The sequence below is a fragment of the Nocardia sp. CA-135398 genome, from assembly GCF_050955845.1.
In the GTDB taxonomy this organism is placed as follows: Bacteria; Actinomycetota; Actinomycetes; order Mycobacteriales; family Mycobacteriaceae; genus Nocardia.
In genome coordinates this window covers 5339095-5452288 of the sequence record NZ_CP192084.1, presented here as the reverse complement: position 1 = coordinate 5452288, position 113194 = coordinate 5339095, and the positions used below count along the sequence as shown (strand labels likewise).

104 protein-coding genes and 1 pseudogene (2 of these 105 running past the window's edge) are annotated in these 113194 nt (G+C 65.9%); 48 read left to right on the top strand and 57 right to left on the bottom strand.

The window, feature by feature from the left end; genetic code table 11:
- On the bottom strand, window positions 1-343 hold the start of the coding sequence (locus ACQP1T_RS23690; RefSeq protein WP_433755228.1) for an acyl-CoA dehydrogenase. The gene continues 1454 nt to the left of window position 1, outside the view; 343 of the gene's 1797 nt are visible here — the first part of the coding sequence; the start codon lies at window positions 341-343; its stop codon lies off the left edge, out of view.
- 110 nt (window positions 344-453) lie between these two features.
- Here ACQP1T_RS23690 and ACQP1T_RS23685 point away from each other — a divergent pair, with 110 nt between their 5' ends.
- Window positions 454-1062 (top strand): QsdR family transcriptional regulator, encoded by a 609-nt coding sequence (locus ACQP1T_RS23685; RefSeq protein WP_433755227.1) that lies wholly within the window; start codon window positions 454-456, stop codon window positions 1060-1062.
- Between the two features lie 80 nt (window positions 1063-1142).
- Here the strand turns inward: ACQP1T_RS23685 and ACQP1T_RS23680 are convergent, their stop codons facing one another.
- The gene (locus ACQP1T_RS23680; RefSeq protein ID WP_433755226.1) at window positions 1143-1517 is read right to left on the bottom strand and encodes a cupin domain-containing protein; all 375 of its coding nucleotides are present in this window, start codon (window positions 1515-1517) and stop codon (window positions 1143-1145) included.
- 82 nt (window positions 1518-1599) lie between these two features.
- On the opposite strand from ACQP1T_RS23680, the gene ACQP1T_RS23675 reads away from it, so the two are divergent.
- Window positions 1600-2046 carry a MarR family winged helix-turn-helix transcriptional regulator gene (locus ACQP1T_RS23675; protein ID WP_433755225.1) on the top strand — a complete coding sequence of 149 codons (447 nt, stop codon included), beginning with the start codon at window positions 1600-1602 and terminating at the stop codon, window positions 2044-2046.
- 61 nt (window positions 2047-2107) lie between these two features.
- On the opposite strand, the gene ACQP1T_RS23670 is transcribed toward ACQP1T_RS23675, so the two are convergent.
- Window positions 2108-3100, bottom strand: coding sequence for a 1-aminocyclopropane-1-carboxylate deaminase/D-cysteine desulfhydrase (locus ACQP1T_RS23670; protein ID WP_433755224.1), 993 nt, complete (start codon window positions 3098-3100; stop codon window positions 2108-2110).
- A gap of 402 nt (window positions 3101-3502) precedes the next feature.
- Window positions 3503-4675, bottom strand: a complete 1173-nt coding sequence (locus ACQP1T_RS23665; protein WP_433755223.1) for a helix-turn-helix domain-containing protein — start codon at window positions 4673-4675, stop codon at window positions 3503-3505.
- A gap of 248 nt (window positions 4676-4923) precedes the next feature.
- On the opposite strand from ACQP1T_RS23665, the gene ACQP1T_RS23660 reads away from it, so the two are divergent.
- The 3 genes from ACQP1T_RS23660 to ACQP1T_RS23650 all read left to right on the top strand — a co-directional run bounded on the left by ACQP1T_RS23660 (window position 4924) and on the right by ACQP1T_RS23650 (window position 5867).
- A complete protein-coding gene (locus ACQP1T_RS23660) occupies window positions 4924-5250 on the top strand; it encodes a hypothetical protein (RefSeq protein ID WP_433755222.1) in 327 nt (108 codons plus the stop codon).
- Window positions 5247-5552 (top strand): hypothetical protein, encoded by a 306-nt coding sequence (locus tag ACQP1T_RS23655; protein ID WP_433755221.1) that lies wholly within the window; start codon window positions 5247-5249, stop codon window positions 5550-5552. Before ACQP1T_RS23660 ends, ACQP1T_RS23655 begins: the two co-directional genes overlap by 4 nt.
- Before the next feature lie 102 nt (window positions 5553-5654).
- Window positions 5655-5867, top strand: coding sequence for a hypothetical protein (locus ACQP1T_RS23650; RefSeq protein ID WP_433755220.1), 213 nt, complete (start codon window positions 5655-5657; stop codon window positions 5865-5867).
- A gap of 184 nt (window positions 5868-6051) precedes the next feature.
- Here the strand turns inward: ACQP1T_RS23650 and ACQP1T_RS23645 are convergent, their stop codons facing one another.
- Complete coding sequence (locus ACQP1T_RS23645) at window positions 6052-6258, bottom strand: hypothetical protein (protein ID WP_433755219.1); 207 nt, start codon at window positions 6256-6258, stop codon at window positions 6052-6054.
- Between the two features lie 600 nt (window positions 6259-6858).
- On the bottom strand, window positions 6859-9675 hold the full coding sequence (locus ACQP1T_RS23640; protein WP_433755218.1) for a helix-turn-helix transcriptional regulator: 2817 nt from the start codon (window positions 9673-9675) through the stop codon (window positions 6859-6861).
- Between the two features lie 112 nt (window positions 9676-9787).
- Between ACQP1T_RS23640 and ACQP1T_RS23635 the strand changes: the two genes are divergently transcribed.
- The gene (locus tag ACQP1T_RS23635) at window positions 9788-10945 is read left to right on the top strand and encodes an epoxide hydrolase family protein (RefSeq protein WP_433755217.1); all 1158 of its coding nucleotides are present in this window, start codon (window positions 9788-9790) and stop codon (window positions 10943-10945) included.
- A gap of 58 nt (window positions 10946-11003) precedes the next feature.
- The gene (locus tag ACQP1T_RS23630; RefSeq protein WP_433755216.1) at window positions 11004-11933 is read left to right on the top strand and encodes a MerR family transcriptional regulator; all 930 of its coding nucleotides are present in this window, start codon (window positions 11004-11006) and stop codon (window positions 11931-11933) included.
- Here ACQP1T_RS23630 and cysC read toward each other — a convergent pair.
- The 3 genes from cysC to ACQP1T_RS23615 are packed head-to-tail and all read right to left on the bottom strand — an operon-like array spanning window position 11930 to window position 15619.
- On the bottom strand, window positions 11930-13768 hold the full coding sequence (cysC, locus tag ACQP1T_RS23625) for an adenylyl-sulfate kinase (RefSeq protein ID WP_433755215.1): 1839 nt from the start codon (window positions 13766-13768) through the stop codon (window positions 11930-11932). The two genes, ACQP1T_RS23630 and cysC, sit on opposite strands and share 4 nt — an antisense overlap.
- Complete coding sequence (gene cysD, locus ACQP1T_RS23620) at window positions 13768-14700, bottom strand: sulfate adenylyltransferase subunit CysD (protein WP_433755214.1); 933 nt, start codon at window positions 14698-14700, stop codon at window positions 13768-13770. The genes cysC and cysD overlap by 1 nt, the downstream gene beginning before the upstream one ends.
- Window positions 14701-14725: 25 nt before the next feature.
- Complete coding sequence (locus ACQP1T_RS23615; protein ID WP_433755213.1) at window positions 14726-15619, bottom strand: helix-turn-helix domain-containing protein; 894 nt, start codon at window positions 15617-15619, stop codon at window positions 14726-14728.
- Between the two features lie 89 nt (window positions 15620-15708).
- On the opposite strand from ACQP1T_RS23615, the gene ACQP1T_RS23610 reads away from it, so the two are divergent.
- Genes ACQP1T_RS23610 through ACQP1T_RS23600 form a run of 3 tightly spaced genes read left to right on the top strand, consistent with a single transcriptional unit; the run spans window position 15709 to window position 18823 of the window.
- Window positions 15709-16872: a hypothetical protein gene (locus ACQP1T_RS23610; RefSeq protein WP_433755212.1), complete on the top strand. Its 1164-nt coding sequence runs from the start codon at window positions 15709-15711 to the stop codon at window positions 16870-16872.
- A complete protein-coding gene (locus ACQP1T_RS23605) occupies window positions 16872-17648 on the top strand; it encodes an SDR family oxidoreductase (protein WP_433755211.1) in 777 nt (258 codons plus the stop codon). Before ACQP1T_RS23610 ends, ACQP1T_RS23605 begins: the two co-directional genes overlap by 1 nt.
- Before the next feature lie 5 nt (window positions 17649-17653).
- Window positions 17654-18823, top strand: coding sequence for a sulfotransferase family protein (locus ACQP1T_RS23600; RefSeq protein ID WP_433755210.1), 1170 nt, complete (start codon window positions 17654-17656; stop codon window positions 18821-18823).
- Between the two features lie 39 nt (window positions 18824-18862).
- Here the strand turns inward: ACQP1T_RS23600 and ACQP1T_RS23595 are convergent, their stop codons facing one another.
- Window positions 18863-19534 (bottom strand): PaaI family thioesterase, encoded by a 672-nt coding sequence (locus ACQP1T_RS23595; protein WP_433755209.1) that lies wholly within the window; start codon window positions 19532-19534, stop codon window positions 18863-18865.
- A gap of 245 nt (window positions 19535-19779) precedes the next feature.
- On the opposite strand from ACQP1T_RS23595, the gene ACQP1T_RS23590 reads away from it, so the two are divergent.
- Entirely contained in the window at window positions 19780-20433 is a 654-nt protein-coding gene (locus ACQP1T_RS23590; protein ID WP_433755208.1) for an HAD family hydrolase, read from the top strand.
- Window positions 20434-20442: 9 nt separating this feature from the next.
- Here ACQP1T_RS23590 and ACQP1T_RS23585 read toward each other — a convergent pair whose 3' ends face one another.
- On the bottom strand, window positions 20443-21036 hold the full coding sequence (locus ACQP1T_RS23585) for a TetR/AcrR family transcriptional regulator (RefSeq protein ID WP_433755207.1): 594 nt from the start codon (window positions 21034-21036) through the stop codon (window positions 20443-20445).
- 21 nt (window positions 21037-21057) lie between these two features.
- Between ACQP1T_RS23585 and ACQP1T_RS23580 the strand changes: the two genes are divergently transcribed.
- Together ACQP1T_RS23580 and ACQP1T_RS23575 are read left to right on the top strand one after the other, a co-directional pair.
- Window positions 21058-21426 (top strand): hypothetical protein, encoded by a 369-nt coding sequence (locus ACQP1T_RS23580; RefSeq protein WP_433755206.1) that lies wholly within the window; start codon window positions 21058-21060, stop codon window positions 21424-21426.
- Window positions 21427-21437: 11 nt separating this feature from the next.
- Window positions 21438-21926 carry a hypothetical protein gene (locus tag ACQP1T_RS23575; RefSeq protein ID WP_433762333.1) on the top strand — a complete coding sequence of 163 codons (489 nt, stop codon included), beginning with the start codon at window positions 21438-21440 and terminating at the stop codon, window positions 21924-21926.
- A gap of 173 nt (window positions 21927-22099) precedes the next feature.
- On the opposite strand, the gene ACQP1T_RS23570 is transcribed toward ACQP1T_RS23575, so the two are convergent.
- From ACQP1T_RS23570 to ACQP1T_RS23555, 4 genes are read right to left on the bottom strand one after another with little or no spacing between them, the layout of a single operon-like run.
- Complete coding sequence (locus ACQP1T_RS23570) at window positions 22100-23305, bottom strand: RNA polymerase sigma factor (RefSeq protein WP_433755205.1); 1206 nt, start codon at window positions 23303-23305, stop codon at window positions 22100-22102.
- 59 nt (window positions 23306-23364) lie between these two features.
- Entirely contained in the window at window positions 23365-23712 is a 348-nt protein-coding gene (locus ACQP1T_RS23565) for a YciI family protein (protein ID WP_433755204.1), read from the bottom strand.
- 38 nt (window positions 23713-23750) lie between these two features.
- The gene (locus ACQP1T_RS23560; RefSeq protein WP_433755203.1) at window positions 23751-24620 is read right to left on the bottom strand and encodes an ABC transporter ATP-binding protein; all 870 of its coding nucleotides are present in this window, start codon (window positions 24618-24620) and stop codon (window positions 23751-23753) included.
- A 20-nt stretch (window positions 24621-24640) separates the two neighbouring features.
- On the bottom strand, window positions 24641-25312 hold the full coding sequence (locus tag ACQP1T_RS23555; RefSeq protein WP_433755202.1) for a FadR/GntR family transcriptional regulator: 672 nt from the start codon (window positions 25310-25312) through the stop codon (window positions 24641-24643).
- A 241-nt stretch (window positions 25313-25553) separates the two neighbouring features.
- Between ACQP1T_RS23555 and ACQP1T_RS23550 the strand changes: the two genes are divergently transcribed.
- On the top strand, window positions 25554-27209 hold the full coding sequence (locus ACQP1T_RS23550) for a 2-isopropylmalate synthase (protein WP_433762332.1): 1656 nt from the start codon (window positions 25554-25556) through the stop codon (window positions 27207-27209).
- Between the two features lie 79 nt (window positions 27210-27288).
- Entirely contained in the window at window positions 27289-29562 is a 2274-nt protein-coding gene (locus ACQP1T_RS23545; RefSeq protein WP_433755201.1) for a helix-turn-helix transcriptional regulator, read from the top strand.
- A 4-nt stretch (window positions 29563-29566) separates the two neighbouring features.
- Here ACQP1T_RS23545 and ACQP1T_RS23540 read toward each other — a convergent pair whose 3' ends face one another.
- The 4 genes from ACQP1T_RS23540 to ACQP1T_RS23525 all read right to left on the bottom strand — a co-directional run bounded on the left by ACQP1T_RS23540 (window position 29567) and on the right by ACQP1T_RS23525 (window position 33075).
- A complete protein-coding gene (locus tag ACQP1T_RS23540; RefSeq protein WP_433755200.1) occupies window positions 29567-30082 on the bottom strand; it encodes a DinB family protein in 516 nt (171 codons plus the stop codon).
- Window positions 30083-30176: 94 nt separating this feature from the next.
- Window positions 30177-31025: an alpha/beta fold hydrolase gene (locus tag ACQP1T_RS23535; RefSeq protein ID WP_433755199.1), complete on the bottom strand. Its 849-nt coding sequence runs from the start codon at window positions 31023-31025 to the stop codon at window positions 30177-30179.
- Window positions 31025-32218, bottom strand: coding sequence for a 3-hydroxy-9,10-secoandrosta-1,3,5(10)-triene-9,17-dione monooxygenase oxygenase subunit (gene hsaA, locus ACQP1T_RS23530; RefSeq protein ID WP_433762330.1), 1194 nt, complete (start codon window positions 32216-32218; stop codon window positions 31025-31027). Before hsaA ends, ACQP1T_RS23535 begins: the two co-directional genes overlap by 1 nt.
- Window positions 32219-32367: 149 nt before the next feature.
- Window positions 32368-33075, bottom strand: a complete 708-nt coding sequence (locus ACQP1T_RS23525; protein ID WP_433755198.1) for a response regulator transcription factor — start codon at window positions 33073-33075, stop codon at window positions 32368-32370.
- A gap of 279 nt (window positions 33076-33354) precedes the next feature.
- Here ACQP1T_RS23525 and ACQP1T_RS23520 point away from each other — a divergent pair, with 279 nt between their 5' ends.
- The gene (locus ACQP1T_RS23520) at window positions 33355-33996 is read left to right on the top strand and encodes a maleylpyruvate isomerase family mycothiol-dependent enzyme (protein ID WP_433755197.1); all 642 of its coding nucleotides are present in this window, start codon (window positions 33355-33357) and stop codon (window positions 33994-33996) included.
- Between the two features lie 13 nt (window positions 33997-34009).
- On the opposite strand, the gene ACQP1T_RS23515 is transcribed toward ACQP1T_RS23520, so the two are convergent.
- Window positions 34010-34948, bottom strand: a complete 939-nt coding sequence (locus ACQP1T_RS23515; protein WP_433755196.1) for a tyrosine-protein phosphatase — start codon at window positions 34946-34948, stop codon at window positions 34010-34012.
- A gap of 58 nt (window positions 34949-35006) precedes the next feature.
- Window positions 35007-37415, bottom strand: coding sequence for a PEP-utilizing enzyme (locus ACQP1T_RS23510; RefSeq protein ID WP_433755195.1), 2409 nt, complete (start codon window positions 37413-37415; stop codon window positions 35007-35009).
- 169 nt (window positions 37416-37584) lie between these two features.
- Between ACQP1T_RS23510 and ACQP1T_RS23505 the strand changes: the two genes are divergently transcribed.
- Window positions 37585-39072, top strand: coding sequence for an FAD-dependent oxidoreductase (locus ACQP1T_RS23505; RefSeq protein WP_433755194.1), 1488 nt, complete (start codon window positions 37585-37587; stop codon window positions 39070-39072).
- A 100-nt stretch (window positions 39073-39172) separates the two neighbouring features.
- Here ACQP1T_RS23505 and xylB read toward each other — a convergent pair whose 3' ends face one another.
- On the bottom strand, window positions 39173-40585 hold the full coding sequence (gene xylB / locus ACQP1T_RS23500) for a xylulokinase (RefSeq protein ID WP_433755193.1): 1413 nt from the start codon (window positions 40583-40585) through the stop codon (window positions 39173-39175).
- A complete protein-coding gene (locus ACQP1T_RS23495; RefSeq protein ID WP_433755192.1) occupies window positions 40585-41583 on the bottom strand; it encodes a zinc-dependent alcohol dehydrogenase family protein in 999 nt (332 codons plus the stop codon). The genes xylB and ACQP1T_RS23495 overlap by 1 nt, the downstream gene beginning before the upstream one ends.
- A gap of 67 nt (window positions 41584-41650) precedes the next feature.
- Here ACQP1T_RS23495 and ACQP1T_RS23490 point away from each other — a divergent pair, with 67 nt between their 5' ends.
- Window positions 41651-42166 carry a hypothetical protein gene (locus ACQP1T_RS23490; RefSeq protein WP_433755191.1) on the top strand — a complete coding sequence of 172 codons (516 nt, stop codon included), beginning with the start codon at window positions 41651-41653 and terminating at the stop codon, window positions 42164-42166.
- Here the strand turns inward: ACQP1T_RS23490 and ACQP1T_RS23485 are convergent.
- The 3 genes from ACQP1T_RS23485 to ACQP1T_RS23475 all read right to left on the bottom strand — a co-directional run bounded on the left by ACQP1T_RS23485 (window position 42152) and on the right by ACQP1T_RS23475 (window position 45605).
- Window positions 42152-43183: a glycoside hydrolase family 172 protein gene (locus ACQP1T_RS23485; RefSeq protein WP_433755190.1), complete on the bottom strand. Its 1032-nt coding sequence runs from the start codon at window positions 43181-43183 to the stop codon at window positions 42152-42154. The two genes, ACQP1T_RS23490 and ACQP1T_RS23485, sit on opposite strands and share 15 nt — an antisense overlap.
- Before the next feature lie 73 nt (window positions 43184-43256).
- Entirely contained in the window at window positions 43257-44669 is a 1413-nt protein-coding gene (locus tag ACQP1T_RS23480) for an L-fucose/L-arabinose isomerase family protein (protein ID WP_433755189.1), read from the bottom strand.
- Between the two features lie 93 nt (window positions 44670-44762).
- On the bottom strand, window positions 44763-45605 hold the full coding sequence (locus ACQP1T_RS23475; protein ID WP_433755188.1) for an SDR family NAD(P)-dependent oxidoreductase: 843 nt from the start codon (window positions 45603-45605) through the stop codon (window positions 44763-44765).
- Window positions 45606-45712: 107 nt separating this feature from the next.
- On the opposite strand from ACQP1T_RS23475, the gene ACQP1T_RS23470 reads away from it, so the two are divergent.
- Entirely contained in the window at window positions 45713-46303 is a 591-nt protein-coding gene (locus ACQP1T_RS23470; protein ID WP_433755186.1) for a TetR family transcriptional regulator, read from the top strand.
- Here the strand turns inward: ACQP1T_RS23470 and ACQP1T_RS23465 are convergent.
- The 5 genes from ACQP1T_RS23465 to ACQP1T_RS23445 all read right to left on the bottom strand — a co-directional run bounded on the left by ACQP1T_RS23465 (window position 46281) and on the right by ACQP1T_RS23445 (window position 52201).
- On the bottom strand, window positions 46281-47162 hold the full coding sequence (locus ACQP1T_RS23465; protein ID WP_433755185.1) for a glycosyl hydrolase family 32: 882 nt from the start codon (window positions 47160-47162) through the stop codon (window positions 46281-46283). The genes ACQP1T_RS23470 and ACQP1T_RS23465 overlap by 23 nt on opposite strands.
- 64 nt (window positions 47163-47226) lie before the next feature.
- A complete protein-coding gene (locus ACQP1T_RS23460) occupies window positions 47227-47919 on the bottom strand; it encodes a hypothetical protein (protein ID WP_433755184.1) in 693 nt (230 codons plus the stop codon).
- Between the two features lie 60 nt (window positions 47920-47979).
- On the bottom strand, window positions 47980-48744 hold the full coding sequence (locus ACQP1T_RS23455) for a tyrosine-protein phosphatase (protein ID WP_433755183.1): 765 nt from the start codon (window positions 48742-48744) through the stop codon (window positions 47980-47982).
- 4 nt (window positions 48745-48748) lie between these two features.
- On the bottom strand, window positions 48749-50953 hold the full coding sequence (locus ACQP1T_RS23450) for a pyruvate, phosphate dikinase (protein WP_433755182.1): 2205 nt from the start codon (window positions 50951-50953) through the stop codon (window positions 48749-48751).
- Between the two features lie 171 nt (window positions 50954-51124).
- Window positions 51125-52201, bottom strand: coding sequence for a zinc-binding dehydrogenase (locus ACQP1T_RS23445; RefSeq protein WP_433755181.1), 1077 nt, complete (start codon window positions 52199-52201; stop codon window positions 51125-51127).
- A 201-nt stretch (window positions 52202-52402) separates the two neighbouring features.
- On the opposite strand from ACQP1T_RS23445, the gene ACQP1T_RS23440 reads away from it, so the two are divergent.
- Entirely contained in the window at window positions 52403-53035 is a 633-nt protein-coding gene (locus ACQP1T_RS23440) for an AraC family transcriptional regulator (protein WP_433755180.1), read from the top strand.
- A gap of 88 nt (window positions 53036-53123) precedes the next feature.
- Complete coding sequence (locus ACQP1T_RS23435) at window positions 53124-53858, top strand: maleylpyruvate isomerase family mycothiol-dependent enzyme (RefSeq protein WP_433755179.1); 735 nt, start codon at window positions 53124-53126, stop codon at window positions 53856-53858.
- Here the strand turns inward: ACQP1T_RS23435 and ACQP1T_RS23430 are convergent.
- Entirely contained in the window at window positions 53802-56078 is a 2277-nt protein-coding gene (locus ACQP1T_RS23430; RefSeq protein ID WP_433755178.1) for an ATP-binding cassette domain-containing protein, read from the bottom strand. The genes ACQP1T_RS23435 and ACQP1T_RS23430 overlap by 57 nt on opposite strands.
- Window positions 56079-56141: 63 nt before the next feature.
- Between ACQP1T_RS23430 and ACQP1T_RS23425 the strand changes: the two genes are divergently transcribed.
- Window positions 56142-57107: a helix-turn-helix transcriptional regulator gene (locus tag ACQP1T_RS23425; protein ID WP_433755177.1), complete on the top strand. Its 966-nt coding sequence runs from the start codon at window positions 56142-56144 to the stop codon at window positions 57105-57107.
- 744 nt (window positions 57108-57851) lie between these two features.
- Here the strand turns inward: ACQP1T_RS23425 and ACQP1T_RS23420 are convergent.
- Genes ACQP1T_RS23420 through ACQP1T_RS23405 form a run of 4 tightly spaced genes read right to left on the bottom strand, consistent with a single transcriptional unit; the run spans window position 57852 to window position 61846 of the window.
- Window positions 57852-58667 carry an SDR family NAD(P)-dependent oxidoreductase gene (locus ACQP1T_RS23420; RefSeq protein WP_433755176.1) on the bottom strand — a complete coding sequence of 272 codons (816 nt, stop codon included), beginning with the start codon at window positions 58665-58667 and terminating at the stop codon, window positions 57852-57854.
- Between the two features lie 15 nt (window positions 58668-58682).
- Entirely contained in the window at window positions 58683-59414 is a 732-nt protein-coding gene (locus tag ACQP1T_RS23415; protein ID WP_433755175.1) for a glucose 1-dehydrogenase, read from the bottom strand.
- Window position 59415: 1 nt separating this feature from the next.
- Window positions 59416-61095: a 3-oxosteroid 1-dehydrogenase gene (kstD, locus tag ACQP1T_RS23410; protein WP_433755173.1), complete on the bottom strand. Its 1680-nt coding sequence runs from the start codon at window positions 61093-61095 to the stop codon at window positions 59416-59418.
- Between the two features lie 13 nt (window positions 61096-61108).
- Complete coding sequence (locus ACQP1T_RS23405) at window positions 61109-61846, bottom strand: glucose 1-dehydrogenase (protein WP_433755172.1); 738 nt, start codon at window positions 61844-61846, stop codon at window positions 61109-61111.
- A 171-nt stretch (window positions 61847-62017) separates the two neighbouring features.
- Here ACQP1T_RS23405 and ACQP1T_RS23400 point away from each other — a divergent pair, with 171 nt between their 5' ends.
- The 8 genes from ACQP1T_RS23400 to ACQP1T_RS23365 all read left to right on the top strand — a co-directional run bounded on the left by ACQP1T_RS23400 (window position 62018) and on the right by ACQP1T_RS23365 (window position 69524).
- Window positions 62018-63178 carry an LLM class flavin-dependent oxidoreductase gene (locus ACQP1T_RS23400; protein WP_433755171.1) on the top strand — a complete coding sequence of 387 codons (1161 nt, stop codon included), beginning with the start codon at window positions 62018-62020 and terminating at the stop codon, window positions 63176-63178.
- Window position 63179: 1 nt separating this feature from the next.
- Window positions 63180-63965, top strand: coding sequence for a glucose 1-dehydrogenase (locus ACQP1T_RS23395; RefSeq protein ID WP_433755170.1), 786 nt, complete (start codon window positions 63180-63182; stop codon window positions 63963-63965).
- Window positions 63966-63967: 2 nt separating this feature from the next.
- Window positions 63968-64915: an alpha/beta hydrolase gene (locus ACQP1T_RS23390; protein ID WP_433755169.1), complete on the top strand. Its 948-nt coding sequence runs from the start codon at window positions 63968-63970 to the stop codon at window positions 64913-64915.
- Window positions 64912-65256, top strand: a complete 345-nt coding sequence (locus ACQP1T_RS23385; RefSeq protein WP_433755168.1) for a VOC family protein — start codon at window positions 64912-64914, stop codon at window positions 65254-65256. Before ACQP1T_RS23390 ends, ACQP1T_RS23385 begins: the two co-directional genes overlap by 4 nt.
- Window positions 65257-65348: 92 nt before the next feature.
- Window positions 65349-65861, top strand: coding sequence for an SRPBCC family protein (locus ACQP1T_RS23380; protein WP_433755167.1), 513 nt, complete (start codon window positions 65349-65351; stop codon window positions 65859-65861).
- A gap of 104 nt (window positions 65862-65965) precedes the next feature.
- Window positions 65966-66382, top strand: coding sequence for a nuclear transport factor 2 family protein (locus ACQP1T_RS23375; protein WP_433755166.1), 417 nt, complete (start codon window positions 65966-65968; stop codon window positions 66380-66382).
- 86 nt (window positions 66383-66468) lie between these two features.
- Window positions 66469-68532 (top strand): TRAP transporter permease, encoded by a 2064-nt coding sequence (locus ACQP1T_RS23370; RefSeq protein ID WP_433755165.1) that lies wholly within the window; start codon window positions 66469-66471, stop codon window positions 68530-68532.
- On the top strand, window positions 68529-69524 hold the full coding sequence (locus tag ACQP1T_RS23365; protein ID WP_433755164.1) for a TAXI family TRAP transporter solute-binding subunit: 996 nt from the start codon (window positions 68529-68531) through the stop codon (window positions 69522-69524). The genes ACQP1T_RS23370 and ACQP1T_RS23365 overlap by 4 nt, the downstream gene beginning before the upstream one ends.
- Window position 69525: 1 nt before the next feature.
- On the opposite strand, the gene ACQP1T_RS23360 is transcribed toward ACQP1T_RS23365, so the two are convergent.
- Window positions 69526-70392 (bottom strand): helix-turn-helix domain-containing protein, encoded by an 867-nt coding sequence (locus ACQP1T_RS23360; RefSeq protein ID WP_433755163.1) that lies wholly within the window; start codon window positions 70390-70392, stop codon window positions 69526-69528.
- Between the two features lie 89 nt (window positions 70393-70481).
- On the opposite strand from ACQP1T_RS23360, the gene ACQP1T_RS23355 reads away from it, so the two are divergent.
- Together ACQP1T_RS23355 and ACQP1T_RS23350 are read left to right on the top strand one after the other, a co-directional pair.
- Window positions 70482-71276, top strand: coding sequence for an SDR family oxidoreductase (locus tag ACQP1T_RS23355; RefSeq protein ID WP_433755162.1), 795 nt, complete (start codon window positions 70482-70484; stop codon window positions 71274-71276).
- The gene (locus tag ACQP1T_RS23350) at window positions 71273-72346 is read left to right on the top strand and encodes an NAD(P)H-dependent amine dehydrogenase family protein (RefSeq protein ID WP_433755161.1); all 1074 of its coding nucleotides are present in this window, start codon (window positions 71273-71275) and stop codon (window positions 72344-72346) included. The genes ACQP1T_RS23355 and ACQP1T_RS23350 overlap by 4 nt, the downstream gene beginning before the upstream one ends.
- Window positions 72347-72394: 48 nt before the next feature.
- On the opposite strand, the gene ACQP1T_RS23345 is transcribed toward ACQP1T_RS23350, so the two are convergent.
- The 3 genes from ACQP1T_RS23345 to ACQP1T_RS23335 form a co-directional block, all read right to left on the bottom strand.
- Window positions 72395-73441: an aminotransferase class V-fold PLP-dependent enzyme gene (locus ACQP1T_RS23345; protein WP_433755160.1), complete on the bottom strand. Its 1047-nt coding sequence runs from the start codon at window positions 73439-73441 to the stop codon at window positions 72395-72397.
- A gap of 78 nt (window positions 73442-73519) precedes the next feature.
- The gene (locus tag ACQP1T_RS23340; protein ID WP_433755159.1) at window positions 73520-73996 is read right to left on the bottom strand and encodes a nuclear transport factor 2 family protein; all 477 of its coding nucleotides are present in this window, start codon (window positions 73994-73996) and stop codon (window positions 73520-73522) included.
- Window positions 73997-74040: 44 nt separating this feature from the next.
- A complete protein-coding gene (locus tag ACQP1T_RS23335; protein ID WP_433755158.1) occupies window positions 74041-74373 on the bottom strand; it encodes a hypothetical protein in 333 nt (110 codons plus the stop codon).
- A gap of 159 nt (window positions 74374-74532) precedes the next feature.
- Here ACQP1T_RS23335 and ACQP1T_RS23330 point away from each other — a divergent pair, with 159 nt between their 5' ends.
- Entirely contained in the window at window positions 74533-74784 is a 252-nt protein-coding gene (locus ACQP1T_RS23330) for a three-helix bundle dimerization domain-containing protein (protein ID WP_433755157.1), read from the top strand.
- Here ACQP1T_RS23330 and ACQP1T_RS23325 read toward each other — a convergent pair.
- The 6 genes from ACQP1T_RS23325 to ACQP1T_RS23300 all read right to left on the bottom strand — a co-directional run bounded on the left by ACQP1T_RS23325 (window position 74781) and on the right by ACQP1T_RS23300 (window position 79674).
- Window positions 74781-75743 (bottom strand): NAD(P)H-dependent flavin oxidoreductase, encoded by a 963-nt coding sequence (locus ACQP1T_RS23325; RefSeq protein ID WP_433755156.1) that lies wholly within the window; start codon window positions 75741-75743, stop codon window positions 74781-74783. The genes ACQP1T_RS23330 and ACQP1T_RS23325 overlap by 4 nt on opposite strands.
- A gap of 71 nt (window positions 75744-75814) precedes the next feature.
- Entirely contained in the window at window positions 75815-76702 is an 888-nt protein-coding gene (locus tag ACQP1T_RS23320; RefSeq protein WP_433755155.1) for a VOC family protein, read from the bottom strand.
- A 7-nt stretch (window positions 76703-76709) separates the two neighbouring features.
- Window positions 76710-77714, bottom strand: a complete 1005-nt coding sequence (locus tag ACQP1T_RS23315) for a 2Fe-2S iron-sulfur cluster-binding protein (protein WP_433755154.1) — start codon at window positions 77712-77714, stop codon at window positions 76710-76712.
- Entirely contained in the window at window positions 77711-77896 is a 186-nt protein-coding gene (locus tag ACQP1T_RS23310) for a hypothetical protein (protein ID WP_433755153.1), read from the bottom strand. Before ACQP1T_RS23310 ends, ACQP1T_RS23315 begins: the two co-directional genes overlap by 4 nt.
- A 53-nt stretch (window positions 77897-77949) precedes the next feature.
- The gene (locus tag ACQP1T_RS23305; protein WP_433755152.1) at window positions 77950-79083 is read right to left on the bottom strand and encodes a Rieske 2Fe-2S domain-containing protein; all 1134 of its coding nucleotides are present in this window, start codon (window positions 79081-79083) and stop codon (window positions 77950-77952) included.
- A 114-nt stretch (window positions 79084-79197) separates the two neighbouring features.
- Entirely contained in the window at window positions 79198-79674 is a 477-nt protein-coding gene (locus tag ACQP1T_RS23300; protein ID WP_433755151.1) for a flavin reductase family protein, read from the bottom strand.
- Between the two features lie 241 nt (window positions 79675-79915).
- Here ACQP1T_RS23300 and ACQP1T_RS23295 point away from each other — a divergent pair, with 241 nt between their 5' ends.
- Complete coding sequence (locus tag ACQP1T_RS23295) at window positions 79916-80758, top strand: IclR family transcriptional regulator (RefSeq protein ID WP_433755150.1); 843 nt, start codon at window positions 79916-79918, stop codon at window positions 80756-80758.
- A 141-nt stretch (window positions 80759-80899) separates the two neighbouring features.
- Here ACQP1T_RS23295 and hemC read toward each other — a convergent pair whose 3' ends face one another.
- Window positions 80900-81829, bottom strand: coding sequence for a hydroxymethylbilane synthase (gene hemC / locus ACQP1T_RS23290; RefSeq protein ID WP_433755149.1), 930 nt, complete (start codon window positions 81827-81829; stop codon window positions 80900-80902).
- Window positions 81830-81929: 100 nt separating this feature from the next.
- On the opposite strand from hemC, the gene ACQP1T_RS23285 reads away from it, so the two are divergent.
- The 3 genes from ACQP1T_RS23285 to ACQP1T_RS23275 all read left to right on the top strand — a co-directional run bounded on the left by ACQP1T_RS23285 (window position 81930) and on the right by ACQP1T_RS23275 (window position 84975).
- Complete coding sequence (locus ACQP1T_RS23285; RefSeq protein WP_433755148.1) at window positions 81930-82562, top strand: PadR family transcriptional regulator; 633 nt, start codon at window positions 81930-81932, stop codon at window positions 82560-82562.
- Window positions 82563-82622: 60 nt separating this feature from the next.
- On the top strand, window positions 82623-83879 hold the full coding sequence (locus tag ACQP1T_RS23280; RefSeq protein WP_433755147.1) for a bifunctional 3,4-dihydroxy-2-butanone-4-phosphate synthase/GTP cyclohydrolase II: 1257 nt from the start codon (window positions 82623-82625) through the stop codon (window positions 83877-83879).
- Window positions 83880-84123: 244 nt separating this feature from the next.
- Entirely contained in the window at window positions 84124-84975 is an 852-nt protein-coding gene (locus tag ACQP1T_RS23275; protein WP_433755146.1) for an expansin EXLX1 family cellulose-binding protein, read from the top strand.
- A 135-nt stretch (window positions 84976-85110) separates the two neighbouring features.
- Here the strand turns inward: ACQP1T_RS23275 and ACQP1T_RS23270 are convergent, their stop codons facing one another.
- Together ACQP1T_RS23270 and ACQP1T_RS23265 are read right to left on the bottom strand one after the other, a co-directional pair.
- Entirely contained in the window at window positions 85111-86802 is a 1692-nt protein-coding gene (locus tag ACQP1T_RS23270) for an FAD-binding dehydrogenase (RefSeq protein ID WP_433755145.1), read from the bottom strand.
- Window positions 86799-87410 (bottom strand): TetR/AcrR family transcriptional regulator, encoded by a 612-nt coding sequence (locus ACQP1T_RS23265; RefSeq protein WP_433762329.1) that lies wholly within the window; start codon window positions 87408-87410, stop codon window positions 86799-86801. Before ACQP1T_RS23265 ends, ACQP1T_RS23270 begins: the two co-directional genes overlap by 4 nt.
- 182 nt (window positions 87411-87592) lie before the next feature.
- Between ACQP1T_RS23265 and ACQP1T_RS23260 the strand changes: the two genes are divergently transcribed.
- The 5 genes from ACQP1T_RS23260 (at window position 87593) to ACQP1T_RS23240 (ending at window position 94567) form a co-directional block, all read left to right on the top strand.
- Window positions 87593-88642, top strand: a complete 1050-nt coding sequence (locus tag ACQP1T_RS23260) for a zinc-binding alcohol dehydrogenase family protein (protein WP_433755144.1) — start codon at window positions 87593-87595, stop codon at window positions 88640-88642.
- A gap of 184 nt (window positions 88643-88826) precedes the next feature.
- Window positions 88827-89486, top strand: coding sequence for a cutinase family protein (locus ACQP1T_RS23255; RefSeq protein WP_433755143.1), 660 nt, complete (start codon window positions 88827-88829; stop codon window positions 89484-89486).
- Between the two features lie 98 nt (window positions 89487-89584).
- Window positions 89585-91285 (top strand): bifunctional metallophosphatase/5'-nucleotidase, encoded by a 1701-nt coding sequence (locus ACQP1T_RS23250; protein ID WP_433755141.1) that lies wholly within the window; start codon window positions 89585-89587, stop codon window positions 91283-91285.
- A gap of 301 nt (window positions 91286-91586) precedes the next feature.
- Complete coding sequence (locus tag ACQP1T_RS23245; RefSeq protein WP_433755140.1) at window positions 91587-93620, top strand: SDR family oxidoreductase; 2034 nt, start codon at window positions 91587-91589, stop codon at window positions 93618-93620.
- 224 nt (window positions 93621-93844) lie between these two features.
- Window positions 93845-94567 (top strand): GAF and ANTAR domain-containing protein, encoded by a 723-nt coding sequence (locus ACQP1T_RS23240; RefSeq protein WP_433755139.1) that lies wholly within the window; start codon window positions 93845-93847, stop codon window positions 94565-94567.
- A 1-nt stretch (window position 94568) separates the two neighbouring features.
- Here the strand turns inward: ACQP1T_RS23240 and ACQP1T_RS23235 are convergent, their stop codons facing one another.
- The gene (locus ACQP1T_RS23235; RefSeq protein WP_433755138.1) at window positions 94569-95330 is read right to left on the bottom strand and encodes a GAF and ANTAR domain-containing protein; all 762 of its coding nucleotides are present in this window, start codon (window positions 95328-95330) and stop codon (window positions 94569-94571) included.
- A gap of 328 nt (window positions 95331-95658) precedes the next feature.
- Between ACQP1T_RS23235 and ACQP1T_RS23230 the strand changes: the two genes are divergently transcribed.
- Together ACQP1T_RS23230 and ACQP1T_RS23225 are read left to right on the top strand one after the other, a co-directional pair.
- Entirely contained in the window at window positions 95659-96378 is a 720-nt protein-coding gene (locus ACQP1T_RS23230; protein ID WP_433755137.1) for a GAF and ANTAR domain-containing protein, read from the top strand.
- Window positions 96379-96575: 197 nt separating this feature from the next.
- Window positions 96576-97238 carry a sigma-70 family RNA polymerase sigma factor gene (locus ACQP1T_RS23225; RefSeq protein WP_433755136.1) on the top strand — a complete coding sequence of 221 codons (663 nt, stop codon included), beginning with the start codon at window positions 96576-96578 and terminating at the stop codon, window positions 97236-97238.
- Window positions 97239-97422: 184 nt separating this feature from the next.
- On the opposite strand, the gene ACQP1T_RS23220 is transcribed toward ACQP1T_RS23225, so the two are convergent.
- The 3 genes and pseudogenes from ACQP1T_RS23220 to ACQP1T_RS23210 form a co-directional block, all read right to left on the bottom strand.
- On the bottom strand, window positions 97423-98835 hold the full coding sequence (locus ACQP1T_RS23220; RefSeq protein ID WP_433762328.1) for a lipopolysaccharide biosynthesis protein: 1413 nt from the start codon (window positions 98833-98835) through the stop codon (window positions 97423-97425).
- Between the two features lie 533 nt (window positions 98836-99368).
- Window positions 99369-99581 (bottom strand): annotated as a pseudogene (locus ACQP1T_RS23215) (glycosyltransferase); the annotation flags it as partial.
- Window positions 99580-101385 (bottom strand): hydroxysqualene dehydroxylase, encoded by a 1806-nt coding sequence (locus ACQP1T_RS23210; protein WP_433755135.1) that lies wholly within the window; start codon window positions 101383-101385, stop codon window positions 99580-99582. The pseudogene ACQP1T_RS23215 and the gene ACQP1T_RS23210, both read right to left, overlap by 2 nt.
- Window positions 101386-101461: 76 nt before the next feature.
- Between ACQP1T_RS23210 and ACQP1T_RS23205 the strand changes: the two genes are divergently transcribed.
- From ACQP1T_RS23205 to ACQP1T_RS23190, 4 genes are all read left to right on the top strand, one after another.
- Complete coding sequence (locus ACQP1T_RS23205; RefSeq protein ID WP_433755134.1) at window positions 101462-102121, top strand: TetR/AcrR family transcriptional regulator; 660 nt, start codon at window positions 101462-101464, stop codon at window positions 102119-102121.
- 97 nt (window positions 102122-102218) lie between these two features.
- Window positions 102219-103589: a polysaccharide pyruvyl transferase family protein gene (locus tag ACQP1T_RS23200; RefSeq protein WP_433755133.1), complete on the top strand. Its 1371-nt coding sequence runs from the start codon at window positions 102219-102221 to the stop codon at window positions 103587-103589.
- Between the two features lie 269 nt (window positions 103590-103858).
- Window positions 103859-105094, top strand: coding sequence for a tryptophan synthase subunit beta (gene trpB / locus ACQP1T_RS23195; protein ID WP_433755132.1), 1236 nt, complete (start codon window positions 103859-103861; stop codon window positions 105092-105094).
- A 39-nt stretch (window positions 105095-105133) separates the two neighbouring features.
- Entirely contained in the window at window positions 105134-106315 is a 1182-nt protein-coding gene (locus ACQP1T_RS23190) for a hypothetical protein (protein WP_433755131.1), read from the top strand.
- Here ACQP1T_RS23190 and ACQP1T_RS23185 read toward each other — a convergent pair.
- The 4 genes from ACQP1T_RS23185 to ACQP1T_RS23170 all read right to left on the bottom strand — a co-directional run.
- Complete coding sequence (locus ACQP1T_RS23185) at window positions 106259-110503, bottom strand: type I polyketide synthase (protein WP_433755130.1); 4245 nt, start codon at window positions 110501-110503, stop codon at window positions 106259-106261. The two genes, ACQP1T_RS23190 and ACQP1T_RS23185, sit on opposite strands and share 57 nt — an antisense overlap.
- Complete coding sequence (locus tag ACQP1T_RS23180) at window positions 110500-110766, bottom strand: acyl carrier protein (RefSeq protein WP_433755129.1); 267 nt, start codon at window positions 110764-110766, stop codon at window positions 110500-110502. The genes ACQP1T_RS23185 and ACQP1T_RS23180 overlap by 4 nt, the downstream gene beginning before the upstream one ends.
- 14 nt (window positions 110767-110780) lie before the next feature.
- On the bottom strand, window positions 110781-112448 hold the full coding sequence (locus tag ACQP1T_RS23175; protein ID WP_433755128.1) for a fatty acyl-AMP ligase: 1668 nt from the start codon (window positions 112446-112448) through the stop codon (window positions 110781-110783).
- A 154-nt stretch (window positions 112449-112602) separates the two neighbouring features.
- Window positions 112603-113194: the 3' portion of a heme oxygenase (biliverdin-producing) gene (locus ACQP1T_RS23170; protein ID WP_433755127.1), read on the bottom strand. The gene runs 71 nt beyond the window's last position; the window shows 592 of its 663 coding nt (coding positions 72-663); its start codon lies off the right edge, out of view; its stop codon occupies window positions 112603-112605.

The window sequence follows — 113194 nt, the reverse complement described above, 5'->3', positions numbered from 1 at the left end:
AGCAGAATCCGGCGGCTTCCACGGTGGCGGGCAGCTGCAGCCCGCCGATCTCCTCGTCCATCGCGGCGCCGACGAGATTGGCCTTGGTGAAGGCCTCGATCGCGGCCTTCACCTCTGGGATGATGGTGACCTTCTCGCCGTCGAAGGTCGGCTCATTGCTGTCGTTGCGCTTGTTGTGGGTGGCGAAGTGCTGGGTGGCCAGGTCCTCGCACAGGGCGAGAAAGCCGTCGAAGGTGTCCCTGGAGTGTTCGGTGAACCTGGGCAGCGCCGTGAGCTCCTCGACCCGCAGCCATTCGTAGAGCAGGAAGTCCAGGTCCCTACGGGAGATCAAGTTCGAGCGCACGGGCACATCCTCTCGCGGTGGCGGAGCACTGGCCCAGACGGGCGCGGTACTCGCTCGGGTCGATTTGGTACGTTACTACCCATGTGTCGCGAATCGATCCCAGGGCTGGGATGACCACAACCACCGGTGCCGCCCGACCTGTGGGCCGTCCCGCCGCCGCCTCCCAGGACCAGGTGCTCGCCGCGGCCAGCGCCCAGTTCCTGGCCTGCGAGCGGGTCGATGTGCAGGCGATCGCGGCGGAACTGGGATTGTCGCGGGCGACCATCTACCGCTGGTTCGGTTCGCGCGACGGTCTGCTCGGCGCGGTCATGGTGTCGGAATTCGAGCGGATGGTGGTGGCGGCGCAGACGCGCGCCGACGGCACGGGCGCGCCGCGGGTGCTAGCCCTGCTGGACCGGGTGGCGCAGTGGATGACGCGAAGCGAGGCGTACCGGTATTTCATCGCGACCGAACAGGCCACCGCGGGGCGCATCATCACCACCAGCGACGGGCCGGTACAGCCGAAGGTGGTCGGGGTGGTCGCCGAAATTCTCGATATCGCCATCGCGGAGGGCTACCAGAACCGGGTCGACACCCACACCTTCGCCTATGCGCTGGTCCGACTCATCGAGGCCTTCCTGTACCAGGATGCGGTGACCGGCATTCGCGGCGATGTGGAGCGGTTGCGCGCGGTGCTGGCGGTCATTCTGGGACTGGACCCGGATCAGGGCAGTTCCTAGCCGTTCACTGCGCCCGCGGGTCGCGGCCGTCGCGGGAGTGTGTCGCACGTAGTCGAATGGTTGTCGTCCACGACGAATGGTCAGCGGGCCCAGGGCGCGACGATGGGGGGTTGGCCGGGGATGAGTCCCTGCCCGCCGACGGGCAATACGACAATTGCCTCGAAGGTTTCATCGCTGGGGGTGGACATCGCGAACTGTTGGTATGCGGGCACGATGAGTGCGTCTCCGGCCGTGACGGTGAACGTTTCGTCGCCCATGGTGACGGTCATCGTTCCGGACAGCGCGATAAAGATCTCCTCGCGGTCCAGGGCGTGTGCGGGGGCGTCGGTGCCGGGCTTCAGGGTCAGTCGCCAGGCGCTGTTCTCGGTGGAGCCGCGGCTGGGTGCGGCGAGGCCGATGAAGGTCGCGTGGTCGTTCTCGAAGCGTGGCGCGCTGTCGGCGGTGATGTGTGGCATATCGTGGTTCCCAATCTTCAACCGAGGTGTTCAACTAAGGTGTACAACTACAGTTGAACATATTGCTGCAAGGAGAGTCAAGATGGATTTCGGGATCCTGCTCGGGAGGGCATATCAGCAGTTGGTCGGAGAGTTACACGCCCACCTGGCTGCGCGCGGATACCGTGGACTCGGTGCCTCCTACGGCTACGTCCTGCGTTCGCTGGCCGAAAACGCCCGCACTGCAAGTCAACTGGCTGAAGGGCTCGGTATCAGCGCGCAGGGCGCGGCCAAGGTCGTCGACGAAATGGTGCGGCACGGGTATGTGGAGCGGCGCCCAGATCCGGCCGACAAGCGGGCCAAGCTGCTGCACCTGTCCGACCGGGGGCGCGACCTACTGGCCACGGTGCGCGAATTCCACGCCGCCTACGAGCGCGGGCTGATCGCCAGGGTAGGCGGGGACCAGGTCGCCACAGTGCGTGCGGTGCTGTGCGAGGTGGTCGGCACGGCACCGGTTTCCGGCGAAGAGCGGAGCTTTCGGCCGCTATGAGAGTCATCGACACAGCGTGGTTGCGCCCGGTGCTGGCGGTCATTTCGGGACTGGACCCGGATCAGCGCGGCCCGTAGGTATTGAGGAACAGAACGGGTCCGTCGCCGAAGTCGCCGCGGGTATCCATCTCCAGGAGTCCGGCCAAAGCCTTTGCGGTGTAGACGGTTTCCAATTCCAGCCCGTTGGTCGCGGCGAGCTTCTGCGCGGCAATGGCGGCCGGGGTTTCATGGCCATAGCCGGGACCGAGCCAGTCGCGCACCATCGTCACGTCGTCCGGGCGCAGCTCGGGCGTGTTGAATTCCGCGCCGCGTGCGCGCAGCACCGTCGCGGCGCGGTTCGCCAGCTCGATAATGTGTCGCGCGTCGAGGGGGAGCGAGTCGTTGACGACGACACCGACGACTCGGGTGCGTAGTCCGGCAAGCCGTAGGCCGAGGACCAAACCCGCTGCGGTGCCGCCGGATCCGACGGCGGTCACCAGATGTGTCGGTTGCGGCAGTTCGCCCGCGGCGATCTGCGCCGCCAGTTCCAATGCGACCTCGACATAGCCGAGCGCGCCGATCGGCGACGATCCGCCGACGGGCAGCAGATACGGTGGGGTGCGCCCGTGCATATGCCGCAGCAGCAGCCACGGTGCGGCCAAGACGGTGCGCAGCTTGCTGTGCGTGAAATGCAAAGTGGCGCCGGAGTTTTCCAGTCGCCGCAGCTGCTCGCGGACGTGGTCGTCCACCGGTTGGTCGACCAGCGCCAGCGCGGTATCGATGCCGAACTCCCGAGCGTAGAGCGCCGTGGCCAGACCCCAGTTGGTTCCGATGCCACCGAAGGTGAGAATGGTGCGGGCGCCCCGCCGTCGGGCCTCGGGCAACAGCCACTCCAGCTTGCGGATCTTATTGCCACCCCAACCGCCGGAGCCGTACCCGCTTTCATCCTTGCACCACACCGTGCTGCTGGTGCCGAGCTCCAGCGGGCGGACCGGCGTCGGCGCGACACCGAGCCGGGCGAACGACAGCGTGCTGGCCAGTTCGGGGAAGCGCTGGTGGAGTAGGGGTTCGGTCATAGTCCGACCATTATCGGATCCAGCTCCCTTCGGTGAGCAGTTGGTCGAGGCGGGCCGCGCAGACCTGGGACGGATCGGCCATGCCGAGGGGGCTGGACATGCACAGCAGCGGAACGGAGCAAAACTGCGTAGGGGCTTCGTTGAAGCGCAGGTTGCGCCCGGTGCTGGCGGTCATTCTGGGATTGGATCCGGATCAGCGCGGCCCGTAGCCGATCACCTCCCCAGCTCCGCCCGCAGTTCGCGGCTGTCGCAGAAGCGCGTCGAACGTAGTCGAATGGCGGTCGTCCATGCCGAATTCGACCGCCATATCAATACGCTCGGCGAGCGGCCGGAGGCCGATAGCGCAGCAAGCAATCTGGAGACGGCACTAGCGGGCGACGCTGACACGCGAAGTCCAGATCCTCAAACGGAGACGCCCAGCCAGCGCGCGAACTCTGCCGTGCTTCCTGTGCTGCGACGCTCCGCGGCGGCGATTGCACCGAGTGTCTCTCGCACGCTCGGATGCAGCTTCGTCTGCTGGGGTGCCACGCTACGCGCGACGTTGAGTGCTTTGATCGCCTTATCCGGCTGTCCTGTCATCACCCAGGCGCGGGCGATGTCCTGCCACAAATGGCCCGCGCGGGTCTTCGCGATCGACGGCGGAAGGATAAGGGCAGAACCGTCACGTGCCGCCCGTCCTGGGTCGCCCGCTTCGAGTTCGACACCGACCGAATGTATCTCGGTATTCGCCGGGCCGAACAGCGTCTCGTACGCGCGAGTCTCGAACCCCAACCGCGAACCGATCAGCCGCGCCTCGGCGATATGGTCACGCGCCGTGTCCAGCCGCAGCCCGCGGGCGGCGGCAACGGCACCCGCCAGGTGTGCCGCCCCCATAACCGAGAGGGCATCGTCACTGTCGCCCTGCGCCTCTACCAGCGCTTTGTCGACGAGCATCAACGCCAGGTCGGTGCTGTCTTGATAGACAAGCAACCGGGTACGCATCACTTTGCCGACAGCGACGGCGAGGCGGTCGCCTGAATGTGCCGCAGCCCAGTCATAGCGGTCGATCGCGGGAATAGTCAACGACATGAACCCGAAGCGGCGACACATCCGGTCAGCCGCATTGAAGGCGTTGCACAGCAGGTCGTAAACCTCGGGGCTTGGGTTGTCACGTAAAGCGCCATACGCCTGTCGGATCAACGCTGGCAGATTCGCCAGTGCGCGACGGCTCTTGCCCTTGCGGTCGTCGTCGTTGATCGCCTTCATCGCTGCCTGCAACTCAGCGAGCGGCGGAGGCTCCACAGCGCGCACATATTCGCCTTCGCAGAGGATCGCGCGCAGTTCGGCGATGCCCTCGAGTGGGCCCTCTTCTTCGAGGGCGTCCCGGAATGGCGTGCCTCGCAGGACCTCCTGGTCGATGTTGCACACGCGAGCGACGGCAGCGATGAATCCTGGCGTCGGGATCTTCAGGTCCTGCTCGACCTTGCGCACCATGGAGGGGCTGTAGTCAATAGCCCGAGCTAGCTGCAGCTGTGTCATTCCGGCAACGCGCCGTTCCCGGGCGATTCGCTTGCCTATGCCGAGACCCATTGCCATGGCTCAGTTCCTTGAAGTTGAAGGTTGCCCCCATGCCTCCATCAGGGTAGCGACATCGCGGTGTCAACACCATTGACACTTCAGTGTCATGCGGTGGCACTTCGGTGATACTTCGATGGCGTCGAGGGGTGCGACTGTTCCAGTCAGCGCGCGACATCGGGTCGACGCTGCGGTCCCGAAACCGCAGCGATTCGAGATCCGCGATGCGTGCGCACTCAACCACGCAATGCACCCAAGGGGACCACGCAATGCCCGCTGACCTCGTCACAGCCATGGTTGTCGCCGCCGCAGTGATGTTCTTCCTGTGGCTAATCTTCTACGGCCTGCCCTACCTGCTCGGTTCCGGTGCCGTCCCGGACGACGCGATCCCGGCAACAGACATCCTCGAGCGCGTCACCAGTGAAACCTCGCGTATCCACCCGGCACCGCAGGGCGGGTACACCGTCGAAGAAGCTGGCTACGTCCTGCAAGAACACCTCGAGTGCAGCCGCGAGATCTGCGACGCCAAGAACACCGCCTACTGGATCCGCGCTGAGGCGGGGAAGCTCCAGCCCACACGGGAAGCCGTCCGGTGAGCGGCCTGATCGAATTCAGCGACGGCACATTCGGTCTCGTCGGTGACGATGGATGGGTCGAAGAATTCGACGCCATCGAGATGCCCGCTCCGGAGTTGGAAACCACTCCCGCGTCAGATGGGGCGTTCATCGATGTCGACTCCGCGTCTGTCATCGATACCGAACTGCCGCAACGGATCCCGTTCATGGGGCCGCCAGCTCCGGTGGATCTGCCGGTCGAACTTGTCGAGCGCATCGCAGACGCGGTCCGCGAGTGGGCCGATCCGCCGCCTGCTACGCGGGGCGCTGGCGAATGGCTGTGAGCATCCTCGGCCGCCTTCAGGGGTCACCCTTCGCGTTCAGTGACTACTCGACGGTGCGCGAGGTACCGTCCAGTCCTGCCCTAGCAGATGAGAGAGGCGAACATGTCCGACAGCCAGGTCAATGGCCTCGATATGGATAAGTCGCGCGACCTGTGTGACCGGATACAGGCGGTTGTGGAGGATCTTCACGCGATCACGGGTACGCCGAAGCATCCAGCGATTGCCCTGCTGATGAAGGCCGCAGATGAGATCACCGCAACGGCGATGGCTAATTCGCCACGCCGTTATGCAGACTACGAGCCGAAGTCTGCGTGATCACCCTCCGAGAGCAAGGGGGGAGCCGGTCACACCGACTGGCAACCATCCGCGCAGTCCTGAAATGAATGACGCGCGTTGCTGTTTGAGCGTGTCTGGTGTCAGGCGATGCGCACGTAGGTTCCGGTGCCGGTGGTGACCGATGGCTGCCCTGAATAGCCGGAGAGCTGGTCGGGTGAACGTCTCAGGGTTGTTCTCCGTCCGGGTACCAGACGCGGCCTGCCTCTAACAGCGCTGACGCTGCGGCGTATTCACGATCGTCGCCGTGCAGCAGCGGCAGAACGTCCGCGGCCCGGAAAATCGGTGGTTTCAGGTGGGGCCAGTTGCGCGCGAAGGCTTCGACGACGCGGACGATGGTGTGCCCGTCGTTGGGCGGTGGCGCGACGCTCACTGCGACTCCTTACCTGGTCGTAGTAGTCCGGGTCCGCGGGGCATCCACGGGAGAATCGGCGAGGCTGAAGTTTCGAGGGTCAGTCGCGCTCTTCTCGGGATCCACGCGAGGACACGACGTCGACGATTTCGGCGCGGCCTTTGCCGGGGTCCTATGCGGCGCGGGCGAGCCCGAATCCGAATTCGCTCCATCGGAGCCAGAGGCTAGCGCCAATCGGTGACATGTTGCGGCGACCGTCACCGGTGGTTGCTTTGCCTGCGTGCGCTTCTGTGAGGAGTGCGAAGCCGTAGCGTTCGCGGAGTCCGTCGAGTACCCAGACGACGTCTCGGGCGGGTTGTTCTTCGTTCGGGTTCATTCGGTGGAGCTTCTAGTAGGCGGCCGAGGACGAGGAGGTCGGGATCGATGGCGCGTTCCAGCCAGGCCCTGTCGTCCCCGGTGCGTAGGTCGATGCCGGTGGGCCGTACTTCGATGGACATGGCGGCGTTCCAGTCGGCTGCGGTGAGTCCGTGATTGGCCCTGCGGTCGTTGACCATTCGCGTGACCCAGTGGTAGCGGCGGTTGAAGCAGTTCGCGTCATGCTGCGAGTCCCGAACAGCCGCGTCAGTCGGACTCGATGAGGCCATGTTTACGGGCAACGGCGGCGGCTTCGGTTCGCGTCGCGGCACCGAGTTTGGTTAGGATGCGCGATACGTGCACGCCTGCGGTATTGCCGCTGATGAACAGCTCGGCCGCGATCCGGCGATTGCTCAAACCCTGTGCGACCAAACGCAATACGTCGGTCTCGCGTGGCGTCAGCCCGAAGGTGCGCGGCGGTTCGTTCGCCGGTTCCGGCCGAGTTATCTCGAGTGCGACCCTGGCACGCTCGGCCAGCTGTTCGACAGCGTGGGCCAATGGTGTCGCACCCAATTCCGCCGCGAGTTGGACGGCTTCGCGCAGGGGCTCGCGGGCGGCGCCGCGATTGCCGACCGCTAGTTCGGCTTCGGCCGCGCTGAGCAGGCTTCGGGCCAGGTCGTAGCGTTGATCGATGGCGCGCCACGCGGATACCGCCCTGTGCCAGGCGGCCGGATCGCTGTCCCTGGTCGCGGTGCAGACGGCACGGTAGGCCGTGTCGACGGCGGTGGTCACTGGTAACCGGTCCGCGGTGGACGTGAGATCCGCGATCCGGGCACCGGTCGCGACCAACGGCCACACCTCATGGTGGTGCGTGATGAGATCGTCGGCCGCCAGTGTCTCGGCGACGAGTTCGCGCGCACATCCGGTTTGTCCGTCAGCGATCGCGATATCGGTTCGCACCGTATGCAATTGGAACTGGTACTGGCGCGCCCACGGTCCGTCGCTCAGGAGTTCCGCGGCGGCATCGGCACTGCTCGTTGCCGCAGCCGAAGAGCCCTGGGCCAGTGCGATTCTCGCGTGACAAAGCAGCAGCGCGGCCTTGCTCAACGGAGGCAGCTGCCCGGTGAGCGATTCATCGATGAGGCTGAGCGCCTCCGGCCAGCGTCCGAGCGCGGCCAACGCCTGTGCCCATTTCACCAATAGGATGGGCCCGGCATCGGCGAAACGGAAGGTTTCGTGGGCGGCCCGCAATCCCTGCTGGATGGCCTCGATGGCCGCAGCGTATTCGCCCGCCGCGACCAGTGCCGCCGACTCCCACAGCACCACGGTCAATAACGTCTGCGGATCGTTCGCCGCAGCATGCGCCTGTTCGAAATACCGTACGGCGGAACCATTTCCGGCGACCGCCGCCAAACCCTGGTAGGCGTAGCCGTGCGCGGCGAGCGCTGGGGTGCCGGTCTGCTCGGCAATCTCCACGGCGGCACGGGCGTCGCGCGCGGCCCCGTCGGCGTCACCGTTGAAGACACGGGAGGCGGCGAGTGTTGCGAGCACCTCGCCGCGCAGCACGTTCGGCGGCTGTGCGGGCAATAACTCCAATGCCCTGGTCAAGTCATCGACGGATCCGCCGCTGCTCTGATTCCGCAGACCCGCGCGGTAGTAGTACAGGCGCGCCGTCCGCTCGGGTGCCTCCGAGACATCCAGCAGGTCCAGCGCCGCACCGGCGGCCGCCACACCGCGTTCGACGATGCCACCGTGAAAGCAGGCCTCGACAATGCGTTCCAGCACCGTGAGGCGATCGGCCCCGATCAGCGTCGCCGCGTCGGGCACTCGATCCCACAGCTCCAGCACGCGGTCCAGTTGGCGCACGCGCTCACCTTGTGCCCCTTCATATTCCGTGGCGGCACCCCAGGAAGCCACGAGTGCGAGTGGCATATCGCCCGCGGCATACGCGTGGTGGGCCAGCTCGCTCATCCGCTGGTTACCGGCCCGCATTGCATCTTCGGCAAGTAGCACCTGAGAGAGCTTGGTGTGCAAGCGCTTTCGCTCGACCGGCAGCATATCGTCGTAGACGGCATCGCGGATCAGGCTGTGCCGGAACTCGTAGCCGGTCTCGGTGACGAGCAGTAACCCCTGATCGGTCAGCTGGCGCAGTGCCAGGTGCAGCGCATCGTCGGTCAGGTCTGTCGCGGATTCCAGTAGCCCGGCTCGTACCGGCGAACCCGCGGCCGCGGCGAGCCGCAAGAGCGCCTTGGCATCGTCGGGCAGCCCGGTTTGGTACCCGAGCAGCAGATCGGATAGATCCGCGGGCACGCGGTCGGGGTCATCCTGCAGTGCTCGTCCGAGCGCCTCGACGAAGAGCGGAATTCCCTTGCTGCGCTGAAAGACTCGGGTGGCGACCCCGGGCTCGGGTTCGCGATTGAGTACCGCGGCGAGTTGACGGCCGACCTCGTGTTTGGTGAGCGGCTCCGGATTCAGCACGCGCACACCGGGGTCGCGGCGCAGCCCGGTGACGAGTCGACGCAACGGTTCCGAATCGGTGGGCCGGTAGGTGCCGATCAGCAGCAGATCGCACTGGGTGAGATTTGCGATGAGGAAGGCCAATAGTTCGCGGCTCGAATCATCGGCCCAGTGCAGGTCCTCCAGGACGAGCACCACCGGCCGGGAACTCGCCGATTGCTCGAACACCGTGAGGATCTCGCCGAACAACCGGATCCGATCCGATTCGGGCTCGGCCGCACCGGTGCGCATTGCCAGCTCGGGCAGCCAGCGCGAGAGCGCGGGACGAGCCACCGGAAGTAGCGCGGACAGCTCGTCTAGTCCGACCCGCCGCACCAGAGTGCGCATGATCGTGACGAACGGCGCGAACGGCACCTCGCTCGCGCCGAACTCCGGACACCGCCCGATCAGCACGAGCACATCCGAGCCGAGCCGCGAGGTGAATTCGCTGACCAACCGCGACTTACCGAGACCGGGCTCACCGGCGATCAGCACCGTATGCACCGACTCGTCCCGGTACGCACGCTGGAGTGCGGAGACCTCTGCCGCTCGCCCGACAAAGGCACCGCGGTCGGGAACGCTCGACACCACGCGATCATGCCCGGATCACCGGCCCGGTGCCAACGTAAAGAGCCGCGGACCGGAAGATAACGAATTCTCGTGATTCGTCGGCAGCCCCGTTACCAGCAGAGTCGATCCCATGACGAACAACGACATCCACCCCTTCCGCATCGAGATCCCCCAGGCCGCTGTCGACGATCTGCGCGAGCGACTGACCCGCACCCGCTGGATCGACGACCTGCCAGGCACCGGCTGGGAACGCGGCGTGCCCACCGCCTACCTGCGCGAGCTCGCCGGTTACTGGGCCGAGAAATTCGACTGGCGTGCGATCGAGGCCGAGCTCAATGCATACCCGCAGTTCAGCACCATAATCGACGGGCAGGACGTGCACTTCCTGCACGTGCGGTCCGCCGAAGCCGATGCCACCCCGCTGCTGTTGCTGCACGGCTGGCCCAGCTCGGTGCTCGACTTCCTGGACCTGATCGGACCGCTCACCGATCCGAAGTCACACGGTCACGCCGACATGCCCGCCTTTCACCTGGTCATTCCGTCGCTGCCGGGCCACGGCTTCTCCGGACCGATCACTGCGGCGGGCTGGCACGACGGCCGGGTCGCGGCGGCGCTGGCGCAGCTGATGGCTCGCCTCGGCTACGACCGGTACGGGGTGCACGGTGGCGATCACGGTGCGTTCCTTGCACCGCGGCTGGCCCGCGTCGATAGCGCGCATGTGCTCGGCGTGCACGTCAATGCGCTGGTCACCTTCCCGACCGGCGATCCGGCCGATATGGCCGCGCTCACCGAGGCCGAGCAACAGCGGCTGGCACGCATGCAGAACTTCCAGAAGGACGGCTCGGCCTATATGAACCTCAACGGTTCGCGCCCGAACACCATCGCCCAATTGCTGGCCGATTCCCCGGCCGGGCAGCTCGGCTGGATCGTCGAGAAGTACAAGGAGTGGATGGACCAGTCGCACGAGCTGCCGGAACAAGGCATCGACCGGGATCGCATGCTGGCGAATGTGAGCATCTACTGGTTCACCGATACCGCCCGCAGCGTGGCCAACTTCTACTACGAGCGCTTCCACGATGCCGCCATGTTCGCACCCGCGCCGCAGGGCACCGTGCCGACCGGTGTCGCGGTCTTCAAGGACGGCGACTACGCGATCCGCCGCTTCGCGGAGAAGGCGCACAACATCACCCACTGGTCGGAGTTCTACTCCGGCGGCCATTTTCCGGCGCTCGAGGTCCCCGACCTGCTCATCGGCGATATCCGCGAGTTCTTCCGCACCATCGGCTGACCCGTAGCATCACGCCGGGATTTGCGTCTCCACCAAGTGGAGACAGGAGGGTAGGGGTATGGACGGCGACACGCTCTATCCGATCGGCACCATGGCCGAACGGACCGGCCTCTCGGTCAAGACCATCCGGTTCTACGCCGATACCGGTGTCGTGCCGCCGACCACCCACAGCCCCGCCGGTTACCGGCTCTACGACGACGATGCGCTCGCCCGCCTGCAACTGGTGCGGACCCTGCGCGAACTCGGCATCGACCTGCCCGCCATCCGACAGGTGCTCGACCGCAAGCTGACGGTGCCCGAGGTCGCGGCCGCACATGCCGACGCGCTGGAATTCCAGATCAGTTCACTTCGGGTGCGGCGCACGGTGTTACGAGCGATAGCCGAGCGGGGCTCGACCCCCGAGGAGATGGAACTCATGCACAAGCTCGTCGAACTCTCCGACGCCGAAAAGCGCCGCCTCATTACCGAATTCGTCGAAGACACCTTCGGCGGTACAGATGCCAACCCGGAATTCGTCGACCTCATCCGCTCGGCGATGCCGGAACTGCCCGAGGATCCGGAACCTGCCCAGGTTCGGGCCTGGGTGGAACTGGCCGAACTCACCCGGGATCCGGATTTCCGCGCATCGGTGCGCCGCATGGCCGAATACCAGGCCGCGCAGCGTGCCGAAGGCGATACCACCGGCCTGCACCATGAGCTGACCGAACTCGTGCGCGAACGAGTCGGCCGGGCGCTCGCGGCCGGAACAGCGCCGTCGTCGGCTGCGGCCCGACCGATTGTCGACGAGCTGAGCGCCGCATACGCGACGACATTCGGCCGCTCCGATGACGCCGAGTTACGGAACTGGCTGCTGACCCGCCTCGATGTCGCGGGAGATCCACGCGCCGAACGCTATTGGCAACTTCTCTCGATCATCAACGGCTGGCCGGTCCCTCCGACCCTGGGACCGGTGTTCGAGTGGTTCGGTGCGGCATTGCGGGCGAGCTAGTCCAGATCCGCCAGCTCGGCAAGAATGGCCGCGGCCATGGCTGCCGGGTCGCCGTCCTCGGGGCGCAGCACGAGTTCGGCTCGGGTGGGCGCCTCGTAGGGATCGTCGATGCCGGTGAAACCGCGGATCTCACCGGCACGGGCCTTGGCGTACATGCCCTTGGGGTCGCGGGCTTCGCAGACCTCGAGTGGGGTATCCACGAAGACTTCGACGAAGGGGATGCCCGCGGCCTCGTGCACGGCACGGACCTTATTGCGATCGGCGGCGTAGGGACTGATCAGGGAAACCACCGCGACCACACCGGCTTCGGCGAACAGTCGGGCCACTTCGCCGACGCGACGGATATTTTCGACGCGGTCGGCGGCGCCGAAGCCGAGGTCGGCATTGAGGCCGTGGCGCAGGTTGTCACCGTCGAGCAGGAAGGCCGGGCGACCCGCCGCGACCAGGCGGCGCTCCAGTTCCACTGCGACAGAAGACTTTCCGGAGCCGGACAGCCCAGTCAGCCAGACGGTCATACCTGCGGTGGGGCGCTCGTCGCGGCCGACGGCAGTGGAGTGCCAGACGACACGGGAGGAGGGCAGGGTCGGTCCGGTGATCATGCCCGCGGCGACGGTGTTGTTGGTGGTGTCGTCGACGAGGATGAAGCTTCCGGTGGTGCGGTTGCGGCGGTACGGATCGAACAGCAGGGGCTGGCGGGTGCGCAGCTGGATGCGTCCGATCTCGTTGAGCGACAAAGAATTCGCGCTCTCGTCGCGATGCAGCGTATTGACGTCGAGCCGGTAGTCCAGGCTGCGCACCTCGGCGGTCACGGTGCGGGTGGTGTGCCGGACGGTGTAGGTGGCGCAGGGGGTGAGTTCGGAGTCCTCGCCGAACCAGCACACCATCGCGTCCACGTCGCGTCCGACATGTGGCCGGTTCGCGGGGCGGCAGATCAGATCGCCACGGGAGACATCGAGCTGGTCGGCGAGCTGGATGGTAACGGCCTGCGGCGGAAAGGCTTCCGCGATCGGCGTCCCGCCCGGACCCCAGATCGCCTCGACCGTGGTGGTGAAACCCGAAGGCAGCACCGCGACCTCGTCGCCCGGCTTGAAGACACCACCGGAGACGGTACCGGCGTAACCACGGAAATCCTCTGCATGCCTGCGGGTTACATATTGCACGGGGAATCGCGCGTCGATGAGATTGCGGTCGGAGGCGATGTGCACCTCCTCGAGGTGGTGCAGCAGTGGCGAGCCTTCGTACCAGGGCATGCTCGCACCGCGGTGCACGATATTGTCACCGTGCAGCGCCGACATAGGGATGAAGGTCAGATCGGCGACATCGAGTTTCATTGCGAAGCCGACGAATTCCTCCTTGATCTCCTCGAACCGGTCCTGCGACCATCCGGCCAGATCCATCTTGTTCACACACAGCACCAGGTGCGGGATGCCGAGCAGACTGGCCAGGAAGGCATGCCGCCGAGTCTGTTCCACGATGCCCTTGCGGGCGTCCACCAGGATCAGCGCGAGATCGGCGGTGGAGGCGCCGGTGACCATATTGCGGGTGTACTGAATGTGGCCGGGGGTGTCGGCGATGATGAATTTGCGCCGGGGTGTGGCGAAGTAGCGGTGTGCCACATCGATGGTGATGCCCTGTTCGCGTTCGGCGCGCAGGCCATCGGTGAGCAGCGCCAGATCCGGATAGTCGTCGCCGCGGGCCTTACTGGTCCGCTCCACCGCGGCGAGCTGATCGGTGAAGATCGTCTTGGAGTCGAACAGCAGACGGCCGATCAGCGTCGACTTACCGTCGTCGACGCTGCCCGCGGTGGCCAGGCGCAACAGGGTGGTGGTCGTCATCAGAAATACCCTTCGCGTTTGCGGTCTTCCATGCCTGCCTCCGAAATACGGTCGTCGGCGCGTGTGGCGCCGCGCTCGGTGATCCGGGTGGCGGCGACTTCGGCGACCACATCCGCCGGGGTCGCCGCAGTCGATTCGACACAACCGGTGCAGGTGGCATCACCGACCGTGCGGAATCGCACCGTGCTGTCATACGGCTGCTCGCCGTCGAGCAGGGTGAGAAATCGGGTGTGCGCCAATAACATTCCGTCGCGTTGCAGCACCTTTCGGCGATGTGCGTAGTACAGCGGCGGCAGCTCGATGCCCTCGGCGGCGATGTAATGCCAGATATCGAGTTCGGTCCAGTTGGACAGCGGGAATACCCGGATGTGTTCGCCCTTGCTGTGCCGACCGTTGTAGAGATTCCACAGTTCCGGTCGCTGATTGCGCGGATCCCACTGCCCGTATTCGTCACGGAAGCTGAATACCCGCTCCTTGGCGCGTGCCTTCTCCTCGTCCCGGCGCGCGCCGCCGAATACCGCGTCATATCCGCCCTCGCGGATCGAGCGCAGCAATGTGGCTGTCTGCAAACGGTTTCGGGAGGCGCGCGGTCCGGTCTCCTCCTTCACCCGCCCGGCGTCGATATCGTCCTGCACGCTGCCGACCACGAGTCGCAGACCGAGCCGCTCGACGGTGCGGTCGCGGTATTCGATGACCTCGTCGAAATTGTGTCCGGTATCGATGTGCAGCACCGGGAACGGCAGCGGCGCGGGCCAGAAGGCCTTCGCCGCCAGGTGCAGCATGACCACTGAATCCTTGCCGCCGGAGAACAGCAGCACCGGCCGTTCGAAGGTCGCGGCGACTTCCCGGAATATATGTGCCGACTCGGCCTCGAGCGCGTCCAGATGAGGCAACTCGTAGGTGCTCGCCGTCGACTTCGCGTACTGGCTCACGCCCCAAAACTAGAACACGTTTCGGTCATTGGTCAATGGTGGAATCCGGCTTGTGACCCCCGGATTCGGCGGTCACTCGATCCGCGGCGGCCACGAGTGCCGTTCCGCGACGGTCGATCTCGGCGCCGGTGATGGAAGCTCCGACGTACATCGTCAGCACCATGTTCTGTCTGCCGTCGCCGCCGTAGGTGGGTGCCGCGAGCAGGCTGACCGGATGTTCCTTGCGGGGCCGCAGATCGGTGCCGAGATAGACCCGCTCGCCGAGGCTGGTCACCAGTTCGCCGACGAGTTCGCGCACTTCATTGGGTAGATCGCTGGCCGCGACCCCGGCCAGCAGAGCGTACAGCCGTCGACCGGCCGCGGTCAGGCTTTCGACCAGGTAGCCGCGCTCGCGGCACTCCGCGACGATCCGGCGCAGCCGGGCCTCGTCCTGGCGCAGCGGCACCGTCGGCGGCTTGCGCAACCAGGCGTCGAAGGCCGCGTCGGTATCCCACAGCACGTACATCAGACCGACCGGCGGTGCGAAATGGTAGGCCGCACCCACCTTGACCAGGCCCGGACCGGTGCTCTCCAGCACCATGATCTGCTCGCCGACCACGGCCGAGGCGGTGCAGGTGGTGCGGTAGAGGGCGGTGAGTTTCTCCAGTTCGGCGCGCGCGATGCTGGCGATGGCGAAACTGTCCTGGGCGACCCGACCCGCGGCGATAAGCGCAGGTCCGAGGCCATAGGTGCGAGTGTTCGGGTCGCGCATGAGATAGCCGCCCGTGGTCAGTTCGGTGAGGATGCCGAGGCAGGTCGGCTTGGCAAGGTCGAGTTCGCGGGCCAGTTCGGAGAGTCCGAAGCGTTTGCCGCGCCGCTCGACGAAGAAATCCAGCACTTGGACCACCCGTGCGGTCGGGGCGGATCTGCGGGCAACCATGGACAACTCCTAGAACAGGTTCTAATCTTGCTCATATCGAAATGTACCAGAGCGGTACATATTTGGAACAGCTACTTCGGAGAAGCCTCTTGCTGACACAGCCGTTCGCGGAAGCCATCGCCGCCGCCGAGGAAATCATCACCGGCGCACCGCATATTCGGACCGAACAGGACCTCGTCGAGGGCTACGACTACCTCGCCGGCAGTATTCGCGCCTCCATCCAGATGGCGTGGGCCTTCGAACGGGACTTTCCGTTCTTCGTCATGTCCACCGGGCCGTACACCAAGATGGGCCTGGACAACCCGGACACCCTCTACTTCCACTCATATCTGCGTCCCGACGCCGAGTATCTGGTGACCGGAACCCGCGGCACCACCCGTGACCTCAGCTTCCAGGTGCTCAACGGCAACTATTCGCCGGTGGACGTCCCCGACAGCGAGACCGCCTTCGATGCCCGCGCCCTCGATATCGCGGCCGACGGATCCTACGAGCTCCGTCTCGGCCCCGGTGCGGCGCGCCCTGGCTATGTCCATCTCGCCCCCGACTCCGCCATGCTCGTGGTGCGCGAGGTGTACAGCGACTGGGCAACCGAGAAGCCGGGCACGATTCGCATCCAGCGGGTGGACACGATCGGCGACGCTCCACCGCCGCTGACCAAGGACCTGATGAGCAAGCGATATGAGATCGCCGGAAAGATGCTGGTCTCGCGGCTGAATACCTTCCTGGCGTTCCCGAAGTGGTTCTATCTCAACCTGCCGGTCAATACGATGACCGAACCGCGCTCCACCCCGGGCGGACTCACCACCCAGTTCTCCTCGGTTGGTCACTACGAACTCGACGACGAGCAGGCGATGATCCTCACGGTGCCGAAATCGGATGCGCCGTACCAGGGTTTCCAACTCGGCAGCATGTGGTACCTGTCGCTGGACTACATCAACCACCAGACCAGCCTCACCGCCGACCAGGCACGCGTGGATCCGGACGGGATGATCCGGCTCGTGATCAGCGAGCGCGACCCCGGATTGACCAACTGGATCGAGCGCACCGGGCATGCGCGCGGGTACCTGCAGTTCCGCTGGCAGCAGCTGTCGCGGGATCTGAAACCCGAGGACGGGCCGACGGTGGAGGTGGTGTCGGTCGACGAATTGCCCGAGCGGCTGCCGTACTACCAGGAGGCTCGGGTCACGCCCGAGCAATGGAAGGCGCGGATCGCGGCGCGTCAGGTTGCCGTGGCGGAAAGGATGCTCGGCTGATGTTGTTGCAGGACAAGGTAGTTGTCGTCTCCGGGGTCGGTCCGGGGCTCGGCCGGGCCATCGCGGTGCAGAGTGCGCGCGCCGGTGCCGATGTGGTGCTGGCATCGCGTACCGAATCGCGGCTGACCGAGGTGGCCAAGGAGATCACCGAACTCGGCAGGCGCGCGGTGGTGGTGCCGACCGATATCAATGACGAAGCGGCTGTGACGAATCTGGTCGAGACGGCGCAGAGCGCGTTCGGCCATGTCGACACGCTGGTGAACAATGCGTTCGCGATTCCGCCGATCACCGATCTGGCCGATGTCGACCTCGATGACGTGCGTGCCGGTTTCGAGACGAATGTGCTTGCCGCACTGCGGTTGACGCGCCTGTTCGTGCCCGCGCTCACCGAGTCCAAGGGGTCGGTGGTCATGATCAATTCGGCGGTGCTGCGGCATTCGCGGCGCACCTTTGGGCCGTACAAGATGGCCAAGGCGAGCCTGCTGGCGTTGGCGCAGAGTCTGGCCACCGAACTCGGGCCGAAGGGCATTCGGGTGAATACCATTGCGCCCGGCTACATCTGGGCCGACAACTTGAAGTGGTACTTCAACTATCAAGCCAAGCAGCGCGGGATCACCCCTGAACAGGTGTACGCCGAGACCGCCGAGACGATCGACCTGCGCAAGCTGCCCGAACCCGATGAGATCGCTGACGCCGTGGTCTTCTTCGCCTCGCATCTGGCGCGAGCGATCACCGGCGCATGCCTGGACGTCAACGGCGGCGAATACCACCACTAGGAGATATGACTGTGATCGGCAGAGACGACGTCGGCACCATCGACGATCTGCACGCCTCGGCGACCAAGGTCGTCGGATTGACCGATTTCGGCGACGACGGCTACCGCGAGGGGCTGGCCGTGCTGCTCGAGTCCTATGCCAAGGAAGCCGAGCTGACGCCCTTCGGCAATAAGGTCAATCGGGCCTTCCTGCGCGGTGCGCTGATCGCCCGGCTGCTGAGTGAGGCCGCGTGGCAACGCTTTCCGGAATATGCCGAGGTCGCGATCGAGCGCCCGATCTTCGTGACCGGGCTGCCGCGTTCGGGTACCACGGCGGTGCATCGGCTGCTCAATGCGGATCCGGCGCATCAGGGCCTGGAGATGTGGCTCACCGAGATGCCGCAGCCGCGACCGCCCCGCGAGACCTGGGCCGACAATCCGGTGTATCAGCGGATCGAGGCGGCATTCGAGCAGCATCATGTGGAACATCCGGAATTCATGGGCGTGCACCATATTTCGGCGGACCAGGTGGAGGAGTGCTGGCAGCTGCTGCGACAGTCGCTGATGTCGGTGTCCTACGAATGCCTGGGCTATCTGCCCGGATATTCCGAGTGGTTGCGCGAACAGGATTGGACCGATGCCTATCGCAGGCATCGGCGCAACCTGCAATTGATCGGGATGCCCGATGCCGACCGGCGCTGGGTTTTGAAGAACCCGAGTCATCTGTTCGCGCTGGACGCGATCTTCGAGGTGTATCCGGACGCGCTGGTGATCCAGATGCACCGGGATCCGCGCACCATCATCGCCTCGGTGTGCAGCCTGAACGAGCAGGCCGCGGCGGGGTGGTCGGAGAAGTTCCGCGGTCCGGTCGTGGGTGCGGGGCAGTTGGATCTGTGGGCCAGGGGTGCGGATAAGTTCCTCGCGGATCGCAAGCGGCACAATGCCGCTCAGTTCTGCGATGTGTACTACGACGATTTCGTCGCTGACCCGATCGGCACCGTCGGATCGATCTATCGGCACTTCGATATCGAGCTGAGCTCGGCGGCCGAAGCCGCGATGACGGCATTGCATGCGGAAAGCACCACGGGTGCGGCCCGTCCCGTGCACCGCTACACGCTGGAGGACTTCGGCCTCACCGCCGATCAGGTCGACGCGCGCTTCGCCGAATACCGCGACAAACACTTCCCGACGAGCTAGGGGTACCCGAGATCAGGTGTAGTCACCTGATCTCGGAACTCACTGCTGTCCCGGTTTGAGCACGATGAACAGCCCCTGTGCCTCTGCGCACAGGCGTTCGCCGTCGTGCAGGGTGGCCCGGACATAGACCTTGCGGCCCTCCTGCCGTTCGGTCCAGGCGTGCACCTGCAGTTCGGTTTCGAGCGGGGTGATGGAGCGGTAGTCGACGGTGAGCGAGGCGGTGCGGGTCACCTGGCCCGCGTGCATTGCCGCGGCCATGCCGAGCAGATCGTCGAAAGCGACCGCGACCTGTCCACCGTGGGCGGCCTTATTGCCGCCGAGGTGGAAGGTCCGGAAGGTGACGCGGGCAGCCACGCCGTCCCGGCTCGCCTTGTCGATGGTGAACGGTGGGAGTGTGACGTTCCCGCGGGACGGCAGGTCGGCCCGAGTCCAGGTCGGGGCGGACCATTCGTCGGCGATCGCGGCGTCCAGCTTGTCGTTGAGCTGCTTGAGCACGCCGATCGTCTCCAGCGCGAGCTCATCGGTCGGGCAGGCCAGCCGGGCCCGATCCATCAGGCTGCGCACCTGTTCGATGAATGCGCCGTAGTGCGGGCCGCCGCGCGAAATATCGAGGTCCTCCAGCTGCGCGTCGATCAGCTCCGACATCGGCCGGAACCCGCCCTCGTGGTGCTCCGCGCTCGGCAGCGAGTTCCCGACCTGCTCTTCGTTCATATAGAACACGTTATCGGTTGCCGGTCGAATGCTCGTTCGCTGGGCCAGCGCGATGCGCTCGAATCGGGCGAAGCCGCCGAATGGGGCGGCGGAATGGTGGTGGGGTGCGGGGGCGGGGTGAGCTGGCCTAGTGTGGGTACTCGTTCTTGAATCAGGTCTTCCGAAATCCCCACCGCGGGGCGGATCGATGGGTCGGCCATCGGGTCGTCGCCGAACGGTGTTGCCGGCGAAAGGCTTTGTCCCGTATGCACATTGCTGCTGTTGTCTTCGATATGGACGGCGTTCTGATCGACTCGGAGCCGGTGTGGGAGCAGGTGCGCCGCGCGTATGTGGCGGAGATGGGCGGGCGCTGGCTACCCGATACACAGCAGCGGTTGATGGGAATGAGTACGGGGGAGTGGTCGGACTATCTCAGCGGTGAACTCGGTGTCGGTGCGCCGCCGGATACCGTGGCCAATGATGTGATCGATCGCATGGCGCAGCATTACGAACAGGCGGTGCCACTGCTGCCGGGGGCGGTCGAGGCGGTCCAGCGCATCAGCGAACACTGGCCGCTCGCGGTGGCCAGTTCGTCGCCGCGCAGCTTGATCGATACCGTGCTCGGTCGCACCGGGCTGATCGAATTCTTCGGCGTTACCTTCTCGACCGAGGAGGTCGATCGGGGTAAGCCCGCGCCCGATGTCTACGTGGCGGCGGCCGCCTTCATGCGACACAAGTCCACCGAATGCGCCGCCGTCGAGGATTCGAGCAACGGACTGCGCGCCGCACACGCCGCGGGTATGCGCGTGATCGCCGCGCCGCGGCCGGAATATCCGCCCGCCCCGGACGCCCTCGCCTTGGCTGCCGAGGTGATCGACACCCTCGACAAACTCACCCCCGAAATCGTCGCCGGGGAGTGAGATCGGGGGTCAGGGGTGGTAGGACTCGAGCAGGGCGCGGGCGGCGGCGGTTAGGTCGGCTTCGAGCCAAGTAGGCAGGGCGGGGGCCTGGGCGTGACGGCGCAGGGCGGCGTAGGGGAGGTCCACTACCGCGCGGCTGACGGCGTCGATTTCGCGCTCGCCGTCGCGGCCGAAACGGGCGGCGGCGATGCGGCGCAAGTGGTCGATGACTGGTGCGTTCATCTCGTCGAGGCGGGCACGGAATTCCGCATCCGGTCGGCCGTCGAGCAGATCGCTGGGGCGCAGGTTCAGCAAAAGCCTTGCGTCGTCGGGTAATTCGCGACCGAAGTGGATGCTCGCGACGGCCATCGCGACACCGGCCTCGACCGGGTCCGGCTCGGCGGCGGCGGCCTTGACCCGGTCCTGGAAGCGTTCGAGTGCGCGCAGCCAGGCCGCGGTCAGCACGCCGTTGCGGTTGCCGAAGCGGTGATAGAGCGTGCCGACGGGCGCGCCACTGGCCGCCGCGATCGCCGCGACGCTGGCGGCGCGGGGACCGTCGGTGAGCACGAGGGTGCGCGCTGCGTCGAGGATCACGTCGGTGTCGTGCTTGCGGGGAGGCGCCATGTACTAGTACGTTCCTTCTATATGGAGCGATTGCCCTACATAGATGAGCATGCCAGATCGGTGGACGCGAATCGCGATCGGGCGTGGAAGGCCTTGCTGAAAGTTGTCTGCAAGGATCCCGACGATCCGTCGAAGGCGCCGACCGGATTCGTGCTCGATGCCGCCGAGGAGCCCGCCCGGCTGGCGCTGCGGGGACGGCACTGGTTCTCGCGCTATGCGCTGGTCTTCGAACTGGACGAGCAGGGGCCGAGCCGGACATTGGTGCGTGCGCGGAGTTGGGCCGAATTCCCCGGTTTGCACGGAAAGATCTACCGCGCGTTGGTCATCGGCACCGGCGGCCACAAGGTCGTGGTGCGCGAATTGCTCCGCCGAATCGCGGCCGCGGCATGATCCCGGGTTTGGTGTGGGGTGCCACCGAGGCCGAATGCGAGCTTCCCCTGCCCTGTGACGAGGTGCAACCGGGTGGGGTGCAGGCGGATCGGGCCATCAGCATTGACGCCCCACTCAGTGTGGTCTATGGCTGGCTGTGCCAATTGCGGGTCGCGCCCTACAGTTACGACTTGCTCGACAACTTCGGCAGACGCAGCCCGCGCCACCGTGATCCGGCGCTGACCGAACTCGAAGTGGGACAGCGGTTCATGTCCGCGTTCACCCTCGTCTCCTTCGTACTGGGCCGCCATATCACCCTGGTCTCCGGCAAGGTCTGCGTCACCTATGCGGTGCGTCCCGAGGCGCACGGCACCCGTCTGACGGTCCGAATGCATTGCGGCGCACCGTGGCTCATCGCCCGCGCGCTGGCCCTCGGCGATGTACTGATGATGCGCAAGCAGTTGCTGACGCTGAAGGAACTGGCCGAGGCCGAGGCGCGCGGCACGGAGGTATCCCGATAACCGGGCACGATGGGTGCCACGCTCAGCCCGGCCGACCTGGCCGCGATCATCAGCCGCACCGTCGTCCTCGGCGCGGACGATGATGCCGTGCCCCTGGAACACACGTCCAACGCATTACGTCGGTAGCAGTTTCTGGTCGCAGGTGTCGCGGATGGTGATCATCTTCCGGAGCACTATTCACATCCGGCCATGCGATCCAGTAGCAGGGCCTGTTCGGCATTGTTTCCGGTCAGCTCCGCCGCACGGGCGAATTCGGTGCGCGCTTCGTCCTGCCGACCGAGCCGGTCGAGCAGGTCGCCGCGGACGGCGGGGAGTAGGTGATAGTTGTCCAGCGCACCGGTGGCGACGAGCGCGTCGACGAGTTCGAGGCCCGCGGCCGGCCCGTGCACCATGCTGACCGCGACGGCTCGATTCAGTTCGACAATCGGTGACGGAAAGCGTTCGGCGAGAACCGCATACAAGCCCGCGATGCGTCGCCAGTCGGTCTCCTCGGCGCTCGCGGCCATGGCATGCAATGTGGCGATCGCGGCCTGCAGCGCATAGCGGCCCGGGCGCAGCCCGCGATTGCGGCTGGCCGCATGGGACCGGCCGAGCGCCGCGAAACCACGTCGAATCAGCAGCTGATCCCACCGGGAGCGCTCTTGATCAGCGAGCAGGACAACGGTTTTCGTGGGGCTCATCCGTGCGGCCGAGCGCGAGGCCTGCAATTCCAGCAGTGCGGCGAGGCCGTGTGTTTCCGGTTCATCGGGCAGCAGATTCGCCAGCATCCGCGCCAATCGCAAGGCGTCCTCGCACAATTCGACCCGGATCCAATCATCGCCCGCCGTCGCCGAATAGCCTTCGTTGAAGATCAGGTAGACGACCTCGAGTACCGAATCCAAACGCCGGGCCAGCTCGTCGCCGTGCGGCACCGCATACGGCACGCGCCTTGCGGCGATGGTGCGTTTGGCCCGCACAATGCGTTGGGCGACAGTCGATTCCGAAACGACGAAGGCGCGGGCGATCTCCTCGGTGGTCAATCCGCCGAGCAACCGCAGCGTCATTGCCACCCGGGCCGGTTGCGACAACATCGGATGACATGCGGTGAAAATCATGCGCAGCAGATCGTCTTCGATATCCTCCGCCGCCGCCGGCTCGGGAGCGGTCCGTAGTTCGTTACCGACCAGCGTCAGCTTCCGCGCGAGGTTCTGATTTCGCCGCACCCGATCGATCGCCAGGTGTTTCGCGGTGAGCATGAGCCAGCCGCCCGGATTGGGCGGCACATCGTCGCGCGGCCACTGCTCCATGGCCGCGACCAGCGCGTCCTGGGCCAGCTCCTCGGCGACGTCGATATCGCCGACGATCCGGGTCAGCCCGGCGACCAGGCGCGGCCATTCCATCCGCCACACGGTTTCGACGGCATCTCGAATCTGCTCGGGCGACCGGCTCATCTATCGGGTCAGCCCTCGGCGACCTGACGAAGCTCCACCTCGATAGTCCACTCCGGCCCGTGCACGCTCAGGAAGCGCGAGGTCCATTCCACCGCCTCCTGCTTCGTTTTCGTCTGCAGCAGACAGTACCCACCGACGACCTCCTTCGATTCGGTGAACGGGCCATCGAGCACGGTCTGCCTGCCACCGCTCTGAGTGATCTTGGTCGCCTCGGTGATCGGATGCAAGCCAGCGGTATCCAGCAGCACCCCGGCCTTGGTCATTTCCTCGATCACCTTGTTGACCTGCTCGATCAGCGCATCGTCGGGAACCGGCGCATCCGTCGGATCGACTCGGATCAGCATCATGTGTCGCATCTGGCCATCCTTCGTTCGGTGGTCGGCTTGTCCGACCCTCACTCAACGCATCGAACGGCATCGGCTCGAATCGACATTCTCCCGGAAATTCTTCCGGAAGTTTGCTGAGCGGGCCAGCCACGCACAGCGGCGCGCGCGGTCCAGCGGCCGTCGTCGTAGCGGACCGCCACCGGGTGGTCGAAGGCCGCGCTCACCGTGTCCGTCGTCACCGTTTCCGCGGCGGGACCAACGGCAACGGTTCGGCCACCAGCGATGAGCAGCGCGTGGGTGGTGGTGCTCGGCAGTTCCTCCAGATGGTGGGTGACCAGAATCGAGGCGACGTCGGGATGGGTTTCGCCGAGTGCGTCGATGGTCTCCAGCAATTGTTCGCGAGCGGCCACATCGAGTCCGGTGGACGGTTCGTCGAACAGCAGCAGGCGCGGCTCGGCGATGAGCGCTCGCGCGATCAGGGTTCGGCCGCGTTCGCCCTGGGACAGCGTCGGCCAGATCTCCTCGGCCTTGCCTTTGAGGCCGACGGTCTCGATCATGGCGTCGGCGCGGCGCAGATCCTCCGGTGTCGGCGTCCAGCGCATCGGGGTGTCGATGGTGGCGGTGATGCCGGTGAGCACGACCTCGCGGACGGTCAGCGGATATCGGAGTGGATGGCGCGGATTCACATGGCCGATCGAATGGCGCAGTGGGGCCAGATCGACCCGCCCCATCCGCCGGCCGAGGATATCGACGCTGCCCGAGGTCGGGAAGGTGACCGCAGCGCAGAAGCTGAGCAGGGTGCTCTTGCCCGCGCCGTTGGGGCCGAGCAACGCCCAGTGTTCGCCCGCGTGGACGGTCAGCGAGATGCCGTCGATGATCTGTTTGCCTTCGCGGCGGAAGGTGACGTCGGTCAGTTGCAGCACTGGGGTGTCGGGCACGGGAGATCTCCATTCGGTCATCACGTGAACGCGTCTTTCAAAGCCGTCAGATGCTTTCGACTGAATTCCGCTGCGGCACTGGGATTTCGATGTGCGATCGCATCCGTGAGCCGAATGTGCGCGTCGTGGTCGGCGGGCTCGGAGGGGGCCGGGCGGATCTGGAGCATATCGATCATGGCCACCCGGAGCCGGGGGAGGAAGCTGTCGAAGAGCTGGGTGAGCACATCGTTGTGGGCGGCGACGATGACCGCGCGGTGGAACGCCATATCGGCATCGACATGGTCGGCGATCGGTTCGCCGTGCGCCTCGCGCGCGGCCAGCGCCCGGCGGATGGCGCGCAGGTCGGCCGGGGTGCGGCGCTGCGCGGCGAGGGCGGCGGCCTCGGCCTCGATGGCGATGCGGGCCTCGATGACCGAGGCTATGGTGGCGCGGCGCAGCACCACATCCCAGTCCTCGGTGACATCCAGCGCGGTCACGAAGACGCCCGCGCCCTGACGACTGTCGAGCACGCCTTTACCCGCCAATTCGCGGATCGCCTCGCGCAGCGTCGAGCGGCCGACGCCGAGCTGCGCGGCGAGCGTTGTTTCACCCGGAAGGCGATGTCCCAGTGGCCATTCCCCGTTACGGATGCGGGTGAGCAGCAGGTCCGCCGCCTGTGCCGCGAGTGGCTGCCGCCGTACCTGCGAGACCATTCGAACCTCTCTACTTGTCTGAGGAGTTGTGTATAGTCTAGCCATCATGCGCACCATGCTTCTGCTTAGCCGCCACGGCGGGGCCTGACGACCGGCCGCCCGCCGTGGGGCTTCGTCGTGGCCGGTCACCGTTCTCTGTGACGGCCGCGAAGGCCAGGAAGCAGCAATCATGACCATGTTCCCAACCATTGCCACACCCGCCGGTGCCGTCTCTGCTTGGAACAGACAGCGGCATTCGCAGATGCCGTCGCATCGCTACCGCAGTGTCTACGATCGGCTGGAAGTGCCACTCGCCGAACGCGATTGGCCGAATGCCCGGCTCACTCACGCCCCGCTGTGGGTGCCGGTCGATCTGCGCGATGGCAACCAAGCGCTGGCCGAGCCCATGGATCCGGTGCGCAAGCAGCGATTCTTCGAACTGCTGGTCGCCATGGGCTACAAGGAGATCGAGGTCGGTTACCCGTCCGCATCGCAGACGGATTTCGATTTCGTCCGTCTGATCGCGCGCACCGATATCGCGCCGGAGGATGTCACGATCGTGGTGTTCACCCCGGCCCGGCGCGATCTGATCGAGCGCACGGTGGAATCGGTGCGCGGTATCCACAACGAGGTCGTCATCCACATGTACACCGCGACCGCGCCGGTATGGCGAAATGTCGTGCTGGGCAAGGACACCGGCGAACTGCGCGAGCTGATCGTGTCCGGCGGCCGCGATGTGCTCGAATTCGCCGGTGCGCTGCCGAATGTGCGGTTCGAATTCTCGCCCGAGGTGTTCAACCTGACCGAACCGGATTTCGTACTCGATATCTGCGACCGTATGACGACCCTGTGGGACGCCACCCCGCAACGGCCGGTGATCCTGAATCTGCCCGCCACGGTGGAGATCGCCACACCGAACGTCTACGCCGACCAGATCGAGTACATGCACAAGAATCTGGCCCGGCGCGGGAGTGTCATCCTGTCCGTGCACCCGCACAACGACCGGGGTACCGGTGTCGCATGCGCGGAACTGGCCGTACTCGCCGGAGCCCAGCGCGTGGAGGGCTGCGTCTTCGGCAATGGTGAACGGACCGGCAATGTCGATATCGCCACCCTGGCGCTGAATCTGCACGCCCAGGGCATCGATCCGATGATCGACTTCTCCGATATCGACGAAATCCGCAGGACCGTCGAATACTGCACGCGCATGCCGATCCACGAAAGGCATCCGTACGTGGGCGATCTCGTGCACACCGCGTTCTCCGGCACCCATCAGGACGCGATCAAGAAGGGGATGGCCGAACATCGCGAACGGGCCGTCGCGACCGGTATCGATGAACGCGAACTCGATTGGCATGTCCCGTATCTGCCGATCGATCCGGCCGATATCGGACGCGGCTATGACGCGGTGATCCGGGTGAATTCGCAGTCCGGCAAGGGCGGTATCGCATATCTGCTGGAGTCCGAATACGGCCTGGAACTGCCGCGTCGACTCCAGATCGATTTCGCGCGGCAGGTGCAGGCCCGTACCGATGACACCGGTGTGGAGATCACCGCCGCCGAACTCTACGAGCTGTTCGAGGCGACCTATCTGAACACCGAGGCGGGGCCGGTCGAGTTGACCCGATATCGCACGACCGACGCGTACACCGAGGTCACGCTGAGCATCGATGGTGTCGCCGAGCGCACCGAACATCGCGATATCGGTCCGATCGAGGCGCTCACGGCGGCACTGGGCCGGGTGGGCTATCCGGTCGAGGTACTCGGCGCGACCCAGCAGTCGATCGGCGGGACCGCGATCACCTACCTCGAGTTCCGCATCGGTGCGCGCACCGGATGGGCCTGCGGACGCGGCGATTCCGTCCTGTCCGCCTCGCTGGCCGCCGTCATTCGAGCCGCGAACGCGATAATCTCCTAACGGGTACCAATACGACATCTCGGTCAAAATGCCCGGGACGGCGGCCGCGCATGAAAAGGTATGCAGCGTGGTGCGGCACGTGACAGGGAACCTCCCCGCTGAGGTGACGAGCTTCGTCGGTCGTGACGCCGAGGTCGCCACGGCGCGCAAGCTGCTGTCCAGCACGAGGCTGCTCACCCTGACCGGGCCGGGCGGTGTCGGGAAGACTCGGCTCAGCCGACGGGTGGGGGAGACGGTGCGCCGCGCCTTTCCCGACGGCGTCTGGCTGGTCGAGGTGGCGCATGTGCACGACGGGGACTTGGTGGCGTTGAGTGTCGCGCAGGCGCTCGGTCTGCGCGACGACACCACTTCCCCCGTCATCGGCCTGACCGAGTTTCTCGCCGACAAGAGCCTGCTGTTGATCCTGGACAACTGCGAGCACCTGATCGGCGCCTGTGCCGAACTCGTGGACCGGCTGATTCCGGCGACCACCGATGTGCGGATCCTCGCGACCAGTCGCGAGCCGCTCGGGGTCTCCGGGGAACAGGTCATGCCGGTATTGCCGCTCGCGGTGCCGGACGTGGACGAGCACGAGGCACGTCCGGCGCACGTCGACAGCGATGCCTTGCGGCTGCTGATCGATCGGGCCGTCGCCGCGAACCCCGACTTCCAGGTCACCGATGCCAATCGCGGGGCGCTGGCGGCGATCTGTCGTCGCCTGGACGGCATACCGCTGGCACTGGAGCTGGCCGCACTGCGGTTGCGGATGTTCACGCCGGATCAGGTGCTCGCGCGTCTGGACGATGCGATGCGGCTGCTCACCGCCGGATTGCGCACCGCGCCGGAGCGCCAGCAGACCCTGGAGGCCGCGATCCGGTGGAGTTACGACCTGTGCACGCCCGACGAACAGCGGTTGTGGGAGCAGCTGTCGGTCTTCGCGGGTGGTTTCGATCTGGAGGCCGCGGAGGCGGTTTGCACGGTCCCGGACGCGCTGTTGGACGCGCTGACCGGGCTGGTGGACAAGTCGGTACTCGGCCACCGGCAGAACAGCGACGGCACCGGCCGCTACACCATGCTCGAGCCGTTGCGTCAGTTCGCGTTGGCCCGATTGGTCGCCCGCGGTGGCGAGCGGGCGGTGCGGCTGCGTCATCGCGATTACTACCACGGGATCGCCGCGCAGGGACGCACTGCGTACTGGGGCAGCGAGGATGTCACCTGGTTCCGTGATGTCACTCGGGAACATCCGAATCTGCGTGCGGCACTGCAATTCTCGCTCGCCGATCCGGAAAGTGCCCATCGCGCACTGGAAATCGCGACGGAACTGCGTCCCTTCTGGGAGCATTACCGCTTCCTGCTGGAGGGTTATCGCTGGTTGCTGGAGGCGCTGGAGAAGGATATCGACCATTCGAAGGATCGCGCGCGGGCACTGGCCGCCGCCTCGGTGATCGCCGCCATGCTGTCGGATCCGGAGACCGCGACGCGATTCGCGGACGAATGTCTGGACATCGCAACCGAACTCGATGCCGAGGACGTGCTCGTCGAACATGCCCTGCTCGCCGCGCTACTGGCATTCGCCAATGACGAACCGAGACAGGCACTCGATATCGCCGAGGCCGCCTCGGGTCGTGCGCGAGCCTGCGCCCACCACGGCGTCGAGATGGAGAGTCTGGCCTTCGCGTATGTGTGTGCGCTGGTGCTGGACGATGAACGGGCGGGGGCGATAGCGGATCGATTCCTCGCCAAGACCAAGGACTATGGTTCGCACCTATTGGGCGGGCTGGGACACTGGGCGGTGGGCACCGATCGCTGGCATAAGGGCGAGCAGGACGAGGCGATCGCGGAGCTGCACAAGGCCGTCGAGCTGTTCAGCCTGTTCGACCGGTGCGTGTGGACGGCATCCGGTTTCGACGGACTCGCGTGGGTGGCCTCGGCCGCAGGCGATCTGAACCGTGCGGCGCGGCTGATGGGGGCGGCCTCGACGGTGCGGCGCGGCAGTACCCAGCGGCTCGCCCATGAGATGACCGAATTCGTCGGCGACAAGGTGCGCCTGCAGGTGCGCGATGCGATGGGCGAGAAGGAGTTCCAGGCCGCCTTCGATGCGGGCGCGGCGTGGGGACTCGAGGAGGCGGTCGCTTTCGCGCTCGGCACCCCACTGCCCGCTGCACCGGTGAAAACCGTTGCGGCGGACGTGCTTACCCGGCGCGAAGGGGAAGTCGCGCGGTTGATCGGGGCGGGTTACAGCAATAAGAGCATCGCGAGTGAGTTGGTGATTTCGATTCGAACCGTCGAGAGTCACGTCGACCACATTCTCACCAAGTTGGGCTTCACCTCGCGGACCCAGATCGCCGCATGGGTCAGCCGGAATCAGATCTGACGGGTCAGTCGCCGGTCGCGCCGTCGATGCGTTCGCGCAGGAAGTCGGCGTGGCCGTTGTGTCGCGCGTATTCCTCGATCATGTGCACATAGACCCAGCGCAGGCTGAATTCGGTATTGCGATGGGTGAAGACGTGGTCCAGGGGTAGGTCCGCGACGGCGGCGTCGGCCGACTTGATCTCCGCGTGCAGCGTCGCCAGATCCGCGGCGGCATCGGCATTGGCGATATCGTCGAAATCGCCGTTCGGGTTGTCTTCGCTGCAGTACAGATAATCCAGTGGTTCGCCGCGGCTGGCGATGCGAAACCAGCCCCGTTCGCATTCGGCGAGATGGCGGACCAGGCCGAGCAGCGACAGCGTCGAGGGTGCCACGCAGCGCCGCTTCAGCTGTTCGGTCTCCAGCCCGGCGCATTTCCACAGCAGGGTGCGACGGTGCAGGTCCAGCCAAGTCTGGAGCATGGTCCGCTCGTCGGCGATCAGCGGCGGCTTGGTTCTGGTGATCTCGGGCGCGGTCCATGTCATCGGCCGACTGTAACGCCGAACCCGCGACCGGATCTCGCGAATTACCGCGACATCGACCGGACATAGTGATGCCTATGTCGCCTCGGCATCGGCGCTACAGGCCGGAGTTCAGGAAGTCGATGACCGCGCGCTCGAAGGCGTCCTTGCGCTCGATCTGCACCCAATGTCCGCATCGCCCGAACAGCCGCACATCGGCATTCGGCAACTGACGCGACGGCAGCAGCGCGCCCTCGACCGGGGTGACCCGATCATCGCGGCCCCACAGCAGCAGCACCTCATTGCGCAGTGCGCGCAGTCGTGCCCACAGCGGAACCGGTTCCGCGAAGGCGGGATTCGCGAACGTCGCGTAGGCGTCCCGGATCGCGGCGATGGCGGCCGGATCCGCTGCCGCGGCCCATCGGTTCTCGACCAGCTCGTCGGTGAGTACCGCCTCGTCGAAGACCATGCTCCGCAGCCAGGAGAGTACGCGGTCCCGGGTCGGCTCGCCGGTGAAGTCGAGCAGCCGCCGAATCCCTTCGGACGGTTCGGGTCCCAGCACATTGACGCCGACACCGCCCGGCGCCATGAGCACAAGTCGATCGATGCGCTGGCCCTGTTCCAGCGCAACGAGCGTCGCCACCGCACCGCCCATGGAGTTGCCGAGCAGGTGCACCGACGGCAGTTCGAGTCGATCCAGCAGTCCGAGCACCGCGTCGGCGGCGATGCGCAGATAGTTGCGCTGGTACACCTCGGGTCGCTCGCTCGCGCCGAAGCCCGGCTGATCCAGGATCAGGCAGCGGAAGTGTTCGGCGAGCACCGGCAGGTTCGCGCCGAAGTTGGCCCAGCCCGACACTCCAGGACCAGAGCCGTGCAGCAGCACCAGTGGCGGTCCGGAACCCGCTTCGTGGTAGCGGAGTTTCAGCCCGTCGACGGTGATATGCCGACTGGTATCCGCCGCCTCCATCAGACCATCCGATCTTCGACCGGTAGCCCGAATTCACCGCGGCCGAACATGGCGAGGGCGCGCTCGACATCGTTGATGACGTGCACGCTGCCCGCGTGCGCGTCGCGCCAATGGCGTTCGATCGGATTGGGTTTGCGGATCGAGTGGCCACCGGAGTTGTCGAAAAGCAGCTCGATCGCCTGGATGGCGCGCTCGGTGCCGCGTACCTGATCGCGACGGGTGCGCAGCCGGATTTCGTACGGAATCTCTTCGCCCGCTTCGGCGTAACGCAGTTGCTCGGAGATGTTGTGTTCCATTTGCAGGATGGCCGCGTCGATTTCGGAGCCCGCGCGGGCGACCCGCACGTGCGCGAATGCGTCCTCGGCCACCTTCTGCCCGCCGTAGGACAGCCGGACCCGCTCGCGCATCCGCTCGATATGTGCCTCGTACGCGCCCTGTGCGGCCCCGATGATGGGTGCGGTGATGGTGTTGGAGAACACGCCCGCGAACGGAATCCGGTACAGCGCAGCGGGATTGGCCTCCTGGCCGGGACCGCGCAGCTGTGATTGCTCGGTGGCGCTGTAGGCGCGGTGATGCGGCACGAAGGCCTTCTCGATGACGATATCGTTGCTGCCGGTGCCGGACAGGCCGACCACATGCCAGACGTCATCGACGCGATAGTCGTTGCGCGGCACCAGGATTGTCAGATAGTCCTTGGGATTGCCGTGCTCGTCCGGGGCCAGTGCGCCCAGGAAAGCCCACTGCGCATGGTCGCAGCCCGAGGAGAAACTCCACCGTCCGCTGACCTCGTAACCGCCTTCGACCGGCGTGAGTCGACCGGTCGGCGCGTACGACGAGGAGATGAGCGTGTCGGAATCCTCGCCCCACACTTCTTCCTGCGCCCGCAATGGGAAAAGTGCCAGCTGCCAGGGGTGCACGCCGAGCACCGAGGAGACCCAGCCGGTGGACGGGCAGGCCGCGGCGATCGTGCGAATGACCTCGTAGAACGCCACGGGGGAGACTTCCTCGCCGCCGAAACGCGACGGCTGCAGCATGCGGAACACCCCCGCCTCGGTCAGTTCCCGGATGCTCGCCACCGGAACCCGCCGCTGCAGATCGGTCTCCGCGGCTCGCTCCCGGATTGCCGGGACCAGATCCCGAACCCGATCGAGCACCTTATTGGGCCCACCCGTCACCCGGCCACCGCCCCTCATTGAATCGCTGCGCGATGCTGGCCCCATTGGGAGTCCTCCTATGTTCTCGCGACCGGGTGTGCCGGACGACGCCATAGTTTCGACGCTATGGCGGCCGTGGCGACACGTCGGGAACAAGTCCCGGTGATCGGAACGCTCGGAGGTGGCGTCTATACCGCGCGCAGCAAATTCGATCCGGCGGTGGTTTCGTAAGGATCCGGACCCCAGCGGTAGCCGTAGCCGCGGATATTCGTGATCAGTCCGGGACGGTTCAATTTCGCGCGCAATGAGGCCATATGCACATAGAGTTTCCGCGATACCGCCAGCATCGAGTCGCCCCAGACGCAGTCCATCAATTGCTCACGGCTGACCGCGATTCCGGGCCGCTCGACCAACACGCGCAGCAGCTCGAACTCGAGCCGGGTGAGCGGAACCAGTTCCCCGGCCACCTCCACCCGTCGCGCCGCGAGATCTACGCGAACGTCTTCGCTGGTCACCGTTTTCTTGCCCCGGGCGATACTGGCAACGCCGACCCGGCGCGTGACCGCCTCCAGCCGCGCGGCCAACTCGCCGATGCGCGCGGGTTTGACCAGATAGTCGTCGGCGCCGCTGTGCAGTCCGAGCACAATCGAACGCTCGTCGGCGTGCTCACCCAGAATCACCACCGGCACCGAACTCACCTCGCGCAATTTGCGCAATACCTGCAACCCGTCCATATCCGGCACGCCCATATCGAGGATAACGGCGTGATAGCCATGATGCGCCAAGAGCAGATCGGCTCCGCGATGCTTGCGCTCCACCTGATGACCGTGCAGTTCGAGCCCCTGCGCAAGAGTGTCGCCGCCATCGGCCTCATCATCGATCATGATCAGCCGCATCCGTCTCACCTTCCCGCACGATCCGCCGAAGAGCAGCGAACTTGCATGGTTGCCGCCGACGCCCCAGCACGCAAAGTTATTCCCTTGCCACCCTTGGGAAATAACGCTCCGCTCACCGGGTGGACAAGTGATCACGGGGAAACCCTGGCGGCAAAACGCGAGAAGCTCACGCGACCAGTGCCACCTGATCTTGATCGCTTCCCTGGGCGAGCGATGAGTTTGTGGGTGGAGGTTCGTCTTAGGTGATGGAGGGGGTGGCCGGGAGTTGGAGGAGATGCGATGAGTGAGACCGAGGTGCGGGCGGCGATCGAGGCGGAGCGGGGTGAGTTGGCGGAAATGCTGGCCGGGCTGGAGCCCGAGGCGTGGGACGAGCCGACATTATGTGCCGGATGGCGGGTGCGGGAGGTGGTCGCGCATATCACCATGCCGTTTCGGATGTCGACGCCGAAGTTCGCACTCGAAATGCTCAAGGCGCGTGGGAATTTCAACAGGATGGCGGATAAGAGTGCGCGGTCGGATGCGGCAGCGCTGACATCCGAGGAGCTGGTCGCCGCGGTGCGGGACAATGTGAATCATCCGTGGAAGCCGCCGGGTGGCGGATACGCGGGTGCGCTGAGTCACGATGTCATCCACGGTTTGGATATCACCGTCGCACTCGGGCTCGACCGCGTGGTTCCGGCCGAGCGCATGCGAACGGTGCTCGGCGCGCTCTCGCCGAGGAGCGTCAACTTCTTCGGCGTCGACCTGGACGGGATCGAATTGCGGGCCGACGATCTCGATTTCAGTTACGGCTCGGGTTCGGTGCTCGCGGGTTCGGCGCAGGATCTGCTGCTGGTGTTGTGCGGACGGACGCTGCCCACGGGGAGTCTGCGCGGCGACGCGGCCGACAGATTCACCGGGCCGGTGCCACCTACACGGTGACACCGGCACCGTCTCAGTGATTGGTCAGCAACTTCGCCCTCAGCGCGTCCAGCGTCGCGCCGTCGATGCCGAGACCATCGCTGAGGAAGCGGTCGAATGCGCCGTAGGACGTCTGGACCTGGTCGAATGCCGCGTCCAGGAATTCACGCTGTACACCGAGGATCGGCTCCCACAGCGCGCGATCGGTCACCAAACCCTGGGCGACGAGTCCATCCAGCAGTGCCTTGTTTCCGGCTGCCAAGTTGTCGTTGGAGTCCATGAAGTCGTTGTAGATCTGTCCCTTCGGCACATCCAGCGCGCTCATCAGGATCGCGGTCATCCAGCCGGTGCGGTCCTTACCCGCCGTGCAGTGGTACAGCACCGCACCCTGCGCGGTCGCGATGTCGGTGAAGGCCTGGGCGAACTGGGCGCGCGCGGTGGGATTCGAAACGAACCACGCATAGTAGTCGCGCATGATCTTGGCGGCCTTGCCGTCGCCGAGCGCCTCCTGCTGGGCCGCCGGTCCGGCCTGGATCAGGCGCGCCACCATGAGGTAGAAGTCATTGGCCGGGTCGTAGACCGGCTGTTCGGTGCGGCGAATCGATGCCGGGAGCCGATCGGGATCGCGGCCGGTTTCGACGGGGCTGCGAAAGTCGATCACCTGAGTGATATTGAGCGACACCAGCTTCTGCTGTTCGCCCGCGTCGAGTTTGGCCAGCGCGTCGGCACGGTACACGACACCGGTCGCCACCTTACTGCCGCCCTTGGCCGGATAGCCGCCGATATCGCGGGCATTCGGCGCATGCGCCAGACCCAGCGGCCGGTCGGCCTGGCCCGGCGACCGCAGCACCGGCACGGCCGGACCCGATAGCGCCGGACCCGCCGACGCCGGACCGGCCAGCGCCGGAAGAACGCCGACCAGCACTACGGCCGCGGCCGCGATCGTGCCGCGGAAAGCGCGCGAATTCTTCACGAGGGTGTTCCTTTCATCAAGGGCCGCATAGGGTGGGCGACCCAAGTTCGGACCGGGCTCAGTCGGCCAGCAGCGTGACCGTCCCGGCCGCGCCGTCCACACGCACGCGCTGACCGTCGGCGAGGCTGGTGGTCGCGGTCTTGGTGTCGACGACACAGGGAATGCCGAATTCGCGGGCGACGATCGCGGCATGTGATGCGGAGCCGCCGATATCGGTGATCACCGCGGCGGCGTAGGCGAACATGGCGGTGTGGCCGGTATCGGTCACGGCCGCGACCAGGATGTCGCCGGGCTCGATATCGTCGTCCAGCGACAGCACCAGTTTCACCCGGCCCTCCACCACACCGGCGCAGACGCCGATGCCGGTCAGGCTCTCATCGGCGGTGAGCGCCGCCGCGTCCGGGACCGGTTCCCATTGTCCGGCAATGACATCGGGCATTCTGATGGTTTGCAATCGAATGCGTTCCGCGCGCCTGCGCGCGACCTTGTCGGCCGCATCCGCAGGGAGACAGAAGATTTCGTCGAGCGTCAGATAGCAGGCGTCATCGATTTCGCGCAGTCGTCCGGTGCGAACGAGCCGATCGGCCCGCTCGCGCACGGCAAGTCGCAGGCAGTGGGTGATCCGGACAACGCCGTCGCGTGCGCGTTCCCGGGCAACCGTGGCTCCGGCGGCCATTCGCGCGGTGCGGCTCGGCGATGCATCCACGGAGTCGCGCTTGGGGGCTGGCATTTGCGCGGCGCGGGCTGCGGCGCTCACCAACAGGGCGGGACGGTCACCGAATGTCGGGTTGATCAGTTCGCATTCACCGGGACCTCGGTGCCCGACCTTGGCCAACTCCTCGTCGAGCGCGGCGGCGAAGGCGGGTGATTTCGCCCGTGCCGCATCGATATCACCGGCGCGCGCCAACTCGGCGAGATCGGCATCGGTGCGACAGAATTCGGCCAGGCGTTCCACCGCGAGCATGGGTTTCGCCGATTCCAACCGATTCACATCGATCGGAACCTCGCCCGCATCCTTGCCGCGTGCGTGGATGGCGGTGGCGGCGCCGGTCATCATCACACCGATCGCCGCGGCCTGCCACGCCTGGTGCAGACGGTCGCGCCAGAGCAGGGCACGCACGTGCAGCCGCTCATCGGACAGTGCGTGAATCTCGTTCGCGTTCAACGCTTCCGCATGCGATGCGGCATTGATCAGTTCGGCCGTCTCGCCGAAGCGGCGGGCGGTCGCGATGACGCGGGAAGTCGCGCGCGCCGTTGCCAGCGTGCTGGCCGGTCCTGTCGGCATCGGCGGCTTGCCGTGCGGCTGCAGGGCGATTTCGGCCGGGATATTGCCGTAGGCGTCGCGGCGGATGCTCTCCTCATCCCAGCCCGGCATATTCTCTGCGGCCAGTACACCGATCGAGGCGTTGATGTAGATGTGGTGGCCGAGCACGGTGGTGACCCGACTCGTCCAGTGCTCCAAGGCGATTCCGTCGAGTGCGATCATCTCGCCCATGGCCTCGTTGCTGAGGCGGATGGCACCGGCCTGCAGATCGATGGTCAGCGGTGTCATCGGGCCGGGCAATGCTTCCGAGGTATTGGTTGCGGTGTGCACCGGATAGCGCGCGTCGACCCGATCATCGAATTCGCCCTCGAGGCCCTCGGGGGCGACATCGGTGAGCGGATGGTTGTCCGAGGTGGCGGCCCGGGTGGGAATCACGTGCGACGGCAGCGGTATCGCGCCCCGGCGCGTGCGGAAGCCGCCGCCGGCGGGCTTGCGGCCGATCATGCCGCGCACCAGGTCGGCGATGACCTCGCGCGCCGTCCAGCCGCAGCGGAAGCCCCACTTCTCCTGTGCGACAGTGGGATCCAGGAGGGCCTGGCGACGAGACCAGCCGGGCACCCAGGCCGAGTAGCGTACGCGCGCTTCGCGCATCATGCGGCGCACCTCGTCGGGGGTGACCACGCCGGGAGCCGCGAGTTCGACGATCTCGAGCCCATCCTCGCGATGACCGGACGGTAGTGCGGTGGCCGCCAATACCAGGAAACGGTCCAGGTCGTCGCTGTGCAGCAGTTGGAATCCGTCGTCGGACTTCGAGCCCAGAATCGGTTCCAGTGCACGGCGGGTTTCGTGCCCGATCCGGCGACCGGCGATCGGCGCGGTGCGCACCAGCACGCTGTCCGCGCCCGAGGCGCGCAGCACCGCCGTGGCCTCGGCGTCCGAAAGCCGCGACGAGCGGGGAACCAGCACGCGCGCACCGGCATTGCGGGCGGCGGCGGCGACTTCGGCGAGTCCGCTTCCGGCCAGGTGTACGACGCTCGCGCAGCCGCTGACAGCGGCGGTGTGGTCGGTCATGCGGTGCACCCGCGGATCGATATACCGATGCCACCGCTGGTCCAGCCCGGCCACTTCGTGCCCGGCGGCCAACAACATGCGCGCCACCGCGCGACCGCTCGGCTCGGTGATTCCGGTGACCAGGACCCGCATCGAATTCCTCTCCTCACTGGCGCCGGGATACGCGAACGTGACGCCGTTCACACACCATCGCGAGTGCGGGACGCCGCCATCGGTGCCAGTCCCACTGAACGGGAGTACCCGGCTCGACCACCGAGATGATCGATTCCGACATCGCTGGACCCGCGGCAGCCTCGATGCCATGACGGTCCGCAAATCGGTCGCGCCGCGTGCCGCCGCCGAGGTGAAGTCCTATGACATCGAGACCGACGTGCTGGTCGTCGGGTACGGCAGTGCGGGTGCTTGCGCCGCCTTCGAGGCCGCGTCGGCCGGTGCCGAGGTTGTGGTGCTGGATCGGGCAGGTGGGCCGGGTGGCGCGTCGGCGTTGTCGGGTGGCGAGATCTACCTCGGCGGCGGGACGCCGATTCAGCGGGCGTGCGGGTTCGAAGACAGTCCCGAGCAGATGGCGGCATACCTGGTGGCGGCGCTCGGGCCGGGCGCGGATGTGGCGAAGATCGTGCACTACAGCGAGCACAGCGTGGCGCACTTCCACTGGCTCGTCGAGCGCGGTGTGCCGTTCAAACCCAGCCTCTGGGATGCTCCCGCCTGGGTACCGCCGACCGATGACGGGCTCATGTGGCTCGGCGAAAACAGTTGGCCGTTCACCGAAATCGCGATCCCGGCTCCGCGCGGGCACCGGCCGACCGCGAACGACTTCGGCGGTCGACTGCTGCTGGACTGTCTGGTGTCGGCGGCCGAATCTGCCGGTGTGACAGCGCAATACGATACCTATGCGACGAACCTGATCCTGGGCGAGGACGGTTCGGTGGTGGGTGCGGTTGCCCGAAGCTACGGCACGGAGCTCACCATTCGGGCACGACGCGGATGTGTGCTGACCACCGGCGGTTTCGTCGACAACGACGATATGCTCGCCGCCCACGCGCCGCGACTGCTCGGCCACACCAAGGTGAGCGCGGGCACCGACGACGGCAGCGGTATCCGCATCGCACAGGCCGCCGGGGCCGCCGTGCGGCATATGTCGGCCGGTCAGGTCGGCGCCTCGCTGATTCCGGGTTTCGCCGCGCGCGGCATGATCGTCAACCATCGCGGCCAACGGTTCGTCAACGAGGACACCTATCCCGGCCGCATCAGCCAGGCCGCACTGTTCGGTCAGGATATGAACGTATGGGTGGTGCTCGACGAACAGGCCTACGAGGAGGTGCCCGAACGCGAACGCTGGGGCGTGCGCCCGACCCACGTCGCCGAGTCCATCGACGAACTCGACGAACTGCTCGCCCTGCCGCCCGGCGCGCTCGCCGCCACCATCACCCGCTACAACGAATTCGCCTCGCGCGGAACGGATCCCGATTTCCACAAGGCAGCGCGCTGGCTGCGCCCACTGACTCCCCCGCTGGCCGCCATCGACGTGAAAGCGGGCGTCCGTCCGCCCTCGGAATCCGGCACCCGCCGCGGCACCGGTGCCTCCGTCTTCACCCTCGGCGGCCTCCACACCACCCTCGACGCCCAAGTCCTCAACTTCGACGGCCACCCCATCCCCGGCCTCTTCGCCGCCGGTCGCGCCGCCTCCGGCCTGCACGGCGAGGGCTACATCAGCGGCACCTCCCTAGGCGACGCCACCTTCTTCGGCCGCAAAGCAGGCACCACCGCCGCCCGCTCACCCGAGCACTGACACGATCAAGATCAAGTGGCACTGATGGCGTGAGCTTCCCGCGTTCTGCCGAGCGCGGTGTATGTCGCCGCGAGCATTCCGGCCATGAAGCCGAGGCTATTCATCGAGCGTAGAGGGCCTGTCGTGCTTTCTCGTACGCCGCCCGGATCGGCTGCCCGATCGCGCCACCGTCGCTGGGGGCGGGCACCTCGGCGATGGTACGCGCGGGCCAACTCGGCGGCTGCGCGGTGCCGGTCAATGCCCAGGCCGCCTGTCGGGCGGCCCCGAGCGCGACGTATTCGTTCGGCTGCGGAACCGTGACCGTGAGCCCGAAGATCTGGGCGGCGATTTCGGTGACCAGGGCAGATCGGGCCGCGCCGCCGATGAGCAGCACACGCTGGATCGGGATTCCCGCGGCGCGCAGGTGGTCGAGCGCGTCGGCCATATTGCAGAGCATGCCTTCGACTGCGGCACGCGCAATATGGCTGGGGCGCAGGGTTTCCGGACGTAGACCGTGCAGGCTGCCGGTGGCTTGCGGCAGGTTCGGTGTGCGTTCGCCGGAGAGGTAGGGGAGCATGACGACGCCGTCCGAACCCGGCGGCGCTTGGCGTGCAAGGGATTCCAGGCCGCTATTGTCGACGCCGAGCAGTTCGGCGGTGGCGTCCAATACCCGGGCGGCGTTGAGCGTGCAGACCAGTGGTAGGAATGCGCCGGTCGCGTCGGCGAATCCGGCAATGGCTCCGGTGGCGTCGGCGCTGGGTGCGGCGGCGCGGGTGTAGACGGTGCCGCTGGTGCCGAGCGAGATGACGACATCGCCGTCCGCGATACCCAAACCCAATGCGGCACCGGCATTATCGCCGGTGCCCGCCGCTACCAGCGCGCCCGCGGGTGTGCGTCCGACCGCTTCGGCGGGTCCGGCGACGCGGGGCAGTTCCGGGTTCCGTCCCCGGAAGGCATGGGCGAGTAGGTCTTCGCGATAGCGACCGGTCGCGGGCGACCAGTAACCGGTGCCCGAGGCGTCGCCGCGATCGGTGGTCGGTTCGATGGTGCGATCGGATGGGCCACCTCGCAGCCGCCAGGTCAGATAGTCGTGCGGAAGCAGCACCCGGTGCGTGCGGTCGGCGTTTTCGGGTTCGTGGTCGGCCAGCCAGCGCAGCTTGGCGACGGTGAATGCGGCCAGCGGCACGCTGCCGACGGCGTCGGCCCAGACCGGTGGGCCGCCCAGTTCCGCGATCAACTCTTCGGCCGCGTCGGCGGATCGAATGTCGTTCCACAGCAATGCATCCCGGACCGGTCGACCGTCGGCATCCAGCGCGACCAACCCGTGCTGCTGGCCCGCGATCGCGATGGCATCAGCTCGATCCAATAAACCCTCGCCCGCCGAACACAGTGCCTGCCACCAGGATTCGGCGGGCACCGCGGTCCCCTCCGGATGCGGGGCACGTGCTTCGTCGAGGATCTCGCCGGTATCCGCATCGCACAGGACGACCTTGCACGACTGGGTGGAGCTGTCCACCCCCGCCACGGTCGCCATCAGGCACCCGGCCGCAACTGGATCTTGCGGCCGGCGCCAGCGCGGAAAGTCTCTAGCGCATCGGCGAATTCGTCCAATCCGAAACTGTGGGTGATCATGGTGTTCGCGTCGATCATGCCCTTGCCCATGAGTTCCACCGCCCGACCGAAGCTGTGCAGCACCGCCATCGAACCCACAATAGTGATCTCGTCGTTGTAGATCCGGAACGGTGAGATCGACGCGGTCGCCGCACCCGGCGCCACCCCGAACTGCTGGAACACCCCACCCCGGCGCACCCGGCCGAGTCCGTCCTCGATCGCGGCGATCGCGCCCGTACAGTCGATGACCACTTCCCAACCTTGCGGCCGGTCGAATTCGTCGGCGGTGGTGGCGGTGGCGTCCGCGCCGAGCTCGATGGCCACCGGGAGCCGGTCGGTGTTGATATCGACCACCGATACCGACGCGGCCCCGGCCACCCGCGCCAGCTGCAACATCAGCAGACCCATGGTGCCAGCGCCGTACAGCAGATAGTGCGCGCCTAGTGCACGCGGCAGCACATCGAAGGCGTGCACCGCACACGACAACGGCTCGACGAGCGCGCCGTGCGTCATCGACAGCGTCTCGGGCAGCCGATAGCAATTCGCGGCGGGCACCGCGACGTATTCGGCCATCGCGCCGTCGACGGTATCGCCGATCGCGCCCCATCGTTCGCACAGATTCCCGCGGCCGATCGCGCAGTAATGACACGCCTCGCAGAACAACGACGGATCCACCGCGACCGAATCGCCGACCCGCACACCGTCGACCCCGGTGCCCAGCGCCACCACCGAACCGGCGAACTCGTGACCGGGCACGATCGGATACGGCGTCGGCGGGAATTCGCCATCGGCGATGTGTGCGTCGGTGCCGCATATCCCGACCGCATCCACCCGCACCACAACCTCGCCGGGCCCGGGCGTCGGATCCGGCACGTTCTGTACGGCGAAATTCCCAGGCTTCTCGATCACCACCGCGCGCATAGCACTACCTTGCACCCGGACCCCGCCGTCCCGTCGCATTTTGACCCGCCGCATCGCGGATTTCCGGATGAGGCAGACTGTCGCGGTGAACGACGACCCGGACCGGCACGCCGACGTGCACGTCCGCACGGGCGACGGAACCACACTGCCCGCCCTGACGGATCCGCTGCTGGACGATCTGCTGCGCGAACCACCCGACCCGGAATATCCGGCGATCGTGGTCGAACGCGGCGAGCACGCCTACATCCAGGCTCGCCTGCTCCCCGACGGCGTGTACGAACTCGAGCACCGCGCCGCCGGATCGGCGGAATGCTTCCAGATGTACACCCCCGATGCCAGGCTGGTGCGTGATGTCATGTGGGCGTGGATCGACGAAAACGCTTGGTGGCGTGAGAGTGTCGGGTGGTATCGCATCGATCCGGCGGTCGCGGAATTGGAAGCCGCCCGGCGCGAGTTGTCCGGTCTGCTGGACGGACTTTCGGTCATGGACGGCATCGAGTCCGCGATGGACGATGCGTTGAACCGCGCCGACGAGCTACTCGCCATGGAAATTCCGGATGACGACGAGCTAGACCGAGGTTAGGCGGCTCTGGTACCACAGCGCCGTTGTCGCGATATCGGCTGCGGTCAGCGGCAGATACGTGCCGTCGTCGTGCCAGCCGAGCGCCTGAATCGTGACGCGCAACTCGTCCCGGAAGCAGATCGGATCGCGAATATGCCAGCGATACATGCCGAATCGCTGATGCGGCTGGTAGATCTCATCGGCCGGCAGTACCTGGTGCAGGCCGAGATAGGGCGTGGAATACGTCCGGTAGGCGCCACCGAGATCGAAATTCCATGCACCACCGAAGTAATCCTCGGTGCCGGTACCGCACAGCGTCGGATGGGTGGTGTCGCCGTCGAGGTAGAACTTCAGCTCGCCCTCGCCCCACCAGCCCGGCGCGCCCGGCCGAATCGCCAGATAGGTGCCGACATATCGGCCTGGACCCGGCACCGTATCGAGAATTGTGTGCACGGCGGGCTCGCCGAGTGGCGTGCTGTGGCGTCGTAGCGCGTGTAGATATCCGGCGGAGTCAGGGACGTCTTCCTCGTTATAGGTGAATTGGTAGTAGACCGGCACCGCGCGGTCACTGCCGTTGTGCAGTGTGATCCTGGCGTGCGCCCGAAAAGGCATGGGCCAGAAGCTGTTCAGGCCACCGGCGGGGGCGACGACCACCATCTCGGATCGCACCGACGCGAGCTCGTCCCAGCCATTGCAGAAGAAATCGCCGAGTGGCACGTCGATGGACGGCTCGGGTTCGGCGTCCCAGTACATGCGTAGAGTGAGTTGCCGCAGCACCGCGCGGTCGGTGGTGAGCCAGCAGTGGCGCAGCACACCGGAGCCGGAAATATCTGCGAGCGTGACGGTTTCGCCCGCATCGAGGTGAATCGACGGAGAGATCTTCCAGCCCGGTCCGAGCAGCCGCGCCGCATGTGCGCCGGTGCCCTCGATGGCGCGGGCCCCGGCGCCGGGGGCGCCGGTCGGATTCTCCGCACTGATCGAGCGGGTCCGTGCGGCGTCGAGCCGCCAGAGTTCCGATGCCGAACCGGGGACGGTCACAGTCCCGGCCAGCCGTATCGATCATCGATCAGCACGATATGGCTGGTCACGTCGAAATCGAGGAATGCGCTCGTCATCGGGTGAACTCGTCGAGGGTGATATCGAGCAGGTCGCAGGCGGCCCGAACGGTGGCCCGATGGTCGCCGGGGACGGCGTGAATATGGTTGGCGCCGAACCGGGACAGGAAATCTTCGGCATGTGCGTCCAACCGGGCGAAGGCATGTGGCCATTCCCAGGTGGACTGTTTCATCAGCGATTCATTGGTCGCCTGGTCATAGGTCTCGAAATCGCCCAGCATCAACTGCATTCGATAGTCGCCGTCCTTACGCGTGAGACGGGCCAGGGTCATCCGGCCGGGCGCGGCCAAATGATGCACCGAGGCGCCGCCCGCCGGGAAGAAGAACACCTCTGGATAGAGATGTACGTTGGCGAGATTCTCGGTCGGCTCGTCGCTGCGAGCCGCGAACCAAGTGGCGTGCTGGCCCGAGTTGCACAGATCCCAGATATCGCGGTCCGCGTGATAGTGCCGGACATCGGCGAAAAGCACCGGAGTGTCGGCGATCTGCTGCAGCAGCCGCATGGTGAGTGCGCCGTCCATGTCCGCTTCGGTCGCACACACATGGGGTTGTTTGGGGCCGTTCCAATCGTAGGGATCGTTGAGGAACGCCTCGGTGATATCCATGGTGGCGAAATACTGGGTGAGCTCGGGCTGGCCCTTGATTCCCGAGAAGTCCAGCCGCCATTCCTCGATCAGCTCACGCACCGCCAGATACGAGCGAATCTGGCGTTCCAGCAATTCCGGAGTGAGTTTCACCCCGTCGTAGTGCACGCCGGCGGTATTGCGCTCCAACCACTCTCGCGCACCCTTCGCCTCACCGGCGTCGGCCTGCTCGGCGCGGCGGACGATCTCCCACTGATCGATCTCCTCGACATCTATGCCGAACAAGCGCTGCCACTGATCGGTATTTGCGACCGCGGTATTCATCCCCATCGGCCGACCGCCGAAGCGCCCGAAAGTGCTGCCGCGCAAGCCCGATACGGCGGCGGCCGCGGTCGCCTGAGTGCCGATCGCCTCGATCAGCTCGGTGTCGGCCGGATCGCCCCACAATCGGGTGTGCGCGCGGCCGATCTGATCCAGTGCACCGCCTGCGGCCAGCATGCCGACCATGCCCGGTTGCACCGGATCGATATTGGACAGCAACAGCAACGGACCCGGTGTCGCACCCGCGGCCAGCATGGTGAAATGCGGGAACGCCCAAACCGCGTAATGCAGCACCGTGAGATCCACACCGGCGGCTGCCACTTCGCGTGCCACCGATCCGGCCAGTGCGTTGGTACTGATCTGCGCCGGGCCGCGGACCACCTCGTGCCCGGCCGCCCGCAACGCGGTGACCAGCCGATCCTCGGCCGACTCGATGAACTCCGCTATCCCGGCGTGCACATAATCACGCCCATCGGACACGCTCATAACCCCGATCCGCGCCATCCCGACCGCCTCCCAACGCGCAGGCCCCCTCCAGGATTATCTATCCGAAGGGGGCTGCCGGTGGTCGGCTTCGGGCGAGCGGGTCCGAGGTCGTTATCCGCCGGTGACCCGGCTGTCGACCAATTCGGCGGTGATCGCATCGAGTCGCCGGGCGCGCTCCGGATCGAAATCCTTGCCGGCCAAGGCGAGTCGGGTGCGGCGCCGGAAGGCGGCCAGCGGTTCGGTCGGCGGATGGTCGATCAGTTCGGCGATCGGGACGATGGCCTTGCGCACCGGTTGCCCGGCGAGCCGCAGCCAGATCTTGGTGAGGATGCGCTGCGCCGTCGGTAGCGGGTCGGCCATGGCGGTGCGCACCATCAGCGGGTTGTAGAGCACATATCGCGTGCGGGCTGCCGGATGGCGTTGCGGAAATGCCACGCCGAGCAGGTCGATGCAGCGCGAGGACTGCATGGCCGCGCGCATGCCGCGAAAGCCGGTCCGCAGCTGCAGATCGTCCCATTCGATGGTGCCCGGCAGTCCGCCCGAACCCGCGATATTCATGATGACCGGGGCTTCGGCGCGTTCGAGTGCGTCGAAGAGTCCGTGCCCGATGACATAGCGGCTCAGGTAGGCCAGGGCGAAGGTGTATTCGAAGCCGTCGGCGGTCTCCTCACGTTCGGACCGGAAATTCTGCGCGCCGAAGACGAGGCCGTCGACGGTATCGGTGATCGCCGCGACTTCCGCGATGACCTGGTGCATTCCCGCGAGCGTGCTCAGGTCGGCCTGGATGAAGCTGGCCCGGTCGGCGGCGCCGAGTTCGGCGGCCTCGCGCAGGAATCGGGCGCCCTTGACCGCGCCGCTGGCCACCGCGAGCACACGGTCGCCGCGGCCGAGGAAGTGCAGGCCGAGACCCTTGCCCATGCCGTCGGTGCCGCCGGTTATCACGTAGGTGCGCATCGAATCGCTTCTCCTCGAATCGTTTTCGGATGAGTCATCGGCCGATGACATCGAGGCTAGGAAGGCGGCGATACGCAAGTCAACAATTGGTGACTTATGCTGACTAGATGACCGAAACCGCAGCGCCGGGCCGTCGGCGCGACCGTGCCGCCACCCGCTCCGCACTCTTGGACGCCGCCCGGATCCGGTTCGCGACGGTCGGATTCGACCGCACCGGAGTCCGCGATATCGCGGGTGATGTGGGCGTCGATCCGGCGCTGGTGTTCCGGTACTTCGGGTCGAAGGATCAGCTCTATGCCGAAGCGATGCACATCGAGATCCCGAAAGACGTTGCGGCCGATCGACATCGGCCCGTCGTATCGATCGCGGATGCGCTGCTGCGCGATGTCGTCTTCGCGGACTGGCCCGAATTCGGAGGTGAGCATCCGCTGGTTGCGGGGCTGCGATCGGCCGGTCATGAAGTCGTGCGCGACCAGTTGCGCGCGCAACTCTGCGATGGCTATCTGCGTGAGATGGCCACGCGCCTTGGCGGTGCGGATGGCGCCTTGCGTGCGGAATTGATCGGTGCGCTGCTGCTCGGGCTGGGGGTCATGCGCACGGTGGTCGGCGCTTCCGCGGTATCCGAAGCGTCGTTCGAGCAGATCAGGGTGCTGGTGGCGGGCATGGTGCGATCGCTCAGCGGGGAACGGCCGCGGTGACGGTGCGCGGGGTTGGGAAGGTGAGCGGTGCGAGGTGGACGCCGCCCTGAGACCAGCCCGCGCTGGTGATCCACCAGCGGTCGCCATCCGGCACGAGTTCGGCGGCGTGGGCGGCGATATGGCCGACCTTGTCCCCGATGCGGAACCGGAAGGGGTTGTCGCTGCGGAATACATCGGTGCCGACGTAATGCGGCCGCGGACCGATGAACAGGTACCACCAGCCACCGTGGGGCGCCACGAACGGTGATTCGGTATTGCCCGCTTCGGTGCCGATGGTGGGGTCGGTGTACGCGATATGGCGGTCGCCCCAATGCAGGAGATCGCCGCTGGTGCGATAGGCGACCACATGGTGCCCGCCGCTCGGTGTGCCGGTGGCGCAGTAGTACATGACCCATTTCTCGCCGATGCGTAAAACCATCGGATCCCTGGCGTCGTAGCCGTCGCGGAACAGTGGCCCGGCTCGATTGCGGGTCCAGCGGAACAGGTCGGTGGATGTGGCGAGGTTGATGGTGGCGGCGGTGCGGTCGGGGCCGCCGCCCGCGTAGAACATGTAGTAGCGGCCGTCGACGCCGATGACATGCGGTGCCCAGAGATGTGTTTCGCCGTAGTCCGGATCGGCGGTCAGGGCGGATGGCCGCTTGATCCACGGTCCGTGCAGTTGGTCCGCGGTGGCGTGGGCGAATTCTGTTTCGTGGAACGGGTCGGCGGGTTCGGGATGGGTGATGCCGAAGAGATGCCAGCGGCCGGATTCGTCGCGGACGATGGTGTGGTCGTTGATATACCAGGGGTGTGGTTCACCGTCGCTGGGGTTGTAGATCCTCGTGAACGCGCCCGCCCTCACCACCTCGCGCGTCGCCATACAGCTCATGATGACGTGCGCGGACCCCGTTGAGGTCAGGTCTGCGGCATTGGGATGTGGCGGGTCACGGCGTTGGTGGGTGCCGCGGGGCCGTTTCTTCGGGAGTCTCGGTCGCTGTGGGCTCGGTCGCCGTTGTTTCGGGAGCGGTCGGCTCGGGCGTCGTTGGCTCGGACGCTATCGGATCGTGCGTCGTTGGCTTCGGCGGTGCACTCTGGGTCGCCTCAGGCTGGTTCGTTGTCGGCTGGGGAGCAGTGGACTGAGCTGGTGATTGCGGAGCCAGCGACTGAGATGCTGTCGGCTGGTGGGCGGCAGCCCGCTGCTGGTTACGCCGCAGCACCGCCTGACTGAAACTCGTACTGCTGAAATGCGTTCCGTAGACCCCGAGCGCGACCACCCCGGCCGCGATCACCGCGACGCCCGCGCTCCAGTCGATATGCCAGAACGCCGCGACGACGCCGACGATCGAGCTGAGCAGCGCAATGGCCTTGGCCGCCTCATCGGTCATGCTCGGGCTCGGCGCCTGTTCGCCCGACTGCCATTCGTCGAGCATCAGCAGCACCGCGAGCAGTGGCAGCGAGATCGCGAAGGCGATCATGGAGATCCGGCCGGATGTGCCCAGCGGCGAGGCCGTCAGGAATCCCTGGAGGATGACGACGCCGATGGCGATCAGCCCGCCGTACATCAAGCTGTTCTGCTTGGCGAACTTCTTCTTCTCGGCGGGGGTGACCAGCTTCGTGTAGTCGACATCGTCGTGCACGCTGGTGACCATACTGGACCTTCGGTGGTAATTCCGGGTGAACAGTCGCCACCGCGGGGACTAGCCGACGAGCACCGCGCGGAGCTGGGCGAGTTCCGCGCCGGATTGTCCGTTGGCGCGCAGCCATTCTGCCGCTCCGCCATGGGTGGTGTGCAATTCGCCGAGGAACCGGATGATCACATCCGGATCGACGCCGAGAATGCCGGTGCGGACCGGCGGCAGCCCGTGATACGACGGCAGCGCGTCCAGGCGTTCGCGGATGCGTTCCAGGCGTTCGCCGGTGAGCGCGTAATCGGTGGCGATGGCCTCGGCGGGGACACCCACCGCGTCCAACACCATGGCCGCGAGGATGCCGGTGCGGTCTTTGCCTGCGGCGCAATGGAAGACGACCGAGTGCCGTTCGGCGTCGCCGATCAGCCGGGCCGCCGCGACAATGGATTCGCTACTGCCGGTGAGGAGTTCGCGGTAGAGCGCGACCAGGTCGTAGTCTCTGCCGTCGGGAACCAGATCGGCGGGTGTCGCGGCGACGTCGGTCGCCTTCCGCACCGGAAGATTGACCATGCGCACTGCCGCGCTGCCGGTCAGCAGACCGTAGCCCTCGCGCAGCACCTCGTCCGGGTTGCGCAGGTCGATCAGTGTGCGCAGGCCGATCGGGCCGGTCAGGATGGCCAGATCGGCCGCGGTGAGATGCTGCGGTGTGCTGGACCGGTAGACGACACCGAATCTGGTTGTGCCGCCGCCGATCACCGGGAGGCCGCCGAGGTCGCGGACATTGTCGATCTCGGCGAACTCCACCCATCGCCGCTGGGCGTTATCGGTGAACATCGCGCTAGTGGGCCCGGCCCGCGGCGGCCTCGTCGGCGCGGCTGAGCCCGCACAGACCGATGAGATCCTCGTGCAACTCGAACCACACCGTGTGATAGCTGTCCATGACCGGCCGAGCCACCCAGCTGTGGTCGCCGCCGTTTATCCGCTCGACGGCGCGGGCCAAGCGATCGGTATAGGGAGCGAGGCGCGGCGCGATAGTGCCGATGCGTTCGACGAGGGGAGTTACCCCAGCGTGCAGCGTGGTCAAGCGTGCCAAAACCGCTGCGTCATAGTTGTTGTCGGAATGATCGTTCACCGTGCTCGGGTCCTTCATCTGCCAGGCCGTGATGACTGCCTTCAGCTCGGCATTGAACTCGCAGAATTCATCGTAGGCCGCGGCGAGGTCGCGCCGGTCGAGATCGGCGCGCTCGTGTTCGAGAAGTTGGGCGAGTTGTTCACGGCCCCGCGGGGTCAGACGGACGCCGACGGGTGTGCTGGCGCATAGCCCGCGCGTCACGAAATCGGCGGTGCGCGAGGCGGCTTCGGCCTCGGCGATCGGGAGGCTGGCGGCGATGGCGTCCGGTTGTACTCGACCCTTGATGCCGATCAGGCGAAGTACCGCGAGTTCGGAGACCTTGTTACCACTGGCTTCTCGGGGGTTGGGCAAATCATCCGCATCGGAATTCGCTGCCACTGAGCGATCTTCGTCCGATTTCGACAGGAATGCGGGCAGCTCGCGCGAATCGACCTGTGCCCATTGCGCGAGTCGCTCGACATCCTCGATTACCGAGGCATCCACCGCCTTTCCGCTCACCTGTCCCGGCCATACGATGCCCGCTCCGCCGTCGACGGTGACAACGCGACCCGCCAATGCCTCGACAATTCCAGGGCCACAGCCGACTACGCACGGCCGCCCCAGCTCCCGGCTGACCAGCGCGGCATGCGAGGTTGCCCCACCGAGTTCGGTGACGACGGCCTGCGCCGCGATCATTCCGTGCAGATCGTCCGGGCTGGTGGTCGGACGTGCCAAGATCACGTGCTCGCCTGCGGCCGAACGGGTTTCGGCCTCGTTGGGATCGGTGACCACAATGCCGGAGGCGAGTCCGGGACATGCGGATTCGCCCCGGGCCAAGGGCTGCAGCCCGGTGTGGTCGCCCGATGCGGGCCGCAGGACGGTACGCACCTGGTCGGCCGCGACCCGACGCAGTGCCTCATCCGCATCGATGAGGCCCTCGTCGACCATGGCCACGGCGGCGCGAACCGCCGCGCGCGCAGAACGTTTCGCCGGTCGCGACTGCAATAGCCACAGGCGCCCGGATTCGACGGTGAACTCGATGTCCTGGATATCGCGGCCCTCGCGCTCGAGCAGTTCGGCGGCCTCGAGCAATCGGCGGTGCACGTCCGGCAGCGTCACCGCGAGTTCGTCGAGTGGGCGCGGGGTGGTGCGTCCCGAGACGACATCCTCACCCTGCCCGCCGACCAGCCATTCGCCGAAGACCGCACGGTCGCCGGTATTCGGATTCCGGCTGAACAGCACGCCGGTCCCGGAGAGCGCGTCGAGATTCCCGAACACCATGGCCTGCACCGTGACCGCCGTACCGAGCACATCGGAAACACCCCGGCTACGCCGGTAGGTCTTGGCCCGCGCGGAATCCCACGAACGGAATACCGCGGTGATCGCACCACGTAACTGCTCCCACGGATCCTGCGGTACAACACCATTCGGATCACCGAGAACGATTTCGCGATACTGGGTGACGAACCGCCGTCGAGTATCACTGGCGTATCCCGGATTTCGCGTCTCGGCGGTCAGCGCACGCTCGACCGAATCGTTCATGCCCAGATTCAGAACGGTATCCATCATCCCCGGCATACTCACCGCGGCACCGGACCGCACCGACACCAGCAACGGACGCTCCGCGGCCCCGAACCGCCGTCCCGTGCCCCGCTCCAACGCGGCGATGCCGTCGCGCACGCCCGCCCACATCTGCGCGCCGAGCACCCCACCGTTGGTCCGGAATTCCGCCCAGGCCTCGGTCGTCAGCACGAATGCGGGCGGCACCGGCAACCCCAATCCCCGCATATGATCAACGCTCCACGCCTTGCCCCCGATCCGCGCCCGCGAAAGTCCGCCCGCCCCATCGAGTTCCACAACGACCGAACCATCGGCACCGGACTTCCCGAAGGCGGCCTCCGGTCGCTGCACCGGCTCCACTCCGATCGTCATAACACTCCTTCGGTCATCGACAGCCACCGCGCATCCAGCGCATGACAGCGGCAGATCATCGGGCAGCTGGCCCGAACGCCCTGGCAATGGCGCAACCCCGCAGCGCGCACACCGCGGGCAGCCGATTTCAGCCTGCCGCCCCGCTCGGTTCCGGCGTACTGGACGTCTCGGTCAGCAGGATGCGCCGAGTGCTCCGGGCAGCACGACAACCTTTCCGGTGGCTTGGTTGTTCTCCATGTAGTGGTGGGCCGCGACGATGTCGTCGAGGCCGAAGACACGGTCGATATTGGGTCGATAGACGCCTGCCTCGACGTGGTCGATGACCCGCTGCAAGACGGGGGTCCCCGCGCTGCCCTTGAAGTCGTCGCTGTGGAAGGCCGTGAGCTTGGTACCGGAGCGGATCATCGCAATCGGTTCGAAGTCCGGAATCAACCAGCCGCTGAGCGAGCCCGATACACATACCGTCCCGCCACGACGGACCAGGCGCAGTGAGTCCACCGCCGTGCTCGTCCCGACGAGATCCAGCACATAGTCCGGACCCTCGGGCCATATCGCGTGCACGCCCGCCGTCAGCGATTCCCCGGTGTCGAGGAGGACGTGGTCGACGCCAGTCGCGGTCAACGCATCGACCTTGTCTTGCCGCCGAGTCGTGGCGGCGGTCTCGATGCCGTAGCCGGACGCGATCGACGCGGCGGCCATCCCCACCGAGGAGGTCCCACCACGGATCAGCAACCGCCCTCGGCCACCCGGCACGACGCCCAATGCGTCCAGCGAGCCCTGTGCGGTCAAGTAGGTCTCGGGCAGCGCGGCCAGTACGTCCCACGGCAACGTGGTGGTGACCGGCATGAGCAGCGAATTCGGCAACAACGCATACTCCGCGTAGCCGCCGTCGAACTCCCGTCCCATCTCACCCATCACCGCCGCGACGGTCGTTCCTTCCGGCAACGTGGGATCCGTTGAGGCTGCCACGATTCCCACACATTCGATCCCGAGCACACGCGGGAACCGCACATTCGGGGAATGCCCTTGACGGGTCCTCAGCTCCGATCGGTTCAAGCCCGCGCCGTGCACCCGCACCAGGCTCCAGCTCGCCCGCACCGCCGGTACCGGTAGCGCACGGATCTCCAGTACCTCCGGGCCACCGGCCCCGACACAGACCGCCGCTCGCATTGTCGTACTCACCTCGACGGGTGAGTTCGTCTGGGACATCGTGCCGCAGATGTCGGCTGAATGGAGATCATCACGCATGTGTTCACTGTCGCCGGAAGGCCGCGTGGCCGGCTACCGATAGAATGCCAACATATGCCCATTGGCCGCCAACCTTCCCTGCCCCGGACCTCACGCCTATGGCCGTCCGGAGGAGTCCATCTCTGGCCGTCCGGGGGAACGAGCACGGTGCATTCCCATCCACGTGGACATCTCGTGTACGCGGCCCGTGGCGTGCTGTCAGTGCACACCGAACGAGGCACGTCCATCGTTCCAGCGAATCGAGTCGCATGGACACCCGCCGGGTTCACGCACTACCACCGCGCGCACAGCCATACCGATATGCGGATCCTGTTCCTACCGGCAGCCCTGGCCCGGCTGGTACCGGAGCAACCTGCCGTGTTCATGGTCTCCGACCTCGCCCGCGAAATCCTGCTAACCCTCACGGGCCCACGCGAATTCGATCGATCCGCGCTCGCACGGCTGCGCCGAGTCCTCGTCGACGAACTCCGCGAAGCACACGAGCAGCCTTTGCAACTGCCCGAACCACATGACGATCGGTTGCAAGCGATCGCGCAGCTGCTGTACCAGCAGCCCGCTGACAACAGCTCACTTGCCGAAATCGGGCAGCAGATCGGCGCCAGCGCCCGCACCCTCAGCCGACTGTTCCACGACGAACTCGGCATGACCTTCTATCAGTGGCGCACCCAATTACGCATCTATCACGCACTCGTGCTGCTCGCCGACGGCCACGACACCACCCACGTCGCGCACGCCTGCGGATGGGCGAATCCGAGCGGCTTCATCGCAGCATTCACCAACATCATCGGCACCACTCCGGGCCGCTACCGAACCAGTCGCGACCGCATGGCCTGAGTAGTCCGGTTCGCCGTACGACCTTGAGTTGGTCAGCTTCTCTGACTATATTAGTCAGAGAAGCTGACCAGATACATCGGAGGCCGATATGGACCGGGATGCGCAGTGGCGGGTCATCGAGCAGCAACGACATGCCGTTGCCGACGTGCTCGACGACCTCACGCCGAGCGAGTGGGAGCTGCCGTCGCTGTGTGCGGGCTGGCGGATTCGGGATGTGGCCGCGCATATCGCGTTGGCGCCGCAGCCGCCCGGTCCGCTGGATATGGTTCGCGAAGGCCTGCGGGCGGGCGGGCGGTTCCATCGGCTGAATCACGATGTGTCCGTTCGCTATGCCGACGCGGGAAATGATCTCGCGGCCGAGATCCGCGCGCATGCGGCATCGCGAAAATTGCCGGTGGTCACCAACTATCGCAATGTCCTCTACGACATCATGGTGCACGGTCAGGACATCGCGATCCCGACCGGCAGACAGATCGAGATCCCGATCGAAGCCGCGGCGACGGCGGCAACTCGGATCTGGACCATGGGGTGGCCGTTCTGGGCGAAGCACCGGCTGGCGGGATTTCGGCTCGTCGCGACCGACGCCGACTGGGCGGTCGGCGCCGGAGACGAGATACGTGGCCGCATCGCCGACCTGCTATTGCTGACCACGGGTCGTTCGGTTGTCATGCCGCGCTTATCCGGTAACGGTGTCGGCAAGCTCTGGATGCGGTTGTCGTATCGAAATCTGGTTCGAGGGGCCGCGTCGAGGGGGCGTGTCCGGGCGTCATGCCACGCTGCGCCGCAGATAGTCGGCGGTGATGGAGCGCTGATCGCGCAGTAGCGCCGAAGGTGTTCCGGTGAAGACGATTTCGCCGCCGTGTTTGCCACCGTCCGGTCCGAGATCGATCACCCAGTCGGCCCGTTTGACGACCTCGAGATCGTGTTCGATGACGATGACCGTATTGCCCGCGTCGACCAGCCGGTCCAGCAGGGCGACCAGGGCATCGACGTCGGCCATGTGCAGTCCGGTGGTCGGCTCGTCGAGTACGTAGATGCCGCCGCTGCGGTGCAGGTGATCGGCGAGTTTGATGCGTTGACGTTCCCCACCGGACAGTGAACTCAGCGAGCGACCGAGCGTCAGATAGCCGAGGCCGACCTCGTTCAGAGCCCGCAGCGGCCTCCGAATCTTGCTGCCCGCCTGGCCATTCCAGAAATCGAGCGCCTGCTCCGCGGTCATATCCAACACATCGGCGATGGACGCACCGCGCACGGTGTAGCCGAGCACCTCGGGACGGTAGCGGCGTCCGTGACAGCGCTGGCACACCGTGGTGATCGGATCCATATACGCCAGATCGGTGAAAATGACGCCCGCCCCACCGCATTCGGCGCATGCGCCCTCGGAATTGAAGCTGAACAGCCCCGGCTTGACGCCGTGCTCCCTGGCGAAAACCTGCCGCATCGGGTCCATGATGCCGATATAGGTGGCCGGGCTCGAGCGTCGGGAGGCGGCGATGGCGGACTGGTCCACCGCGATCGCCCGCGGGTAGGCGCGCGCGAATGCGCCGGATACCAACGTGCTCTTGCCCGAACCCGCCACACCCGTGACCGCGGTGAGCACGCCGGTGGGAAACCGCGCGGTGAGATTCTTCAGGTTGTATGAATCCGCGCCGGTGACGGTGAGCCAGCCGGTCGGGGTGCGGCTCGCGCTTTTGACCGGTTGCACCCGCCGTAGCCGCTCACCGGTCGACGTGCCCGACGTCCGTAACTTTTCGACGGTGCCCTGGAAGACGACCTGACCGCCGTGCCCGCCCGCACCCGGCCCCATATCCACGATGTGGTCCGCTACGGCGATGACATCGGGGGAGTGCTCGACCACCAGCACCGTATTGCCTTTGTCGCGCAACTGGATCAGCAGCGTGTTCAAACGGCCGATATCGCGCGGATGCATGCCGACGCTGGGTTCGTCGAAGATATAGGTCATCCCGGTGAGACTGGAGCCGAGATGCCGAACGACCTTGAGTCGCTGCGCTTCTCCGCCGGACAGTGTGGCTGTCTCGCGATCCAGTGCGAGATAGCCGAGCCCGACCTCCTCGATCCGGCGCAAACGGGCGATGGCGGCATCGGCGATCGGGGCGGCAGCGGTCTCATCGAGCTCGCCGAGCACTTCGATGAGATCCGATACCTCCATGCGGCCGAAGTCGGCGATGCCGAGTCCATTGATCCGGCTCGCCAGCGCGGCGGAATTCAATCGTGCGCCATCGCACGCCGGACACGTCTGGGCATGGACGACTTCCATCGCCGCCGCGCGATTCTTGTCGCTCAGCGCCCCGAGGTCGCGTTTGATGTAGAGCCGGTCGAAGCGCTCCAGCAGTCCCTCGTAGGCATTGCTGCCCATCGAACCGGTCTTATTCGGGCGGGGCACCCGGAAACCGTTGCCGCGCAGGAACAACTGCCATTCATCCTGGCTGAAGTCGCGTAAGGGCTTGTCCGGATCGAACAGCCCGGACTCCGCGTAGATCTGCCACTGAAATGTGCCCACCGCGAACGGCGGAAAGTTGATGGCGCCCTCATTGAGCGATTTCGAGGTGTCGACCAGCTTGTCCAGATCCGGCCGCACGACCCGGCCGAGCCCGCCGCACTCCGGACACATGCCCAACGGGTCGTTGAACGAATAACGGGTCGCCTCACCCGCACTCGGGTCGCCGTGCCGCGAGAACAGCACTCGAATGATGGACTGGATATCGGTCATGGTGCCGACGGTGGAGCGGGAATTCCCGCCGATGGGCCTCTGGTCGACCACCACCGCCGGGGCCAGATTGTCGATGACATCGGCCTCGGGCCGCTCGTACTTGGGCAGACGATTGCGGATGAACCAGGTGAAGGTCTCATTGAGCTGACGCTGCGATTCGACGGCCACGGTGCCGAAGACCACCGACGATTTGCCCGATCCGGATACGCCGGTGAAGACGACGATCTTGCCCTTGGGGATGGCCAGGGAGATATTGCGCAGGTTGTTCGCGCGGGCCCCGATGATCTGGATGGTGTCTCGGTCTGCGTTCACAATCGCCACGGTAGGCGGCAATGAGGTCAGGATCGGTCCTCATTGTGGCGGATACTGGAGGCTGTGACCGAAACCGCCGCCCGCCTGCTGCAACTGCTCTCCCTGTTGCAGACCCGCCGCGAATGGACCGGCCCCGAGCTCGCCGAACGCCTCGGCGTGACGGTCCGGACGGTGCGCCGCGATATCGAGCGGCTGCGGGAACTGGAGTATCCGGTGCGTGCCGGGCTCGGTTCGATCGGCGGTTACCGCCTGGAGGCCGGGACGGCGCTACCGCCGCTGCTGCTCGACGACGAAGAGGCCGTCGCGATCACGCTCGGGCTGCGCAATGCGGCGCTGGGTGCGGTCGAGGGCATCGACGAGTCATCGGCACGGGCGCTGGTCAAGCTGCAACAGGTATTGCCCGCCCGACTGCGCCGCCGAGTCGAAGCGGTGCGGTCGGCGACGGTATCGCTGGGCGGTCCGGCCGCCGGACCGATGGTCGACCCGGAAACCCTGGTCGTATTGGCCGCCGCCTGCCGGGACCGGGAACGCATCCGCTTCCACTACCGCGATAAGGGCGATACCGAGACCCGCCGACTGACCGAACCGCACAGCCTCGTCTCCGCGGGGCGCCGCTGGTACCTGGTCGCCTGGGATATCGACCGCGCCGATTGGCGCACCTTCCGGGTGGACCGCATCGATTCGCCGCAGCCGATCGGAATACGCAGTGCCTCAAGACAATTGCCTGCCGAAGACGCGGCCGCCTTCGTCACCCAGTCCCTGGCGCACTCCCGACCGGTGCGTCGAGTCGTCTTCCTCGTCCACGCTCCGGCTGCGCAACTGATCGAAACCTTCCGAGTCCGCCCCGAGGAAATCGAGCCCATCGACGACGAATCCTGTCTGCTCCGCACCACCGCCGACTCACTGGAATGGACTGCCGTGCGAATCGCCCACCTCGGCCTGGAATTCGAGGTGCGAGAACCGCCGGAGATGGTGGAAATGCTGGCCGAGCTCGGCGCGAAATTGCTGCGCGCATCCGGAGCGAGTTGAACGCAGGGTGGAGCTGGGGCGGACTCCCTCCTGCGCAATTCCCTGGACCCGCCATCGCGTGCGTGGCAACTAGTGCCGCGTCCAAATTGGTTGCTGCGCTATCCGGCAGCCCGCCGAGCGCAGTGATATGGCGGTCGAATTCGCCGTGGGCGACCACCATTCGACTACGTTCGACGGAAGCCGCGGCAGCAGAAGCTATCTGGACACGGCAACTAGTTGGAGACCCATCATTTCCACTTAGCCGATGCACTGGACACAGGCGCGTCGATTGACGGGCATTTATCTGAATGCGGGAATGGTTGGATGCGATCAGCGAGATAGCGCGGAAAAGCCCGGCGCGGCAGCATGATTGGTCGTAGCAACCGTGACAGCGCGCGGAGTTTCGGCCAGTGGACTCGGGGTGCCGTATAGCGTGGCGACGATGACGGCCAGTACGAACAAACTGCCGAGGGCGAGCGCGATCTGCACCCACGACGGGCAGGTGTGCCGCGTGGATCTGGCCCTGAACTGCGAAATGTACCCGACCGGCGCCGGGCGTGGTTGGTGCCGATATTTCACAAGGTGTTCCCTTGAAGTAGTTGAAACACAACTTGATTCGCGGTGCGACAGCGAGTTCCTCCGAGTCCGGAGTCGTCGCGTGGGGAATATCCTGACAGCACAGCTGTTTTAGAGCAACCACTTCCGAAGAATTAGTCGGGACCGGTCCGTCAAGCCGGGTTCACCATCGGCAGAGTGCCGACCGGTCTACACCTCGTTTCGCATCTGCGCGGTGATGATGCGCTGGTAGCCGGAGCCGAAGATCCTTGGCAGCAAATCGATTACGCGGGCATCGGTGCCGATGAGGATCTTGGCCTTATCCTTTCGGATCCCGCGCAGGATGGTCTTCGCCGCGGATTCTGGTGTCGTCTTGGCCAGCCTGTCGAAGTTGGCGGCCAGGGCGTCGCGGTCGCGATCGCCGCCCGCGCGGGCCTTCCACGCGATTTCGGTTTTGATCATGCCGGGGTGGACGCTGCTCACCCCGACCGGATGGCCCGCGATCTTCATCTCCTGGCGCAGTGCGTCGGTGAAGCCGCGGATGCCGAATTTGGTCGCGTTGTAGGCGGCTTGGCTGGGGCAGGCGGCGAGGCCGAACATGCTGGAGACGTTGGCGATATGACCGTCACCGGAGGCGATCACCTGTGGCAGAAAGGCTTTCGTGCCGTACATGACGCCCCAGAAGTTGATATCGACGATCCACTCGAAGTCCTCCCAGGTCAGCTCCTCGATATTGGCGGTGAGGGAGACGCCCGCATTGTTGACCACGACATTGGCCGGGCCGAAGTCGGATCGGACCTCCTCGGCATGGGCGTAGACGGTGGCACGATCGGTGACGTCGAGCTTGTAGGCCCGTGCTTTCGCGCCTACCTTCTCGCACAACGCGGCGGTTTCGGCGACATTGTCCAGATTTCGCCCGGACAATGCCAGCCGCGCGCCGTGGTCGGCGAGCTCGAGTGCGAGCGCGCGGCCGATGCCCGCACCCGCGCCGGTAATGACGACGACCTTGTCCTCAAAGTTCTTCACAGCAGCTGTCCTTGGTCATTTGGTGGTGTAGCCGCCGTCGGCGACGAATTCGGAGCCCGTGCAGAAACTCGCCTCATCGGAGATGAGGAACAGCACGAGATCGGCCAGCTCGCCGGGTGCCGCGGCACGGGGGAGCGGCTGGTCGTGCACCATCGAGTGCGAGCGATCGGAGTCGGCGGTCATTTCGGTGGCCACCACGCCGGGATGTACCGAGTTGACCCGGATGCCGTCGGCCCCGAACTCCTGGGCGGCGGCCTTGGTCATCCCGCGCACCGCCCATTTGGAGGCGACGTAGCCGAGGATATTGCTGAATGCGATGATGCCGCCGATCGAGGAAATATTGACGATCGAGCCGTCGCCCGCTCGGCGCATCGACGGCACGACGGCTTTCATGCCGAGGAATACCCCGACCTGGTTCACATCGATCACCCGGCGGTAATCCGCCTCGGCGAGCCGATCGATCGGGTCGACGTGCACGATGCCCGCATTATTGACCAGTCCGGAGACCGGTCCGAAGGTGCGCTCCGCCTCGGCAACCACTGCGGCCCATGCGGATTCTTCGGTGACGTCGAGGGGGCAGAACACCGCCTTGTCGCCTAGTTCGGCGGCCACCGCCTTGCCCTCGTCGACGAGCACATCCGCTACGACCACCGAGGCGCCCTCGCTGACCAGCCGACGGGCGAATGCCGCACCCATACCCCGCGCGCCACCGGTCACGATGACCGTCTTGCCATTTACTCTGTCCACGTCATGCTCCTGCTCGGTCTGCGAGATCGGCGATGTGATCGGCCGCGATATAGCCGAAGACCATGGCGGGGCCGATGGTCGCGCCAGCGCCCGCGTAGCTGTTGCCCATGACGGCGGCCGAATTGTTGCCCGCCGCATACAGTCCGGCAATTGCCGCGCCGTCTTCGCGTAGCACCCGGGAGTGTTCGTCGGTGACCAGGCCGCCCTTGGTGCCGAGATCGCCGGGCACCATCTCGACCGCGTAGAACGGTCCCTGGTCGATCGGGGCCAGACAGGGATTCGGCCGCACGGTCGGGTCGCCGTAGTAGCGGTCGTAGGCGGATTCACCGCGATGGAAATCCTCGTCGCGCCCGGCGCGCGCGAAACCGTTGAACCGCTGCACCGTTGCGATCAAGGAATCGGCCGGAACACCGATCTCGGTGGCGAGTTCGGCGAGGGTGTCGGCCTTCTTGATGATCCCGGCATCGAAATACTTCTGCGGGATGGCCTGTTTCGGGAAGGTGCCGAGGAACAGGTATCGATCGCGGAAGCGCTGATCCATGATGAAGTGCGCGGGGACATGCCCCACACCTGTCGCATGCCGCTCGTACATGGTGTGCACCACATCGACATAACTGGCCGATTCATTGGTGAACCGCTCGCCCGCGTCATTGACCATGATCGCGCCGGGTTGGGATCGCTCGGCCAGGCAGAAGAACGGTGGCCCGTCCGGATTGCGCACCGACGGCCCCCACCAGGCATCGTCCATCAGATCCAATGCGGCGCCGAGCTTTTCGCCGGCGCGAATGCCATCGCCGACGTTTTCGGTCGCGCCGACGGTCCAGTCGGTGCTGACCGGCCCGGTGAAGAACTGATTGCGCATTTCCAGGTTGTGCTCGAAGCCGCCGGCCGCGAGCACCACGCCGCGCCGCGCATGGATGACGATCGGTGCGCCATCGCGCTCGGCGCGCACCCCGACCACCGCATCGTCCGTGCTGATCAGTTCGGTGAGTGGAGTATTCAGCCAGACCGGCACACCCGCGTCGCGCAGCGCCAACCACAGCCGGGCCACCAGTGCCTTGCCAAGGCTCAGCGGCTGCCGTCCCCGAATCCGGTTCAGCACCGCCTTGGCGCCGACCTTCATCGCCGTGCGCTTACCCTTCCAGGTCCGCGCGATCATATTCAGATCGTGGAAGTCGCTGACCGTGAAGGCGATTCCCTTCGGCCCGGACATGGTCGGCCGGTTGATCAGCTCCAGATCCTTGCCGAGCAGGCGGCCGTCGATAATCGCCGGTTCGATGCTGCGGCCCTGCGCGAGTCCACCGGGCAGTTCCGGGTGATAGTCGGAATAGCCACGGTCGTAGACGAATTGGAGGTGATTGGTGCGTGCGCCGAGATAGGTCATCATGCGCGGGCCGTTGTCCAGGAAGGCGTCCTGTTTGGCCTGCGGAACACGGTCGCCGACGACGGATTTCAGATAGACCCGGGCGAGGTCCGGACTGTCCGGCACGCCCTCGCGCACCAGCACCGGATTATTCGGAATCCATACACCGCCACCGGAGCGGGCGGTGGAACCGCCGAAGCTGCCGCTCTTCTCGATCAGCACCACCGAAAGCCCGCGGTAGGCGGCGGTGAGCGCGGCGGTCATACCCGCCGCACCCGAGCCGACGACCACGACGTCGTAGGTGTATTCCTCGGACATCAGGCTCCCTTTCCTAGTAACCGGCGCCGGTGAGCATGCCGCCGTCGATGACGACCTCGGTTCCGGTGCAGTAGCTGGCGGCATCCGAGGCCAGGAAGACCGCCGCCTCGGAGACCTCGCCGGGCTGTCCCCAGCGGGGGATCGGCAATCCGGCGAAGAAGGCATTGCCGTCGACGCCCGAGCCCGCCGCCGCGGTCATCGGCGTCGCGATACCACCGGGATGGATGGAGTTGACCCGGATTCCATTCGCGCCGAGTTCGCGGGCCGCCGATTTGGTCAGTCCGCGAATCGCGAATTTGCTTGCGCTATAGGCCGATAGGCCCGCCGCGCCGACGAATCCCTCGACCGAGGAGATATTGACGATCGCGCCGCCGCCGGTCATCGCGGGCGCGGCGGATTTGATGCCGAGCCAGGTGCCGGTGACATTCACCGTCATGATCGTGGTGAAGTCCGCCAGGCTCATCTCGGCGATGCGCTGGAACCGCAGCAGGCCCGCATTGTTGACCAGCACATCGAGCCTGCCGAACTCGTCCACCGCGGTCCTTACCGCGGCCGCCCAGTCGGCCTCACTGGTCACATCGTGGTGCAGATAGCGTGCGCCGGTTTCGGCGGCCAGCTGTTCGCCCTGTTCGTCGAGGACATCGCCGAACAGCACCCGCGCACCCTCGGCAATGAATCGGCGGACATGTTCGGCGCCCATCCCGCGCGCTGCGCCGGTGATCAGCGCGACCTTGTCATCGAGTCGACCCACGTCAGGTCCGTCCTTTCTCCGGCGTCGGTTCGGACGCCGTGTGCGATTTCGACGCTATGGGCGCGGGGACGGCGCGAGCCGGAATAGTCCCATCCACCGAGACATGCACCTGACCTCAACGAGAGCATCGGAAATATTTCTACTAGGCATATTGAGAAATGGAGGCGATGCATGAAGTTCTCGATGATCTTCGAGGCACAGATGACCGACCCGTCGGCCGATCACGAACGGCAGGTGTTGCGCGACTGCGTCGAGCAGGCGGTGCTGGCCGAGCAGATGGGGTTCGACACCGTCTGGGCGGTCGAACATCACGGCCTGAAGTGGTACGCGCATATGAGCGCCCCGGAGATCTTCCTGACCTGGGTGGCCGCGCGCACCGAGCGGATCCGGATCGGCCACGGCGTGGTGTGCATGCCGTTCAACTTCAATCACCCGGTGCGCGCGGCCGAGCGCGCGGCCATGCTCGATGTGCTCTCCAACGGGCGGGTGAACCTCGGCGCGGGTCGCGGGGCCACCCCGCAGGAAACCTCTATGTGCGGTGTCGATCCCGACCGCACTTATCAGGAGGTGGAGGAGTCGCTGCGCATTATCGGCAAGGCCTGGCAGGATCCGGAGGGCGAATTCGAATGGCACGGTGAGCTGCTCGATATCGATCCGCATCCGATGCTGCCGCGTCCGGTGCAGCTGCCGCATCCGCCGCTGTTCATGGCGTGCACCAAGAAGGACACGCTGAAGCTGGCCGCCGACTACGGAATCGGCGCGCTGGTACTGGGTTTCGCGGGTGTGGAAGAGATCGCCGAACTGCGCCGCACCTATGACGCGGCCATTGCCGAGCGGACCGGAGAGAAGTTCGTCTCCACAGTGGTCAACGACCACTTCGCGGCCCTGTGCCCGACGATCGTGCTCGACGATCGGGAGCAGGCACAGCAGATCGGCGCGCGTGGGCAGCGGTTCTTCGCACAGTCCATCAAGCACTGGTACGGCGCGGGCCCGGTGCCGGACGAGGCCATCGATCCGACGGTGGACGAGGTGGCCAAGATTCGCGAGGCCGCCGATGAGCATGTGGCGTATCTGCACGAGGCGAAGATCCCGGTGAAGGCGGGGGCGACTTCGGTTTTCAATGCCGAGCACGCTTACGGCAGCCCGGAGGACGCCATCGCCTATGTGGAGCGGCTGCAAGCGGCCGGTGCCGACGAGATCCTGTGCCTGATCCAGATGGGCACGGTGCCGCAGGAGGCATGTCTGGAGACCATCCGGCATTGGGGCGAGAAGGTCATTCCGCACTTCAGAGCGCTGGAGCGTGCCGGGACAACTGAATTCGTAGGAGCTTGAGATGACCGACCTCACTGGCAAAGTCGCCCTCATCACCGGTGCCGCGCGTGGCCAGGGCGAGCAGGAAGCGCGCCTGTTCGCCGCCGCGGGCGCACGCGTCGTCCTCACCGACGTATTGGAAACCGAGGGCAAGGCGGTCGCCGAATCCATCGGTGACTCAGCCCGTTTCGTTCCGCACGATGTCAGCAGCGCCGCCGACTGGACCGTCGCCGTCGACACCGCGATCACCGAATTCGGCGGCATCGATGTGCTGGTGAACAATGCGGCGATCTACACCGCCAAACCACTTGTCGAAACCTCCGCCGCGGAGCTCGAACGTATCCTGCGCATCAACCTGATCGGCTCGTTCCTCGGCATCCAGGCCGTCGTGGATCCGATGCGGGCGGCGGGCGGCTCCATCGTGAATATCTCCTCGCAGGCCGGATTGCAGGGCCTGATGGGACATTCCGCCTATGGCGCGTCCAAATGGGCGCTGCGTGGTTTGACGAAGACGGCTGCGCTCGAGTTGGGTCCGCTCGGAATCCGGGTGAACTCGGTGCATCCGGGTCCGATCGCGACACCCATGATCGGGCATCTGGGGCTGAGCACCGGGCCGGGTAGCTTTCCCGCGCTACCGCTCGGTCGCGTCGGATTACCTTCGGAGGTGGCGGATTTGGTGGCATTCCTCGCCTCCGATGCGGCCGCGTTCATCAGTGGTGCGGAACTGGCCATCGATGGCGGATTGTCGGCGGGACAGTTCATTCCGCCGGATGCGCTGCCGCCGGTCGGGGCCGCGGGCGAGGGGTAGCCATGCCGCTGAAGTCCGAAGCCCAGATGATCGTCGATCTCGCCTCGGCGGCGTTTCCCGCGCTGGGCACCGAAGTGCTCGATGCCGCCGAGGCGCGTCGGATACTTGCCGAGCGTCCACCCGCCCGGGTCGATCCGATCCCAGTGCGGCGCGTCGAGGAGCGCTTTGTATCGGGACCTGTTGGGGCGCAGCAGGTTCGGGTCCGCATGTACTGGCCCGCTGAATCCGGTGCCGATCTGCCGGTCGTGCTGTTCTGCCATGGCGGCGGTTTCGTGATCTGCGATCTCGACAGTCACGATCAGCTGTGTCGTGCGATGAGCAATGGTGTCGGTGCGATCGTTGTTTCGGTCGACTACCGGCAGGCCCCCGAACACAGGTTCCCGGCGGCGGCCGAGGACGCGTACACCGTCCTGAAATGGATTGCGGCCCAAGCATCTTCCTTCGGGGGCGATCCCGCTCGCATCGCGGTGGCCGGTGACAGCTCCGGTGGCAATCTGGCCGCTGTCACGGCACTGCTGGCCCGGGACCGCAATGGCCCGGGCATCGCCCATCAACTGCTCATCTACCCGATGCTCGATCCGGCCCGTGACACCGCCTCCTATCGGGAGAACGCTTACGGCTACTTCGTCACCGACGACCATTTGCGCTGGTATTGGGAGCAATACCTCGCCTCGGACGCCGACGCCGAAAACCCGTACGCCGCACCGCCGCGCGCGGCCGATCTGTCCGGTCTCCCGCCCGCCTACATCATCACCGCCGAATTCGACCCACTTCGCGATGAGGGCGAGGCCTACGGTCGGCGGCTGCGGGATGCGGGAGTCGAGACCGTCACGGTCCGCTACGACGGCCAATTCCACGGCTTCTTCAGCATGGCCGACAACCTGTCAGATGCGAAAGAAGCCGCCGACCAAGCTTTTTCGGCAATGCGCCGGGCATTGGTGACACGATGAACGTCGAACGTCTCGGCACCATATTCCCCGCCGACAACCTCACCGCCGCGATAGCTCTGCTCAGCGCGGTACTCGGCACCACCGCGACATTCGTGGACGGTGATCGGTGGGCGCAATTCGATATCGGACCGACTCGGGTCATGCTCGCCGGTGCCGATGAACGCGACATCCCCTCGCTCGCGGTCAAAGTGGGCGACCTGGACGCGACCCTCGCGCGCCTGCGTGCCGCTGGTTTTCCGGCTGAGGCTCCGGTGACCGGACCCCATGAACGGCGTACCTCGGTCCGCCCGTCCCGCGAATCCCCGTGGGCGATCGTCCTGTACGAGCCCGCTGCCGGATAACGGGCAGTGTGGCTCGGATAACTCCGCGACCCGCCTTTCCATACGCTACCGTATGGGCAGTGTTCCATACGGTAGCGAATGGAGTTGGGGTCATGGTTCGAAATATCCACCAGCGTGAGTACCCGGTGCCCGCGGACCAGCTCGGCGCATTGCTCGCCAGTGCCGCCGAGCCGGACAGTCCGGTGTGGCCGCCCGGCTGGCCCCCGCTGATCCTCGACCGGCCACTCGGCGTCGGGGCCGAGGGTGGACACGGCATCATCCGGTATCGGTGTACCGAGTGGGTGCCGGGCCGCCGCGTGGAGTTCACCCTCGCGCCCGGATCTTTCCTGGTCGGTACGCACAGCCTCGAGGTGCTGGACGGCCCATGGCCGGACAGCAGCATCCTGCGCCACGAGATCGACGGCCGCCTGCGCGGTATCGGCTACCTGCTGTGGCCGCTGGCCATCCGCTGGATCCACGACGCGATGATCGAAGCGCTGCTCGACCGAACCGCGGCCTCCCTCGGCCACCCGCCCGTCACCCCGGCCCGCCCGTCCCCTTGGGTCGGCTTCCTGCGCTGGATCATGTCGCGCCGCCCATCGGCGCGGACCGCCGCACCCGCGTAGCCGGTTGAGCAGCGGCGCGCGGGGGCGCTCGTCCGTTACTGTCGCGGATAACCGGACTATGCCTCGTCTTCGGCAGGAGAGTGAGGCGCGGCAGGAGGCTGTTCATGGCGTTGTCGGTGCAGGATCGGATCGAGATCGGCGAGCTGATCGCGCTGCATGGTCATCTGATGGACGCGGGTGAGCTCGATCGGATGGACGAGCTGTTCACCGCGGAAATCACCTACGACGTGAGTGATTTCGGGTTCGGTCAGCTACACGGGATTGCGGCGCTGCAGGAGGCCGCGGTCGCGCTCGGCGATGGGAATCCGGTCGGGCATCACGTGACGAATGTGATCATCGCCGAGGTGGACGGTGCGGTTCGGGTGCGGTCGAAGGGGATCGGGATCTATGCCGACGGGACCAGCGGCAGCGTCGAATACGACGATGCGGTCGCGCGCACGGCAACCGGCTGGCGCATCTCGTATCGCCGGGTGATCGCACATCGGCTGCCGCTGGGCGGGCGGGCGACGAGGTCGGCTTAGGGCGACAAACCGACCGCTTTTCTACTTTTCTCGGCTACATATTTGTTAGCCGCATACGGACGGTCGTGCGTTGATATGGTCGCGCCATGTCGGATACGCGGGACGCTCATCTAGCAGCCGAGCCTCCCACCGACCGCAGAGTCGTGCGGCCCGGGGTCGATCCGAACCGGGTAGTGCCGGACAAGATCGAGGTCGACGACGAGGAGAAGCCCGCGCGGATCTTGCGCGGATGGGCCGAGTGGGTGGTGGCCACGGCCGCGTTCGCGGTCGCGTTGCTGGTGCTGTGGCAAGTCTTTCGGCCGCTGGCGCAGGGGAGTCAGTACTACCTGGTGATCTTCCTCGCCGGGACGCTGCCGGTGGTGTTCCTGGCCTATCGATCCGGGCTGCGATGGTTCGATCGACGGGATGGTCCGGGACCGCTCGACTGGCTGCTGGCAGTGGTCACGCTGGTGGTGTGCCTGTATCCGGTGCTGCCGATGACGATCGGATCCGGTGGAGGCGGATACAACGCGTTCCTGGATCGGCAGGGTTTGTTCGATCCGGTCGATATCGCCATGGGCACGGTGTTGTCGATATTGGTGCTCGAGGCGTGTCGGCGCACCACGGGCTGGATATTGCCCGCGGTGTGCCTGGTGTTCATCGCCTACGGCTATTACGGCGGATATCTGCCACAGCACTGGACCATCGCGCACGCCGGACTCGACTTCGGGCAGATCATCGATGCGCTCTACAACTCCGGCAGCGGGTTCTACGGAACGCCATTGGATGTCGCGGCCAGCTATATCGTGCTGTTCACCCTCTACGGCGCCGTACTCGAATTCTCCGGTGCGGCACAGTTCTTCGTCGATCTGTCGGTCGCGGCCTTCCGGCGCTCCCGCGGCGCGGCCGGCCGCACCACCGTCGCATCGGGATTTCTGCTCGGTACCGTCTCCGGATCGGGCACCGCGACCGCGGTCACGGTCGGCGCTGTCACCTGGCCGATCCTGCGCCGCGCCGGATATCCGCCGGAACAGGCGGCGGGTGTGCTCGCGGCGGCGGGTGTCGGCGCGATCCTGTCACCGCCGACGCTGGGTGTCGCCGCCTTTATCGTCGCCGAGTATCTCGATGTCTCGTATGTGACGGTGCTCGGGTGGGCGATGATCCCAACGCTGCTGTACTACTTGGGAATTCTGCTCGCGGTGGAGATCGATGCGCGCCGACTCGGTGCTGATTCGGTCGAGGTCAGCACCACCTCGGTGTGGCGGCTGCTGGCCCGATTCGGTTACCACTTCCTGTCTTTGATCGCGATCGTGGTGCTGCTGCTGGTCGGTGTGAGTGCCGCGCGTGCCGTGGTGTACGCCACCGCACTGGCTTTCGTGCTCGCCTTCCTCGATTCGCGCATCCGCGCCGAGGCCCGCTCGCCGCTACGGATCTTCCGGATGCTCGGCAGTGGTGTGCGTTCGGCGCTGCCGGTGGTCGCGGTGTGCACGTCGGCGGGGGTGGTCACCGCGATCGCCACCAAGACCGGACTCGGAGCGCAACTGGCATCCCTGCTGGTGAGCGCGGGAAAGGCGTTGTCGGACAACCACACCGTGGTGTTGGCGTGCACTGTGGTGCTCGCCGCGATCGCACTCGCGCTGCTCGGGCTCGCGGTTCCGGTGACCGCGTCCTTCATCATCGGCTGGGCGATCATCGGTCCCGCTCTGCTCGCGCTCGATGTATCCCCGCCCGCCTCGGCGATGTTCGTCTTCTACTACTCGGTGCTGTCCGAGGTGACGCCACCGACCGCCCTTGCCGCCGTGGGCGCGGCCGCCATCACCGGTGCGCGTGCGGTGCCGACCATGTGGCAGGCATTGAAGTACGCGCTGCCCGCCTTCCTGGTGCCGATTGTTTTCGTGCTCAGCGGTCCCGGCGAATATCTGCTCGGACACGGACCTTTGCTCGGTGTGCTGTGGACGACGATCGTAGCGGGGGTCGGCGTTGCCGCACTGTCCGCCGCCACCGGCGGCTGGATCCTCGGCATCGGCCCCGCCGGACTCCCGGCCCGGCTGCTCGCCGCGGTGGCCGGACTGGCGCTGCTGTACCTGGAACCCGGCGCGCTCGTCGTCGGTCTGGCCGCACTGACCGCGGCCGTCGGAGCAACGCTGCTCGCACGAAGGAGGACGACTTGAGAAGAGTTGCCATAGGATTCGCCGTCGCCGTGGTGTCGGCCGGATTGCTGACCGGATGTGGGGGCCGCCGCGACACACCGCAGTCCGACACCGGCGGCGAGGTCACCTGTGCGGTCGACAGCGAGACCCGCGTCGGCATCGCGACGGGCAATTCGACGGGCGTGTACTTCGCCCTCGGCAATGCCTACGCCGACCAGATTTCACAGGCCACCGGCGGCAAGGTGAAAGCTACCGCGGCCGAAACCGGTGCGTCGGTGCAGAATATCCAGCAATTGGTGGCAGGCACCTATCAGGTCGCGTTCTCCCTCGCCGATACCGCCGCCGACGCGGTGCTCGGCAATGCCAGCTTCGACGGCAAAAAGCAGCCGGTGCAGGCGCTTTCGCGGCTGTACCCGAATTACACCCAGGTGATCGTGCGTACCGGTGCCGATATCGAAACGGTCGCCGATCTGCGCGGGAAGCGCGTCTCCACCGGCTCGCCGAAATCCGGCACCGAGGTGATCGCCCAGCGCGTGTTGCAGGCGGCCGGGTTGAATCCGGACAACGATATCCAGGCCCAGCGCCTGGATCTGACCAAGACGGTTGACGGTATGAAGGACGGCTCCATCGACGCCATGTTCTTCTCCGGCGGCCTGCCGACACCCGGCATCACGGATCTGTTGACCTCCACCAATGGCAAGGTGCGTTTCCTCGATATCGCCGAGCTCACCGGCAGTATGCACGCGGTCAACTCGGTTTATGAGGAGGGCACGATTCCGGCCACCGTCTATGGACTGCCCGCCGATGTGAAGACCATTGTCGTGCCGAATCTGTTGCTGGTGCGCGACGATCTGGACGCGAATCTGGCGTGCGTCCTCACCAAGACGCTGTTCGATCGGAAACCTCAACTGGAACAGGCTAATTCGGCCGCGAAAGGGATAACTCGCGATTCCGCGACGATTACCGTGCCGGTGCCCCTGCATCGGGGTGCGGCTCATGCCTTGACGAAGTAGCTCACGATGTCAACGCATCGGTCAGCGTCCGAGCGGTATCGACTGTGGCGGTAATGAATTCGTCGCGTTCGGATTTGGTGGTCGATGCCCGCAGTGGGCCGGATTGGACTTCATACGCGGCCATACCTTTCGCATCGAAAACCGGTGCGGCGAGGTAACTCAGCGGGAGTTCGGCATCGGAGTCGAGTTCGGCCTTGGTGAACGGCCGCGAGGTCAGAAATGCGAGGCGGCGAAGGGCACGCGTGCGCAGGTGCGGCTGCACGAGTTCGGTACCCATGGCGCTGAGCAGGTCGGCGAGGAGTTCGACCGTGCCCGCGTCGTCGGTGCGTGGACGGAACAGGGCCACGCCGCGATCACGGACAAGGGTGAGCAGTCCGCTCGCGATGCGGCGGTCGGAGTCGGGTGCGGTGGCCAGCCAGGTGTTCTGCTCGGCCGCCGAACGCCACGGCATCACGCTGGCTCCGGCCGGAAATTGCATCGGGATGCGATGGCCGACCGGGATGCCGGGGACGACGCGTTCGGGCCCGTGGCGCACATCGAGCACGGTGAGGTGATCGGGCTCGATGCGACTCAACGTCGCGCCGTAGCCGGTCCGCGCGGTGAGTTCGGCGAGGATATCGCCGAGGGCGTGCGGCAATGCGGGGCCGTGCAGATTCGCCAGCGTCGGACCGAGCCCGTATCCGCGGCTGGAGTCGCGTCGCACCCAACCGGCCGAATCCAGTTCGGCCAAGATCGCCGTTGCGGTCGCGCGGGCGATATCGAGGCGGTCGGCAATGCCCGCGACGCTGATCGGCTCCGGCGACGCGGCCAGCAGTGACACGATATCGATGACGCGGCGGGTCGGCGGGGATGGGGACCGGTCCGACATGTGCAACCCCTTGTGCGGTTCTACGGGACAGCTCTACGATGACGAATATTACAACAGGTAGCGTCGAATATTCGACAGTGGGAGCGCGCATGATCCTGGACAGATTCCGAATCGATGGACAGGTCGCCGTCGTGACCGGCGCGGGGCGCGGCCTCGGTGCCGCGATCGCGGTGGCCTTCGCGGAGGCGGGTGCGGATGTCGTCATCGCATCCCGCACCAAGAGTCAGCTGGACGAGGTCGCCGAACAGGTGGCGGCGGTGGGCCGCCAAGCCCACGTGGTGCCCGCGGATCTGAGCGATATCGAGGCGACAGCCGGACTGGCCGCCGCGGCCGTCGAACGCTTCGGGCGGCTCGATATCGTTGTCAACAATGTCGGCGGTGCGCTGCCGTGCCCGCTGCTCGATACCACGCCGGATGCGCTGGTGGAGGCGTTCAACTTCAACGTCACCAATGCGCACGCGCTGGTCCGCTCGGCGGTGCCGAAGATCCTCGAAACCGCCGGTGGCGGTTCGATTCTCAATATCACCTCGACCATGGGCCGGCTGCCCGGCCGCGCCTTCGTCTCCTACGGAACGGCGAAAGCGGCACTGGCGCACTACACCCGGTTGGCGGCGATGGATCTGAATCCGCGCATCCGGGTGAATGCCATTGCGCCCGGGTCGATTCTGACCTCCGCATTGGAGATCGTCGCTGGCAATGACGCGATGCGCACCGAGCTGGAGACCAAGACGCCACTACACCGCATCGGCGAACCCGAGGATATCGCCGCCGCCGCCCTGTATTTGGTGTCGCCCGCCGGGAAGTACGTCACGGGCAAGGTGCTCGAACCCGACGGTGGCCTGATCGCGCCGAATCTCGATCTCCCGCTTCCGGATCTGTCATGAGTTACCGCGTAGTCCAATGGGGCACCGGGAATGTGGGCGCACATGCCTTGGCGGGTGTGATCGCGAATCCCGATCTGGAGCTGGTCGGGGTGTGGGTGTCGGGTCCGAAGAAGGACGGCCTCGATGCGGGAACCATTGCCGGACTGGATCATCCGGTCGGCGTCACGGCGACCACCGATACCGAGGCGATCCTGGCCGCGAAACCCGACTGTGTCGTTTACTGTTCGATGACCGACAACCGCCTGCTGGAGGCGGTCGAGGATCTGCGCAGATTGCTCAGCGCGGGCATCAATGTGGTGGCGTGCGCGCCGGTGTTCTTCCAGTACCCGTACGGCGTGCTGCCCGACGAACTGCTGAAGCCGATCCAAGAGGCTGCGGCACAAGGGAATTCGTCGCTGTGGGTGAACGGCATCGATCCCGGTTTCGCCAATGATCTGCTGCCGCTCGCACTCGCGGGCACCTGCCTGCGCATCGATCAACTGCGGTGTCTGGAGATCGTCGACTACGCCAGCTACGACAACCGCGAGGTCATGTTCGACATCATGGGCTTCGGTAAACCGCTGGATGAAATCCCGATGCTGTTGCAGCCGGGGGTGTTATCGCTCGCGTGGGGCGGCACCGTGCGCCAGCTGGCTGCGGGTATCGGCGTCACCCTCGACGCCGTCACTCAGACCTACGAGCGCATCCCCGCCCCGGAATCCTTCGATATCGCCACCGGTCACATCGCCGAAGGTACCGCTGCCGCACTGCGTTTCGAGGTCCGCGGCATGGTCGGCGATGAGCCCGTGACGGTGCTCGAGCACGTCACGCGCCTGCGTCCCGACCTGTGCCCCGACTGGCCGCAACCCGCCCACCACGAGGGCTCCTACCGCGTCGAGATCACCGGCGAGCCGAGTTACGCGATGGATCTGGTCACCTCGAGTCGCAACGGCGACCACAACCACGCCACCCTGCTCGCGACTGCCATGCGCATCGTCAATGCCGTCCCGGCCGTGGTCCAGGCCCCATCGGGCATCCTCACCGCTCTCAACCTGCCGCTCATCACCGCACCCGCTACTCGCCCCGCGTAGTTGCTCGGGGATTCGCACCTGGGGTGCGAATCCCGGAGTGGGCGGGTGTTACCGGGCTAGGGCTGCGAGGGCGCGGTCCACGTCGGCGGCGCTGTTGTACAGGTGGAACGAGAAGCGGAGCCCACCGCCTCGCGCCGAGGTGAGTACCCCTGCCTCCTCCAACCGGGGTGCCGCATCGCCCGCGCCCGACACCGCGACAATCGCCGAATCGGCCGGTACCGACTGGAAACCCAGCTCCGCCAATCCATTTCGGAATCGGGTGGCGAGATCGCGGTTGTGCGCGCCGATCTTGTCGACGGTCAGCTCTTCGATCAACGACAGCGCGGACAGTGTGGCGATGACGCCGACCCAGTCCGGTGTCGAATCGAAACGCCGTGCGGTGGTCGGCAGCGCGATCGGGTCGTACAGTTCGGCCCACCGATCGGCCGCCGCGTACCAGCCGGGGCTGATCGGACGCAGTTGCGCGGCCGCTTCCGGCGGCGCGGCGAAGAAGGCCACGCTGCGCGCGCCGATCAGCCACTTGAATGTCGCGCACACCCAGTAGTCGGCGTCGACGAAACGTAGTGGCACCCAACCGGCGGCCTGGGTGGCATCGGCCAGCAGTCGGGCATCATGCGCCAGAGTTGCCGCGCGCAGCATCGGCAGATCGACGGTCCGACCGTCCTTCGACTGGACCACGCTCACCGCCACCAACGCCGTCTCGGGCCGGACCTCATCGGCGATGCGCTCCAAGGGCACGAACCGGACCTTCAGGTCACCGCGATGCACGAAAGGCATGGAAACAGAGGAGAATTCGCCTTCCGCGAGCAATACCTCCGCCCCCGGTGGCAGCGCGGCGACCACCGGCGCGATCAACCCGGCGACGGTGCCGCCCAGTGCGATATCGTCGGCCGAAGCGCCCGCGAGCAGTCGCGCGAATCCGGCCCGCAGTTCGGGTACCAGATAGTCCCGCGTCGTCGGTGCCGTACGCCCCGCCGCCCAGAGCGCGTTGAACTCCTGCAATGCCGCCAATGTTCGCGCGGCGGGCAAACCGTGGGATGCGGTGTTCAGGTAGGCGGTTTCGGTCGTGAATTCAGTGGGCGCAAGGGGGGACATACTCCCACCCTGCGCCGCCGCTGCGGCTCCGGTCGAGTGCCACCGGAAAGATAGTGGCCTCAAATCCGGTGCGCTGTCCTATTTCTGTGCCGCCCACATGTTCGACAGCAGTTGGTAGCTGGGGGTGTCGGCGAGGGCCTGCATCGATTCGTAGATGCGCTGGTAACTGGTCGAGGTGATGCGCCAGTGGCCGTCCGGATCGAGTCGGTAGGTGTCGGAGTAGTAGCCCGCGCCGCGGATGAGGATGCCGTATTCGGTGGCGATCACGGTGTCCTCGAAAGCCCATGAGCCGGTTGCGGTATCGCCGTCCACGGTGATCTCCGGATGGTTCGCGATATGAGTGGTGACCACGGCGGGGCCGAGGTTCTCGCGCATGAAGGCGGTGACGGCGTCGCGGCCGTCGAGGGTCAGCGGTTCACCGAGGGCGTGGGTGCCGTAGCGACCTGCGACGTCGACGGCGAGGGTATCCCCGAAGTCGTCCCATTGTTTGAGATCGAGGGTCCGGAAGTAGCGGTACTTGAGCTGGCGGACGGCTTCGATGGCGGCGAGATCCATCCGTTCAGCTTGGCATTTGCCGGCGCCTCAGACAAGAACCTGTTCTACTTTCTTCGGGCTTCGGCGGCATGGTTCGCCAGCGCGTCGAGTACAGCGATCCGGCTGGCAGGCACCTCGATATCCATCGCGATGACGTCTTGGCCCGCGGCGATGAAGCTGAAGTCGAAGAATCCGCAGCAGGAGCTCTCGCGGGCGGCGAGGTCGCGGGCGGTGGTTTCGTGGGTTGCGGCCAGTTCGAGTCGCACGCGGGTCGGTGCGATGCGTTCGATTCGATGCAGCGCGGCGGCGAAGAGATCGGTGAATTCGGCCATGCGCAGCGGTTGCTCCGCCGTGGGCAATGTGCAGGCATCGGGTACCCAGAGCAGGTTTTCGCTCATTCCGGTCACCTTGTCAAGTCTGTTGGCATATATCGAAAGGGTAGTCCTGGATACGTCCGAGGTCCCGGGTGTTCGCCGCCGTCACATCGGGTACCCGATCGAGTGGACACGGTTTCGACCGCATCCTTTGCACTGGAAGTTCTCGACCAGGAGTCCGCAATGACCGAAGGTCCTGTCACCCACCCGCCCCTACACGAACCATCCCTCGATCAACAGTTCGCGCTGAAGGCTGCCGCGCGCCGCCTGGAACGCGAGTTCGAAGGCACGCGCGACGAAGCCATCGAACGATGGCTGTACTCCGCGTACGACTACCTCGCCGACCATGCCACCATCGACAACTTCCTGCCGCTACTCGCCGAGCGCTACACCCGTGAACTGCTCCGCGCCTCGACCGAGGAACACGCGGGCTAGTCGCATCGCGCCGCGGCTCGCCGCAAGACATGTTCGGCATCGCTGCTGATGCGCCGCACGAGATCCGCGGCGGATTCGAGGCTGCCGATGAGGTCGATATTCTCGCCCGCCCAGATCGGCGCACAGTCGAGATCGCCCTGCTCGGCTGCCTCCCGATAGCGTTGCCTGGCCACCGGATCGGCCGCGAGTTCGGCCTCCCGTCCGACCCATTCGTCGAGGAAGCGGTTGCGCAGGGTGCGTGCGGTGTACTCGGCGGGCCACGGGGATTCGCGGGCGATATCGATAATGCGGTTGCGTTCGGTATCGCCGCCGCGTGCGGCGATGATGGCCTTGGCCTCCTCGGCCGAGAGCAACGATTCGTGTGTCGCTTCGAAACGAGTACCGATCAGCGCGCCCGCGGCACCGAGTACGAGCGCGGCAGCGAGTCCGCGTCCATCGGCTATCCCACCCGCGGCCAGCACCGGCGTACCCGCCGCCATATCGACGACCGCGGGGACGAACGGCAGCGTCGCGCGCCCACCGCCGTGTCCGCCCGCCTCCGCGCCCTGCGCGATCAGCACATCGGCCCCGGCGGCCAAGGCGCGGGCGGCCTCGTCGGTGGTGGTGACCTGGACCAGCAGTGGAATCCCGGATTCCCGGACCACGGCGGCGAACGGGGTGGGATCGCCGAAGGACAGCAGGATCGTATGCGGTCGCCGCCGCACCGTCCTTCGCACGGTATCGAGATCGATGGCCCAGCTCAACAGGCCGATGCCCCAAGGCTTTTCGGTGCGGGCGGTGAGCATCGCGCATTCGCGATCGAGTAGTTCCTCGGCACCGCCGCCAGCACCGATCAGGCCGAGTCCACCGGCCTCGGAGACCGCCGCGGCCAGTTCGCCGCCCGCGACGCCGCCCATCGGTGCGAGCACCACGGGATGCTCGATGTCGAACAGGTCGGTGAACTCGGTGCGCAATGCCATCGCCAAACCCCTTCCGTCCCTATCGACGATAGCCAGGGGCTTTCAGCCATGAGCCCGCGCCCGTGATCTTGTCAGCCGCGATCCCAGTCGTGACCCCAATAACTATCGGCGGTCATTTCCTCCGCGGTGTAGGTGTTCTCATCCACCAGCACGCCCTCGGTGCCGAATTCGAGATCCCAACCACCGGGTGTGCGGACATAGAAGGAGATCATTTTGTCGTTGGTGTGGCGGCCGAGCGTCGAGGACAGGTGATATCCCGCCTTGTTCACCCGGTCCAGCGCGCGGCCGACATCGTCGAGACTGTCGACCTCGACCATGACGTGCACCAGCCCCGAGCCCTCCTTGCCGCCGGACGGGATCAGCGCCAAGCTGTGGTGGCGCTGATTGACACCGAGGAAGCGGATGCGCACCGGACCGTATTCGGGCGGTGCGGGCAGCCGGAACGCGCCGCGCGGCAGAAACTCGAGGACGTCGGTATAGAAGTGGAAGGCGCTGTTCAGATCGGGGACCGGCAGCACCGCGTGACCGAGGCCGAGTCCCGCTGTGACGAAACGGTTTCCGTACTTGCCGACGACCGGGCTGTGATCCAGGACCGGCCCGTGGAAGATCTCGACGGTGGTGCCAGCGGGATCGCGGAAGGTGAACGCCTCCTCCACGCCGCGGGCATCCGCCTCGGCCACGGTCAGCGCGGTAACTTCGATTCCGGCCTTCGCCACGGCTTCGCGCGCCGCGGCGAGTGCGCGATGGTCTCGGACCTCCCAGCCGATGGCCAGCACCTTGTCGACCTCGCCGGGCACCAGGACCAGTCGTGCGATGTGCTCATCCATGCGCAGATAGATGGCATCCGGATCCGGACCGGTGCCCTCGGCGAAACCGATCACATCGAAGGCGAAGGTGCGCCAGGCACCCGGATCGCTGACCGCGACCCGCACATAGCCGAGCGAGCTGATGATTGCCATTTTCTCCTCATTCATAGGTGACCCGGACCGTATCGGTGACCGGCACCGCCTGGCAGGCCAGTACATAGCCGTCGGCCAGGTCTTCGCGTTCCAGAACTTCGTTGCGCAGCAACTTCACTTCGCCGTCGACGACACGACAGACGCACGCGCTGCATGCGCCTTCGCGGCAGGAGTACGGAGCTTCCATGCCGCGCGCGAGCAGCACATCGAGTAGCACGGTGGTGCGCGGCCAGGCGAATTCGCTTGTGGTGCCGTCGAGTTCGACCTCGACTTCGGCAGCGTCGTCGGTTTCTTCGACCTCGATTTCGGCGAAGGGATCACCGGCGAGCGAGACGAACTTCTCCACGCGCACCCGGTCCATTCCCAGGTTGTCGGCGGCTGTGACGACAGCATCCATGAAAGGTGCCGGGCCACAGACGAATAGCTCCCGCTCGGTCCACGGGTCGAGCAGAGTGGTCAGTGTGGGCACCGACGGCAAGCCCTGAACAGACTCCAGCCAATGCAGCACGACGAGCCGGTTCGGGTGCTCGGCGGTCAATGATTTCAGTTCATCGGCGAAGATCACCGATTCCTCGTCGCGATTGGCGTAGATCAGTGTGCACCGTCCAGTGCCCCGCGCTAGTACCGATTTCAGGATGGACAGCATCGGCGTTATCCCGCTGCCCGCGGCCGACAGCAACAGATCGGTGTCGAGCGAATCGGGTGTGAAAATCCCTGCGGGCGGCAAGCTGTCGATCAGCATGCCGGGAACAGCGTTGTCGCACAGCCAATTCGAAGCGTATCCGCTGGCCGTTCGCTTGACGGTGACCGCGAGTCGGCCCTCGTGCGGCGCACTGGACAGTGAGTACGAGCGTGCCACCGAACCGGTTTGTTCGCTGGGTATCCGCAGTGTCAGAAACTGGCCGGGACGGTAAGAGAGTTCTCGCCCCGGTTCGGTGACCAACTCGAGTGAGACCGCATCCTGGGTTTCGGCGATTACACGAACGACTCGAAGCGTTACCGCCGCACTCACAGCAGATCCCCATCACGGGTACTCAACCCGACGTCGCCCGCGGTGACCGCCTTTTCGATGCTGTCGCGCAATGCGGCGCACCCGCGCACTGGGCCGTCGTCATTGCGAGTGAACTCGGCACACTGCGCGCGGGCGGCGGAACTCCACTGCACACTGGTGTGCGCGGGGCTGAATTTGACCACCGACACCTGACTTCGGCAGGTATGGCAGGTGATGCAATCCATCACAGATCCGTTCAGGCGTCCGCGCGCTGCGCGGCCAGATTCTCGGCGACCTCGGCCTCCCACGCCGTGATCGCACGCGTGGTGTCGACCTCGAATTCGAAACGGTCGGTCATCTTCGACTCCACCTCGCCGATATCGGTGTAGAACTGCTCGTACCAGCGCCGCAGCTGATAGACCGGCCCGTCCTCCTCGCACAGCAGCGGATTATCGATGCGGGTCTTGCGTTCCCAGATCGCCACATCCTGCTCGAAACCGCGTCCGAGTCCATTGGCGAAACGCACCGCCATCGCATCGGCCTCTTCCGGCGACAGGCCGGGCAGCTTCTTCACGATCGCGCCGTACTGCAGCACGAACTTGGTCGGCGAAACCGGGTAGTGGCAGTTGATGAGCACGGATTCGACTGTCTGCCCGCTGGATTCGTTGACGAGGTAATCGATCATGTAAGAGGGGCCGTAGTAGTGCGCCTCCGAATGCAGCGTGTTCTCCGCGCCCGCCTCCTTGGCCAATTCGCCCTTGACATCCGCGCGTCCGATCGAGGTCATGTACTGACTGGCGATATGGCCCTCGAAGACATTCTTGAAGTAGGTCGGAAAGGCGAAGTGCACGTAGAAGAAATGCGCCATATCCACCACATTGTCGATGACCTCGCGACAGTTCGCGCCCTCGATGGTGATCTGGTTCCAGGTCCAGTCGCTCCATTCGTCACTGAACGCGCCCTCGATGCGGGGGATGGTGATATCCGCGGGCGGTGGATTGCCTTCGGGATCGTTCCAGACGAACAGCTGCCGGTTCTGCTCCAGCGTGATCCACGATTTGGTGCGGGCCAGCGGCGGTACCCGGCGCGCGTAAGGGATTGCGGCACAGCGGCCATTGCCCCGCCAGCGCCAATCGTGGAACGGGCAGGCGATGGTATCGCCCTTGATAATGCCGTCACCGAGGTTGCCGCCCATATGTCGGCAGTAGGCATCGAGCACATTGAGCGTGCCGTCCGCGCTCGCGAAGATCACCAGTTCGGTGCCGAAGATTTCGATGGTGTGCGGTTTGCCGTCGCGGAAGCCGTCGGCAAGGCCGACACAGTGCCAACCGCGGGCATACCGGGTGGGCGGGGCGCCGGTGTCGATCACGCGCACCTGATCGTCGGTCATCGTTCCTCCACGTTCGTCGGGGGTGTCATTTCGATGGTTCGGCGCGCCGATGGGCGCGCAAAGGTGTGGTCTCACTGGTCGGGAGCTGGCTGATCGCTCGCTCGCCGCGCTCGCTCATGCCGTGGTAAGGCGCTCGAATCCGGAGCGGTAGAACAGCAGCGGATCGGCGTCGCGGCCCGCGCCGAGCGCGGTGACATGGCCGATGACGATGGTGTGATCGCCACCGTCCAGCTCCCCACCGAGTTCGCAATCGATCCACGCGATGGAACCATCCAGTAGCGGTGAACCGTTGGGGGAGCGGCTCCAGTCGAGACCGTCGAATTTGTCCGGACCGCTGCGGCCGAGCTGCCTGCACACCCGCTCCTGATCGGCGGCGAGCACGTTCACGCAGAACTTGCGTGCGGTTCGGATCCGCGGCCATGTGGTCGAGGTCCGCGCCGGGAACAGCGCCACGGCAGGCGGATCCAGCGATAGTGCGGAGAAGGACTGGCAGGCGAACCCGACGGGTTGGGTGCCGTCCAGGGCGGTGATCGCGGTGACTCCGGTGGCGAACCGGCCGAGGACGGCCTTGAAGTCGAGCACGACGGCCATGGCGCTCCTAGTTTCTACTAGAAATATTCCGTTTCGCCATGAAGGTAAGCGGCGCGTGCGGTGCGCTGTCAATGATCGGTTCCGGCTACCGAGAAGATCCGTAGCGATCTCCGTAGTTTCCGGGATTCGACGTCGTTCGCCTGACGGCACTGTGATTGGGGACACAAGAAGGTATGCCGAAAACTGACATGCCTAATCGAAATACTTCTAAGCTGTATGGGCTACACAATGGAGGTGCGCCATGACGGTCGAGGTGCTGACCGGTCCCGGATCCGACGAGCTGTTATCGGGTCCGGGTCGTCCGACCACCCGGCCCGCGCAGCCGCCGGTTTCCATGATCGAGCGAATGACGCTGATCCTAGACGCTTTCGACGGTTCGACACCGACTCTGACGCTGCTCGGTTTGGCCGAGCGAACCGGTCTGCCGCGGTCCACTGTGCACCGCATCCTGGACCAGATGATCCGGCTGCGCTGGTTGGCGCACGCGCCCGGCGGCTATCGCCTCGGCCTGCGTCCGCTGGAACTCGGCGGACTCGCCGCCGACCACCACGAGATTCGCGATGTGGTCAGTCCGCTGCTGCACGATCTGTGTCAGCGCACCGGCATGGTCGGCCACCTCGGCGTACTCGACGGACGCGAGGTGCTGTACCTGGACAAGGCCGGTGGCCGCTACACCGCGAGCATCCCGACCCGCCTCGGCGGCCGGATGCCCGCGCACAGTACGGCCCTGGGCAAGGCGATGCTGGCCTCGCTCGAGCCGAGCATTATCGAGACCTCCTTCCGGGACCGGTTGCCGCAATTGACGCCGCGGACCATCTGCGACCGGGCGGAACTGCACCGCGAGTTGACCCGGATCCGGCATCGGCAGGGAATTGCCGTGGACAACGAGGAGTCGGTAACCGGGATCTCCTGCGTCGCGGTGCCGATTCGCGGGCGCGGCGCCGCGGTGGGCGCACTGTCGCTGTCCGGCCAAATCGGCGGCGACCGAACGGCCTTGGACACCGCCCGTTTGGCGCGGGTACTGGTCGAGGTCGCGCACGAGGCGGGACGTGCGCTGTTTCCGCGGCAAGCTCGGTGGCGCTGATTTCCGTTGTAGAGCTTCGTGCTCGGGCCCGATGGCTGCACGTACACCGTGCTGCTGTCCGCGCACACCCAGTGCCTAGCTCGCACATGGTGTGCCCCATGCGAGGTAGGCAGTGGATATGCGTCAGCAGGTTGGCGGCATCTAGTGCGGGATCGAGTCGATGATCGCGCGTGCGCCCTGGCGCAGCAGGTCCGCGCCGACGAAGAAGCCGAGGGCGCTCGGGTCCTCCGGGACGCCCCAGTGTTTGGCATCCAGCCATTGGCTGCCGTCGAGGTTGAAGACCTTGCCGTGCAAGGTGAGTCGTCCGGTGGGGTCGGTCGTCGCGTGCCCGGCGATCGGGGAGTTGCAGTGGCCCTGCAATGCGTGCAGCATCGCGCGCTCGGCATCGGCATGGCGGTGGGTGGCCGGATCGTCCAGGCGCGCACCGAGATCGAGCAGCTGGCTGTCGTCGTCGCGGCATTGCAGTGCGATCACGCCCGCCCCGATCGGCGGGCACATGGTGTCCAGGTCGAGGGTTTCGGTGATCCGGTGCGCCTGATCGACGCGGTGCAGGCCGGAGACGGCCGCGATCAGCACGTCGATGTGTCCCTCTTCGAGGCGCACCAATCGGGTATTCACGTTGCCGCGCAACGGTTTCACGGCAAGATGCGGATAGTGCAGCCGCAGCTGCGCGGTCCGGCGCACCGAGCTGGTACCGACGACCGTGCCCTCGGGGAGTTCGAGCAGTGGCGCGCCGTTGCGGGTGATTACCGCATCGTGCACGTCCTCGCGCGGCAGATAGCCCGCGAAGGCGAGCCCTTCCGGCACCGGGATATCACCGGGAATGTCCTTGAGGCAGTGCACCGCCAGATCCGCCTCGTCATCGAGCAGTGCCCGATCGATCTCCTTGACGAAGGCGCCCTTACCGCCGAGCTTGGACAGATCGCCCATCCACCGATCGCCCGCCGTGGTTACCTTGACCAGCTCGCTCTCGACGCCGAGCCCGGCCAGCAATCCGGCGACCTGTTCGGCCTGAGCCAGGGCCATCGGGCTGGATCGGGTGGCGATCCGAATAATGCGCGTACGCGACATGCGGCGAGACTACTCCCGGTGTCAGCGCACCGATCACCGGGGCGGGTCCCACTCAGCGGGACTTTGCACCCGAAATATGCCTAAGCGGTATAGTCCTATCGTGACCGAAGCGAAGTCTCCGGCGAGCGCCGGGGTCCCCGACCTGCCGACGACGAGTTGGGCCGTGCTCGGCATGCTCTCGCACGCCGACGAACTCTCCGGCTACGACCTGAAGAAATGGGCCGATTGGAGCCTCCAATTCTTCTATTGGAGCCCATCGTTCAGCCAGATCTATGCCGAGCTGAAACGCCTCGAGAAACATGGTTACGCCACCTCGCGCACGGTGCTGCAGGACGACGGCGTGCGCGGTAAGCGCATGTACGCCATTACCGAGAGCGGTCGCGCGGCGGCGGCGCAGTGGGTGAACCACGCGCCGGTGGAGGCGCCGGTGCTCAAGCACAGTGTCATGTTGCGGGCCTGGCTCGGGCATCTCGCCGAACCGGACCGATTGCGCGAAATCCTCTCCGAGCACATCGGATACGCGGAGCGGATGCGCAAACTGGCCGAGATCGATGCCGAGGGCGCCGCCGAGAATCCGAATTGGGCCTATCCGGGCGCGGTATTGCGCTGGTGCATACGGCATTACGAAGCCGAGCGCGATTTCGCCGAGGAACTGCTCGCCGACGTGGACAAACTCGCGGCAAAGCCCGCTCCGAAGAAGTCCGCGAAGGGGAGAGCGCGCCGCGCTTCCTGATCCCGCTCACTGAGCGGGATGGCGCTTGCTATGACTAATAGAAATACTTCTACTAGTCATATGCGCACCGAATTCGCACAGCAGCGTTCGCTGGATACGATCGAGACGGCGCTGGCCGCGCTCGCCGCGGGCGGCATGGTCGTGGTCGTGGACGATGAAGATCGGGAGAACGAGGGCGATCTGGTCCTCGCCGCCGCACTGGCGACGCCGGAAGCCATCGCCTTCATGGTCCGCCACACCAGCGGCGTGCTGTGCGCACCGCTGCCCGGCGTGGACCTGGATCGGCTCAAGCTGCCGCCCATGACGCCGATCAACGAGGACCCCAAAAGCACGGCCTATACCGTGTCGGTGGACGCGGCTTCCGGTGTGACCACCGGGATTTCGGCCGCCGACCGCGCGAACACCGTGCGCACGCTGGCGGATCCGCGCACCACACCGGACGAATTGACCAGACCCGGCCATGTCTTCCCACTGCGCGCACATCCCAGCGGTGTGCTCGGCCGCGCGGGCCACACCGAGGCGGCCGTCGATCTGACCCGGCTGGCCGGACTGCGGCCGGCAGGTGTCATCGCCGAGGTCGTGAACGACGACGGCTCGATGGCCCGTCTACCGCAACTGCTCGACTTCGCCGAAACCCATGGACTACCGATCATTTCGATCGCCGATCTGATCGCCTACCGCCGCCGTGCCGAACGCACCCTGACCAGGGTCGTCGAGACCCGATTGCCGACGCGATACGGCGAATTCCGCGTCATCGGCTACCGCGACGAGGTCTCCGGAACCGAAACCCTCGCACTGGTTTTCGGTGCGCCGGGCCGCGAATCCGTACTGACGCGGCTGCATTCGGAATGCCTCACCGGTGACGCCCTCGGCTCCTTGCGCTGCGATTGCGGCGACCAACTCGACGCCGCATTGCGCGCGGTCGCCGAGGAGGGCAGCGGCGTGGTCGTCTACCTGCGCGGACAGGAGGGGCGGGGCATCGGATTGTTGAACAAGTTGCGGGCGTACGAATTACAGGATCGCGGTGCCGATACCGTCGAAGCGAATCTCGCGCTCGGGTTGCCGGTCGATGCCCGCAGGTATGCGGCGGGTGCGCAGGTGTTCGCCGATCTCGGAATCCGGTCGGTTCGGTTGCTCAGTAACAACCCGGCCAAACAGGCGGACCTGGAACAGTACGGAGTCACGGTGCTGCGGCGGCTGCCGCTGCAGGCGACGCCGACCGAACACAACATCCGCTACCTGCGCGCCAAACGCGATCGGATGGATCATCAACTCTCGGGTGTGGACGCCGAACCGGTAAGGGCCACCTCTTGGTGACGGATCTTTTCCGATCTACATCGTCGAATGCTGGCTATTTGCCATGAGATTGCCGATGTGTGCCTGTTTCACTACGGAGATTTTTCGTTCGAGTCATGCGGCGCGGGTCGGCCTGCTTTCCTGATGGAGTCAGGATGGAGAGTCCGCGAGTTGGGTGAGCCGGAAGTCGGGGACAGCGGTGCACCGAATACCGATCGAAAACCAGCATTTCCGCTCGGGGTGGCTGTGGTCGTCCGTTGGCGTCATGCTGACCGCCGTGGCGGTCGTGGTCTGGATCGCTAGACCCGAGCAGCAGTCGTCCTGCACGGCGACACCCGCGGTTCCGGATACCGGGACGGAAACCTCGCGGATGATGGTGGCCAGTAGCAGCACCGGCATTGCCAACTGGCATACGGTGGACGCATCGCCGCCCACACGTCCGGGGGAGGCGCGGTATTACTCGTTCGGTCCCGGTGCCGCCTGTTCGTTCGCTGGACTGCCGACGAATGGCTTCTATGTTGGCGTCTCCACTCGGGAATACGGTCGTGCGGATCTGTGCGGCGCGTACCTCGATGTGCACGGTCCGCGCGGTGATGTTCGGGTACTCATCGCCGATCGCTGCCCGGGATGTGCGCCGGGACAACTGGATTTGAGTGCGGCCGCCTTCGGACAGATCGCGGATCGGTTCGACGGCGTCGCACCGATCCGCTATGCGGTGGTCCGCGATCCGCTCCCCGCACCCGAGCTGGTCTACGAGCTGAAGCCGGACTCCTCACCCTCCTGGCTGGCCATGCTGGTGACCGGATCGGGAAATCCTATCCAGCGGATCGCATTGCGGTCCGCGGCGGACGAGCCGTGGCGTGAGCTCAATCGCGGCATGGACAACTATTGGACGATCAGCGGCGCCGGGCGGGGACCATTCTCGGCACGGGTCACCGATGTGCACGGGCATCAGGTGGAGATCTCCGGAATCTCCCTGGAGCCGGGCGAGCGGTATACCGGTATGAGCCTCTACACCGAGCCTCTTCCGGAACCGCCGCCCGCGCCGACGCCGGATCTCGCGGCCACGACACCGCAGCCGCCGTCCAGCGTCACCGCCACGGGCTGTGTGAGCTAGTGCCGCGCCCAGCTAGCTTCTGCCGCACTGGGTTCCGTCGAACGTAGTCGAATGGTGGTCGCCCACGCGGAATTAGACCGCCATATCACTGCGCTCGGTGAGCTGCCCAGCGCAACAAGCGATCTGGACGCAGTGCTAGCGCAGATTCGTTGCGAGGGCCCGTCCCGCGGCGCGGCCGGAGAAGATGCAGCCACCGAGGAAGGTGCCCTCCAGCGCGTTGTAGCCGTGCACACCGCCGCCGCCGAATCCGGCGACCTCGCCAGCGGCATACAGTCCGGGCAGCGGCGTGCCGTCCGGCCGCATCACCTGCGAATCCAGATTGGTCTGCAGTCCGCCGAGGGTCTTGCGGGTCAAGATATTGAGCCGCACCGCGATCAGCGGCCCGTTCGCCGGATCGAGGATGCGATGCGGTTTGGCCACCCGGCCCGCCTTATCGCCGAAGTACTGGCGCGCGTTGTTGATGGCCATCAGCTGCGCGTCCTTGGAGTACTTATTGGCGACATCCCGGTCCCGGGCGACGATCTGTCGCTCCAACTCGTCGTAGTCGAGCTGCGGGCCGCGCGCGATCTTGTTCATGCCATCGACCAACTCGCGCAAGGTATTCGCGACCACGAAGTCGACCCCGTGCTGTTTGAACGCCTCGACCGGACCGGGCGCACCCTTGGCCACCCGGCTCTTGAGAGTGAGCTTGAGATCCTTACCGGTGATATCCGGATTCTGCTCCGAGCCCGATAGCGCGAACTCCTTCTCGATGATCGACTGGGTGAGTACGAACCAGGAGTAGTCGTAGCCGGTGGCCAGAATCTCCTTCATGGTCGAATTGGTGTCGAAGCCGGGGAAACACGGTGCGGGCAAACGCTTTCCATTGGCGTCGAACCACAGCGAGGACGGACCGGGAATGATCCGGATGGCGTGATCGGGCCAGATCGGATTCCAATTGTTGATGCCCTCGGTGTAGTGCCACATGCGGTCGCGATTGACGATGGCGCCGCCCGCGGCCTCGGAGATGCCCAGCATCCGCCCGTCCACATGTGCGGGCACACCGGAGATCATGGTCTTCGGCGCCGGGCCGAGTCGTTCGGTGGGCCAGTTGCGGCGGATCAGCTCGTGATTGTGGCCGATACCGCCGGAGGTGACGATCACCGCCTCGGCGCGGAATTCGAAGTCGCCGACCACATTCCGCGATGAGGCCCGACCGCGTTCCAGATCGGTCTGCTCGAGTACGCTGCCGCGCACGCCGACCACCGCACCGTCCTCGACGATCAACTCGTCGACCCGGTGCCGGAAACTGAAGCCGACCAGTCCCCGACGCTCACCCTCGAGCACCGGTTCCTGGAACACCCGCACCACCTCGGGTCCGGTCCCCCAGGTGAGATGGAAGCGCGGTACCGAATTGCCGTGGCCGTCGGCGAAGGCGCCACCGCGCTCGGCCCATCCGACCAGCGGTGTCACCCGTAAACCCAACTCGTGCAAGTAATCCCGCTTCTCGGTGGCCGCGAATCGCACATAGGCGCGCGCCCACTGGCGGGCCCAGTAGTCCTGGTCCTCGCGATCGAATCCCGCCGAACCGAACCAATCCTGCAGTGCCAGTTCGTAGGAGTCCTTGATGCCGAGGCGGCGTTGCTCCGGACTGTCCACGAAGAACAGGCCGCCGAGCGACCAAAAGGCTTGGCCACCTAGGTTATTGCGATTCTCCTGGTCCAGCACATGGACCTTGCGGCCCGCCTTGACCAGTTCATGGGTCGCCACGAGCCCGGCCAGGCCGGCACCGACGACGATGACATCTGCCTCTTGGGTGAATTCGGGACTGGGCTCGGTCATGGTCATCCTTCGGTTTCGGTGCTGTAGGCCAGCACGATGTGGCAGAAAAGATCGGTGCGTCGGCTGCGCACTGTGCGACTGCGGGGTTCCATCAGCACTTGAACGGCGGTGCCGTCGTGTACCGCGACCAGGGCTTGACCCAGTGCGACGGGATCGGGCACGGTTCGGCCGACGCGGGCAAGTGCGTCGACGATCGTCGGCATCAGTGCCGCGACGATCGCCTCCTCGCGTCCGGCCATCACCTGCCGCAGGCCCGGCGTGCGCAGCGCGTGCGAGGTGAACTCGGCGGTGATGCGGAACCAGTCCTCATCGATCGGCACGGCGCGGTCCAGGCGCTCGACCGCGGCGCGGATATCGGCGACGCCGTCGACCGAGAAGCCGTCGAGGGTCGCGCGGATACCGGCGATCATGGCGGCCGATCGCTGCTCCCACATCGCGAGGAACAACTCGTCGAGCGAGGTGAAGTTGGAGTAGAAGGCGCCACGGGTGAACCCGGCCCGCTCACAGACCCGCTCCACCGAAGCGCGGCCGAAGCCCTCTTCGGCGAAGACCTGATACGCGGCGGTGAGCAGGCGTTTGCGGGTCTCGGTGCGACGGCGGGTCACCCGGCGCATCGGGGCTTCCGCATCGGTGGTCGATGCCAACGCACACCTCCTCGGTCCATTCGATACAACAGTGTATTCAATACAGAAATGTATCAGAAGCCCGACTCGCCGTCGGCGGAACGGGTGAACCACCGTCGTCGGCAGGGATAATCCGAAGGGACCGTCCCCCCGTCGGGTGAGGAGTGATCGGTATGACTGCGAGTGCGGCGACCACGGGCATGACCGGCTGGCGGGTGCGACGGCCGGGACCGATCGATGGCGGACCGCTCGACTTCGTCCGCGAGGCGGTGCCCGAACCCGCGGCCGGTGAACTCCTGGTGCGGGTGCTGGCCTGTGGGGTCTGTCGCACCGACCTGCACGTTGCCGAGGGGGATCTGCCGGTGCATCGGCCCGGTGTGGTGCCGGGACACGAGGTGGTGGGGGAGGTGGTGGCGCGGGGACCGGGATCCGCTGGGGCACTTGGCTCTCCGGCACCCGAGTTCGCGGTCGGCGATCGCGTCGGCATCGCCTGGTTGCGCCACACCTGCGGCATCTGCCGGTACTGTCTGCGCGGCGCGGAGAATCTCTGCCCGAATTCGGCGTACACGGGCTGGGACGCGGACGGCGGTTATGCCGAATATGCCACTGTCCCAGCGGCTTACGCACATCGCCTGCCCGATGGATACGACGATATGGAAACCGCGCCACTGCTGTGTGCCGGGATCATCGGCTATCGGGCGCTGCAGCGTGCCGATCTGCCACGGGGTGGACGGCTCGGGATCTACGGTTTCGGCGGCAGCGCGCATATCGCCGCGCAGGTGGCGCTGGCGCGTGGTGCCGAGGTGCATGTGATGACCAGGGATCCGGCCGCGCGGGAGTTGGCCGCCGATCTCGGCGCCGCCTCGGTGCAGGGTGCGGCGGATCGGCCTCCGGTGCAATTGGATTCGGCGATCTTGTTCGCGCCGATCGGCGAGCTGGTGCTGCCCGCGCTGGATGCGCTCGATCGCGGCGGCATCCTCGCCATCGCTGGCATCCATCTCAGCGATATCCCGGCGCTGAACTATCAGCGGCATCTGTTCCAGGAACGCGAGATTCGCTCGGTGACTGCCAACACCCGCGCCGACGCGCGCGAATTCCTCGCGCTGGCCGGCGAACACCGTATACATGTGACCACAACGGGGTACTCCCTCGGTACGGCAGATCGAGCCCTCGCGGATCTCGAACACGGACGTTTCACCGGCGCAGCGGTTCTCATCCCATAAGCGCCCGAATCGTCATGCGCGCGAACGGATTCCAGGACACGATTGAGCATTGAACCGGTCTCGCTTCAGCTGAGTTGCTTGACGCAACTGTCTTACCGTTCTTACCTTCGCGGATATAGCCGAGTGACGCTTGTCGCTGACAAGCGTCACTCGGCTTCTCACAACGGCGTGAGAGGTGATCACGATGGAAATCCGGAAGGTAAGAATTCTCGAGAAGTGGTGGCTGGCACGGATATTCGCTGTGCTGTTGCTGGTCGCTGCGGCGGGGGTGGTGACCAGCATCGGCGCGCAGGCGCGGGCGGACTGTGCCGCGGTCGATGTGGTGGTCGCCAGGGGCACCGGCGAACCCGGGTGGCTCGGCTCCGTCGTCGGCGATCCGCTGTATGGCACGCTGCTGCAAGCACTTCCGGTGAGCAGCAGCGCTTACCGGGTGGACTATCCCGCGGACCTGCTCGACCCGACGTCGCTCAGCCGCGGCACCCAGGACATGACCGACCATGTCATTCGGCAGTCGCAAATGTGCCCGGATCAGCAGTTCATCCTGGTCGGCTACTCACAGGGCGCGGCCGTCGTGCACGGTGTCGTCGGCACCGGCATCGTGACCGCGCTGCCCGGGATCTACGTGCTCCCCGGCGATCTCGAATGGAAGGTGTCCGCGGTCCTGCTGTTCGGCGATCCCCTCCGCCTGATCGGCTGGGGCGTTCCGGGCAACTATGCCTGGAAGACCGCCGACTACTGCACCGGCGGTGATCCGGTCTGCGGTGGCGGCATCGATCCGAACCAGCACGGGAATTACGGCTGGGCGTTCTGGCCGGCCGCGGATTTCGCGGCGAGCCGGGTGTAACCGGGAAATCCGCGCGGCGGGGTCGAGCACCGACCCCGCCGTCGGTGTGTTCGCACGAGATTCATGCCGACGGCACCCGGGCGTGGGACAGTCGGAATATGACAGCGCACCGTCGCATCGGCATGATAATCGCCGGACTCGTGAGCATCGCCCTGGTGGCGGGCTGCGGTACCGCATCCGACAGCGGTCACCCGACCCCCTCGACGGCGCCGGGGGTGATCCCGCTCATCTCGACCGACGATCTGCGCGGCGCGCAGTCGGATGAGGTACATCTGTTCGGGCTCAACGATTTACACGGCAATCTGCAGCCGCCCACGGGTTCGACCGGCAAGATCGCCGGATACGACGCGGGCGGCGCGGCCTACCTCGCCACCCATCTGGCTCGGTTGAAGAAGGCGTATCCGGCCAGCGCCGTGCTGTCCGCCGGGGACAATATCGGCGCGAGCCCGCTGGTCTCCGGACTCTTCCACGACGAGCCGACCATCACCTTCCTGAATTCCATCGGACTGGCCGCTTCCTCGGTGGGCAATCACGAATTCGACAACGGCGTCATCGAATTGGCGCGATTGCAGCAAGGTGGGTGCTCGCCCGCCGGATGCTCGCCGGGCACGCCGTTCACCGGCGCGAAGTTCCCGTTCCTGGCCGCCAATGTCACCGATGCGGATGGCAAGTTGCCGCCGACGCTGCGGCCGTGGACGATGCTCGAGGTCGGCGGACACAAGATCGGCGTCATCGGCACCGTGACGCCCGAAACGGCGAGTATCGTTTTCCCGGAAGGCATTCGGGGCTACACCTTCGGTGATGAGGTCGCCGCGATCAATCGCTATGTCCCCGAGGTGAAGTCGGCGGGCGCGCAGACGGTGGTCGCGCTGCTGCACGACGGCGGGGTGCAGAAACCGGCACAGAATGCCGCGGTCGACTACAACGGCTGCGCCGATATCTCCGCGGAGGTCACCGCATTGGCCACCGGTGTCGATCCCGCGGTGCGGGCGCTGTTCACCGGACATTCGCACCAGCCGTATGTCTGCACCATCGATGGCAAGGTGGTCACCCAGGCCGCCTCCTACGGTCGGTTGATCACCGATGTCACCCTGCGCTTCGGAGCCGACGGTGTGCAGGCATCGGCGGTCAATCGGGTGGTGACCAGGGAGGTCACTCCGGACGCGGCGACCACCTCGCTGATCGACTTCTATGCCGAGCAGGCCAAACCGCGCGCGCAGCGCCCGGTCGGCATCGCGGCGGCGTCGCTGCCGCACGAACCGGCGGGCTCCGGTGAATCGCCGCTCGGTGATGTCATCGCCGACTCGATGCTCTCGGCCACCGCGGCCGCGCCCGCGTCGGCGGTCGCGGCATTCATGAATCCGGGCGGTGTACGCACCGATCTGAAGTCAGGTCAGATCAGCTACGGCGACATCTATAGCGTGCAGCCGTTCGGCAATCAGGTCGTCACCGTCACCATGACCGGCAGCCAGATCCTGCGCCTGCTCGAACAGCAGTGGAGTAACGGCAAGGCGACCGTGCTCTCACCTGCCGGCCTCACCTACACCTATGTCGAGTCGAGTCCGAAGGGCAGCAAAGTAGTCGCCGACAGTGTGCGCATCGGTGGCCAACCCCTGAACCCGGTCGCCACCTACCGCATCACCACCAACAGCTTCCTGGCGTCGGGCGGCGACGGTTTCACCGTCTTCACCGAAGGCACCGACAAAACCGTCGGGCCCATCGATCTCGATGCCTTCGAGGCCTATCTGAAGGGGCGCCCGCCGCTGGGATCTCCGCCCACCCGCGCCGAGAAGCGCTGAGTCGGCAAACACGGTGTCCCGATTCAGGTTTCGCGTTCCGGCATTATCTGAAAACTGTTGTAACACACAATATTAGCGTCGCTCATTGGTGACCATTCACACATCGCCCCGGGCCGTCATTCGCTTGCCCGGGACTAGCTGCGCCCGTTAAAGTTACCCACCAGTAGGGCAATGGTGTTCCTGCATTGGCTCAGCAAACTGTTGGCTGGTAGCCGAAATCAATGATGTCCGCATTCACTGCTGCATGTCGGGCGCGCTTGTGTGACAACTCAATTCGAGTGCGACAGCAGGAGGAAATGCGATGACGACTTTCATCGTGACGGGCGGAACCGGATTCTTGGGCCGGCGGGTGGTTCAGGAACTCCTGGCCGCCGATTCCGAAGCCATTGTGCATGTGCTGGTTCGCACCGCGTCGGTGGCGAAATTCAGTGAACTCACCGCGGGCTGGACCGGTGGCGAACGCGCCTTTCCGATGCTCGGTGATCTGACCGCCGAAGGCCTCGGCCTGATCGAGGACGCACCCGAGGCCGACCACATCATCCACCTCGGCGCCGTCTACGACATGACCGCCGATGAGGAGACCGCGCACGCGGCCAATGTCGCCGGTACCCGCTCGGTGCTGGAGCTGGCCCGCGAATTGGGCGCGGTGCTGCACCACGTCTCCTCGGTGGCCGTGGCCGGTGACCACAAGGGCAAGTTCTTCGAGGAGGATTTCGACCTCGGTCAGCGGCTGACCTCGCCGTACCACCGGACCAAATTCGCCGCGGAGAAGCTGGTCCGCGAATCCGAGGGCGTGCGCTGGCGGGTGTACCGGCCCGCGATCGTGGTCGGCGATTCGCGCACCGGTGAGATGGACAAGATCGACGGTCCGTACTACTTCTTCCCGGCCATCTCGCGCCTGGGCGCACTGCCCGCCGAACTGCCGATGCTGCTGCCGGATCTGGGTGCGACCAATATCGTGCCGGTCGACTATGTGGCGGGTGCGATGGTCGAGCTGGTGCGCCGCAAGGGCCTCGACGGTCGCACATTCCACCTGGTCAACCCCGAGCCGCAGCCGTTCGGCGAGATCTACGCCGCGCTCGCGGCCGCGGCGGGCGCGCCGACCGGAATCGGCACGGTGCCCGGCAGCGGGCTCGCGCTGAACGGGCTCGCCCACATCCCGGGTGTGTCCACTGTTCGCGATTTCCTGTTGGCGCAGTTGGGAATTCCCGCCGAGGTCGCGCCGCACACCTCGTTCACGGCGGAATTCGTCTCCGACTCCACCCGGGCGCAGTTGCGCGGGACGGGTTTGGCGGTGCCGTCGTTCGGCAGCTATGCCGAGCGGCTGTGGCAGTACTGGGCCGAGAACCTGGACCCGGATCGGAGTCGGCCCGGCGACAGCGGTGACGCGCTGGACGGGCGCGTCGTCCTGATCACCGGTGCGTCCTCCGGTATCGGACTGGCCACCGCCCATGCCGTCGCGCAGCGCGGTGCGACCGTGCTGATGGTGGCGCGCGGTGTGGACGATCTGCACGCCGCGGCGGAGTCGGTGCGGGCCGAAGGCGGTGTCGCCCATGCCTATCCGTGCGATATCACCGATTCCGACGGCGTCGACGATTTGGTCGCCGCGGTGCTCGCCGATCACGGCCATGTCGACTATCTGGTGAACAATGCGGGACGGTCGATCCGTCGCTCGGTGGTCAATTCCACCGACCGCATGCACGATTTCGAGCGGACCATGGCGGTCAATTACTTCGGTGCGGTGCGACTCATTCTCGCGCTGCTGCCGTCGATGCGGGCGCGGCGCTTCGGACATATCGTGAACATCTCCTCGATCGCCGTGCAGACCAAGGTGCCGCGCTTCGCGGCATATGTGGCGAGCAAATCCGCGCTGGACAACTTCAGCGAGATTGCTGCCGTCGAAAATCGGGATGCGGGAATCACTTTCACCTCGGTGCGGATGCCATTGGTGCGCACGCCGATGATCGCGCCGACCGATCTCTACCGCTCGCTGCCGGTACCGGATCCCGACCGCGCCGCCGCCATTGTGGTGCGCGCCATCGAGGATCGCCCGCACCGCATCGATACTCCGGTCGGCACCTTCGCCCAGGCCGTCGAATTGCTGATGCCGTCGGTCAAGCGGACGATCATGCACCAGGGATTCCGCTGGTTCGGTGAATCGCATGCGGCACAGGGGAAGCCGAGCGTGGCGTCCGACGCGGTCGAGGAGGCGCAGGCGGATCAGGACTCCGGTCGCAACGCACTGTCCTACCTCGCACCCGTGATGCTGCCGCTGATGGCGTTGCCGAGCCCGGCCGCGCGGGTCACCCGGGTGATCCCCGGCCTGCACTGGTGACAGATCCCATGATGGGCTGACCCCACCTTCGACCCGCATGCCGCGAACCGTGGGACGTTCGACCCTGGTGTGGACGATCGGTGTTTCGTATTCTTGCGGAGCCGACCCGCCGCATTTTCCCGCGGTGTAGTTGCGGTCCAGTGCCGGTGTCGTGACGAATCCTGGGACAAGGGACCGTCGACCTCGTGGCAGGGATAACGGTCGTGAGAGTTCGTAGGAATGGTGTGGGGCAGTTCGATCAATTGACCGATGAATTTTTGTCGGCCGTCGAGCTTCTGACGAAGCTGTCGGCCGAAGGCGGTGGGATGACCGCCCTGTGCGGCGCCTGTGTGCGGGTGCTGCCGGTGCAGCGTGCCGCGATTCTGATCCAGGAGCGCGATGCCGGGCTGCAGCCGTGGGCCACAAGTGATTCGGTGGCGGCGCGAGTGGAGGCGGTGCAGGCCACCGCTGGGCAGGGCCCGGCCGTGGACGCCGCCGTCGGCGGTGTGCCGGTGCTGGTGGCCGATCTGGCCGAAACCGATGTGCGGTGGCCGGGATTCGCCGATGAGTTGAACCGAGTCGCGGTGGCCGGGGCGATGGTGGCGGGTTCGATGGTCGCGGTGCCGTTACAGCTGGGAGTGGTGCGCTTCGGTGTGCTCGATCTGTATCGGGCCGAACCGGGCAAGCCGGAACCGTATGTGATTTCGGCGGGGCTGCATATCGCCGATCTGGTCATCACGCAGTTGGTGGCCGGATCGGCGAAATCCGTGCACGCCGCGGCGCAATGGTGGGATCAGCCGCTGACCAGTCGCACGATCCACCAGGCCGCCGGAATCGTGCTCGCGCAGTTGGACATTCGCGCACCCGACGCTTATGCGCGGCTGCGCGCCTATGCCTTCGCGCACGGGCTGTCGCTGGCCGAGGTCGCGGCACTGGTCGTGGACAACCGGCTCCGCTTCGATACCTGACTCAGTCCGCCGCGTCGGCACGCAGATCGATGCGCCCCTCGACGATGTCACCGGCGATATCGGTGAGCCGCCGTCCGGTGGCGCGGGCGTAATCGCGCATGATCTGGAAGGCGCGATCCATATCCCGGTCGCCGCGCTCGGCGAGCACCCCCTTGGCCTGCTCGATGGTGACCCGGGTATTCAATGCGGTCGGCAACTGCGCCTGAATCGTCGTACCTTGCGCGCGCAGCACATGGTGCGCGATAGCGACGGCCGCGATGTCGGCGAGAATCTGCCCGATGCGCAGATCCAGCTGTCCGAGCGGCGCGGCCGAGTCGGCGAGGATCGTGAGCGCGCCGATGCTGTCGCGGTGCAGCCGCAGTGGCACGGCACAGGCGCAGCGATACCCAGCGGCCGATGCCGTGTGTGCGAACTCCGGCCACAGCTCCCCGGCGGCACGCAGATCGGGGACCGATACCGCGGTACTGCTCCGATAGGCATCCAGGCCGGGTCCCTCGCGCTGTAACAAACCGAGCAGTCGCGACGACTCGTTGGTTGAGGCGAGTACCTGTAGCTCACCGCGTTGGTCGGCTAGCAACAATCCGGCATCACTCGCGTCGGTGACATCGGTACAGGCCTCCAGTAGCTGCTGACATAGTTCGACAACGTCGAAATCGCTAGCCAGCGAGTCGACCGCGCGCACAAGTGACCGTAATAACTGGATCGAATCCGGCAGCGGCTCGGAGGATCGGTCGTGCTGCCGATCGTCGAATGGGGGCGCCATTGCAGTCTCCCGGTCGCGGTGATTGCTACTCGCCGCAATGCGGCACATTTTAACGGAGAGAATTCAGCGAAATATAGCCTCACCGGGCACATCATTGTGCACGGTCAGGCCGGACCTGTCGTCCATGGTGGCATCCGGATAGTAGTCATGTCGACCACTACCGGCTGGCCGGTCAACGGAATCCGATGAGTAGCTGGACAATTCAAAGGAGGATGGTCGTGGCGAAATTGTGGTGTGTAACTCCGCTTAGCCATACCATGGGAAGGTCAGCAAGTGCGGCGCGGGACTTGAGGGGACGACCGACTTTCGCACGTGCGGGGTGATTCGGGTGTCTGACAATGAGGTGTTGGTGGCCGCGGCAGCGCGGCTCGCCGAACTGCTGCCCGCGATCGGTGACACAGCAGAGATGGTCCGCCAGCTGATGAACAGCGCGATCGTCGCGCTCGACTTGGTCGGCTGCACCGTCATGCTGATGCCGGACGAGACGCTCACGACCGATGAGCGCTCCCCGATGGCCGCCGCGGCTCCGGAGGAGCTGGTGGCCATGGAACTCTGTCAGCATCGCAGCGAGCGGGGTCCAAGCGTGGACGCGTTCCGGTCTGGCAAACCCATCGCGATCGACGATATCGGTCTGCACAGCGAGCGCTGGCCGGAGTTCGCCGCCGAGGCGGTCCGGCACGGGCTGTCCTCGCTGGCCGAGATTCCGATGCGGGTCGGTGAGACCACGGTCGGCGCGCTCGGCCTGTACGGTCCGAGCCCGCGGGTGTGGTCCGACCAGGATCTCTCGGTGGGCGGCCTGCTGGCGAGCATGGCGACCGGCCACATCGTCAATTCCAACATGCTGCGCCGTCAGCAGCGTTTGACCGCGCAATTGCAGCAAGCGCTGGATTCACGGATCGTCATCGAACAGGCCAAGGGTGTGATCGCCAATGCCAGGCGGACCACGCCGGAACTCGCCTTCGAACTGATCCGCACGCACGCACGAAAGAATCGGGTCGCCGTACATGCGGTGGCGAAGGGGATCGTGGAGCTCGGCCTGCGGGTCTGAGTCGGCCCATTGCCTACGTGAAAGTGCACGGGCACGTGCGCGCCGCGGGGTAGTGTGGAATTGGATTACCGGCCCCAGTCCCCGGCCGGATCCCGTTCTCCGCCAGGTCCGTCCATGTCCTCGACGGTCTGCTTCGACGCTGCGTCATTCGTCGAAATCAACATGCTTGTCGCATCACTTGTTGTCTGGGGGCAATCGTGATCTTGCTCGTTTCATCTCGGTCCGAACGCAATCCGCATCGGTCCGAACGACTTCCAACCACTCTGCGGTCCGTCGCTCGCCCGGTTCGTAATCGGATCGATACCGAATCCGCTGGTGTCGATGCCGAATTGGTACATCGCATCGGCGACGGCGATCAAGAGGCCTTCGCTCAGTTCTATCGCCGCACTCGCGGTCTGGTCTATCGCCGCGTGCTGGCGATCGTCCGTGACCGTGGGTACGCCGAAGAGACCTGTCACGACGTCTACCTCGAGGTGTGGCGCTGCGCGATCGGGTTCGACGAGCGTCGCGGTTCGGTGCTCACCTGGTTGCGCATGCTGGCCCATCGCCAGGCCGTGGACCGGGTCCGACACGAGCGCGCCACCACCGACCACAATCACTCCTGGGGCAGCCGCGATTATCAGCCGCCGACCGATGTGGTGGCCGAGGAAGCGATGCGGCACGACGAAAGGGACGCACTGCGGCGCAGCCTCACCCAGCTGACCGCACTCCAGCACGAATCCATCGCGCTCGCGTACTACTCGGGCCTCAGCTATCCCGAGGTGGCTGCGCGTCTCGGCGTCGGTCTCCCGACGGTCAAATCCCGGATCCGGGCGGGACTCGAACACCTGAAGACCGACTTGTCCGAACCACTCAACTAACGCCTGATCAGACTGCCCGCGCCGACGGTGAACAGCGCCCTGTGCGCGCCCGTATTGTCCCGGCGCGGGCAGGTCCGGGCGAGTGGGTCGATGATTTGCTATCCGGATCCGATTGTCCCGGTGTCGGCGTATGCGAGTGAGCGCGCATTGCTGCCGACCCAGTCGTCCCCGACGAACAGAATCCTCACGCGGCGCCCTCCTCGCGCATCAGCACCACCGCTGGACTCGTTGCCGCGGGCATCATGCGTTCGCGCACGATCAAGGTACGGACCCGGACGAGATACCAGATGGCCGTGCTGAATTCGACGAGCACACTGCCGTAGACGAGTGTCCAGACCGAATGAGTCCGAAAGGCAATGAACAGTGCGACGCCCGCGACACAGGTGCCGAGCACCGCGCCGATGAGTACGCCGGTGGTGTCCTGCCGAACCGGTAGCAGCGCCGTGGTGACGAAGGAGGTGATCGTGGTGGCGGGCAGCATGAAGATCTCGACCCGCAACAGCCCGATGGCTCCGGTGAATTCATCGCCGAAGGCCAACCGGATCAACAGCGGCGCGGCCAGCCAGACGGCGACGGCGGCGACGGTGGCGACGCAGATACAGGCCGCCAGCGCAAGCAGGTCGTGCCGCCAGAATCGGTGATCGCTGCTGCGCCTTGCCATCCGGGCCATCAACGCGAAACCGATGGGATCCACAGTGGATTGGATCGCACGCACGAGCCGGTCGCCCGCTGAGTAGAGACCGAGCGAAACCGTATCCAGCACCGCCGAATACACCGCGGCCGCACCCTGACCGTAGGTCGTGACAAGGACGCGGGATGTGAGAACCGGTGCGCCCGTGCGCAATACGGTCCTGATATGGCGCGGCCGGGCGGGTGTGCCGAAGGTGCGCAGCGAATCCCACCAGGTCAGCGCCACAGTGGGCACGGACGATATCAGCAGGCATAGCAGTGCGAGTTGCGCGCTGGGCATGCGGGGAAGCAGGCCGACGAGCAGGATCAGATACCCGATCCGCCCGACCGCCTGATAGGCGGTCGAGGCTCCGAACCGGCCCTGTCCGATCAGCAGCCAATCCTCCGAGACCGACCAGAATCCGCCCGCGAACAGACCCAACAGGATCATGTCCACCTGCGCCGGCGCACTCGCGGCCAGACTCAGCAGCAGCGCGATCCCGATGACGCCGAGGGTGGTCGCGCGGATGGCCAGATAATCGCCGCGCAGCTGATTGATGATCAGCAGTCGCGCGTCCTCGTCGTCGCGTTCGCGCGAATCGTGCACCCGGGCGGCCAGGAATGAGGTGATGCCGAGATCGACCAGCAGCGAGCCGATGAAATACGACGACATGCCGATCGCCAGCAGACCGAGACCATGCGCGCCAAGCACCCGCGCGATCAGCGGAACCGTGACGATCGTGATGACGTACTGCCCGTACTTACCGAAGGTGACGTAGCCGATATCGCGCAGTACCCCGCCGAGGCCGTGCGATCGGTGCAGGCCGCCGCCGGGCCCGCCGCGTTCGTTCCTGCGGTGCGCTCCGCCGGTGGCGGTCGGTGTCGGTGGCTCGGTGGGCTGGCCTGCGGCATGTTTGTGTTCAGACATGCGGAGTCCGTTCTCGCGGATTCTGCTGTGCCGCCGCGCCTTTGCGTTGGGGTTCGAGAAAGCCTGTCGCGGTTGCACTCTGGCCGCCGGGATCGCGCGCAGTAGCACGTCCCGGCCCTTCCACGGTGGCAGCCTGCCGACGGCGACGACGACCATTTCGTTGGATGCGCACTGTGCGGCGCGCTCGTTGTCCCCGGTGAATTCCACGCCCGGATAGACATCGGCACCCAGTTCGCGCGCGGTCGCACCGACCGCCGAGCTCAGTCGCACCGGGGCAATGAATCCGGCGACCAGCCGCACCGGCCCGGATCCGATGGTCATGGCGCGGCTGTCGAATGCACCACGCACGACGCGGGTCTCGACTCCGCGTGCCCGCATGCGTTCGACCATCGGGCCGTCCTCCGTATAGATCTGAGCGGCATCGATGAGCCCCGACTCGCGCAGCGCGGCAAGCAACCGCAGCGTCGACAGTTCCGCGCCCGACGGCGCCGCGGTATGCGCGAGAAAGAGGCCCTTGGTCGTCCTCGATGGGGTCATCGCCTTAATTCCTGATACATCGTGAGATGGCGCTCCGCTGTGACATCCCACGAGAAAGTTTCCGCATGCGTGCGACATTGTTCGGGCGTCGGCAGCGCATCGCCGAGTCCGGCCACGATCCGAGCGCCCAGTTCCTCGGCGTCCCGGGCGGGCACGATCGGCGAAGAATCCAGTCCACGAACCGAATCCGGCAGGCCATCGCAGTCGCTAGCGGTAATCGAACAGATTAGGCTGACCGGCCCTATAACGAGCGGCATCCATTTGACGGAACGGTTCGAAAGCGGGAATCGAATCGCGAGTGAAGAGTTGGGCGCGGGCGGCGGGGGAGTCGGAGGCGTCCAGGAGTGCGTTCACCGCGGTGCGGCCCGCCTCGTTCGCGCCCTCCATGGTCGCCAAATCGAAATTGGTCCGCACGTAGTCGGCGGCCAGGAACAGATTCGGGATCTGCGTGTGCGCGGTCGGTCGATCGGCCCACGATCCGATCGTATTCACAAGCAGCGGTTCGTCATTCGTATTCTGTCCGTCCGCCCACTCGATGCCGGGATCGAGCATCCACTCGCGGACGATGCCGTCCTTCAACTGGATTCGGCCGTCGTCGTTCAGCGCGGCCGTCATCTGCGCCCAGGTTTCCTGGTAGATCTCGTCGCGGGTGCATTGCTTGGCGGTCTTGCCGAACAGAATGCCCGGGGTATCCCAGTCGGCGATATCTATGGTGAGCCCGTCCACGATCGATCCGTCACCGTATTTCGCGGCGTAATCGACATTCCAGAACGCTCGCTGAGTATAGGAGGTCAGTCGCCATGGCGCGTCGAGATAGATGTTGTATCCGTTGCCGAGATCCAGCCTTTCGCTGACGAACATCTGCATGCCGTTCATCCAGTCGACGGTCAGCGCATCCATTCGGCCGAGTGCCGGATCCAGTTCACGGATTTCCGGTGACCACAGCCGTCGCGCCCGGTCGGTCGGCACCGCGCAGACATACCAATCCGCGTCGAACACCTCGGTGCCGCCATTCGGGCGCCGAATGCGCGCACCGCCGATACGGCCGTCGGCTACCACGAATTCCTCGAGCGCGTGACCGGGCCGGAACTTCACACCCATGCCCTCCAGTAGCGAAATCCACGGATCCAGCCAGGCCTCGTTGGTCGGTCCGTTGAGCACCTCGTAGACCTTCGGGCCGCCGGTCAGTTCCTGCAGCAGTGCGATGAAGAAGCCCTCCATCATGTTGCCCATGGTCCTGGTGCTGGCCGCATATTCCTTGGCCGCCACCAGCGCTCGGGTCAGACCCGTGGCGGCGAGTGCCTGGAACTGCGCGGATCTGCTCGCCGCACCGACATAATCCCACCAGCTCACATGCTCCCACTGGCCGAAGCGACGCTCCTCGCTCGACGTCAGATAAGTGACGACCCGCCCGGCCATATACATGGCCTCCGGCAGCGGAACGAGATTGTTCTTCATGAACACCTCGACCAGGATGCGCTGCAGCCCCTCCGGGGTAAGCGCCTGCGCGGGATCGAAATAGAACCCGAACATCAGCGGGAAGCCGTCGGGCATATTGCCCGAGCGCGGATAGTGCGGATCGCTCACCGAGAATGGAATCAGATTGTCGTACACCGACTTTCGGGAACCTGGCAACGGAATGCGGCGCATCGTGTCGTGCACGTGGTGATAGAACGAAGTGAATCCGCGCGCGCCGTGCTCGCCGGGTAGCGGCGCGCGGCCGCCGATTCCGGTGCCCGGCAACGGAATCGTGCGGGACTTTCCGCCGAGTTCCTTGCGATCGAAAACTGTTACCGCGAAGCCGCGTTCGGCCAGTTCATGTGCCGCGGTGAGACCGCCGATGCCCGCGCCGAGGACCGCGACGGTATTGCGCGACGGGCCATTTCGGCGTCGCGGCCTCGGCTCGGCCCCCGCGATTCCGGTCGATGTCGCCAATCCCGCGGTGCCCGCCGCCGCCGCGCCGCGTAGCAGCGAGCGTCTGCTGATCTGGTTGTCCCGATGCTGAGTTGTCACTGCACGACCCCTAATTCTGACTATCTCGATCGTCATATTTATCAGATCGCGGGTCGGGATGGGAGACAATGCGAACATGACGATGCAGCGACGCCCGGTGCGGACCTATGGCGGGATCGGCGCGGAGGACCGAGTCGCGGCGCGACGCGGCAAACTCCTGGAAGCCGGGCTGGAGCTGTTCGGTACGCGCGGATATTCGGCGACCGGCGTCAAGGATCTGTGTCGCGCGGCGGGATTGACCGACCGGTACTTCTACGAATCCTTCGCCGGTACCAAGGATCTGTTCGCGGCGGTATTCGACCATGTCATCGACGAGTTGTTCGCGGCCGTCGCCACGGCGGTCGAGGCGACCAAGCCGCGCGGGACGCGCAAACTGCGGGCCGGGATCGGCACATATCTCACCGCATTGGTCGAGGACCCGCGCAAGCTGCGCATCGTTTTCGTCGAACCCACCTCCGCCGGTGCCGAATATCGGATGCGCGAGGCGCTGTGGCGCTTCGCCCGATTGGTCGCGGCCACGGCCACCGAGGCGCGGCCGGATGTTCAGCCGCGCGCGGAGATCATCGATATCTTCGCGCTGTCGGTGGTCGGGATGCTGGAGCGGGTGATCGTGGAGAAGCAGGGCGGTCGGTTGGACGTGCCGATGGACAATCTCATCGACTATTGCGCGGCCTTCGCCGGAGCCTCGTTGCGTGCGGTCTACAGCGGCGAGATCGCCGAGCGGACAACGGATTAGCCGGCTGGCCCACTTCGATTGGGTGGGGTAGATTTCACATCGAGTCCGTGCCGGGCGCGGACCGACCCGCGGGGGACCAGCGGGAGGGATCAGGACAGTGGGGACCAAGGGGTCTGTGGCCGAGCGCATCGATATCGTCGAACGTGAGATCCGGGTGCTCGTCGAGAACGGCGAGTACTGGCTGCGCAATCGTGGCGATATCGCCATGATGGTGATCACCGTCGAGCGCATCCGTGCGCATTGGCCGCGGGCGCGCATCGGTGTGCTGACCCATCAGCCCGGCGTGCTGCGGGCTCTGGTGCCGGAGGCCGAGCCGATCTGTGGGCCCGATTGGCGTTGGGGATCACACGGTTGGCAAGCATTGTTATCGCATTCCGCGGCCACGAAAGTGGTTGGCCCGGCGGCATTGTGGTGGCGGGCGAGCACGGACGGACCGAAGGACAGGCTGCGGGCCATCCGCGCACGTGCACGCGGCGCGACCGATGACGCCGAGGTGCATCCGGTGGCACCGGAACTCGAATTCCCGGTGGAGATTCCGGCGGCGGTGGAACAGGCCTCGCTGGTGCTCGCGATCGGCGGCGGCTATCTGACCGATGTCGACCGATATCAGGCGCACCGCACCCTCGATCTGCTCGAATACGCCTCCGCGCGCGCCATTCCGACCGCGCTGATCGGTCAGGGCATGGGACCCATGCGCGATCCCTATCTGGTCCGCCGGGCCGAGGAGGTACTGCCGAAGGTCGATTTCGTCGCGCTGCGCGAAGGACGGCGCGGACCGGGGCTGCTCGATACATTCGGTGTCGAATCGGACCGCGTGCTGGTCACCGGTGACGATGCGGTCGAATTCGCCTATCGCAGTCGCAATGCCAGGATCGGCACGGAGATCGGCGTATGCCTGCGGGTCGCGGACTATGCCCAGGTCAGCCCCGAAGCCCAGGGCATTGTCGGAAAGGTGATGCGCACCCGCGCCGCGGAATTGGATGCCGGGCTGGTGCCGCTGATCATTTCCGAATACGCCTCCGAGGACCGGCTTTCGACACTGCCGCTGCTGGCGGGGGCGGATAAAGCGCTTCCCCCGGTCGGTCGTGCTGGCACACCGGCGGATGTGGCCCGGCAGGTCGGGCGGTGTCGGGTATTGGTGACCAGTGCCTATCATCTGGCGGTCTTCGCGCTGTCGCAGGGAATCCCGGCCGTCGGCATTACCGCCTCGGAGTATTACGACGACAAATTCCACGGGCTCGCGCAGATGTTCGGCACCGGACTTCGCGTGGTGCATCTGAACGATCCCGAACTGGAACAGGAATTGACCGTGGCGCTGGACGAGCTGTGGGACGATGCACCCGCGCTACGGGATCCGCTGCAACAGCGGGCCGTCGAACAGATCGACGCGGGCCGCAGTGGTTTGGCACGGGTATTCGGATTGGTGGAAAACGGACCGGTTCGGCCGGTCCCGCGAGCAGGGGGATGACCTGGTTCACCGTGGCGATGTGCTGGCCGGGGATGCCCGCCTGGCCAGGGCCGCATTAACCGCCTGCGTGTGCGCACGGTAGCCACCCTCCGCAACCGCCCGGATTTGTTGGCTGACATCTGAACTGGCCGTTTCACAGAACTGGCGATGCGGTGAATCCCGAATCGGCAACCTAAAGAGACTGTTAACTAATCCGTTGCGGACGCGCGCAGTGCGGCGAGTCGAAGTAGACAGTTGCTGGGGACTCGCGGCAGGAAGCGTTGGTGTGGATGGTTATTGATCATGTCTCGCGAGGCGCATCGCTATCGAGCACACTGCCGGACGAGCGCGGGCGCTTCGGTGAGTTCGGCGGCAGGTATGTTCCCGAAGGGCTGATGGCGGCGCTGCTGGAGTTGGAACAGACCTATGCGCTGGCGCGGGCCGATGCCGGATTCCGTGACGAACTGCGCGAATTGCTGCGCACCCGGGTCGGCCGTCCGACGTTGCTGCATCAAGTGCCGCGCTTCGCCGAGTTGCTCGCGGTGCCGGGCGTGCGGGTGTATCTGAAACGCGAGGATATGACGCACACCGGCGCGCACAAGATCAATAACGCACTCGGCCAGGGTCTGCTGGCCAAGCGGATGGGCAAGACGCGGATCATCGCCGAGACCGGTGCCGGTCAGCACGGAGTCGCGGTGGCGACCGTCTGCGCGATGCTCGGCATGACGTGCGTCATCTATATGGGCGCGCACGATATGCGCCGCCAGGCTTCCAATGTGATGCGGATGACGCTGCTCGGCGCGCAGGTGCGTCCGGTGGAGACCGGCAATCGCCGACTCAAGGAGGCCATCAGCGAATCGGTGCGCGATTGGGTGGCGAACCTCGACACCACGCACTACCTGTTCGGTACCTCGGCGGGCCCCGCACCTTATCCGATGATCGTGCGCGATCTGCAGACCGTCATCGGCCGCGAGACTCGACTGCAGATCCTGAAATCCGAAGGCCGCCTACCGGACTACCTCGTGGCGTGTGTCGGCGGCGGCAGCAATGCCATCGGCCTTTTCCATCCCTTCGTCGATGAACCGCAGGTCCAGTTGATCGGTGTCGAGGCGGCGGGCCTCGGTGTCGAAACCGGTGATCACGCGGCGACCCTCAGCGCGGGAAGTCCCGGCGAAATGGACGGCGCCTACAGCTATCTGCTGCAGGACGACGACGGACAGGTCACGCCGACGCACAGCATCGCCGCCGGGCTGGACTATCCGGGCGTCGGCCCGGAACTCAGCTATCTCAAGGACACCGGTCGCGTCACCTACCGCACCGCCACCGACGCCGTTGCCCTGCGAGGTCTGGAAGCCCTCACCCGCACCGAAGGCATCATTCCCGCCCTCGAATCCGCCCACGCCGTCGGCTATATTCTCGAACTGGCCGAGCGCGGTGGGCTACCCGCCGATTCGATCGTGGTAGTCGGCCTTTCCGGTCGCGGCGACAAGGATCTGGCCATCGCGGCGGAGCGACTGGCCGGATAGGCGATTCGCGGATCGGCTCCGCCATGTCAGGATGACCGAATGACGAACGGGGCGAACCGAATTGTCGAGCAAACGGTCGAACTGATGATGGACTACGGCCAGTTCTGCATAGACGGCGGTTTCGGTGATCCGGATGCCGAACTCGACCTCCTCGATCAGGCATTCGCGCAGCGTCCGTGCGCGGGCGACGGTACCGCACTGCTCGTGCTGAGCCCGCATCAGAACAACTTCGAGATGTCGATCACGGTGCAGGTGTGGGATGGTAGGCCGCCGAACGATCGCGATGACTGGCAGCAGGTCTGCGAGGCTCGGCTCGGCGTGGATTCCGATGGAGCGCTGAGTATTTCGTCACCGCCGGGCTACTGGGCCGACGCGTGTCCGGTTGCGCCCGGCGAGTATCTGATCGAAGTCAGCGGCCGTGGGTTCGTGAGCTACGGATGGCCGGGGACCACGACGCCCGGTGATATCTGGCGGATCCGGTTGTGGCCCGACGACGGTGGTGATCTCCTGCCGCACCGGCAGTGGGATATGCCCGGATACGGCATTCCGGAAAATGTGCCGATATCTGAAGGAACCACGGCGGCGGATTTCGTGGACGAGGACTGGGTTGTCCTCATGGACTCCACCGGTTCCCAACGCGTCCGGGCCACTGACCTGGAGGCTGAGATCGCGCGCACGGAATGGGGTGGCGAACCGATACCGGAACTGCGCGAACACTTTACGGCCGCGGAGCTGGCCCGCTTCGACCGCCCGCTCGCCGAGGCGATCGCCGCCATGGATGAGCCGACCCTGCGGCAGCTGGCTCGACGGTGCGCGGTCAAGGCCTGCGAATTGGCTGGCATCGCCGAAAGGCCCTGGGTGGCAGCGGCATTGACGGCATTGAGCGAAGGGCGACCGCTACCCGCGCCGTTCCATGACATGGCAACCGCCTTCGCGCGGCTGGACGCGGAGGAGTTCGGACCTGCCGAGGACAGCTCGCGGCAGCTTGTCGCGACTTTCGGCGCGTCGAGGCGTTCCCAGACGAATCCCTTCGATATCGGTCCGGTGCATCGCCCCCACTTCGCATTGAGCGTCATCGAGCACGCGATGGATCCGGACGCGTTGACCGCGGCGATAGATGCGCTGCATACCGCCGCGGTCACCTTCGGTGCCGATGCCCCGGTGTTATTCGCCGAAATCGGTAGTGAGTTCGGCTCGGCCAGCCGACCGAAGCAGGGCTGACTCCTCGGCGAGAACCTTTACCGTGTCGCGAATCTGGTCCTCGGTGTGACACGCCGTAACGAAGAAGCGCAGGCGGGCAAGGTTTTCCGGGACCGCAGGGTAGAGAATCGGGTTGACATTGATGCCGCGGCGCAGCAGCGCGTTCGACAGTGTCAGCGTCCGCATCGAGTCGCCGATGATGCACGGGATGATCGAGGTGTCCGCACTGTCGCCGGTGTCGATACCGGCGTCGCGGGCCAGGCGCAGGAACAGCTCTGCGTTGCGCCGCAGCCGATCCAGCGGTGTGCGGTCGGCACGCAGTTGGCGGATCGCCGCCGCCGAGGCGGCCGCATTCATCGGGGTCATGCCGACGCTGTAGACGAATCCCGGCGTGGTGTATTTGAGGAAGCGGATCAATTCGGCACTGCCCGCTACATAGCCGCCGCACCCGGCCAGTGCCTTCGACATGGTGCCGGACCATAATTCGACATCGTCGCGATCGACGCCGAAATATTCGCCGATCCCGCCACCGCCGGCGCCGAGCACACCGATGCTGTGCGCCTCATCGATCATCAGCAGCGCCTGATGCTTGCGCTTGACCTCGATGATCGCGGGCAGATCCGGAATGTCGCCGTCCTGGCTGTATACGCCCTCGATGAGGATCAGCACGCGGCGGTACTGGTGCCGGATCTCGGTCAGCAGCCGGTCGAGTGCCGCATGGTCGTTGTGCGGGAACGGCCGCCGCGTCGCGCCGGACAGTTTGCAGCCCTGCAGGATGCTGTCGTGCGCCAGGCTGTCGTGGATCACCAGATCCTCTGGGCCGACGATATGGCCGATGATCGTGACATTCGTCGAATGCCCGCCGACGAGTGCCATCGCATCCTCGGTGCCGAGCAGACCGGCGAGTTCGGCCTCCAGTTCGCGGTGCACCGGCTTCTCACCGGAGAGCACACGGCTGGCCGAACACGAACTGCCGTAGCGGGCGACCGAATCCTGCACCGCCGCCACGACCGCCGGATGACCGGACAGGCCCAGGTAGTTGTAGCTGGAGAAGTTGAGCACCGGCGCGCCGTCGATCACCGAGGTGTCCCGGGTGACGCCGTCGTTGACCAGGAAGTACGGATTCGACAGCCCGAGCGCCTCGGCGCCGGAGAGCCGATCGGCGATGGCCCGCACCTCGGCGAATTCGGAGATCCGATACTCCGGTGTCACGGCGACGCCTTCGGGTTCGGGCGCGGGCGCACCGGTGACCTGAGCCGCGACATAGCCGATGACATCACCCAGTGTCGTCGCCGCCGTGAACCAACTCGGATCGATCCTCAGTCCGGGAAGTTTGCGGACGAGTCCGCCGAACAGGTCGGTGAGCATGATCGAATCGAGTCCCAGGCCATCGGTGATCGTCTGGTCGTCCCGCAGTCGGTCGGCCGGGAAGCCGCTGACCCTGGCCATCTCCGCGCGAACCATGCCAGCGACCGCCTCCGGGGCGACGGCCGTCCGCTCGATATCCGGCAGCGGCGTCCGGATCTCGGTGGATGCCGTTGCGACACTGGCCAATACGGCGGCCTGCTCGCGGAAGAGTGCGATCAATTGATCCATAGTGGTTGTTGCCTCGGGGGGTGTGGAAGTCGTTGTGTGGGTGCGCGGTTCGAGCCAGAATCGGTGTGCGGTCGAGAATTCGTAGGTGGGTAGGCGGCGACGGACTCGTTGCGCCGGTCGGTAGAGCTGATCCCAATCGGGGGTGAAACCGTCGCGGTACAGCGCGGCAAGGGTTTGCGCGAATTCGGTGCCGGTCGCTCCCGGTCCCGGGCTCGGTACCAGGCAGCGCGGTGTCATCTCGGGCCGTATCCGGCTGACCAGTGCGGTGAGGATCCGGCGCGGACCGATCTCGATGAGATGGCTGGGTTGGGTGCCGAGCGCGGTCTCGACGGCGTCGGCAAAACGTACTGTGGCACTGATGTGTTCGGTCCAGTACGTGGCATCCATCGTCTCGGACTCATCGAGCAGGCGGCCGTGCACGGTCGAATAGATGGGCAGGCTCGGTGCCCGGTACCTGCAACTGCGGGCGACGGCCTCGAATTCGGCCAGCATCGGTTCCATCAGTGGACTGTGGAACGCATGGGACACGTTGAGCGCCTTGGTAGTCACCCCGCGCGCCTCGAGCGTGACCCGGATCTGGTCGAGTGCTGTGGTTGGACCGGAAAGCACGAGTTCCGCGCCCGCGTTGACGGCGGCTATCGAGACCATGGGTTCGTCCGCGATAAGATCGGCGACCGCGTCCTCGTCGGCGCGCACGGCGAGCATCGCGCCGCCCTCGGGCAACCGCTGCATCAGCCGACCGCGCGCGACCACCAGCCGACAGGCGTCGTCGAGGTCGAAAACTCCCGCGACGGCCGCGGCAGCGAATTCGCCGATGCTGTGCCCGATGAGCCATGCGGGCCGCACACCCGTGTCGGCGAGTGACCGGGCGAGTGCGTATTCCATCGCGAAAATGGCGGGTTGGGCCAGTTCGGTGCGGTCGATATCGGTGCTCGCATCGAGCAGCAGGTCGCGCACCGATCGATCCAGGTATTCGATCATGCAATCGTCGACCGCCCACAGGGCATGCTGGAACGAGGGGTTCGCCGCCTCCAATGCCCTTGCCATGCCAGCGAATTGCGAGCCCTGACCGGTGAACATCCAACCGGTGCGGACCGCTTGTGCCACACCGACTTCCGGCTCGCCCCGCAGGCGTGCGACAGCCTCGGCACGATCGGCCGCGACGATCGCGAGTCGAGTGCGACCGGAAGATTTGACCTGGTTGCTTGTCCAGCACAGTTGCGCGAATCGGTCCTCCGGTACCGTCGCCAATGCGTCGGCTAGACGAAGTGCGTTGCGCCGCAACCCGTCCTGGTCATTCGACGACAGCGTGAGCACGCCGACACCGGACGCCGCCGGAGCCGCCTGCGCGGGTGCGCTGGCCAGCACGATGTGCGCATTCGTGCCGCCGATCCCGAAGCTGCTGACGCCGCCGAGCGCCGGTCCATGCAGTGGCATCGGTTCCGCGACCAGGCGCAGACCGTGCTGAGTCATCCGCAGTCGAGGGTTTTCCTGCTCGGCGAATCTCGTCGGCGCGACCACACCGTGGTGCAGACCGAGCGCGACCTTGATCAGTCCGGCGACGCCCGCGGCACCCTCGGTATGGCCGAGATTGCCCTTGATCGAGCCGATGCCGCAGGGCTCCGCGCGGTTCGACCCGTGCAGTGCGCCGAGCGCCTTGACCTCGATCATGTCACCGAGAATCGTTCCGGTGCCGTGCGCTTCGATGAAGTCCACGTCCTGCGGCCGTACTCCAGCTCGCTGATACGCCTCGGCGATGACCTGCTGCTGTGCCCACCGGTTCGGCGCGGTGATGCCGTTGCTGCGGCCATCGGAGTTGACCGCACTGCCCTTGATCACGGCGTAGACCGGCAGACCTTCGGCCACCGCATCGGCCAGACGCCGCAGCACGAGCACGGCGACACCCTCACCGCGCACGATGCCATCGGCGTTGCCGCTGAACGGTTTGCAGCGGGCATCGGGCGCGGACAAGCCCGCCTGGGTATAGAACACACCGACGGCCGGGGTCAGCACGAGGTTCACGCCACCGGCGACCGCCTGATCGCATTCGCCGGAAGCCAGTGCGGCACAGGCGAGATGGACCGAGACAAGCGATGACGAACAGGCGGTGTCGACCGCCATACTGGGACCGCGCAGATCGAGCTGATAGGACAGCCGATTCGCGGTCATGAAATAGCCGTTGCCCGAGCCGTGCTGCGGCGTGATCGCGGCGTAATCGCTCATCTGCAGATTCGCCCACTCGTTGGCCATCACACCGACGAAAACGCCAGTGCGCGAACCGTTCTGTGCGCGCGGATCGAGCGTGGCGTCCTCGAAGGCGCGCCAGGTCGCCTGCAGCAGCAGGCGCTGTTGCGGATCCATCGCCTCGGCCTCACGCGGTGCGATGCCGAAGAATTCGTGGTCGAACGCGTCCGCGTCGTCGAGGAAACCGCCGCTGCGGGTATTGATGGTGCCGGGCGCACCGGCTGGATCGTGGAAGTCGTCGGCGTGCCAGCGGTTCGCGGGCACCTCCGAGATCGCATCTCGTCCGTCGAGCAGTAACCGCCACAGTGCGGCCGGATCGGGGGCATGCGGGAATCGGCAGTCGAGGCCGACGATGGCGATATCGGTCATGCGGCTTCGGCGAGTTCGGCGGTCAGGTAGTCGGCGATATCGGCGATGGTGGGGTAGTCGAAGACCATGGTCGGGTCGAGATCGAGCGGCCACCGGTCCTCGATTTCACCGCACAGGCTCACGGCCGATACGGAGTCCATGCCGAGTTCGGCGAGCGGGGTTGTCGGATCCACCTCGTGCGGGGCACGGTTGGTGTAGTCGGCGACGCGGGCCACGAGCCAGTACTCGATGGTCCTCGGGCGGGTTGCTGTGGTGGTGAACAAATTCGACTCCTGATTCAGACGGTCAGTGCTCGGCTCAGTGCCGGTTCGAGGTCCTCGTGCAGTACGCCCTCTATGCGGTTCTGGAGGAAGGCCTCGCGCATCGAGCCGCGCTGCACCTTGCCGCTGGTGGTGCGATGCACCGCTCGGCGCTCTACCAGCACGACATTCGGTGCGGGCACATCGAAGCCGCGGGCGACGGCGATCTTGATCGACGAGATCAGCTCGGCCAGCGTCGCCGCACCGAGCCGTGCGGGCTGCACGCCCTGCACCACGACCATTCGCTCTCGCCCGCCCGCGTCCACGGCGACGGCCACACCGACACTGTCGGTGAGCGCGGGATGCAGCTCTTGCACCAGTTCTTCGACATCCTGGGGATAGACATTGCGGCCGTTGATGATCAGCAGGTCCTTGCGGCGACCCGTGACGAACAACTCGTTGTCGCGCAGCAGACCGAGGTCACCGGTGCGCAGGAATGGTCCCTCGGTGCCGATATGGGCGTCGAAGGTCTCCACGGTTTCGGCCGGACGGTTCCAATAGCCCGCGGCGACACTGTCACCGCGGATCCAGATTTCACCGACCGTGTTGTCCGGCAACTGCTCTCGCGTGTCCGGGTCGACGATGCGGATATCGAGACCGCGGGCGGGCGAACCGCAGCCGACGATCCGGGCGCCGTTTTCGAAGTCCAGGTAGACCGGTGCCGCGTCGACCGCTCCGACGCTGGCCAGCAACGTCACTTCGGCAAGGCCGTACGCGGGCAGCAATGCCGTTGGCCGCAGACCGGCTGGCGCGAACCGCTCGACCATCGCCGTCATGGTCTGTTCGCGGACCGGCTCCGCTCCGCACATCGCCATCGTCAGGGTGCTGAGATCGAGGTCGGCCAATTGCTCGTCGGTCACCCGCCGGACGACCAGGTCATACGCGAAATTCGGTGCGGCAGTGATGGTTGCGCGGTATTTGTCGATGGTCTGCAGCCAGCGGACCGGACGCTTCAGGAAGGTCGTCGGCGCCATGAATACGAGATTCCCGCCGCCGTACACCACCGCGAGCAGCACGCCGATCAGCCCCATATCGTGAAACTGGGGGATCCAGCTGACGGCGGTCGTCGAATCATCCAGTCCGATCGCCATGATGGCGGCCTCGTTGTGCACGAGGTTGCCGTGCGTCACGACGACACCCTTCGGCGTGCCCGTCGAACCCGATGTGTACTGCAGGAAGGCGATCGTTCCGGAATCGATGTCGGGCATACGCCAGGCGTCGGGATCGCCGAGCGGATCGTCGGTGGCGACGACGGTCGCGGTGATGGACGCCGCGACGAGCGGTTCCACATCGGCGCTGGTGAGCACCAGCTGGGCACCGGAGTCCGCGATTATGCCGCGAACCCGCTCCGCGCTGCGCTCGTAGTGCGGCAGCGGCGCGGGCACGGCCACGACACCGGCGTACAGACAACCGAGAAAAGCCCGTAGAAAGGCCATGCCGTCCTGATAGAGCAGCACGACCGGCTGCGCGGCTTCCGGACGTGTCGCCAACCAAGCGGCCACCGCCCTGGCACCGCGATCGAGTTCGCGGTAGGTGACGACCTCCTCGACCAGCTCGCGTCCGGCTTCGCGCAGGTAGGTGTAGGACCGGGTGTCCCCGTATTCGCAGATCTGCCGCCGGACGTGATGGACGTAGGTCGGCTGCATAGCTGGGATTCCTCCAGGGGATCGGGAGCGGGAACACGGATAACTTTCCGGTGTTCGCGGCCCGGAGAACAGGAACCTCAGGGATCGCCCAGCAAACCCGAGGGTGAGCAATTCTCACCCTCGGGTGCCCACAGCAGTGTGGCGCCCGAAAAACTCAGCTCGGGCGCCGTGCCGGGAATTCGGCGGCGAGTTCGGCGAATACCACGGAATTCAGCGCGAAGGCCCGCTGCCCCTCGTCGAGCACCCGGCGGCGTTCGAGGTCGTCGAGGCGCAATCGGTCGAGCAGCCCGCGGTATTCGCGTTTGAACGCCGCCGGATTGCCGAGCGCGTCGAAGACGTAGAAGCGCACACCGTCGCCGCGATGCGGGAGGTTCCACAACTTCTCGGCGGTGCCCCGGATGACCTGGCCGCCGGAGAGGTCGCCGAGATAGCGGGTGTAGTGGTGCGCGATGTACCCGGCGGGCCACTCGCGGGCGCATTCGTCGATGCGCGCGGCGTAGGCGGCCGTGGCGGGCAGCGCTTGCAGGGCATCGCGCCAGTCGGGTCCGATGAGGTGGGCGAGGTCGCATTCCAGCTCCGCGGTCCTGGCCAGTTCGGGACGGATGAACGGACCCGCGATCGGATCGTCGGCCAGGGCATCCCAGCGGTCTTCCAAGGCGCGATAGATGAACCAGAGTTGGGCGGTGTAGCGGTGGTAGGAGTCGATACCGAGTTCGCCGCCGAGCATGTCACTGATGAACGAGGAG

What these genes read in the sequence shown, in the direction of transcription:
- ACQP1T_RS23685 (WP_433755227.1), top strand. Translation starts at nt 454, where the DNA reads ATGACCACAACCACCGGTGCCGCCCGACCTGTGGGCCGTCCCGCCGCC.
- ACQP1T_RS23680 (WP_433755226.1), bottom strand. Translation starts at nt 1,517, where the DNA reads ATGCCACACATCACCGCCGACAGCGCGCCACGCTTCGAGAACGACCAC.
- ACQP1T_RS23675 (WP_433755225.1), top strand. Translation starts at nt 1,600, where the DNA reads ATGGATTTCGGGATCCTGCTCGGGAGGGCATATCAGCAGTTGGTCGGA.
- ACQP1T_RS23670 (WP_433755224.1), bottom strand. Translation starts at nt 3,100, where the DNA reads ATGACCGAACCCCTACTCCACCAGCGCTTCCCCGAACTGGCCAGCACG.
- ACQP1T_RS23665 (WP_433755223.1), bottom strand. Translation starts at nt 4,675, where the DNA reads ATGGCAATGGGTCTCGGCATAGGCAAGCGAATCGCCCGGGAACGGCGC.
- ACQP1T_RS23660 (WP_433755222.1), top strand. Translation starts at nt 4,924, where the DNA reads ATGCCCGCTGACCTCGTCACAGCCATGGTTGTCGCCGCCGCAGTGATG.
- ACQP1T_RS23650 (WP_433755220.1), top strand. Translation starts at nt 5,655, where the DNA reads ATGTCCGACAGCCAGGTCAATGGCCTCGATATGGATAAGTCGCGCGAC.
- ACQP1T_RS23635 (WP_433755217.1), top strand. Translation starts at nt 9,788, where the DNA reads ATGACGAACAACGACATCCACCCCTTCCGCATCGAGATCCCCCAGGCC.
- ACQP1T_RS23630 (WP_433755216.1), top strand. Translation starts at nt 11,004, where the DNA reads ATGGACGGCGACACGCTCTATCCGATCGGCACCATGGCCGAACGGACC.
- cysC (WP_433755215.1), bottom strand. Translation starts at nt 13,768, where the DNA reads ATGACGACCACCACCCTGTTGCGCCTGGCCACCGCGGGCAGCGTCGAC.
- ACQP1T_RS23615 (WP_433755213.1), bottom strand. Translation starts at nt 15,619, where the DNA reads ATGGTTGCCCGCAGATCCGCCCCGACCGCACGGGTGGTCCAAGTGCTG.
- ACQP1T_RS23605 (WP_433755211.1), top strand. Translation starts at nt 16,872, where the DNA reads ATGTTGTTGCAGGACAAGGTAGTTGTCGTCTCCGGGGTCGGTCCGGGG.
- ACQP1T_RS23600 (WP_433755210.1), top strand. Translation starts at nt 17,654, where the DNA reads ATGACTGTGATCGGCAGAGACGACGTCGGCACCATCGACGATCTGCAC.
- ACQP1T_RS23595 (WP_433755209.1), bottom strand. Translation starts at nt 19,534, where the DNA reads ATGAACGAAGAGCAGGTCGGGAACTCGCTGCCGAGCGCGGAGCACCAC.
- ACQP1T_RS23590 (WP_433755208.1), top strand. Translation starts at nt 19,780, where the DNA reads ATGCACATTGCTGCTGTTGTCTTCGATATGGACGGCGTTCTGATCGAC.
- ACQP1T_RS23585 (WP_433755207.1), bottom strand. Translation starts at nt 21,036, where the DNA reads ATGGCGCCTCCCCGCAAGCACGACACCGACGTGATCCTCGACGCAGCG.
- ACQP1T_RS23580 (WP_433755206.1), top strand. Translation starts at nt 21,058, where the DNA reads ATGGAGCGATTGCCCTACATAGATGAGCATGCCAGATCGGTGGACGCG.
- ACQP1T_RS23570 (WP_433755205.1), bottom strand. Translation starts at nt 23,305, where the DNA reads ATGGAATGGCCGCGCCTGGTCGCCGGGCTGACCCGGATCGTCGGCGAT.
- ACQP1T_RS23565 (WP_433755204.1), bottom strand. Translation starts at nt 23,712, where the DNA reads ATGCGACACATGATGCTGATCCGAGTCGATCCGACGGATGCGCCGGTT.
- ACQP1T_RS23555 (WP_433755202.1), bottom strand. Translation starts at nt 25,312, where the DNA reads ATGGTCTCGCAGGTACGGCGGCAGCCACTCGCGGCACAGGCGGCGGAC.
- ACQP1T_RS23550 (WP_433762332.1), top strand. Translation starts at nt 25,554, where the DNA reads ATGCCGTCGCATCGCTACCGCAGTGTCTACGATCGGCTGGAAGTGCCA.
- ACQP1T_RS23540 (WP_433755200.1), bottom strand. Translation starts at nt 30,082, where the DNA reads ATGACATGGACCGCGCCCGAGATCACCAGAACCAAGCCGCCGCTGATC.
- ACQP1T_RS23535 (WP_433755199.1), bottom strand. Translation starts at nt 31,025, where the DNA reads ATGGAGGCGGCGGATACCAGTCGGCATATCACCGTCGACGGGCTGAAA.
- hsaA (WP_433762330.1), bottom strand. Translation starts at nt 32,218, where the DNA reads ATGAGGGGCGGTGGCCGGGTGACGGGTGGGCCCAATAAGGTGCTCGAT.
- ACQP1T_RS23525 (WP_433755198.1), bottom strand. Translation starts at nt 33,075, where the DNA reads ATGCGGCTGATCATGATCGATGATGAGGCCGATGGCGGCGACACTCTT.
- ACQP1T_RS23520 (WP_433755197.1), top strand. Translation starts at nt 33,355, where the DNA reads ATGAGTGAGACCGAGGTGCGGGCGGCGATCGAGGCGGAGCGGGGTGAG.
- ACQP1T_RS23510 (WP_433755195.1), bottom strand. Translation starts at nt 37,415, where the DNA reads ATGCGGGTCCTGGTCACCGGAATCACCGAGCCGAGCGGTCGCGCGGTG.
- ACQP1T_RS23505 (WP_433755194.1), top strand. Translation starts at nt 37,585, where the DNA reads ATGACGGTCCGCAAATCGGTCGCGCCGCGTGCCGCCGCCGAGGTGAAG.
- xylB (WP_433755193.1), bottom strand. Translation starts at nt 40,585, where the DNA reads ATGGCGACCGTGGCGGGGGTGGACAGCTCCACCCAGTCGTGCAAGGTC.
- ACQP1T_RS23495 (WP_433755192.1), bottom strand. Translation starts at nt 41,583, where the DNA reads ATGCGCGCGGTGGTGATCGAGAAGCCTGGGAATTTCGCCGTACAGAAC.
- ACQP1T_RS23490 (WP_433755191.1), top strand. Translation starts at nt 41,651, where the DNA reads ATGAGGCAGACTGTCGCGGTGAACGACGACCCGGACCGGCACGCCGAC.
- ACQP1T_RS23480 (WP_433755189.1), bottom strand. Translation starts at nt 44,669, where the DNA reads ATGGCGCGGATCGGGGTTATGAGCGTGTCCGATGGGCGTGATTATGTG.
- ACQP1T_RS23475 (WP_433755188.1), bottom strand. Translation starts at nt 45,605, where the DNA reads ATGCGCACCTACGTGATAACCGGCGGCACCGACGGCATGGGCAAGGGT.
- ACQP1T_RS23470 (WP_433755186.1), top strand. Translation starts at nt 45,713, where the DNA reads ATGACCGAAACCGCAGCGCCGGGCCGTCGGCGCGACCGTGCCGCCACC.
- ACQP1T_RS23465 (WP_433755185.1), bottom strand. Translation starts at nt 47,162, where the DNA reads ATGGCGACGCGCGAGGTGGTGAGGGCGGGCGCGTTCACGAGGATCTAC.
- ACQP1T_RS23455 (WP_433755183.1), bottom strand. Translation starts at nt 48,744, where the DNA reads ATGTTCACCGATAACGCCCAGCGGCGATGGGTGGAGTTCGCCGAGATC.
- ACQP1T_RS23450 (WP_433755182.1), bottom strand. Translation starts at nt 50,953, where the DNA reads ATGACGATCGGAGTGGAGCCGGTGCAGCGACCGGAGGCCGCCTTCGGG.
- ACQP1T_RS23445 (WP_433755181.1), bottom strand. Translation starts at nt 52,201, where the DNA reads ATGCGTGATGATCTCCATTCAGCCGACATCTGCGGCACGATGTCCCAG.
- ACQP1T_RS23435 (WP_433755179.1), top strand. Translation starts at nt 53,124, where the DNA reads ATGGACCGGGATGCGCAGTGGCGGGTCATCGAGCAGCAACGACATGCC.
- kstD (WP_433755173.1), bottom strand. Translation starts at nt 61,095, where the DNA reads ATGTCCGAGGAATACACCTACGACGTCGTGGTCGTCGGCTCGGGTGCG.
- ACQP1T_RS23400 (WP_433755171.1), top strand. Translation starts at nt 62,018, where the DNA reads ATGAAGTTCTCGATGATCTTCGAGGCACAGATGACCGACCCGTCGGCC.
- ACQP1T_RS23395 (WP_433755170.1), top strand. Translation starts at nt 63,180, where the DNA reads ATGACCGACCTCACTGGCAAAGTCGCCCTCATCACCGGTGCCGCGCGT.
- ACQP1T_RS23390 (WP_433755169.1), top strand. Translation starts at nt 63,968, where the DNA reads ATGCCGCTGAAGTCCGAAGCCCAGATGATCGTCGATCTCGCCTCGGCG.
- ACQP1T_RS23385 (WP_433755168.1), top strand. Translation starts at nt 64,912, where the DNA reads ATGAACGTCGAACGTCTCGGCACCATATTCCCCGCCGACAACCTCACC.
- ACQP1T_RS23380 (WP_433755167.1), top strand. Translation starts at nt 65,349, where the DNA reads ATGGTTCGAAATATCCACCAGCGTGAGTACCCGGTGCCCGCGGACCAG.
- ACQP1T_RS23375 (WP_433755166.1), top strand. Translation starts at nt 65,966, where the DNA reads ATGGCGTTGTCGGTGCAGGATCGGATCGAGATCGGCGAGCTGATCGCG.
- ACQP1T_RS23370 (WP_433755165.1), top strand. Translation starts at nt 66,469, where the DNA reads ATGTCGGATACGCGGGACGCTCATCTAGCAGCCGAGCCTCCCACCGAC.
- ACQP1T_RS23360 (WP_433755163.1), bottom strand. Translation starts at nt 70,392, where the DNA reads ATGTCGGACCGGTCCCCATCCCCGCCGACCCGCCGCGTCATCGATATC.
- ACQP1T_RS23355 (WP_433755162.1), top strand. Translation starts at nt 70,482, where the DNA reads ATGATCCTGGACAGATTCCGAATCGATGGACAGGTCGCCGTCGTGACC.
- ACQP1T_RS23350 (WP_433755161.1), top strand. Translation starts at nt 71,273, where the DNA reads ATGAGTTACCGCGTAGTCCAATGGGGCACCGGGAATGTGGGCGCACAT.
- ACQP1T_RS23345 (WP_433755160.1), bottom strand. Translation starts at nt 73,441, where the DNA reads ATGTCCCCCCTTGCGCCCACTGAATTCACGACCGAAACCGCCTACCTG.
- ACQP1T_RS23340 (WP_433755159.1), bottom strand. Translation starts at nt 73,996, where the DNA reads ATGGATCTCGCCGCCATCGAAGCCGTCCGCCAGCTCAAGTACCGCTAC.
- ACQP1T_RS23335 (WP_433755158.1), bottom strand. Translation starts at nt 74,373, where the DNA reads ATGAGCGAAAACCTGCTCTGGGTACCCGATGCCTGCACATTGCCCACG.
- ACQP1T_RS23330 (WP_433755157.1), top strand. Translation starts at nt 74,533, where the DNA reads ATGACCGAAGGTCCTGTCACCCACCCGCCCCTACACGAACCATCCCTC.
- ACQP1T_RS23325 (WP_433755156.1), bottom strand. Translation starts at nt 75,743, where the DNA reads ATGGCATTGCGCACCGAGTTCACCGACCTGTTCGACATCGAGCATCCC.
- ACQP1T_RS23320 (WP_433755155.1), bottom strand. Translation starts at nt 76,702, where the DNA reads ATGGCAATCATCAGCTCGCTCGGCTATGTGCGGGTCGCGGTCAGCGAT.
- ACQP1T_RS23305 (WP_433755152.1), bottom strand. Translation starts at nt 79,083, where the DNA reads ATGACCGACGATCAGGTGCGCGTGATCGACACCGGCGCCCCGCCCACC.
- ACQP1T_RS23300 (WP_433755151.1), bottom strand. Translation starts at nt 79,674, where the DNA reads ATGGCCGTCGTGCTCGACTTCAAGGCCGTCCTCGGCCGGTTCGCCACC.
- ACQP1T_RS23295 (WP_433755150.1), top strand. Translation starts at nt 79,916, where the DNA reads ATGACGGTCGAGGTGCTGACCGGTCCCGGATCCGACGAGCTGTTATCG.
- hemC (WP_433755149.1), bottom strand. Translation starts at nt 81,829, where the DNA reads ATGTCGCGTACGCGCATTATTCGGATCGCCACCCGATCCAGCCCGATG.
- ACQP1T_RS23280 (WP_433755147.1), top strand. Translation starts at nt 82,623, where the DNA reads ATGCGCACCGAATTCGCACAGCAGCGTTCGCTGGATACGATCGAGACG.
- ACQP1T_RS23275 (WP_433755146.1), top strand. Translation starts at nt 84,124, where the DNA reads ATGCTGACCGCCGTGGCGGTCGTGGTCTGGATCGCTAGACCCGAGCAG.
- ACQP1T_RS23270 (WP_433755145.1), bottom strand. Translation starts at nt 86,802, where the DNA reads ATGACCATGACCGAGCCCAGTCCCGAATTCACCCAAGAGGCAGATGTC.
- ACQP1T_RS23265 (WP_433762329.1), bottom strand. Translation starts at nt 87,410, where the DNA reads ATGCGCCGGGTGACCCGCCGTCGCACCGAGACCCGCAAACGCCTGCTC.
- ACQP1T_RS23260 (WP_433755144.1), top strand. Translation starts at nt 87,593, where the DNA reads ATGACTGCGAGTGCGGCGACCACGGGCATGACCGGCTGGCGGGTGCGA.
- ACQP1T_RS23255 (WP_433755143.1), top strand. Translation starts at nt 88,827, where the DNA reads ATGGAAATCCGGAAGGTAAGAATTCTCGAGAAGTGGTGGCTGGCACGG.
- ACQP1T_RS23250 (WP_433755141.1), top strand. Translation starts at nt 89,585, where the DNA reads ATGACAGCGCACCGTCGCATCGGCATGATAATCGCCGGACTCGTGAGC.
- ACQP1T_RS23245 (WP_433755140.1), top strand. Translation starts at nt 91,587, where the DNA reads ATGACGACTTTCATCGTGACGGGCGGAACCGGATTCTTGGGCCGGCGG.
- ACQP1T_RS23235 (WP_433755138.1), bottom strand. Translation starts at nt 95,330, where the DNA reads ATGGCGCCCCCATTCGACGATCGGCAGCACGACCGATCCTCCGAGCCG.
- ACQP1T_RS23220 (WP_433762328.1), bottom strand. Translation starts at nt 98,835, where the DNA reads ATGTCTGAACACAAACATGCCGCAGGCCAGCCCACCGAGCCACCGACA.
- ACQP1T_RS23205 (WP_433755134.1), top strand. Translation starts at nt 101,462, where the DNA reads ATGACGATGCAGCGACGCCCGGTGCGGACCTATGGCGGGATCGGCGCG.
- trpB (WP_433755132.1), top strand. Translation starts at nt 103,859, where the DNA reads ATGGTTATTGATCATGTCTCGCGAGGCGCATCGCTATCGAGCACACTG.
- ACQP1T_RS23190 (WP_433755131.1), top strand. Translation starts at nt 105,134, where the DNA reads ATGACGAACGGGGCGAACCGAATTGTCGAGCAAACGGTCGAACTGATG.
- ACQP1T_RS23185 (WP_433755130.1), bottom strand. Translation starts at nt 110,503, where the DNA reads ATGACCGATATCGCCATCGTCGGCCTCGACTGCCGATTCCCGCATGCC.
- ACQP1T_RS23175 (WP_433755128.1), bottom strand. Translation starts at nt 112,448, where the DNA reads ATGCAGCCGACCTACGTCCATCACGTCCGGCGGCAGATCTGCGAATAC.